Annotated in this window: 102 protein-coding genes and 4 tRNA genes (2 of these 106 cut by a window edge); 70 read left to right on the forward strand and 36 right to left on the reverse strand. The window is 33.5% G+C overall.

Annotated elements, in window-relative coordinates; translation table 11 throughout:
* The 9 genes from kduI to BW939_RS09110 form a co-directional block, all read left to right on the forward strand.
* Nucleotides 1-454 carry the 3' portion of a 5-dehydro-4-deoxy-D-glucuronate isomerase gene (gene kduI, locus BW939_RS09070; RefSeq protein ID WP_076451721.1) on the forward strand. 383 nt of this gene lie to the left of the window's left edge, so the window shows 454 of its 837 coding nt (coding positions 384-837); its start codon lies off the left edge, out of view; its stop codon occupies nt 452-454.
* A 10-nt stretch (nt 455-464) separates the two neighbouring features.
* Nucleotides 465-1,247 carry a gluconate 5-dehydrogenase gene (locus tag BW939_RS09075; RefSeq protein WP_076451722.1) on the forward strand — a complete coding sequence of 261 codons (783 nt, stop codon included), beginning with the start codon at nt 465-467 and terminating at the stop codon, nt 1,245-1,247.
* A gap of 18 nt (nt 1,248-1,265) precedes the next feature.
* Nucleotides 1,266-2,663, forward strand: coding sequence for a glucuronate isomerase (gene uxaC / locus BW939_RS09080; protein WP_076451723.1), 1,398 nt, complete (start codon nt 1,266-1,268; stop codon nt 2,661-2,663).
* A gap of 321 nt (nt 2,664-2,984) precedes the next feature.
* A complete protein-coding gene (locus tag BW939_RS09085) occupies nt 2,985-3,992 on the forward strand; it encodes a sugar kinase (protein ID WP_076451724.1) in 1,008 nt (335 codons plus the stop codon).
* A gap of 159 nt (nt 3,993-4,151) precedes the next feature.
* Complete coding sequence (locus tag BW939_RS09090; protein ID WP_076451725.1) at nt 4,152-4,820, forward strand: beta/alpha barrel domain-containing protein; 669 nt, start codon at nt 4,152-4,154, stop codon at nt 4,818-4,820.
* Nucleotides 4,821-4,822: 2 nt separating this feature from the next.
* Nucleotides 4,823-6,352, forward strand: a complete 1,530-nt coding sequence (locus BW939_RS09095) for an MFS transporter (protein WP_076451726.1) — start codon at nt 4,823-4,825, stop codon at nt 6,350-6,352.
* 872 nt (nt 6,353-7,224) lie between these two features.
* Nucleotides 7,225-8,688 (forward strand): tagaturonate reductase, encoded by a 1,464-nt coding sequence (locus BW939_RS09100; protein ID WP_076451888.1) that lies wholly within the window; start codon nt 7,225-7,227, stop codon nt 8,686-8,688.
* Nucleotides 8,689-8,694: 6 nt separating this feature from the next.
* A complete protein-coding gene (locus tag BW939_RS09105; protein ID WP_076451727.1) occupies nt 8,695-10,308 on the forward strand; it encodes a UxaA family hydrolase in 1,614 nt (537 codons plus the stop codon).
* Between the two features lie 277 nt (nt 10,309-10,585).
* Complete coding sequence (locus BW939_RS09110) at nt 10,586-11,179, forward strand: dual specificity protein phosphatase family protein (protein ID WP_076451728.1); 594 nt, start codon at nt 10,586-10,588, stop codon at nt 11,177-11,179.
* Here the strand turns inward: BW939_RS09110 and BW939_RS09115 are convergent, their stop codons facing one another.
* Both BW939_RS09115 and deoD read right to left on the reverse strand, forming a co-directional pair.
* Nucleotides 11,180-12,208 (reverse strand): LacI family DNA-binding transcriptional regulator, encoded by a 1,029-nt coding sequence (locus BW939_RS09115; protein ID WP_076451729.1) that lies wholly within the window; start codon nt 12,206-12,208, stop codon nt 11,180-11,182.
* A 454-nt stretch (nt 12,209-12,662) separates the two neighbouring features.
* Complete coding sequence (gene deoD / locus BW939_RS09125; RefSeq protein ID WP_076451731.1) at nt 12,663-13,373, reverse strand: purine-nucleoside phosphorylase; 711 nt, start codon at nt 13,371-13,373, stop codon at nt 12,663-12,665.
* A 648-nt stretch (nt 13,374-14,021) separates the two neighbouring features.
* Between deoD and BW939_RS09130 the strand changes: the two genes are divergently transcribed.
* The 9 genes from BW939_RS09130 to BW939_RS09175 all read left to right on the forward strand — a co-directional run bounded on the left by BW939_RS09130 (nt 14,022) and on the right by BW939_RS09175 (nt 24,095).
* Nucleotides 14,022-16,016: a PAS domain-containing sensor histidine kinase gene (locus BW939_RS09130; RefSeq protein WP_076451732.1), complete on the forward strand. Its 1,995-nt coding sequence runs from the start codon at nt 14,022-14,024 to the stop codon at nt 16,014-16,016.
* Between the two features lie 849 nt (nt 16,017-16,865).
* On the forward strand, nt 16,866-17,180 hold the full coding sequence (locus tag BW939_RS09140) for an HIRAN domain-containing protein (protein WP_076451734.1): 315 nt from the start codon (nt 16,866-16,868) through the stop codon (nt 17,178-17,180).
* 755 nt (nt 17,181-17,935) lie between these two features.
* Nucleotides 17,936-18,610 (forward strand): HAD family hydrolase, encoded by a 675-nt coding sequence (locus BW939_RS09145; RefSeq protein ID WP_076451735.1) that lies wholly within the window; start codon nt 17,936-17,938, stop codon nt 18,608-18,610.
* A 1-nt stretch (nt 18,611) separates the two neighbouring features.
* Nucleotides 18,612-19,436: a phosphoribosyltransferase family protein gene (locus tag BW939_RS09150; protein WP_076451736.1), complete on the forward strand. Its 825-nt coding sequence runs from the start codon at nt 18,612-18,614 to the stop codon at nt 19,434-19,436.
* On the forward strand, nt 19,426-19,980 hold the full coding sequence (locus BW939_RS09155) for a TerD family protein (protein WP_076451737.1): 555 nt from the start codon (nt 19,426-19,428) through the stop codon (nt 19,978-19,980). Before BW939_RS09150 ends, BW939_RS09155 begins: the two co-directional genes overlap by 11 nt.
* A gap of 5 nt (nt 19,981-19,985) precedes the next feature.
* Nucleotides 19,986-21,143 carry a toxic anion resistance protein gene (locus tag BW939_RS09160; RefSeq protein ID WP_185115878.1) on the forward strand — a complete coding sequence of 386 codons (1,158 nt, stop codon included), beginning with the start codon at nt 19,986-19,988 and terminating at the stop codon, nt 21,141-21,143.
* Between the two features lie 38 nt (nt 21,144-21,181).
* Nucleotides 21,182-22,102, forward strand: coding sequence for a hypothetical protein (locus BW939_RS09165; protein ID WP_123891566.1), 921 nt, complete (start codon nt 21,182-21,184; stop codon nt 22,100-22,102).
* Between the two features lie 185 nt (nt 22,103-22,287).
* On the forward strand, nt 22,288-22,899 hold the full coding sequence (locus BW939_RS09170; protein WP_076451739.1) for a TerD family protein: 612 nt from the start codon (nt 22,288-22,290) through the stop codon (nt 22,897-22,899).
* A 158-nt stretch (nt 22,900-23,057) separates the two neighbouring features.
* Entirely contained in the window at nt 23,058-24,095 is a 1,038-nt protein-coding gene (locus BW939_RS09175; RefSeq protein WP_076451740.1) for a TerC/Alx family metal homeostasis membrane protein, read from the forward strand.
* A 98-nt stretch (nt 24,096-24,193) separates the two neighbouring features.
* On the opposite strand, the gene BW939_RS09180 is transcribed toward BW939_RS09175, so the two are convergent.
* Entirely contained in the window at nt 24,194-25,210 is a 1,017-nt protein-coding gene (locus BW939_RS09180) for a catalase family protein (protein ID WP_228417179.1), read from the reverse strand.
* A 339-nt stretch (nt 25,211-25,549) separates the two neighbouring features.
* On the opposite strand from BW939_RS09180, the gene BW939_RS09185 reads away from it, so the two are divergent.
* The 4 genes from BW939_RS09185 (at nt 25,550) to BW939_RS09200 (ending at nt 28,717) form a co-directional block, all read left to right on the forward strand.
* Nucleotides 25,550-26,611, forward strand: coding sequence for a hypothetical protein (locus BW939_RS09185; RefSeq protein WP_123891565.1), 1,062 nt, complete (start codon nt 25,550-25,552; stop codon nt 26,609-26,611).
* Between the two features lie 427 nt (nt 26,612-27,038).
* Nucleotides 27,039-27,473 (forward strand): FKBP-type peptidyl-prolyl cis-trans isomerase, encoded by a 435-nt coding sequence (locus tag BW939_RS09190; protein ID WP_076451743.1) that lies wholly within the window; start codon nt 27,039-27,041, stop codon nt 27,471-27,473.
* Nucleotides 27,474-27,562: 89 nt separating this feature from the next.
* Nucleotides 27,563-27,970 (forward strand): Rrf2 family transcriptional regulator, encoded by a 408-nt coding sequence (locus BW939_RS09195; RefSeq protein ID WP_076451744.1) that lies wholly within the window; start codon nt 27,563-27,565, stop codon nt 27,968-27,970.
* Between the two features lie 93 nt (nt 27,971-28,063).
* Nucleotides 28,064-28,717 carry an NAD(P)-dependent oxidoreductase gene (locus BW939_RS09200; RefSeq protein ID WP_076451745.1) on the forward strand — a complete coding sequence of 218 codons (654 nt, stop codon included), beginning with the start codon at nt 28,064-28,066 and terminating at the stop codon, nt 28,715-28,717.
* Nucleotides 28,718-28,851: 134 nt separating this feature from the next.
* On the opposite strand, the gene BW939_RS09205 is transcribed toward BW939_RS09200, so the two are convergent.
* Entirely contained in the window at nt 28,852-29,865 is a 1,014-nt protein-coding gene (locus BW939_RS09205; protein ID WP_084566634.1) for a M23 family metallopeptidase, read from the reverse strand.
* A gap of 218 nt (nt 29,866-30,083) precedes the next feature.
* Here BW939_RS09205 and BW939_RS09210 point away from each other — a divergent pair, with 218 nt between their 5' ends.
* The 5 genes from BW939_RS09210 to BW939_RS09230 all read left to right on the forward strand — a co-directional run bounded on the left by BW939_RS09210 (nt 30,084) and on the right by BW939_RS09230 (nt 35,207).
* Entirely contained in the window at nt 30,084-31,121 is a 1,038-nt protein-coding gene (locus BW939_RS09210; RefSeq protein ID WP_076451891.1) for an NAD(P)H-dependent glycerol-3-phosphate dehydrogenase, read from the forward strand.
* Between the two features lie 435 nt (nt 31,122-31,556).
* On the forward strand, nt 31,557-33,059 hold the full coding sequence (mqo, locus tag BW939_RS09215; protein WP_076451746.1) for a malate dehydrogenase (quinone): 1,503 nt from the start codon (nt 31,557-31,559) through the stop codon (nt 33,057-33,059).
* 84 nt (nt 33,060-33,143) lie between these two features.
* Nucleotides 33,144-33,542, forward strand: a complete 399-nt coding sequence (locus BW939_RS09220) for a hypothetical protein (protein WP_076451747.1) — start codon at nt 33,144-33,146, stop codon at nt 33,540-33,542.
* The gene (locus BW939_RS09225; RefSeq protein WP_084566635.1) at nt 33,539-34,231 is read left to right on the forward strand and encodes a DUF1684 domain-containing protein; all 693 of its coding nucleotides are present in this window, start codon (nt 33,539-33,541) and stop codon (nt 34,229-34,231) included. The genes BW939_RS09220 and BW939_RS09225 overlap by 4 nt, the downstream gene beginning before the upstream one ends.
* Nucleotides 34,232-34,397: 166 nt before the next feature.
* Nucleotides 34,398-35,207, forward strand: a complete 810-nt coding sequence (locus BW939_RS09230; RefSeq protein WP_076451748.1) for a glucose 1-dehydrogenase — start codon at nt 34,398-34,400, stop codon at nt 35,205-35,207.
* A 7-nt stretch (nt 35,208-35,214) separates the two neighbouring features.
* Here BW939_RS09230 and recO read toward each other — a convergent pair whose 3' ends face one another.
* The 4 genes from recO to BW939_RS09250 are packed head-to-tail and all read right to left on the reverse strand — an operon-like array spanning nt 35,215 to nt 39,878.
* A complete protein-coding gene (gene recO / locus BW939_RS09235) occupies nt 35,215-35,904 on the reverse strand; it encodes a DNA repair protein RecO (RefSeq protein ID WP_076451749.1) in 690 nt (229 codons plus the stop codon).
* Between the two features lie 5 nt (nt 35,905-35,909).
* Nucleotides 35,910-38,171, reverse strand: coding sequence for a type IX secretion system anionic LPS delivery protein PorZ (gene porZ / locus BW939_RS09240; RefSeq protein WP_185115881.1), 2,262 nt, complete (start codon nt 38,169-38,171; stop codon nt 35,910-35,912).
* Between the two features lies 1 nt (nt 38,172).
* Nucleotides 38,173-39,123 carry a bifunctional metallophosphatase/5'-nucleotidase gene (locus BW939_RS09245; protein WP_076451750.1) on the reverse strand — a complete coding sequence of 317 codons (951 nt, stop codon included), beginning with the start codon at nt 39,121-39,123 and terminating at the stop codon, nt 38,173-38,175.
* Nucleotides 39,123-39,878 (reverse strand): 5'-nucleotidase C-terminal domain-containing protein, encoded by a 756-nt coding sequence (locus BW939_RS09250; protein ID WP_076451751.1) that lies wholly within the window; start codon nt 39,876-39,878, stop codon nt 39,123-39,125. The genes BW939_RS09245 and BW939_RS09250 overlap by 1 nt, the downstream gene beginning before the upstream one ends.
* A gap of 107 nt (nt 39,879-39,985) precedes the next feature.
* Here BW939_RS09250 and dapA point away from each other — a divergent pair, with 107 nt between their 5' ends.
* The 3 genes from dapA (at nt 39,986) to BW939_RS09265 (ending at nt 42,243) form a co-directional block, all read left to right on the forward strand.
* A complete protein-coding gene (dapA, locus tag BW939_RS09255; RefSeq protein ID WP_076451752.1) occupies nt 39,986-40,858 on the forward strand; it encodes a 4-hydroxy-tetrahydrodipicolinate synthase in 873 nt (290 codons plus the stop codon).
* Between the two features lie 212 nt (nt 40,859-41,070).
* Nucleotides 41,071-41,571, forward strand: a complete 501-nt coding sequence (locus BW939_RS09260; RefSeq protein ID WP_076451753.1) for a GNAT family N-acetyltransferase — start codon at nt 41,071-41,073, stop codon at nt 41,569-41,571.
* Between the two features lie 9 nt (nt 41,572-41,580).
* Complete coding sequence (locus tag BW939_RS09265; protein ID WP_076451754.1) at nt 41,581-42,243, forward strand: hypothetical protein; 663 nt, start codon at nt 41,581-41,583, stop codon at nt 42,241-42,243.
* Nucleotides 42,244-42,252: 9 nt separating this feature from the next.
* Here the strand turns inward: BW939_RS09265 and BW939_RS09270 are convergent, their stop codons facing one another.
* The 7 genes from BW939_RS09270 to BW939_RS09300 form a co-directional block, all read right to left on the reverse strand.
* On the reverse strand, nt 42,253-42,618 hold the full coding sequence (locus BW939_RS09270; RefSeq protein ID WP_076451755.1) for a hypothetical protein: 366 nt from the start codon (nt 42,616-42,618) through the stop codon (nt 42,253-42,255).
* Nucleotides 42,619-42,763: 145 nt separating this feature from the next.
* Nucleotides 42,764-44,848, reverse strand: a complete 2,085-nt coding sequence (gene recG / locus BW939_RS09275) for an ATP-dependent DNA helicase RecG (protein WP_076451756.1) — start codon at nt 44,846-44,848, stop codon at nt 42,764-42,766.
* Between the two features lie 242 nt (nt 44,849-45,090).
* A complete protein-coding gene (locus tag BW939_RS09280; protein WP_076451757.1) occupies nt 45,091-45,624 on the reverse strand; it encodes a thioredoxin family protein in 534 nt (177 codons plus the stop codon).
* A gap of 30 nt (nt 45,625-45,654) precedes the next feature.
* Nucleotides 45,655-47,484 (reverse strand): oligopeptide:H+ symporter, encoded by a 1,830-nt coding sequence (locus BW939_RS09285; protein WP_076451758.1) that lies wholly within the window; start codon nt 47,482-47,484, stop codon nt 45,655-45,657.
* 32 nt (nt 47,485-47,516) lie between these two features.
* Complete coding sequence (locus BW939_RS09290) at nt 47,517-48,512, reverse strand: PDDEXK nuclease domain-containing protein (protein ID WP_076451759.1); 996 nt, start codon at nt 48,510-48,512, stop codon at nt 47,517-47,519.
* Nucleotides 48,513-48,579: 67 nt separating this feature from the next.
* Complete coding sequence (locus tag BW939_RS09295; protein ID WP_076451760.1) at nt 48,580-50,523, reverse strand: peptide MFS transporter; 1,944 nt, start codon at nt 50,521-50,523, stop codon at nt 48,580-48,582.
* A 137-nt stretch (nt 50,524-50,660) separates the two neighbouring features.
* Nucleotides 50,661-52,313 (reverse strand): peptide MFS transporter, encoded by a 1,653-nt coding sequence (locus tag BW939_RS09300; RefSeq protein ID WP_076451761.1) that lies wholly within the window; start codon nt 52,311-52,313, stop codon nt 50,661-50,663.
* A gap of 85 nt (nt 52,314-52,398) precedes the next feature.
* Here BW939_RS09300 and BW939_RS09305 point away from each other — a divergent pair, with 85 nt between their 5' ends.
* Both BW939_RS09305 and BW939_RS09310 read left to right on the forward strand, forming a co-directional pair.
* The gene (locus BW939_RS09305; protein ID WP_076451762.1) at nt 52,399-52,644 is read left to right on the forward strand and encodes a hypothetical protein; all 246 of its coding nucleotides are present in this window, start codon (nt 52,399-52,401) and stop codon (nt 52,642-52,644) included.
* Nucleotides 52,631-52,936 (forward strand): type II toxin-antitoxin system RelE/ParE family toxin, encoded by a 306-nt coding sequence (locus tag BW939_RS09310; protein ID WP_076451763.1) that lies wholly within the window; start codon nt 52,631-52,633, stop codon nt 52,934-52,936. The genes BW939_RS09305 and BW939_RS09310 overlap by 14 nt, the downstream gene beginning before the upstream one ends.
* A gap of 58 nt (nt 52,937-52,994) precedes the next feature.
* On the opposite strand, the gene BW939_RS09315 is transcribed toward BW939_RS09310, so the two are convergent.
* Nucleotides 52,995-55,124, reverse strand: coding sequence for a S9 family peptidase (locus BW939_RS09315; protein ID WP_076451764.1), 2,130 nt, complete (start codon nt 55,122-55,124; stop codon nt 52,995-52,997).
* Nucleotides 55,125-55,238: 114 nt separating this feature from the next.
* Between BW939_RS09315 and BW939_RS09320 the strand changes: the two genes are divergently transcribed.
* Nucleotides 55,239-55,712 carry a hypothetical protein gene (locus BW939_RS09320; RefSeq protein ID WP_076451894.1) on the forward strand — a complete coding sequence of 158 codons (474 nt, stop codon included), beginning with the start codon at nt 55,239-55,241 and terminating at the stop codon, nt 55,710-55,712.
* A 93-nt stretch (nt 55,713-55,805) separates the two neighbouring features.
* On the opposite strand, the gene glgP is transcribed toward BW939_RS09320, so the two are convergent.
* Nucleotides 55,806-57,464 (reverse strand): alpha-glucan family phosphorylase, encoded by a 1,659-nt coding sequence (glgP, locus tag BW939_RS09325; protein ID WP_076451765.1) that lies wholly within the window; start codon nt 57,462-57,464, stop codon nt 55,806-55,808.
* A gap of 192 nt (nt 57,465-57,656) precedes the next feature.
* On the opposite strand from glgP, the gene BW939_RS09330 reads away from it, so the two are divergent.
* Together BW939_RS09330 and BW939_RS09335 are read left to right on the forward strand one after the other, a co-directional pair.
* The gene (locus tag BW939_RS09330) at nt 57,657-58,457 is read left to right on the forward strand and encodes a hypothetical protein (RefSeq protein ID WP_076451766.1); all 801 of its coding nucleotides are present in this window, start codon (nt 57,657-57,659) and stop codon (nt 58,455-58,457) included.
* Between the two features lie 119 nt (nt 58,458-58,576).
* Complete coding sequence (locus BW939_RS09335; RefSeq protein ID WP_076451767.1) at nt 58,577-60,409, forward strand: T9SS type B sorting domain-containing protein; 1,833 nt, start codon at nt 58,577-58,579, stop codon at nt 60,407-60,409.
* 206 nt (nt 60,410-60,615) lie between these two features.
* On the opposite strand, the gene BW939_RS09340 is transcribed toward BW939_RS09335, so the two are convergent.
* Nucleotides 60,616-60,975: a nuclear transport factor 2 family protein gene (locus BW939_RS09340; RefSeq protein WP_084566636.1), complete on the reverse strand. Its 360-nt coding sequence runs from the start codon at nt 60,973-60,975 to the stop codon at nt 60,616-60,618.
* A gap of 472 nt (nt 60,976-61,447) precedes the next feature.
* Between BW939_RS09340 and BW939_RS09345 the strand changes: the two genes are divergently transcribed.
* The 3 genes from BW939_RS09345 (at nt 61,448) to BW939_RS09355 (ending at nt 64,963) form a co-directional block, all read left to right on the forward strand.
* On the forward strand, nt 61,448-61,978 hold the full coding sequence (locus tag BW939_RS09345; protein WP_076451769.1) for a hypothetical protein: 531 nt from the start codon (nt 61,448-61,450) through the stop codon (nt 61,976-61,978).
* Nucleotides 61,979-62,053: 75 nt separating this feature from the next.
* Nucleotides 62,054-63,400, forward strand: a complete 1,347-nt coding sequence (gene mtaB, locus BW939_RS09350) for a tRNA (N(6)-L-threonylcarbamoyladenosine(37)-C(2))-methylthiotransferase MtaB (RefSeq protein ID WP_076451770.1) — start codon at nt 62,054-62,056, stop codon at nt 63,398-63,400.
* A 57-nt stretch (nt 63,401-63,457) separates the two neighbouring features.
* Nucleotides 63,458-64,963 carry an FMN-binding glutamate synthase family protein gene (locus BW939_RS09355; RefSeq protein WP_076451771.1) on the forward strand — a complete coding sequence of 502 codons (1,506 nt, stop codon included), beginning with the start codon at nt 63,458-63,460 and terminating at the stop codon, nt 64,961-64,963.
* Between the two features lie 181 nt (nt 64,964-65,144).
* Here BW939_RS09355 and BW939_RS09360 read toward each other — a convergent pair whose 3' ends face one another.
* Nucleotides 65,145-65,897 carry a hypothetical protein gene (locus tag BW939_RS09360; protein WP_076451772.1) on the reverse strand — a complete coding sequence of 251 codons (753 nt, stop codon included), beginning with the start codon at nt 65,895-65,897 and terminating at the stop codon, nt 65,145-65,147.
* Between the two features lie 52 nt (nt 65,898-65,949).
* On the opposite strand from BW939_RS09360, the gene BW939_RS09365 reads away from it, so the two are divergent.
* Nucleotides 65,950-66,387, forward strand: coding sequence for an RNA-binding S4 domain-containing protein (locus BW939_RS09365; RefSeq protein ID WP_076451773.1), 438 nt, complete (start codon nt 65,950-65,952; stop codon nt 66,385-66,387).
* Between the two features lie 20 nt (nt 66,388-66,407).
* On the opposite strand, the gene BW939_RS09370 is transcribed toward BW939_RS09365, so the two are convergent.
* Nucleotides 66,408-66,923 (reverse strand): shikimate kinase, encoded by a 516-nt coding sequence (locus tag BW939_RS09370; RefSeq protein ID WP_076451774.1) that lies wholly within the window; start codon nt 66,921-66,923, stop codon nt 66,408-66,410.
* Between the two features lie 116 nt (nt 66,924-67,039).
* Here BW939_RS09370 and BW939_RS09375 point away from each other — a divergent pair.
* The 3 genes from BW939_RS09375 (at nt 67,040) to BW939_RS09385 (ending at nt 67,369) form a co-directional block, all read left to right on the forward strand.
* A tRNA-Lys gene (locus tag BW939_RS09375) sits at nt 67,040-67,112 on the forward strand.
* 35 nt (nt 67,113-67,147) lie between these two features.
* A tRNA-Leu gene (locus tag BW939_RS09380) sits at nt 67,148-67,230 on the forward strand.
* A 66-nt stretch (nt 67,231-67,296) separates the two neighbouring features.
* A tRNA-Lys gene (locus BW939_RS09385) sits at nt 67,297-67,369 on the forward strand.
* 92 nt (nt 67,370-67,461) lie between these two features.
* Here BW939_RS09385 and panC read toward each other — a convergent pair.
* The gene (panC, locus tag BW939_RS09390) at nt 67,462-68,307 is read right to left on the reverse strand and encodes a pantoate--beta-alanine ligase (RefSeq protein WP_076451775.1); all 846 of its coding nucleotides are present in this window, start codon (nt 68,305-68,307) and stop codon (nt 67,462-67,464) included.
* Between the two features lie 168 nt (nt 68,308-68,475).
* Here panC and BW939_RS09395 point away from each other — a divergent pair, with 168 nt between their 5' ends.
* The 8 genes from BW939_RS09395 (at nt 68,476) to BW939_RS09430 (ending at nt 78,683) form a co-directional block, all read left to right on the forward strand.
* Nucleotides 68,476-69,246: a glycogen/starch synthase gene (locus BW939_RS09395; RefSeq protein WP_076451776.1), complete on the forward strand. Its 771-nt coding sequence runs from the start codon at nt 68,476-68,478 to the stop codon at nt 69,244-69,246.
* Nucleotides 69,247-69,257: 11 nt separating this feature from the next.
* The gene (locus BW939_RS09400) at nt 69,258-70,829 is read left to right on the forward strand and encodes a DUF4270 family protein (protein ID WP_076451777.1); all 1,572 of its coding nucleotides are present in this window, start codon (nt 69,258-69,260) and stop codon (nt 70,827-70,829) included.
* Between the two features lie 33 nt (nt 70,830-70,862).
* Nucleotides 70,863-72,716: a glutamine--fructose-6-phosphate transaminase (isomerizing) gene (glmS, locus tag BW939_RS09405; protein ID WP_076451778.1), complete on the forward strand. Its 1,854-nt coding sequence runs from the start codon at nt 70,863-70,865 to the stop codon at nt 72,714-72,716.
* A 110-nt stretch (nt 72,717-72,826) separates the two neighbouring features.
* Entirely contained in the window at nt 72,827-74,239 is a 1,413-nt protein-coding gene (gene porK, locus BW939_RS09410) for a T9SS ring complex lipoprotein PorK/GldK (RefSeq protein ID WP_076451779.1), read from the forward strand.
* Nucleotides 74,240-74,298: 59 nt separating this feature from the next.
* Nucleotides 74,299-74,991 (forward strand): type IX secretion system motor protein PorL/GldL, encoded by a 693-nt coding sequence (gene porL, locus BW939_RS09415; RefSeq protein WP_076451780.1) that lies wholly within the window; start codon nt 74,299-74,301, stop codon nt 74,989-74,991.
* A gap of 40 nt (nt 74,992-75,031) precedes the next feature.
* On the forward strand, nt 75,032-76,627 hold the full coding sequence (gene porM / locus BW939_RS09420) for a type IX secretion system motor protein PorM/GldM (protein WP_076451781.1): 1,596 nt from the start codon (nt 75,032-75,034) through the stop codon (nt 76,625-76,627).
* 22 nt (nt 76,628-76,649) lie between these two features.
* A complete protein-coding gene (gene porN / locus BW939_RS09425) occupies nt 76,650-77,588 on the forward strand; it encodes a type IX secretion system ring subunit PorN/GldN (RefSeq protein ID WP_076451895.1) in 939 nt (312 codons plus the stop codon).
* Nucleotides 77,589-77,642: 54 nt separating this feature from the next.
* Complete coding sequence (locus tag BW939_RS09430; RefSeq protein WP_076451782.1) at nt 77,643-78,683, forward strand: NAD(P)/FAD-dependent oxidoreductase; 1,041 nt, start codon at nt 77,643-77,645, stop codon at nt 78,681-78,683.
* Between the two features lie 13 nt (nt 78,684-78,696).
* Here the strand turns inward: BW939_RS09430 and BW939_RS09435 are convergent, their stop codons facing one another.
* Nucleotides 78,697-79,071: a hypothetical protein gene (locus BW939_RS09435; RefSeq protein WP_076451783.1), complete on the reverse strand. Its 375-nt coding sequence runs from the start codon at nt 79,069-79,071 to the stop codon at nt 78,697-78,699.
* A 332-nt stretch (nt 79,072-79,403) separates the two neighbouring features.
* Between BW939_RS09435 and BW939_RS09440 the strand changes: the two genes are divergently transcribed.
* The 7 genes from BW939_RS09440 to BW939_RS09470 all read left to right on the forward strand — a co-directional run bounded on the left by BW939_RS09440 (nt 79,404) and on the right by BW939_RS09470 (nt 85,391).
* Entirely contained in the window at nt 79,404-80,645 is a 1,242-nt protein-coding gene (locus tag BW939_RS09440) for a tyrosine-type recombinase/integrase (protein ID WP_076451784.1), read from the forward strand.
* A 6-nt stretch (nt 80,646-80,651) separates the two neighbouring features.
* On the forward strand, nt 80,652-81,374 hold the full coding sequence (locus BW939_RS09445; protein ID WP_076451785.1) for a hypothetical protein: 723 nt from the start codon (nt 80,652-80,654) through the stop codon (nt 81,372-81,374).
* Nucleotides 81,375-81,451: 77 nt separating this feature from the next.
* A complete protein-coding gene (locus BW939_RS09450) occupies nt 81,452-81,730 on the forward strand; it encodes a helix-turn-helix domain-containing protein (protein WP_076451786.1) in 279 nt (92 codons plus the stop codon).
* Between the two features lie 2 nt (nt 81,731-81,732).
* Nucleotides 81,733-82,725: a RepB family plasmid replication initiator protein gene (locus tag BW939_RS09455; protein ID WP_076451787.1), complete on the forward strand. Its 993-nt coding sequence runs from the start codon at nt 81,733-81,735 to the stop codon at nt 82,723-82,725.
* A gap of 357 nt (nt 82,726-83,082) precedes the next feature.
* Entirely contained in the window at nt 83,083-83,958 is an 876-nt protein-coding gene (locus BW939_RS09460) for a toprim domain-containing protein (protein ID WP_159439262.1), read from the forward strand.
* A gap of 11 nt (nt 83,959-83,969) precedes the next feature.
* Nucleotides 83,970-84,275 carry a hypothetical protein gene (locus tag BW939_RS09465; protein ID WP_076451789.1) on the forward strand — a complete coding sequence of 102 codons (306 nt, stop codon included), beginning with the start codon at nt 83,970-83,972 and terminating at the stop codon, nt 84,273-84,275.
* A gap of 93 nt (nt 84,276-84,368) precedes the next feature.
* A complete protein-coding gene (locus tag BW939_RS09470; RefSeq protein WP_076451790.1) occupies nt 84,369-85,391 on the forward strand; it encodes a MobA/MobL family protein in 1,023 nt (340 codons plus the stop codon).
* A gap of 64 nt (nt 85,392-85,455) precedes the next feature.
* On the opposite strand, the gene BW939_RS09475 is transcribed toward BW939_RS09470, so the two are convergent.
* The 8 genes from BW939_RS09475 to BW939_RS09510 all read right to left on the reverse strand — a co-directional run bounded on the left by BW939_RS09475 (nt 85,456) and on the right by BW939_RS09510 (nt 95,274).
* Nucleotides 85,456-85,833 (reverse strand): hypothetical protein, encoded by a 378-nt coding sequence (locus BW939_RS09475; RefSeq protein WP_076451791.1) that lies wholly within the window; start codon nt 85,831-85,833, stop codon nt 85,456-85,458.
* Nucleotides 85,834-85,850: 17 nt separating this feature from the next.
* The gene (locus tag BW939_RS09480; protein ID WP_076451792.1) at nt 85,851-86,405 is read right to left on the reverse strand and encodes a hypothetical protein; all 555 of its coding nucleotides are present in this window, start codon (nt 86,403-86,405) and stop codon (nt 85,851-85,853) included.
* A gap of 292 nt (nt 86,406-86,697) precedes the next feature.
* Nucleotides 86,698-88,332: a type I restriction-modification system subunit M gene (locus BW939_RS09485; RefSeq protein WP_076451896.1), complete on the reverse strand. Its 1,635-nt coding sequence runs from the start codon at nt 88,330-88,332 to the stop codon at nt 86,698-86,700.
* Between the two features lie 10 nt (nt 88,333-88,342).
* A complete protein-coding gene (locus BW939_RS09490; RefSeq protein WP_076451793.1) occupies nt 88,343-89,470 on the reverse strand; it encodes an AAA family ATPase in 1,128 nt (375 codons plus the stop codon).
* 1 nt (nt 89,471) lies between these two features.
* Entirely contained in the window at nt 89,472-90,737 is a 1,266-nt protein-coding gene (locus tag BW939_RS09495) for a restriction endonuclease subunit S (protein WP_084566637.1), read from the reverse strand.
* 143 nt (nt 90,738-90,880) lie between these two features.
* Nucleotides 90,881-93,898: a type I restriction endonuclease subunit R gene (locus tag BW939_RS09500; protein ID WP_076451795.1), complete on the reverse strand. Its 3,018-nt coding sequence runs from the start codon at nt 93,896-93,898 to the stop codon at nt 90,881-90,883.
* A 216-nt stretch (nt 93,899-94,114) separates the two neighbouring features.
* Nucleotides 94,115-94,201, reverse strand: a tRNA-Ser gene (locus BW939_RS09505).
* Nucleotides 94,202-94,248: 47 nt separating this feature from the next.
* Nucleotides 94,249-95,274, reverse strand: a complete 1,026-nt coding sequence (locus BW939_RS09510; RefSeq protein ID WP_076451796.1) for an asparaginase — start codon at nt 95,272-95,274, stop codon at nt 94,249-94,251.
* An 84-nt stretch (nt 95,275-95,358) separates the two neighbouring features.
* Here BW939_RS09510 and BW939_RS09515 point away from each other — a divergent pair, with 84 nt between their 5' ends.
* A complete protein-coding gene (locus BW939_RS09515) occupies nt 95,359-96,021 on the forward strand; it encodes a TrmH family RNA methyltransferase (RefSeq protein ID WP_076451797.1) in 663 nt (220 codons plus the stop codon).
* Nucleotides 96,022-96,030: 9 nt separating this feature from the next.
* Nucleotides 96,031-96,690 (forward strand): XAC2610-related protein, encoded by a 660-nt coding sequence (locus tag BW939_RS09520; RefSeq protein ID WP_076451798.1) that lies wholly within the window; start codon nt 96,031-96,033, stop codon nt 96,688-96,690.
* On the opposite strand, the gene BW939_RS09525 is transcribed toward BW939_RS09520, so the two are convergent.
* Genes BW939_RS09525 through tsaD form a run of 3 tightly spaced genes read right to left on the reverse strand, consistent with a single transcriptional unit; the run spans nt 96,687 to nt 98,914 of the window.
* Nucleotides 96,687-97,382: an RsmE family RNA methyltransferase gene (locus BW939_RS09525; RefSeq protein ID WP_076451799.1), complete on the reverse strand. Its 696-nt coding sequence runs from the start codon at nt 97,380-97,382 to the stop codon at nt 96,687-96,689. The two genes, BW939_RS09520 and BW939_RS09525, sit on opposite strands and share 4 nt — an antisense overlap.
* Nucleotides 97,383-97,428: 46 nt before the next feature.
* Entirely contained in the window at nt 97,429-97,839 is a 411-nt protein-coding gene (locus BW939_RS09530; protein WP_076451800.1) for a hypothetical protein, read from the reverse strand.
* A gap of 58 nt (nt 97,840-97,897) precedes the next feature.
* Entirely contained in the window at nt 97,898-98,914 is a 1,017-nt protein-coding gene (gene tsaD / locus BW939_RS09535) for a tRNA (adenosine(37)-N6)-threonylcarbamoyltransferase complex transferase subunit TsaD (protein ID WP_076451897.1), read from the reverse strand.
* Between the two features lie 4 nt (nt 98,915-98,918).
* Here tsaD and BW939_RS09540 point away from each other — a divergent pair, with 4 nt between their 5' ends.
* The 10 genes from BW939_RS09540 (at nt 98,919) to BW939_RS09585 (ending at nt 113,060) form a co-directional block, all read left to right on the forward strand.
* Nucleotides 98,919-103,709, forward strand: a complete 4,791-nt coding sequence (locus tag BW939_RS09540) for a translocation/assembly module TamB domain-containing protein (protein WP_076451801.1) — start codon at nt 98,919-98,921, stop codon at nt 103,707-103,709.
* A 134-nt stretch (nt 103,710-103,843) separates the two neighbouring features.
* Nucleotides 103,844-104,314, forward strand: coding sequence for an Lrp/AsnC family transcriptional regulator (locus BW939_RS09545; RefSeq protein WP_076451802.1), 471 nt, complete (start codon nt 103,844-103,846; stop codon nt 104,312-104,314).
* Nucleotides 104,315-104,384: 70 nt separating this feature from the next.
* Nucleotides 104,385-104,774, forward strand: coding sequence for a hypothetical protein (locus BW939_RS09550; protein WP_076451803.1), 390 nt, complete (start codon nt 104,385-104,387; stop codon nt 104,772-104,774).
* Between the two features lie 93 nt (nt 104,775-104,867).
* On the forward strand, nt 104,868-105,848 hold the full coding sequence (locus BW939_RS09555) for a pyruvate dehydrogenase complex E1 component subunit beta (protein WP_076451804.1): 981 nt from the start codon (nt 104,868-104,870) through the stop codon (nt 105,846-105,848).
* A 129-nt stretch (nt 105,849-105,977) separates the two neighbouring features.
* Nucleotides 105,978-107,990, forward strand: a complete 2,013-nt coding sequence (locus BW939_RS09560) for a KUP/HAK/KT family potassium transporter (RefSeq protein WP_076451805.1) — start codon at nt 105,978-105,980, stop codon at nt 107,988-107,990.
* A 77-nt stretch (nt 107,991-108,067) separates the two neighbouring features.
* Nucleotides 108,068-108,541 carry a Fur family transcriptional regulator gene (locus BW939_RS09565; RefSeq protein WP_076451806.1) on the forward strand — a complete coding sequence of 158 codons (474 nt, stop codon included), beginning with the start codon at nt 108,068-108,070 and terminating at the stop codon, nt 108,539-108,541.
* 3 nt (nt 108,542-108,544) lie between these two features.
* Nucleotides 108,545-110,278 carry an OstA-like protein gene (locus BW939_RS09570; protein WP_076451807.1) on the forward strand — a complete coding sequence of 578 codons (1,734 nt, stop codon included), beginning with the start codon at nt 108,545-108,547 and terminating at the stop codon, nt 110,276-110,278.
* Nucleotides 110,279-110,488: 210 nt separating this feature from the next.
* On the forward strand, nt 110,489-111,664 hold the full coding sequence (locus BW939_RS09575) for an aspartate aminotransferase family protein (RefSeq protein WP_076451808.1): 1,176 nt from the start codon (nt 110,489-110,491) through the stop codon (nt 111,662-111,664).
* Between the two features lie 126 nt (nt 111,665-111,790).
* Nucleotides 111,791-112,177 carry an START-like domain-containing protein gene (locus tag BW939_RS09580; protein ID WP_076451809.1) on the forward strand — a complete coding sequence of 129 codons (387 nt, stop codon included), beginning with the start codon at nt 111,791-111,793 and terminating at the stop codon, nt 112,175-112,177.
* A 73-nt stretch (nt 112,178-112,250) separates the two neighbouring features.
* Nucleotides 112,251-113,060 carry an aminotransferase class IV gene (locus BW939_RS09585; RefSeq protein ID WP_076451810.1) on the forward strand — a complete coding sequence of 270 codons (810 nt, stop codon included), beginning with the start codon at nt 112,251-112,253 and terminating at the stop codon, nt 113,058-113,060.
* A gap of 80 nt (nt 113,061-113,140) precedes the next feature.
* Here the strand turns inward: BW939_RS09585 and BW939_RS09590 are convergent, their stop codons facing one another.
* Nucleotides 113,141-113,722: an N-acetylmuramoyl-L-alanine amidase family protein gene (locus tag BW939_RS09590; RefSeq protein ID WP_076451811.1), complete on the reverse strand. Its 582-nt coding sequence runs from the start codon at nt 113,720-113,722 to the stop codon at nt 113,141-113,143.
* Nucleotides 113,723-113,826: 104 nt separating this feature from the next.
* On the reverse strand, nt 113,827-114,375 hold the full coding sequence (locus BW939_RS09595) for a YqgE/AlgH family protein (RefSeq protein ID WP_076451812.1): 549 nt from the start codon (nt 114,373-114,375) through the stop codon (nt 113,827-113,829).
* A 24-nt stretch (nt 114,376-114,399) separates the two neighbouring features.
* Here BW939_RS09595 and pdxH point away from each other — a divergent pair, with 24 nt between their 5' ends.
* Nucleotides 114,400-115,041 (forward strand): pyridoxamine 5'-phosphate oxidase, encoded by a 642-nt coding sequence (gene pdxH / locus BW939_RS09600; protein WP_076451813.1) that lies wholly within the window; start codon nt 114,400-114,402, stop codon nt 115,039-115,041.
* 73 nt (nt 115,042-115,114) lie between these two features.
* Here the strand turns inward: pdxH and BW939_RS09605 are convergent, their stop codons facing one another.
* A protein-coding gene (locus BW939_RS09605; protein ID WP_076451814.1) for an HU family DNA-binding protein crosses the window boundary here: on the reverse strand, nt 115,115-115,343 show its 3' portion. It continues 59 nt past the right edge of the window; the window shows 229 of its 288 coding nt (coding positions 60-288); its start codon lies beyond the right edge, outside the window; the stop codon is at nt 115,115-115,117.

The raw sequence follows: 115,343 nt of genomic DNA on the forward strand, positions 1-115,343 counted from the left end.
CAATTCTGCTCCTGCGCATCACACTTTCCCTACAAAGAAAATCACTAAAAATGAAGCCGAAATTGTAGAATTAGGTGAAGCAAAATATGCCAACAGACGTACTATTAACAAATTGATTGTCAACAGCGTATTAGAAACCTGCCAACTACAAATGGGAATGACCGAGTTACACGAAGGAAGTGTTTGGAACACCATGCCCTCTCACACGCATACCCGCAGAATGGAAGCTTATTTTTATTTTGATCTTGAAGAAGGGCAGGCGGTGAGTCACTTTTTGGGACAACCAAACGAAACCCGTCATATCTTTATGAAAAACAATGAAGCAGTCTTGTCTCCGGAATGGTCTATTCACTCAGGAGTGGGTACTTCCAACTACACATTTATCTGGGGAATGGCAGGAGAGAATATGGATTATGGCGACATGGATGCTGTGAAAACTAACGAACTAAAGTAATTTTTTCTACATGAATTTATTCGATTTATCCAGAAAAGTAGCCGTTGTTACAGGAGGAACCCACGGATTAGGAATGGCAATGGCTGAAGGTCTTGCCTCTGCAGGTGCTGAACTGGCAATCACAAGTACAACTCCCACAAAATTAGACGAAGCCTTAGAATATTATCGCAGTAAAGGATATAGCGCTACAGGTTATCTTTTTGATGTGACAGATGAACGTGAAGCCGCTCAGAAAGTAGCTTTAATGCTTGCAACTCATGGGAAAATAGATATTTTGGTCAACAATGCGGGGATCATCAAACGTGTTCCGGCTTTGGAGATGGATGTGGCAGACTTTAGAAAAGTAATCGATGTAGATCTTACCGGTCCTTTCATCATGTCTCAATTGGTTGGGAAACACATGATCAAAAGACACTCCGGTAAAATCATTAATATCTGCTCTATGATGAGTGAGCTTGGTCGTGACAATGTAGTGGCATACGCTTCTGCAAAAGGCGGACTGAAAATGTTGACCAAAAATTTAGCAACAGAATGGGCAAAACACAATATTCAGGTGAACGGTATCGGTCCCGGATATTTTGCAACGACTCAAACAGAACCAATCAGAGTAGACGGGCATCCGTTCAACGATTTCATCATCAGCAGAACTCCGGAAGGAAGATGGGGAAACCCGGAAGATCTTGCAGGAACGGCTATTTTCTTAGCTTCAGACGCAAGTAGATTTATCAACGGACACATTATTTACGTGGATGGAGGTATTTTGGCGACCATCGGGAAACCTGCTAATGAATAACACAAGAATTTTACAGAAATGAAATCTTTTATTACAGATAACTTTTTATTACAAAATAAATATGCGGAAGAATTATACTTCAATTTCGCAGAAAAACAGCCAATCATCGATTATCACAATCATTTGATTCCTAAAGATATCGCTGAAGATACAGTTTTCGATAATATTTCTAAAGTATGGATTGCAGGCGATCATTACAAATGGCGGGCAATGCGTACAATGGGAGTGAACGAAAAATTCATCACGGGCGACGCTTCAGACAAAGAAAAATTCGAGGCTTGGGCAAAAACGGTTCCTTATACTTTAAGAAATCCTTTGTACCACTGGACGCATTTGGAATTAAAGCGTTATTTCGGAATTGATGAATTATTAAACGAAAAAAACGCATCAGATATTTACGACAACATCACGGCACAGCTTCAGACTCCTGAAAAGTCGACAAGAGGTTTGCTGAAATTGATGAATGTAGAATCTTTGTGTACAACAGAAGATCCTATTGATGTTTTAAATTATCATCAGGATTTGGCGAAAAGCATTTTCAGCATTAAAGTGAGCACAGCTTTCCGTCCGGATAAAGCGATTCTTATTGAAAACCACAATTTCGTAGATTATATTTCTAAATTAGGCGAGTCGGCTGGAATTGAAATCAATTCTTACCAGACTTTGTGCGATGCTTTATTAAAAAGAGTAGAATATTTTCACGAAAACGGATGCAGATTGTGTGACCACGGATTGAACAATATTTCTTTCGAAGAAGCTTCAGAAGCTGAAGTGAGCGCAATCTTCAATGATAAAATTTCAGGAAAAGTAATCGCTGAAAAGCAGGTGAATCAGTTTAAAACTGCGATTTTATTATTCTTAGGCGAAACGTATCATACATTCGGATGGGTTCAGCAGTTCCACTTGGGAGCGTTGAGAAACAACAACGAAAGAATGCACAGAATTTTGGGCCCAGATACAGGGTGGGATTCTATCGGTGACTTCGTGCAGGCTGAAACTTTGTCTAAATTATTAAACACTTTAGACGGAAAAGATAAATTGACCAAAACAATTCTATATAACCTAAATCCTGCCGACAACGAAATTTTCGCAACAATGATCGGGAATTTCAATGACGGCAGTATCAAAGGTAAAGTACAGTTCGGTTCTGGATGGTGGTTTTTAGACCAAAAAGATGGAATGATCAAGCAGATGAATGCCCTATCAAACATGGGGTTAATCAGCTGTTTCGTAGGAATGTTAACGGATTCCAGGAGCTTCTTATCTTACCCAAGACACGAATATTTCAGAAGAGTATTATGTAATCTTTTTGGTGAAGAAATGAAAAACGGCGAATTGCCGGATGACATGGAATTAATTGGAAAAACAATCTCCGATATCTGTTATCATAATGCTAAAAATTATTTCGATTTTTAAATTTCGAATTAAATAAAATTTGAACCATTAGGGAGAATTAAGGAGTTAAGGTTTTTTAAGCTTAAAATCCAAAGATTTTATTAAGCAGATCGCTTAAAGCGAAGATAAACTTAACTATTCTCAACTCCTTAATAAATCTTAATCGTTTAAATAATAACAATAATTAGATATCTGCAATTTTTATAAACTTGAAAAATCTTTGTGAGCTTGGCTGAGTAGAACGCCTTTGCGAACTTAAAAATATACATCGAGTTTTTAAAAGAAAATCTTAGCGCACTTTGCGTTAAAGTAACAACAGATATTAAACAGAGTATTTAAAATATGGCTAGCAAAATACTTACTTTCGGTGAAGTAATCATGAGGCTTTCACCTCCCGGAAACAAAACAATGAAACAGAGCCACGAAATGGAATTCTTTTTCGGCGGAACTGAGCTCAACGTAGCATCATCATTGGCGACAATGGGTTGCAATGTGACACACATCAGTAATGTTTCTGACGATTTTGTGGGAGAATCAGCGTTGTCTTTCATCAAAAGTTTCGGCATTAATACGACTTTTATCAATAAAAATGAACATCCTTTAGGCTTATATTTTCTTGAAGTGGGTGCATCAGTTCGTGCGAGCAGAATTGCGTACAACAGACTGAACGGTTCTTTTGCCAACATCAAACCGGAACAGATCGACTGGAAAAAAGCTTTGGAAGGTTGCCAATATTTCCACTGGACAGGCATCAGCCCAGGAATTTCTGAAGGTGCTTACGAAACTTTGAAAGATGGTTTGCTGACTGCCCGTGAAATGGGAATTGAAGTAACAACCGATCCGGCTTACCGTTCCAACCTTTGGAAATATGGCAAAAACGGAAACGAAATTTTAAAGGAATTGGTTTCTTACTCAACGATTTTCATCGGTGGTGTAAATGAAATCAATGAAATTCTGGGAACTCAGTTTTCCTCAGATCAGCAAGGTTTCATGGAAGCTTGTGAAGAATTAAAAAAACAATGTCCTTCTATTCATAAAATTTTCGACAAAATAAGAATCGGAGTTACAGCAAGTTCTCAGCAAACGCGGGGAAGAGCCTTAATTAACGGAAAATATTTTGAAACTAAATTTATAGAAATAGACCAAGTTGTCGACAGAATAGGAACGGGAGATGCTTTTGCAGCAGGATTAATTTATGGTTTACTAAATTTTGATGACCAAAAAGCTTTAAATTTTGCCAACGCAGCCTGCGCCATCAAACACACCATTTTAGGCGACATCAATTACTGCAGCGCAGAAGATATTCTCGAAGTAATGGCCGGAAATTCCGGAGGAAGAATCAAAAGGTAACTCGCTTTTGGCTGTTAGCTTTTGGCAATTGGCTCATCTCTTAAACAAAAACATTGCGGACTTCGCTGAGTGAAACGCCTTTGCGTTAAAAATATACAGCACACTAAAGGATAGATTTAAACCCATCAAAGATTATTTTAACAAAATAATTCAACAAAAATGACAAAAATTCAATTGGTTACCAACACCATCATCAATCAGGGAGCTTTGCCTCTGTATTACAATGCTGATGAAACGGTAACTTTAGAAATATTGAGATCGCTTTACAAAGCAGGAATCCGTGCGGTGGAATACACCAGCCGTGGAGAAGCTGCGTTGAGTAATTTTACAAAAATGGTAGAAGTTCGTAATGCAGAAATGCCAGAGATGCTTCTAGGAATCGGTACCATTAAAAATGTACAGCAAGCCAAAGAATATTACATGGCAGGAGCTGATTTCTTTATCAGTCCGGGTTTTGTGGCCGATGTTGCAGCATTTTTAATTCCGAAAGATGTGTTGTACAGTCCGGGTTGTATGACACCGACTGAAATTATCGCTGCTGAAACTGCGGGGGTGACTTTCATTAAATTATTCCCTGGAAACGCTTTGGGACCAGGATTTATGAGTGCCATCAAAGATATATTCCCAAATCTGAAATTCATGCCGACAGGTGGAGTTGATACCACGAAAGAAAGTATTGACAGCTGGTTCAAGGCAGGTGTTTCTGCGGTGGGAATGGGAAGCAAGTTGGTAAGCAAAGAATTGATGCTTGCGAAAGACTATGCAACGATAGAAAGTGAAACCAAAAAAGTGCTGGATATCATTCAGACTTTAAAACAAATAAATTGACTATGAGTTCAGTTAAATCTCTTAAGCCGACGCAATACAGATGGACGATTTGTCTGCTGTTATTCCTCGCCACTACAATCAATTATCTGGATCGTCAGGTTTTATCATTAACGTGGAAGGATTTTATAGCACCAGAATTTCACTGGAATAACAATGATTACGGAAACATTACCGCATTATTCTCCATATTTTATGCAGTAGGTATGCTTTTCGCAGGAAAGTTCGTAGATTTCATGGATACCAAAAAAGGTTTCCTCTGGGCAATCGGAGTTTGGTCTGTCGGTGCAGTTTTACACGCATTCTGTGGAATCGCAACTTCAGGAATCCTTACCGGAAACTGGGCAGCCGGTTTTCATGGTTCTAAAGAATTAATAGGAACAGTTTCCAACACTTCTGCCATCATCAGTACAAGTGTAACTTTATTCATTTTCGCACGTTTTGTATTGGCAATTGGTGAGGCAGGAAATTTCCCTGCTGCGATTAAAACTACAGCAGAATATTTTCCTAAAAAAGACAGAGCATTTTCTACAAGTATATGGAATGCAGGAGCAACAGTCGGAGCTTTGGCAGCACCGATTACCATCCCTTTTATTGCAAAATCAATGGGTTGGGAATGGGCATTTATCATCATTGGTGCATTAGGATTTGTGTGGATGGGACTTTGGATATTCGTCTACAAAAAGCCTCATTTACACAAGAGAGTTAACGAGCACGAATTAACGTATATCAATCAGGATCAGGACGATCTTCCGAATGAAGACATTTCAGTTCCGGAAAAAGTATTTACGTTTAAAGAATGTTTCAGTTACAGACAAACTTGGGCTTTTGCCTTCGGAAAATTCATGACAGACGGTGTTTGGTGGTTCTTTTTATTCTGGACTCCGGCTTATTTAAGCTCAGTTTACGGAATGGATTCCACACAAAGTGCATTGCCATTATTTGTATTGTATATGATTACTTTGCTGTCTATTATAGGCGGATGGCTGCCAAAATATTTTGTTGAAAAGAAAGGAATGAACGCTTACAACGGACGAATGAAAGCGATGTTGATTTTCGCATTTTTCCCACTGTTAGCACTTCTTGCACAGCCTTTAGGAACAGCAACGTATTGGATTCCGGTTTTAATTATCGGTATTGCAGGAGCAGCTCACCAAGCGTGGTCAGCCAATATTTTCTCAACTGTAGGAGATATGTTCCCTAAAAAAGCCATTGCAACCATCACAGGAATTGGCGGAATGGCAGGCGGAATTGGTTCATTCATTATTAATAAATCTTCAGGAGTTCTATTTGATCATGCACACAAAGCATGGTCAACAGTAGATGGGGTTCCTTTGTTGGAAAAATATCCTCAGTTTGTCAACAACCGTTTGCCAGATGATTTCTTTAAGCAGTTAGAAAAATCAGGAGCCGTAGTTTCAGACGGAATAGACAAAGGTTATATGATCATTTTCTCACTCTGCGCAGTCGCTTATTTGATTGCATGGGTAGTAATGAAAATGTTGGTTCCTAAGTATAAAGTGATTAGTAAGTAGAAATTTTCAAAGCATTTTTCTTTACCCCAACCCTAAAGGGAGGAAAAATGTCTTGAAAATTTCATCAAAATTACACCCTTTAGGGTCGGGGTAAATAATTTTGATGAAATTTTGTAAGAAAAAGTAAATTTTCAAAGCATTTTTCTTTACCCCAACCCTAAAGGGAGGAAAAATGTCTTGAAAATTTCATCAAAATTACTCGCTTTAGGGTCGGGGGAAATAATTTTGATGAAATTTTGTAAGAAAAAGTAAACCTTCAAAGCATTTTTCTTTACCCCAACCCTAAAGGGAGGAAAAATGTCTTGAAAATTTCATCAAAATTACTCGCTTTAGGGTCGGGGGAAATAATTTTGATGAAATTTTGTAAGAAAAAGTAAACCTTCAAAGCATTTTTCTTTACCCCAACCCTAAAGGGAGGAAAAATGTCTTGAAAATTTCATCAAAATTAGACCCTTTAGGGTCGGGGAAAATAATTTTGATGAAATTTTGTAAGAAAAAGTAAATTTTCAAAGCATTTTTCTTTACCCCAACCCTAAAGGGAGGAAAAATGTCTTGAAAATTTCATCAAAATTAGACCCTTTAGGGTCGGGGTAAATAATTTTCATGAAATTTTGTAAGAAAAAGTAAACCTTCAAAGCATTTTTCTTTATCCCAACCCTAAAGGGAGGAAAAATGCCTTGAAAATTTCATCAAAATTACTCGCTTTAGGGTAGGGGGAAATAATTTTGATGAAAAATTTACAAACTCTTATTTAAAATTAAGAAGTCGCACTCTTCGCTGAGTGAAACGCCTTTGCGAACTTAAAAATATACAGCATTTTGTCCAAAAAAATCTTTGCGGACTTTGCGTTAAAAAAAATCATCAACAAGAAGATGGAAAATCAAACAAAACAAAAAATAAACCGCCAAAACAGCGGAATAGCTACAAAACTTCCAATCAAAATCGTACAATTTGGGGGAGGGAATTTCATGCGCGGATTTACAGATTATGTAATTGATCAACTGAATAAACAAACTTCGTTTAATGGAGGAATTGTAAATTTACAGGCAACACAAAACGGCTCTATTCAGAAAATGGAGGAGCAGGATAATTTATACACTTTATTCTCAAGAGGAATTAAAAAAGGTGAAATTATCGATACCAAAACTCTTATTTCTGCGATTCAGAAGTCCATCAATCCATACGCAGATTACGATGCTTTTTTAAATTTAGCAAAAGAAGAACAATTAGAATTTTTATTCTCAAATACAACCGAAACAGGTATTGCTTACGACGAAACTGAAAGTACTTACGACGGTCCGCACAAAAATTTCCCAGCGAAAGTGGCGGTTTTACTTCACGAAAGATACAAGAATTTCAATGGAGCGGCAGACAAAGGGTTAAGAATTATTCCTTGCGAGCTGATTGAAGATAATGCGGTTGTTTTAAAAGGTATTATTTTACAATATGCAAAACTTTGGAATTTAGACCAAGGTTTTACAGAATGGGTTGAAAACAGCAATCACTTCCACAATACTTTGGTCGACAGAATCGTTCCGGGTTATCCTAAAGATGATGCGGCGATTTATGAAGATCAGTTGGATTATGAAGACCCGATGATGGTGGTTTCAGAAACATTCCTTTTATGGGTGATTCAGGGAGGTGAAGATTTAAAACAGAGAATTCCTTTCGATCAAATCAACGAACAAATTTTGGTGGTGAATGATATTCAGCCATACCGTTTAAGAAAAGTGAGAATTTTGAATGGCGGACATACTTTGATGTTGGCTCCCGCAATTTTAGCAGGAAAAGAATTGGTGAAAGAAGCCATTGATGATCAGTTTATCGGAACTTTTTTAAACGAATCTATATTTAACGAAGTCAATCAGACTTTAGGTTTAGAGGAAACTGAACTGAAAGAGTTTGCGGAAGAAGTTTTCGACAGATTCAGAAATCCTTTCATCAAGCACCATTTGGCAAGCATTGCTTTATATTTTGTTTCTAAATTTAAAGTAAGAGTCGTTCCGAGTTTGTTGACTTATGTTGAAAGAAATAATAAACTTCCGTTGAATTTAACGTTCTCTCTGGCAAGTTTAATCAGATTCTATCAGGGAAGTTTAGGTGAAAAATCTCTTCCTCTGAATGACGAAGAAGCCATCGTCAACAGATTCAAAGAAATCTGGAAAAACGAAGATTACGAAGTTGTTTCAGAGCAGGCATTGAGCGAAAAACTGTTCTGGGATACCGACCTTACACAGGTTGAAGGCTTGAAAGCTGCAGTAACAAAAGCATTGTACGAAATTGACCACAATGACATGGAAACTGCCTACAAAAATTTTATTCAATTTTATTCTTAAACGATCATGCAAAAGAAAGTACTGAAAGTAAATCCCAAAGACAACGTTATTGTAGCGTTGATGGATTTACATGCCGGAGAATCGGTGCATCTAGACGGTACAGATTATACGATTCTTAAAGATATTAAAGCAAAACATAAATTCGCTGCTGTAGATTTTGAGGATGGCGACCATATTTTGATGTATGGCGTAATCGTTGGGAAAGCCAATCAATCTATCAAACAAGGCGAAGTGATTACGACTGAAAATGTAAAACACCAGAGTGCAAAAGTGGTTGGCAAAACCGAAACTTTAGGCTGGACGCCACCCAACGTAGACAAGTGGAAAGACCGTACTTTCATGGGCTATCACCGTGAAGACGGACAGGTGGGAACCGAAAATGTCTGGCTTTTTTTCCCATTGGTATTCTGCGAAAACAAGAATATCGAAACACTGAAGGATATTTTTGAAAAAGAATTGCTTCACGATAAAGCCAGTAAACATCAGTTATTATTGCGTTCATTATTAAATGGCGGGGTAGCTGTTGAAGTTGAAAAAGAACAAACGGATACAAGAATTTTTAAAAATATCGATGCAAGATTTATCACGCACCAAGGCGGTTGTGGCGGAATCCGTCAGGATGCGGAAGCTTTGGGAAGATTGTTTGCAGGATATGTCAACAACCCGAATGTTGCAGGAGCTACGGTTCTCAGCTTAGGCTGTCAGAATCTTCAGGTTCAGATTTTTATGGATGCTCTTCACGCATTGGCTCCCAATAATAAAAAACAGATTGTTGTTTACGAACAGCAAAAATCGGGTACCATCGATGAAATGCTGACCGGCGTTATCAAAGATTCATACGAAGGCATTAAAAAAGCCAACGAAATAGAGAGAAAACCGGCATCCATTACCAAGCTGAACATTGGTTTGGAATGTGGTGGTTCAGATGGTTTCTCAGGAATTTCTGCTAACCCTGTTTTGGGTGAAGTTTCAGATATTATGGCGACAGTGGGCGGAACAACCCTATTGGCCGAATTCCCGGAATTGTGTGGAGTAGAGCAGGAGCTGGTCAACCGTTGCATCAACGATGAAGACGGAGTAAAGTTCCTGAAACTGATGAAAGATTTTGAAGCCTCTGTGGTTGCGGCAGGTTCAGGTTTTGATATGAATCCGTCTCCCGGAAACATCAAAGACGGCTTAATTACCGATGCCATGAAATCTGCAGGAGCTTCCAAAAAAGGTGGAGCTGCCCCAATTGTAGAAGTTCTCGATTTCACAGAATACGCCACAAAATCAGGTCTGAATCTTTTGTGCACTCCCGGAAATGATGCCGAATGTACAACGGCTTTAGTGGGTTCTGGTGCAACAGTGGTGCTTTTCACCACAGGTCTTGGAACTCCAATGGGAAATCCTATTTCGCCGGTTGTGAAGATTTCTTCCAACACGATTTTGGCAGAAAAAATGTCAGACATTATCGATTTCAATGCAGGTACCGTCATTAGCGGAGAAAAAACAATTCCCGAAGCGGCAGACGAACTTCTGGAACTCATCATCAACGTAGCCAGCGGCGAAGTAAAAACCAAAGCGGACGTTCTTAATCAGAATGATTTCATTCCATGGAGACGAGGTGTCTCTCTGTAATGGGTTAATTATATTAAATATTAGGGTTGAAAATGCTTCTTGCTTCGGTGAGGAGCATTTTCTTTTTGTAGATAGCGCCGAATTGCAATCCGTGCTTACAATTTATTATGTTTGAAGAAAGACACGGATTACAAATCTGCGACATCGGGTAACTAAGTGTAGATTATTTCGCAGAAGAAAATAGGGTGAGGTGATCTTATGAGCTGATTTGTTTAGAGAATGTTTACACTTTACCAAAAAGTTGTAGTTTCGCTTTACTAATTTAAATCTGAATTTAATGAAGCCAAGTTATAAAAATAAAGTTCTGAGAAGAGTGTTTTTTCCTTTGCTCGTCGTGGGTCTTTCCGTTTTAGCATTTGTATTTTACCAGAAAAAAATACGTTATAATCTGGTAACGATTTCGGAAGATAAGGTTTATAATTCGGGTGTTGTGCCGGCAGATAAATTGCCTGAGTTTGTAGAAGATTATAAAATAAAAACGATTGTAGATTTGCGGGATGGTTTGATGCAGACTGAATTAAACCCCGAAAATAAAAACCAGGTAAATGCAGAAAAATCTGCTGCAGAAAAGATAGCGGGTGTGCATTATTTTAATCTTCCGACAGACCAAATCCCGGCGGATAGCACGGTACAGAACTTTCTGAAAATAATGGATGATCCCCAAAATTATCCAGTTTTAATTCACTGTCATCATGGTGTTGGTCGATCGCGTTTATTCAGTTCAATTTACAGAATAGAGTACGAAAATTTCAGCAACGAAGATGCCAGAAATAATGCCCGTTTGTTTTGGGAATTAAGCAGTAATTTCTCAAAAAAATCGGATAAAGGAATTTATCTTATGAATTATAAGAGGAGAGGAGCAAAGAAATAGCTATTTCTTTTTAGAAGATTTCCTTACACAAATCTGCGGCGCCAACACTACTTTCTTTTCAATAGAAACTCCGGAAGAGTTATCTTTCACATGATCTATGAAAACCTGTGCAGCCATATTTCCCATCAGCAGAGGAGTTTGGTCCATCGAGCTCATCGGTAGTTCCATAAATTGGGTGAAGGGTTCATTAGAAAAACCGATAACTGCAACTTCCTGAGGGATTTTAATTTTACGTTTTTTTAATTCCTGACATGCGCCTAAAGCAGCAAAATCACTGGCAGAAAATATTGCATCGGGAATTGATTTTCTGTCCCACAAAGTTTTTATAGCTTCAATTCCTGCATCAATAGAGCTTCCGGTGGAGATGATGTTTTCTTCCTTTACCTGAAATTTGTGATCAATTAAGGCTTGTTTGTATCCTTTCAGACGGTTTTGATAAATTTCAAGATTAAGATCTCCGGCAAAGTGACAGATGTTTTTGTAACCTTCATCAATTAAGTGTTCGGTTGCCATGTATCCGGCTTTATAATCATCTATTGTTACAGTGCTTATCCCTGGAATGTCTTTTTTTCTATCAAAAAAAATGATGGGTGTATTGGAAGTAGTTAAAATATGTTCAATATGTTGTGTATCAACTGTTGTTCGGGAAACAGACATGAAAATTCCGTCTACCTGAGCGTTGAGTAAAGTATTGAGATGCTTTTTTTCAGTTAAAACATCTTCATGACTTTGGCAAATGATGACGTGATAGCCGTGAAGGGAAAGTTCTTCTTCAATTCCGCGGATAACAGATGAGAAAAAGTTTGTATTGATATAAGGAACAATGATTCCAACGTTTTTTGTTTCCCCGCTTTTGAGAGCTTTGGCAAGATTGTTTTGCTTATAGTTCATCTCCTTAGCAGTTTTTACTACAAGCTCTTTGGTTGCTTGGCTTATTCTCGGATGGTTGTTTAATGCTCTTGAAACTGTTGCCACACTTACATTTAGCTTCTTCGATATATCATAGATCGTGGCGTTTTTTTTTGTCATGCGTATTCTGAAATAACGTTAATTTTCCGTCAGTATTCGTTTTTGGAATAATGGCTAATTTAATCAAATTCTTCATATTGTAATGATTAATATTGAGCTGCGCAGTTATTTTTTTATTAAGGCTGATTTTAAAACCAATACAATGTCTTAACAAGATATTTCCTGAATTCAAAGGCCAAATTTTTAATAAAAAAAGAGTATCGAAATATTCGATGCCTTTATAAACTAATTTTAAAACTAAAATATATTTATTTTTCCCAAACTTTCTCTATTTCCTCATGAGATTTTTCTTTTGTTTCAGGAATCCGTTATTAGGTTTAAGCTAAATGTAATAATTCTGTGCTTATAACCAAATATTTATGAAAAAAAAAGAATAAATTATTATAAAAAATACGATAAATGCAAAAAAGACATTTATCGTATTATAATTTTATTTTAAGTTATAAAAAATGAGCTAAGACACTTTCCAAGCTGCTTCAAGAGCAAGCTCAATCATGGGTTTCAATGCAGTTTCTCTCTCATTGGCAGAAATAAATTCTTTTGTTGGAATAATATCTGAAACAGTAAGAATAGTAGCCGCATTTTTCCCTAAATGTAGTGCATTGGCAAACAATCCGAAAGCTTCCATTTCTACTGCAGGGCAATTGTACTTTTTTGCAATAGCTGGAACTGAGGGATCTTTTCTATAAAAAATATCACTGCTGTGTATATTGCTTTGTTTAATTTTTAAACCTAATTCTTCGGCAGTTTCGTTGATGATGTTATGGATATTACCTTGGCTAGGAAGAATTTCTTGTTCAAATTCCCAAGCGTACTTTGCATAGGTGCTTTCGCTGGCTGCATTTTCCACATTCAAAAGATCAAATAATGCAACTTCTGAAGAATATCCTCCACAAGTACCAATTCTTATGATCGTTTCCACTTCATACTCTGTGAAAAGCTCGAAAGAGTAAATTCCGATGCTGGGAAAACCCATTCCGCTTGCTCCAACGGTTATTTCTTTCCCTTTGTACGTTCCGGTATAGAATAAAATACCTCTAGTCTGGCTAACTAATTTTGGGTTTTCAAGGAAGTTTTCTGCAATATATTTTGCTCTCAAAGGATCTCCTGGTTGCAGAACGACTTTTGCAATTTCTCCTTTTTTAGCGCTGATGTGTATACTCATAGTGTTATTTTGATTGAAGCAAAGATAATAATTTATGATGTTTTAATTCAACATCCAGTATCAGGACCAATATTTATTGAAATAAAAATACTATAATAACAAAGTGATTTATTTTTTTTTCAGTTTCCGTTTCTGGATATTCTTCGCCCTATAATTTGCATATTGGCAGTGTTCTCTATCTTGTTTTAGCTAAAATTAAATAAAGCTTTTTTTTATTTTCAATTTTTCTCTTAAGCAACTGTAAAATAAAATTTCAATTTTTCAGATAACACAATTTAATTTCAGATGAATAATAACGGTTTTATTGCTTTTGTTGGTGAAAATTTCTTAGCATTTTAATTAATAATTTCATACTTTTTTAAAGTTTTACCAAAATTAATTCCGCTGATTCTAAACGGTATAATTTTGATGGAATTTTCAAGCATTTTCCCACCCTTTAGTAATGGGAAACTAAAAAAAAAATTAGAAAATTTGATTTGTGATTAGTTTTTAAACAGTCTCTTAAAAGTAAAAAAGAAAGTAAATAGTATGGCTGCTATTAGCGTTAATGATGCATAGTGCGAATGAATAAGATAGCAAAGAAGTAATTGTTTTTTGTGGTATTCCTTAGATATCAAGAAATCACTAAATTTGTAGTTTACAAAAGGGATGAACGCAGCTCAACATATAAATCCTGAGAAACTTCTCAGTGTACTTTTTTATTCACCCAATGCTACAGCAGTTTATCAGGGAGAAAATCTCAAGATATTGACAGCTAACAAAGCTATGCTTGATTTTTGGGGCAAAGATAGATCTGTTGTAGGCAAAAATTTCATAGATGCATTACCCGAGCTAATTAATCAGCCATTTATAGATATTTTAAAAGAAGTTTGGAATTCTGGGAAAACTTTTAAAGCAAAAGATACCTCTGCAATTTTGAAAGTAGATGGGGTTTTGCAAGAATTCTTTTTTGATTTTGAGTACAAAGCAATCCTCGATAATGAGGGCAAGACAGAATATATTCTTCATACCGCATTTGAAGTTTCTGAACGGATAGCTGCTTGGAAAGTTGTAGATGAAAAATCTCGTGCAGAGCAAGAGCTTACAGAAGAGTTGCGAGCTATTAATGAAGAATATCAAGCTACCAACGAAGACCTCTTGTCTAAAAATGAAAACCTTCTGATTCTGGAGGTCAATCTGCAGAATGCTATTGAGGTTCTTCACGAAAAAGAACAGCGTTTCCGAAGAATGATAGAGCACTCACCAGTTGCAATGGCATCGCTGAAAGGCAAGAGTTTTATTGTAGATGCTCTCAATGATAAGATGCTTGATATTTGGGGTAAAGCTAAATCTGTACTTGGGCTTCCTTTGAGAGATGCGCTTCCGGAGCTTGAGACTCAGTCTTTTTTAGGTGTCCTTGATGAGGTTTATGAAACCCATGTACCATTTAAAGGGAAAGAGATAAAAGTAATGATTTCTGTAAACAAAGTACTTACAGAACGCTATTTGAATTTTGTTTATCATCCTGTTTTTGAACTCGGAAGTCAAGAAAAACTAATACTAATAGTTGCTAATGATGTTACAGAAGAAGTATTGGCGAGAAAAGAAGTTACGGATATCAACAGCCGTTTAGAAGTAGCTTTAGAAGCTGGTTATTTAGGGTATGGCGAGATTGATCTTACAACAAGCAAAATGATCATGACAGATCAATTTAAATTGAATCATGGTTTCAAACTTGAAGAAGAAATAAGCTATGCTAAATTTTTAAATACTATTTTGCCAGATTATCGAGAAAAATTCCAGCAAATAATTAAAAATTCAATTATTAATAATGACATCTACAAAACAGAATACCCCATTACACTGAAAGACGGAAATCTACGTTGGCTGGAGGTGCACGGAAAACCACGATACGATAATGATGGAAATGCAAACCGTGTAGTTGCAATGGTTTCTGATATTACAGAGCGCAAGCTTTTTGATCAACGCAGAGAAGATTTTCTATCTGTTGCAAGCCATGAACTGAAAACTCCCATTACAATCCTAAAAGCTTCACTTCAATATTTGGATAGAATAAAAGATCGTCCGTTCGGAGATAAGCATGCCCAAATGATAGAGCAGTCTCTGAAATATGTAGACAGGATGACAGACATGGTTAATGATTTATTGAATGTAAAGAGATTAAGTGAAGGGCAGCTTCAGATAGAAAAAAGATGGTTCAATTTATCTGAAATGCTTCAGGAAACCTGTAACCACATTCGTCTAGATGGCAAGTATAATCTAAAAATAGGCGGAGACGAAAGCATTAATGTTTTTGCAGATGAGAATAGGATAGATCAGGTGGTCATTAATTTTGTAAATAATGCCGTGAAATATGCTCCATCATCAACAAATATCTATATTTATTTTGAAAAAATAGAAGAAAATATTAAAGTTTCTGTGACAGATTATGGCGATGGAATACAAGAAAACTTACTTCCGAATCTGTTTGGCAGATACTACCGAGCCAGCCATTCTGGGAAAGATTATTCTGGTCTTGGTCTTGGCCTTTATATTTGTGCCGAAATTATTAAGGCTCACAAAGGTCAAATTGGTGTAGATAGTAAAGTAGGCGAGGGTAGTACTTTTTGGTTTATTATTCCTTTAGAAAAGCTTGATTCTTAGACTCAAATTATTCCTTAATTAAATACTTTTTAGCCTCTTTAGCCACTTTTTGGATAAATAGCCAACGATTCCTTTTTTCGATAAAAGCATTAATATCCCGAACCATCAGAAGTGTTATTTTTTTGTAACTGAAAATAAGCTCTTTTAAAACTTTAAAATTTCTTATTTCATTCAATCTTGGTATCCTTATTTTTGAAAATTATCAACAAATAAAAAAACACATATATTTGCAGAAGTAAAATTATGACAAAACAAAGAGTACATATCGGCTTAAATCTATGTGATTCTCCCTTAATAAAGGGATTATTCGGCTATAAATGGATGCTTAGGATGAGGCAAAAATGTGCAAACCTTGAAGATTTTACTGTAAACTCGTAAATTTTTAATCAAAATACCACAGAAACGCCTAGATATTCAGGGCGTTTTTTGTGTTTTTAAGAGTGTAATCATTTAGAATGAAAAAAAATAACAGAAAAGAAAAAATAGTTGAATTCACATTGAACATTCAATACAATAACTAAGAGTGGTTTATAAGCTATTGATATACAATTTTTTATACCAATAATGTCTCTGCAAAATGTTGTGGAAAGGGATTTTTTATGTTAAAAATTTATATAATTAATTGATTTTCAATACATTGTAATAAAATAAATTTGTGTATTCAAAAAAATCATATTTACTTTGTAGGCGAAAAATGAAAACAACAAGTTTTCAAAAGTCAGCAAGAATACATAAAAAATATAATGAAACACTTACAATATATACCCAATTGATTTTTAAATCTAATAGCGGGAAGTTTTTTTAAAATGATGCTAACTTCCCGTTTAATACTATTTAACCTTTAAAAAAATGAAAACAGAATACTTAACAAACTTCAATATTGCTGGATTTACCTATTACGAAGGTGCTAGCGTTTTCAGTCAACTGAAAATTGGTTCCAGATTAAAATTGAAATTAGAAGAAAACAATAAGTACGACGCAAAAGCCGTTGCAATATATCATGGAAAAAGCAAAATAGGTTTTATACCAAAAACTGAAAACAGAATTTTTCACAAACTGTTGAAAGTAGGGTTGAAGAAAAACTTAAAAATAACCATTCAAAGGATTTCACCAAACGAGCATCCAGAAAATCAAGTTCAGGTGGTGGCGCATCTATTGGGCTGATTATTTTATCTTATTGTCCGCTATACGGCATCATTGAAAACCCTTTATATTTTTTGCTAAGTTTACACCTTTGCCCATATTTTTTTTAATTTTAATGGAATCGTTGAATTTTCATTTGTGAGCCTAAAAAACGGGTGCTAGTAAAAAAGAACTTTGTGATATTTACGCTAAAAATTGTCGTTATGAATAATAAAAGACAATCAAATTATTTTATCCTTAAAAAGGACAAATCCTAGAGATTTGTCCTTTTGTTTTAAACTATTTTAAAGAATGAAAAACATTCATTCGCATTTCAAAATTTTCCCAAAAAAAACTACAGTCGGAAAGTATCCTAGAGTTTGTGTATTAGAAAATAAAATTAATGAATGTAGCGAGATTATTTTTCATAAGTCTTAATTTTTAAAAGGTTTTTAAATGTACAGTTAGGTTTTCCATTAAAATCAAATAATTTCGGATATAGAAAAAAAAATACACTTCTGTTTAGGTATTTTGTTTTGGGTGTTTTAGTGGTAAATAAATGAAATTAGGATATTGTATTTATTATGTTTTTCTTGAAATAGGAGGATTTAATTTTAGTTTTTTACATTAAATTATAATTTACTCTAAAACCAATCTTAAATAATCTTAAAAAAAAAATTCTTTGAAAGAAAAATTTTATCTTTGGATTTAAAATAAGACACAAGATATGGATAAAAAAAATTTAATAACTAAAAATCTTTTTCAATAGAAGCTAAAACAATTTTACTTAAACCATTTTGAAAACAGATATCGACATCCGTAACCATGCTCATTTTTCTTTTGATTTATGGCTTACCTTAATAAAATCTCATCCTGAATTTAAAGCAAAAAGAGTTGAGCTATTTTCTTCTTTTTTTGAAGTCAGCAAACCCATAGTTGAAGTTGCGAAAGTGGTAAAATATTATGATGATTTGTGCAATACCATCAACGAAGTGAATGGTGGAAATATTGATACTTTTGAAATTTATCTTTTGATTTTGCAAGCTTTAGATATCAATTTGAAATCTATTAATAAAGAAAAATTAAACGAATTTTATCAAAAAAGTGAATCACTGTTTTTAGAATATAAACCAGTTATCATTTTCAAAAATTTGCATCAGTTTTTTGAAGAAATTAAAAATCAGGGAAAGACCATTAATATATTGAGCAATACTGGTTTCATAAAAGGAACAACGATGAGAAAGTTTTTAGTTGCAGAAAATCTTCATCAATACATCGATTTCCATATTTACTCTGATGAATTGAAAATTTCTAAACCAAATCCCCTAATTTTTCAGGAAGTAAAAAATTTAATTAAAAATAAAGATTTACAGAAAAATCAGATTTTGCATATTGGCGATAATCCGATTGCAGATTACAAAGGAGCTAAAGATTTTGGATTCAATGCCCTTTTACTAAAACCACAAATATAATATGAACAAACGCTACAGTTTACATAAAATAAATTCGGCAGATGAATTTACGTTTTCACCCGCAGAATACAGCTATTTCAAATATGGAGATAAATCCTATGCCGAGAAATTTGCAAAAGAACTTTTTGATGGGTTTTTGGCAGATCATCAAAAAATTTTAGATACAGATCAAGAGATTGTGGTATTGCCAAGTCCTTACATGGCGATTCCCACGGCTTCCAATTTTTTGTGTTTTTACTTCAAAAAGCAACTAGATTTTTATCTGTTCCAAAAAGGTAAACGCTCAAGCATCATCTCAAAAATCAACAGAAATCATACATATACCACAGATTATGGAAATTTGAGTTTTGAAGATCGTAAAAATTTGATTTCCAATGATACTTATTATCTAGATAAAGATTTTTTGAAAGGGAAACTTTGTATTTTTATAGATGATATCAAAATCACAGGAAGTCATGAATTTACCGTCAATAAAATCCTTAACCAATACAATGTAAACGCAGATTTTCTGTTTTTATATTATGCAGAGCTAATAAATTTTGAAATCGATCCGAAGATTGAAAACTTCTTTAATTATTACACTGTAAAAGAAGTAAAAGATGTTACAGAAGTAATGATGAAACCGAGCTTTCAGTTTAATACCAGGATTGTGAAATATATTTTAGGATTAGATTCAAGTAATTTTGATTATCTTACGTCTAAAATTAAAAAAGAGCAGATGGATCATCTTCTGGAGCTGGCCATCAGCAACAATTATCATTTAATAAAAGAATACGAAAATAATATCAACACTTTAACACAAACAGAACTTAATTATGGCTATTAACTTACAAAAAGGACAAAGAGAAAACATCAACGCACCCAAATTCACAATTGGTTTAGGGTGGGATACCAATAATACATCTACTGGTGGAGCTTTCGATTTGGATGCTTCTTTGTTTTTGTTGAATGACGGCAAAAAATTGGTTTCAGACAATCACTTCATTTTTTACAACAATCTTGAATCTCCAGATAAAGCAGTGATACACTCTGGTGATAATCTTACGGGCGATGGAGATGGAGATGACGAACAAATCAAAATAGATTTAACTAAAATTGATGATGCTGTAAAAGAAATTACAGTTGTAGTAACGATTCATGAGGCTGATGCAAGAAGACAAAATTTCGGACAAGTAAGAAATTCATTTATCAGAATTTTCAATACAGAAACCAACGAAGAGATTTTGAAGTATGAATTAGACGAAGATTTCTCTATAGAAACTGCAGTGGAATTCGGAAGAATATACAACAGAAATGGAGAATGGAAATTTGAAGCGGTAGGAAGCGGACAAAGAGATGGTCTAGAGAAATTTGTATCAATGTATCAATAATCATTATGGATAATCAAAATATAGATCCGTTACAGTCAATTGAGCCGTTGAAAACGTTTGAGCCAACTCCAATTGCACCAGCCCAGCCAACACAAAGTTCAGCTCCTGCAGTTTTAGTGGATAGAGACGGAAACGTAAATTTAAACCAAATTCAGGATGCAGACCGTCAAAAATACGAGTTGATGGCTAATGCAATTGATGAAGCTAATCCTGGTTCTATTGTGAATTTTGGTTCAGAGTTACAGAAAACTTTAGCCAATCAAAGTGATAGTTTCTTAGGAAATGTAAGAAGATCAAACTCTGGTGAGGTTGGGGAATTAATCAATAATTTATTGATTGAACTCAATTATGTAGACGTAGATGAGATCAACAACGGCGGTGTAAAAGGCTTCTTAAGCAGACTTCCTTTTATGAAAAAGATGATGAGCCAAGTGGATAATCTTTTTGCTAAATATGATAAAATAACCACCAATATAGACCAGATTTCTCATAAAGTAAATGCAGGAATCATTACTTCTACCAAAGATAATGCAGTTTTACAGACGATTTTTGATAGCAATGTCAACTCAATCAAAGCTATTGAAGAATTGGTGATTGCAGGAAATCTTAGAATGGAAAAAGCAACAGTAGAGTTGGCAAATATGGAAACAAATATTCAGAATTTTGCTGATTATCAAATTGCTGATAAAAGAGATTTTATCAACAGACTAGATAGGAGATTGGCAGATTTGAAGGTTGTACGCTTGATTATGATGCAGTCACTTCCCCAAATAAGACTGGTTCAAAACAATAACGTTTCGATTGCTGAAAAAGCACAAACAATTTTAACGACCACTTTACCGGTTTGGAAAAATCAATTATCATTGGCGGTTGCAATGCACAGACAGCAGCAAAATATTGAAGTTCAGCAGAAAGTTTCATCTACTACAGAAGAAATTTTGAGGAAAAATGCAGAACGACTAGGCCAAAACTCAATCAATGTAGCGAAAGCCAACGAGCAGACTATTGTATCAGCGGAAACATTGAAAGAAACTACTGCAATGTTGATTAATACCTTAAACGAGGTAAAACAGATTCAAAAACAAGGTACAGAAAGCAGAAGAAAACTAGATCAAGATTTACAGACTTTAGAATCAGAATTAAAAGCAAATATCAGAGGGTAAAATAAAGCAAAAGAGTGAATGATGAGGTGGTAAACATAATGTCTCAGAGTAAAAGAAGATTAACAAAGCTTAAACTTCTCTCTAATTTCTTTGAAAATATTGATATAATATCGGTGTACATCAAAACAGATATTATTCATAAATTATTCGAAGAAAATAAGACTTTAGATTACAATAAACTAGAGCTTTTTCATTTGCAATATACTGACAGCCTGATAGAACTGCTCACGAAAATTAAAAAAAAGAAAGAAAGTGATCTGTTGGCGACCATCAACGAAATTGATATCAACAATGAGTATATTTCTAGTTTTGAAGAGAAAAAAGTTGATTGTTTTGAAACAGACAGAAAAATTTACAGTGGAATTTTTTCTGAACATTTAAGAAAATTATACCAAGATCTTACGGATGGGAAATTTACGATCAATTGGAATGATGTTTTGTATTTCCACAAAAAATATGCAATAGAATTCTACAGAACAGCAGCCGACGAAACAAAATTGAAGTTGGGTAACGTTCCTTACTATCAGTATCAGGATTATTCGGTTGAGAGAAAATTATTGGGCAAACTGAATATTCAGAATTTTAAAGTTCGCTTCGTTTGTGGTTACAGAATTGGTCGTGAAGAATATGAATTGTTTAAAATTTTTAATTCAAATGAGCATTTTATATTTAATGTTGAAGAAAAAAAAATGTACTTGATTGATGATGAATTATCTTATTTAGATACTTCCGAAAACGAATCTAATCAAGCAATGCTAATGAATCAACTTAAAAAAAGGAATGAAGAACTAGAAGAAAATATTCTTGAACAGAAAAAAGTTCTTCCAGATGCAGTAAATACTGTTTTAAAAGATTACCAGCGAAATCTAGAAAACGTAGATATTATGAGCAAAATATTTGATGTGAACGAAGAAACCAATATTCTTAGGGCAATGTTGAATTTAAATTTAAATAATTGATTTAGAGTAAAAATATCTATTTTACCCAAATCTTGTAAAAGACTTGTTTTCTTTCTTGGGTGGAATACCTTTGCTAACGAAAAATAAGCAATAATTTTTTTTAAAAAACCTTTGATGACTTTGCTTAAAAATAAATTTTAGCAAAAAAACAAAGCTTCGAAATATAATATAACAAAAAAGTAAATATGGCAATTAACTTACAAAAAGGTCAGAGAATAAACCTTACAAAAGAAAACGGAACAACGCTTTCCCAAGCTTGTGTTGGCATCAACTGGGGTGCAATCGAGAAAAAAAGTTTCTTCGGTGGTGTTTCAAAAGAAGCAGTAGATTTAGACGGAAGCTGCATTTTGTATGATTCAAACAAAAATGCAACTGAAGTAATCTATTTCGGGAATCTAAAATCTAAAAATGGCTCTGTAAAACACAGCGGAGATGATTTAACGGGTGACGTAAATGGCGATGATGGTTTAGATAATGAAGTAATTACGGTGGATTTTGCAAATTTAGATTCTAATGTAGAGCACGTTGCTTTGGTTTTAAACAGTTATAAAGGTCAGGATTTCGGTACAATTCCTTTTGCGTCTATCAGAATATATGAAGGAACTCCTACAAGTGTGAGAGAAGTTTTTGCTAAATATGATATCGCCAATGATAAATCTTTCAGTGGGCACGTTGCCATGGTAATGGGCGTTTTCTACAAGAGAAATAACGAATGGAAATTCAATGCTATCGGAGATCCTACTACTGATAAAAAACTGGAGCAGACTATTGAAACCGTGAAGCAGAAATACCTGTAAAAAAATCAATTTAATTCTATGAGAACGATCTCTGGCACGTTTTCAAAATTTTGAAAAGTCATCTGGTTATAACCAGAACTTTTAATTAAAATAATTTTATTTAGCAATACCTGTATTTTTACAGCTATTGCTTTTGTAATGTAATAACAAAAAAAATAGTGGAACAACACAATATTTTAGATCTGCACCCGGGCCTGGTGTGGGGATTCGCAATAACGGTCGTTATCATGCTGCTCTTAGATTTAGGGGTTTTTAACAAAAAAAGTCATGAAGTTTCTTCAAAAGAAGCCACCATCTGGTCAGTTGTTTGGATCTCTCTTTCGATGATTTTTTCTGGTGTCGTGTATTGGGTTTTCAATTCCGACGGTTCGGCAGGAAGCCACGATATAGCTATAAATAAATTTACAGAATATCAGGCTGCTTATTGGGTAGAAAAAGCACTTTCTGTCGACAATCTTTTTGTATTTATCTTGGTTTTCGGCTTCTTTAAAGTGCCTAAATTTCTTCATCACAAAGTTTTATTCTGGGGAATTATCGGTGCTTTAATCTTCAGAGCGATTTTCATCTTTGCAGGAGTTGAGTTAATTGAATTAACTTATTTGCCAGAAATGAATATTTTCGGTCACCCTGTGAAAATAAACGTGGTAATGACACTTTTCGGATTGTTCTTGATCTATGCAGGAATTAAATCTTGGGGAGACGGCGATGGCGATGACGACGAAGATTACAGCGATACTGCAGGAGCTAAATTGATCAAAAGATTCTGGAAAGTTTCTGATAACTACGTTGGCGACAAATTCTTTACCGTACAAAACGGAATTAAAATGGCAACACCACTTTTGGTAGTGGTTGCGGTAATTGAGTTTACAGACGTCTTGTTTGCAGTAGATTCTATCCCCGCAATTTTTGCGATTTCAAAAGACCCTTTCATCTTGTACACATCCAATATTTTTGCAATTTTAGGATTGAGATCATTGTATTTCTTGCTGGCGAATTTCATTCACATGTTCAGCAAACTACCTTATGGTTTAGCGATTATTTTAGCTTTCATCGGTGTAAAAATGTTGATTGCACCTTGGTATCATATCTCTTCGCCAATTTCATTAGGGATTGTAGGAGGAGTATTGGTAATCTCGGTATTACTATCTGTAATTTTCCCTGATAAAAAGGAAGATGAAAAAGAAACAATAGAATAATAAATTTCAAAGGTTTTATAATTTCTAAAGCCTTTTTTATACATGCAAACCTTCAAGATTTTAAAACCTTGAAGGTTTTTTTATGTAGTAAATTTACTCTACTTGTATTTCAAAAGTTTATTAATTTTCTTTCTCGTCTGAAGTGAAACTTTGTATGCCTCGTCTCTCAATTTTTGAATTTTTCCTACCGGCTGAAAGATTTCTGCGCTCTCAAAGGGATTGAAAGATAGAAGCTCTTGGTCACAACTGTTGGGATGAAGAATAGCGTTTTTTTCAAATTTAATTCTTCCTAAAAGTACATCGGGTGTGTTTTTCCAATGTACATTCAGTTTGTTGATGGGTTGGTTTTTAAGATCATAACAGATTTGTATAAAAACATCAGCAGTATAGTCTAGGTCTTTAAAAAAAATACGGATTTTTTTTCTGTTCGTACCTTTCCGGATAAATTTCGAGGGAATATTTATGGGGACCACTTTTATTTTCACAATCTTATCGTCTAGTCTGTATGCACCAACCGAATAAAATTCATGTGAAAGGATAAAATCATTTCTTTTTTTTAGAAATTTAAAAATTTCAGATACAAAATCACGATTGAAGGTAGATGGTAAAATTTTGTATAAACTTTTGATCAACGGGAAAAATGTTCTTACTTTTTTTAAGTAAAATCTATTGATATTGGTAAATAATTTAAGAAAAACTGACGGTGAATTTACAGGAAATAGTGGGAAATTCACCAACGGAAAATTGGCAATCGTACGACCTCCTTCATCTTTTATTTTGAAGGCAAAACCATACGCAGGGATTTGCCGAGGCTTTTTGCTGATTTTCATATTGGCATTAGAAAGCCGCGCAATTATATCATATTCATCCTTATCAAAAAGATATTTAATGCTTGTACAAAGATCGGAGTTGATTTGTAAAACACCCTGAAGTACAGAATGGGTTTTTGCGTGTGCATTTCGTGTTGCAAAATTTACATCGCTGATTTCGGGAGAGCTTTCTACAAAATCTGCAATGCTTTTTTTAGCTTCTTCAAGCAACATTTTCTCATCGTAAGAAAGCTTATCAAAATGCTTATTATATTTCAAGGGATTCAACATAGTTTGAAAACTCAATGATAATAACAAGTTTTGAATTCTATGTTACATTAATATTAAACGTTTTTTAATAATTGCTGTGCTGTCAATAAAAGCGTTTTGCACCCTTACAGACGATAGTTTGAAGCAATTTTGTTGAAGAAAAAATGTTATTTTAAAGAATAAATTTTTTCGATACAGAAATTGATGAAGAATGGTACAGTTCAACATGACAAAGTACTGTATGCAATTACAATAAATTTTTATAGGTATGGTTCAAAAAAGAAGTTTTATTAGATATAATTAACACTTGTATTAGTGATATATTTCAAATCTTTTATTTACATTTGTGTGATTTAAATATTCACAACCAATAACATGAAAACTCGTAATCTATTTTTACCATGGGTAATAGTCTTTAGTCTCAGCATGAATGCGCAGATGAAGATCAATGAAAATAAGTACAATAAATTGATAAAAGGAGAAAAGCACTCCGAAGCATTAACCTATTTAAAGGAAAAAGGAATAGCAAATCCAGATACCTATTGGTTTAACAGAGATGCAGAGCAATTGGCTACTTTTTGTTTTGATCCCAATTTTGATGATAATAAGTATGACATTATTGTTAATTACGCCAACAATAGTTTCAAAGATATGAGTAATAAAGACAGGAGCTACAGTGAGGTGGCTAATTGCTATTTGGTAAAGGCAAATCATTACCTGTGGAAAGGAGATTTTGAGAAAGCAACACTTGCTTATAAAGAATCGCTCGTGAAATTAGAAAAATTCAAAAAAGAAAACGATATCAATCCACAAGATATAAAAGCAATTAAAAGTACAATTGATAGATATTATATCAACCAAACAGAAACTCAAAAAATGGCGAAAGCACTGAGGAATTTTGACGTCAGTGTTTTAAATTTATCTGAAGAAAAAGCTTACGAAGCAAGGCAAGAGATTAAAAAAATATTGGCAGTGTATGATCAACCTCACAAGGTTCATTTTATCACGTACGATGCTAATTCTCATATTAATAAAGAATTTTCTTCTTATTATTTTACAATGGGACATTTTTTTAGTAATTATTTTAAAAGTAATTTTTTCTATAATATGCCAAAAACAGCCAAAAACAAGTATTTCTCTGAAATAAATTTATACAATCTTTTTGATGATGATAAGTACAAAACAAAAGAAGAAGAATCTCTGCAAACAGAACAAAGAAAAGCTTCATTAATTAAAAAATACGGCAAAAGTTTTGGAGAATCAATTTTCGATGGAAAAATAAGTATAGGAATGACCAAAAAAATATTGGAAGATGAATTCAATAAGCCAAGAACAATAGATACTTATGAATATTCTGAATTTTGGACTTGGTCTAGCATTATGGTTACAATTGATAAAAAAACACAAATAGTAACCGGAATTACCCAACTGAAATGATGATTTGTAATTAATAGTTTTAAGGCTTTTTTTTTGATAAGAAAAGCCTTTTTATTTTTTTATCCTTTGTTATTATCCTTAAAATTAAAATCTACTTTAGATTCAGACCTATTTTTTTTTAATTTAATTTTTGCTTAGTTAGTTATTTTAAAAACGGTCTGTATTCTATCTTCATACAAAATATCTTGTAGATACTATATGTTCGTAGTTAATACAAAACCAGCCGAGCTGCCGGTATATTAAGAAAACTACAATTGCTATTTGAAACTTTTTATTTGCCAATGCGCTGTAGTAAGCATGATGAACAATAGCAGAGAGTCAATTTTTTTTTTAAAACACTGAACTTAATATACTTTAAATAAATTACGTCTTTTTTCATCTTACAACTTTTCAATCATTAATCTTATCTTTGCAAAAAGTATATATTATGGGCGTAGCAGATATGTTATTTAAAAAAAAGAAAGAAAAAGCTGAAAAAAACCTGAAAGACGGAATTGAATACATGGAAGAATACGGAAAAAGAGAATCTGTAGTGAAACTTCCAAGCGGCCTTTTCTATGAAATTATTACAGAAGGAGACGGAGAAAAACCAGGCCCAAGATCAAATGTAAAATGCCATTATCACGGTACTACAATTACGGGTAAAATATTCGATAGTTCAGTAAAAAGAGGAACTCCAGCATCATTTCCTTTAAATAAAGTGATAAAAGGTTGGACAGAAGCCTTGCAGCTTATGCCTGTCGGAAGCAAATGGAGATTGATTCTTCCACCACATTTGGCTTATGGCGATCAAGAAATCAGCAAAGAAATAGGACCAAATTCTACATTGATTTTTGAAGTAGAACTTTTAGGAATCAAATAAACTACAAGCAGTCTTCGGATTGCTTTTATTTTAAACTTTAATGTAATTAAAATTGTTACATTAAAATTTTTATATCTTTGCAAAGTAATATGAGTAATACAAGATTTGCTACTGCGATACACATTATGACTCTTTTGGCTAAATGCCAAGAAGAATGGTTAACGTCTGATTGGATTGCTGGTAGCATTAATATCAATCCTGTAATTGTTCGTAAAGAATTGGGAATTCTTAGAGATGCTAATCTTGTAGTCAGTAAACAAGGAAAAGTAGGAGGAAGTCAAATAGCTTCAGATCCATCAAAAATCAAAATTTCAGATATTTACAAAGCCGTAAAAAACTCTGAAGTTTTAGGCAAAAAAAATCAAAATCCGAATCCTATTTGCCCTATAGGAAAAGATATTAATGAAAATTTGAAAAATTTATTTATCGAAACAGATCAGATTGTAATTAATTTTTTAGGGAATAAAAACCTGAAAGAATTTTCAGATCAATTCTAAAAAAATTTTGATAAAAATGTAACAAAAGTTATTACATTTAAATATTAAACAAATAAAACCTAAAGGTTATTGAATCCTTAAAATAAAAAAAGTATGAACAAAAAAGTAGCGGTAATCGGTGCAACAGGCTTTGTTGGCTCCCATGTAGTAAAAGAATTAGCCAACAGAGGATATCAAGTTGAAGCTTTGGCAAGAGACATATCTAAAGTTCCAGCTCTGGAAAATGTTTCAGCAAAAAGCATTAATATCAACAATTCAGAAGAGCTTTCAGAAGCTTTAAAAGGTAATGATGCAGTAATAAATACCTTTAACCCGGGGTGGACAAATCCTAATCTATATGATGATTTTCTGAAGGGATCTCTCAAAATTGAAAAAGCTGTAGAAAATTCGGGAGTAAAAAGATTCATCACTGTGGGTGGTGCGGGAAGTTTGTTTATAGACGGAAATCAGTTGGTTGATAGTCCAGATTTTCCTGCAGATATCAAACCAGGTGCTACAGCAGCAAGAGATTATCTCAATAAAATAAAAGAGAATACTGTTTTAGATTGGACTTTTTTCAGCCCTGCAATAGAAATGCACCCAGGAACGGCAGGTGTAAGAGTTGGTAAGTACAGAACTGCTCTAGAAAACCCTGTTTTTAATGAAGAGGGAAGAAGTGTGCTTTCTGTAGAAGATGTAGCAGTGGTTTTGGTAGATGAGCTGGAGCAGAATAACCATATTCGTGAGCGTTTTACTGCTGCCTATTGATAGAAGCTATTCAAACAAACCACAACTGAGCCTTATCTTAAGCATTCAGGTAAAAGCTGGTTAAACTAGATACGAAAAAAGAACCGGCGGCACCAATAGTGCAGCCGGTTCTTTTATGATGTAAGTAAAGTATTTTACAAATTAATAAATAATTTAGGATTTACAGGGGTATTGTTTTTGTGCACTTCGTAGTGAAGATGTGGCCCTGTAGAACGTCCGGAGTTTCCAGATTTTGCAATCACTTGTCCTACTTTTATCTTATCATTGGTTTTAGCAACCAGCTGAGACAAATGGCCATAAAGTGTTGCCAAGCCATTTCCGTGAGAAACAATTACACAATTGCCGTATCCTCCTTTTTGACCAGAAAATATTACTGTTCCTGCAGCAGTAGCAATCACATTAGATCCAAACGGAACCGCAATATCCAAACCTTTATGAAACTGCATTTGGTCTGCTTCTGCAGGAGCGTTGTTTTTTTCCATCGGCTGGTTTTTTACAAAAGTACTTTGAGTTGGCGTTGCTGGAATTGATTTTGATGCAATAGGTGTTTTCGGCGTTACCATTACTTTTATTTCTCTTTTATTTCCGTAGCTGTCGGTTACTTCAATTATTTTTTCTACCGGAGTTGCTTTTACTTCCGGAGCAGAAGATACAGAAACAGTAGAAGGGGATTCATTTTTTGTAGCCGAGACAGACGCTAGAACTCTTTTGAAAGGAATAGGGTTTTTCCTGATTCCGAAATTCGAAGAAATATATCCTTCAGAAGGCATTCCCAAAGGAACCTGTTGTAGCTTTTCTTGCAAATTCATAAGATATTCGCTGTATCTGTTCACTTGTTTTGAAAGATAAATAGAATTTGAGATACTATCTTGATCCAAAACCTCAAGTTTTCCGTTATTAATGTTTTTAGATTTCAAAAAAGAATTAAGTTCAGTAACGGTTTTATCTACCATTCCTAGGTCTGTTTTCATTTTCAAATAATCTACACTGTCTTTTTCGGTATTTATTTTTACAAGATTTACTTCGTAGGTTTTGTCATCTTTTTGATTGAATAATTTGGCAATAAATATGCTTTGAGCGAAAACAACGCCTGAAAGTAAACCAATAAAAATGGTTACTTTTTTTTTGTTTGATAAAAAATTCTTCATTTTTCTTTCATTAAAGTTACTTACACTAGAAGCGTGCAAATTTACTTAAAATATTTTTCTTGAAAATTTCAGCTTTAAAACAGCTATAGTCATTATTAAACGTAGATTTTTGTGGAAAATTGTTTGTAATATTAAAATTTCACAAAGATTTTGATAATATGTATTTCATTGTTTCATTATTTGATGGTTTTAATATATTTGCAATTCAGAGTATCAATATGGCGAAGAAAAAAACAAATTCAGATTCTACCTTAAAACAATCTAAAACAGATATTGCAGTTGGTGTTTTAGGAAGCGGAAGTTTTGCAACAGCAATTGTAAAAATGTTGGTCGAAAACTGTAAAACTGTACACTGGTGCGTAAGAAACGAGTTTGTAAAAGGAGCAATTGAGCTAAGAGGGCACAATCCAACTTATCTTACTGCAGTTAACTTTAATTTAAAAAATTTAAAACTCACCACAGACATCAATGAAATGGTGACTGCTTGTGACATCGTGGTTTTGGCAACACCGTCTATTTATCTTTCAGATTCTATGGATAAGATGAATTGTGAATACGGAGATAAAGTTTTCGTTTCTGCCATCAAAGGAATTATTCCGAAGGTGAACAATATAGTGGCTCATTACCTAAAAGATGAATTTAAAATAGGTTTTAGAAATCAAGCAGTAATCGCAGGACCCTGTCACGCAGAGGAAGTGGCAATGGAAAGGCTTTCTTATCTTACTGTAGCAACTGTTGAGGAAGAAAATTCAAAAAAACTTTTAGAAATTCTCTCATCAGATTTTATCAAGGTAAGCGCAAGCAAAGATATTTTGGGTAACGAATACAGTGCGATTCTCAAAAATATTTTTGCCATAGGAGCGGGTATTGCAAGCGGATTGGGGTATGGGGATAACTTTACCGCAGTTTTCGTATCCAACGCAATCCGAGAGATGGAAACTTTTCTGGAAGCCATTTACGAAGCACCAAGAGATGTGAACGAAAGTGCTTATTTGGGAGATTTACTCGTAACTGCGTATTCCCTTTTCTCCAGAAACCGAAATTTGGGCAATTTAATAGGCAAAGGGTATACGGTAAAATCAGCAATTCAATCTATGAACATGGTTGCGGAAGGATATTATGCAGCAGATTCTATCTACAAAACAGCTCAGGAAAAAGACCTCAAGCTTCCAATCATAGAAACCATTTACGGAATTCTTTATGAAGGTAAAAACGCCGAAAAACAATTCAGAAAACTTACAGCAAAACTGAATTAATCGAAATGTAAAATCTCCTATCTCAGGAGATTTTTTTTGTCATATTCTATCATCACTGTAACTTGTTTACAATTTGTCTGCAATTACCTGTAAATGCTTTACAAACGCTGTCTATTAACGATAAAAAAAACGGAAGTCGATACGCAAAGAATTTTACTTATTTTGGAATGATAAAGATTTAAGATAAAAAAAAGGGTTGTAATTTTTAAATCTATAGAAAGGAATTTGAAATCATTATTTATAAAAATTCCTTTTCCTGAATTTGATGCATTGGTGGACGGAAAATTTTACAGTAGGTTAACCCACGCTGCTTTAAAAATAAAATGGCGATGCAATAATTTTTATTTTAATAGTGAATATTATCAATTTAATAATGTATCATTAAGTACTATTTTTGAAAACTTTTCACGAAATTCGTAGTAAATTTTTTTACTAATGCCACACACTCTCCTCAGTAGAACACCAAAATCAAAATATGACGTCGTAATGATTGGCGGTGGCATCATGAGTGCCACTCTAGCTACTATACTTCATGAGCTGGATCCTCAACTGAATATTGCTATTTTTGAAAGATTAGGAAGATTTGCAAAAGAAAGCACAGCCGCTTGGAATAATGCCGGTACAGGTCACTCAGCATTTTGTGAACTCAACTATACCCCAGAAAAAGCGGATGGAAGCATAGATATTTCAAAAGCTGAAGGTATTGCTGAACAGTTTGAGGTTTCAAAGCAATTTTGGTCTTTTCTGATCCATAAAAACTATATAGATACTCCGCAGGATTTTGTAAATTCATGCCCACACCTCAGTTTAGTTTTTGGACAAAATGACGCCGATTTTTTAAAAAAACGCTTCGATAATATGTCGAAATCTGTACTTTTTGCAGGGATGGAATTTTCTACTGATCACGAAAAACTAAGAGAGTGGATTCCTTTGGTTATGAGCAAACGAAATAAATCTGAAGTTTTGGCAGCTACAAAAATGGATGCCGGTACAGATGTGAATTTTGGTACACTCACAAGAAAAATGGGTAGGCATTTGATCACTAATACCAATGTGGAGATTTTTCTTTACACCGAAGTGAAAGACATTGATCCTATTGCAAATGGCTGGAAAATGAGGGTGAAAGATCGTACGCACAATATTAAACACGACGTTTCAGCAGATTTTGTATTTATTGGAGCAGGCGGTTATGCATTACCACTTTTAGAGAGCTCAGATATCGAAGAAAGTGCTGGCTACGGAGGATTTCCGGTTTCGGGGCAGTGGCTTGTAACGCACAATCCAGAATTGGTAGATAAACACGAAGCAAAGGTTTATACACAAGCACCAGTTGGCGCACCTCCCATGTCTGTTCCTCATTTAGATCTTAGGATTATTGATGGTAAAAAAGCATTGCTTTTCGGACCATTTGCTGGGTTTTCTACTAAGTTTTTAAAGGAAGGAAGCTATCTAGATCTTCCCGAAAGTGTGAATACAAAAAATATCAAATCTCTTTTTGGCGCATGGTGGCATAACCTTCCGTTAACAAAATATCTTATTCAGCAAGTGGCAATGAATAAGGCTCAGAGAGTGCAACATTTGAGGGAATTTGTAAAAGATGCCAAAGAAGAAGATTGGGATTTGAAAATCGCAGGACAGAGAGTACAAATCATTAAAAAAGATGATAAAGACGGCGGTAAATTAGAATTTGGAACAGAGGTAGTAACTAACAAAAGCGGTACCATTGCATCATTACTAGGAGCTTCTCCAGGTGCTTCAACAGCTGTAAGCGCAATGATTACCGTTCTCGAAAAATGTTTCCCAGAAAAAATGAATAACGAATGGAAACACAAAATGAAAGACATCATTCCGTCGTACGGTACGAAACTTTCTGAAAATCCGGAAATGGTAAATAGGCTGAGAGCCTACAGTAAAGAAAAGCTAAAACTCAAATATTAATTATCAATATTAGGTAGTAAGTAATACGCAATATGTAGAATTATGTAAATTACTCAGTACCCATTGTTCATTACCTATAAAAAAGTGGAAGAAGTAATTGTAAAACCTATCATTGAAAAAGAGTTGCTCGAATCTCTGAGAACTAAAATTGAAGAAGAAAAACAAGTAATTGTGCATTGTTGTTTTCCTGCTTCGCCATCTTTGGGAAATCTTATTAGAATTTGGAATACAACCTATCTTATAGACAATCATTCTGATCATAGAAGCAAACTCATTCACGCAGAAAATATTTCGATTTTCCCTTATTGGACGGCAGTGCCGTTTATGAAAGATTTTTGGTTTACTTTAATTTTTTCTGGACTTCCGAAAGAGTGTAAGAGTTTTGATTTTCAAGAAGTAATCCCAGAAGAAGGTGGTTTTTTTGTGAAATCAATCAAAAGAAATTCTTCGGATATTTACAGAATAAAAATTTCAGAATCATGAGGAAAGCAATAGTTTTTTTAATCGCCTCTTTTTTTATTCCGTTTGCGGGATTTTCTCAAGAAAATAAATCTGAAAAAATAGAAGTGCGTACAATCAATCCTATTATTTGTAAGTATCCTTCACCAGCAAAAAATAAAAAAATTGTAGACGATATAGAAAAATTTCAGAGTAATTTAAACAAAGAATATTTAGATCCCAAAGAAACACCTTTGAGAGGTGATAATTTTAAAAATTTTAAAAAACATCCCTTTTTTTCTATTAATCTGAAATACCGTGTTACAGCCCAATTTGTGAAAAACGAAAATCCAAAACCTTTTGATTTGCCAACATCTTCTGGTAAATCAAAGCAATACCAGGAATACGGTAAGGCTTATTTTAATTTGGAAGGAAAAGATTTTATTTTAAACATCTATCAGAGTTTAGATTTAATGAAATTGGAAGAGTATAAAAATTATCTTTTTCTACCTTTCGGAGATCTTACCAACAACAAAGAAACCTACGGCGGAGGGAAATACATCGACCTTACGATTCTAAAAGGAAATACAATTATTATAGATTTTAACCAATCTTATCATCCCTATTGTGCCTATAATGCGTACGATTATAATTGCCCCATCGTACCAGCAGAGAATAAAATTTCATTAGAAATAAGAGTAGGAGTAATGTATGATGATGTGTACCATCATTAAATTTTGATATGTTTAAGAAGTTATAAACCAAAATATTTTTCTAAGCTTGATTTGTCTTTCTATGCAAAATCAAATTTAGTTTTCTACATTTTTAGATTAAATAAAATCTCAATTTTCTAGTTTGGCGTGATACTTTCAATTGGTTTTTAATAATAAAAATCATTCTATGGAAATTTCTCTTAAAAAGCAGATTGCTATTGTTACAGGAGCATCTAGCGGTATTGGAACGGGTATAGCAAAATCTTTGGCTGCAGCCGGTGCAATAGTAGTCATCAATCATTCATCAGAAAATTCAAAAGGTGAAGCGGAATCTATTTTAAATGAAATTATTGAAAAAGGAGGTGAAGGGATGGTTTTTAAATGTGATGTATCCAATGAAGATGAAGTAAAATTGATGTTTGAAAAAACGATTTCAAAATTTGGAACAGTTGATATTTTAATCAATAATGCAGGTCTTCAAAAAGATGCTGAATTTACAGAAATGACCGTTGAAGATTGGGATAAGGTAATGAATGTGAATCTCAGAGGGCAGTTTCTGTGCGCCCGTGAGGCTATTAAAGAATTTCTGAGACGCGGTATTGATTTGTCTAAATCTGTAGCCTGCGGAAAAATTATTCATATCAGTTCTGTACACGAACTTATTCCTTGGGCAGGTCATGTAAATTATGCAGCCAGTAAAGGTGGTGTTAAACTTCTGATGCAATCTTTAGCGCAAGAATATGGCGCAAAGAAAATAAGAGTGAATTCTATTTGTCCGGGAGCAATTAAAACACCGATTAATAAGGAAGCATGGGGAACTGAAGAAGCTTTAGATGATTTGCTTAAACTTATTCCTTACGACAGAATTGGTCAACCTGAAGATGTGGGAAATCTTGCTGTATTTTTGGCAAGTGATTTCTCAGATTACATTACCGGATCCAGCATTTTCGTAGATGGAGGAATGAGTGTTCTCGAAAGTTTTTCAAAAGGAGGATAAATTTTAATCAATCATAAATTTGCTGAATTATTTCTAGTGAACTGGGTATTTTAAAATCTGTAAAATGATAGTGATAATAAACCAAGATGCTATCTAATAATTGCTTTCTGTGAGATGATTTTATTTTAGTTTCGTATGGGTTTTCTGAGAATGCAATTTGTTTCCAGATACCAGAAATTTCTTTTGTAAAAAGATGATGTGTTCCGTTGAGATTAAAATTTCCCGTTTCGGGATCAAGATATTCTAAGCTGCTGCTGAGTGGTGCAATTCCCTGTATTCTAAGTAAAAGAATTAAAAGTATAAGATGTGATCTGTAATTTTTCGCATCCAAATTTTCATTAAATTCTATTATAGCGGAAAATATTTGTGGATTTGAATTCTCATGTTTTAAGATTTGATTCAAAAAATCTGAAATAAAAAAAACAATGGTGTTGGCTTTTACATCGGTATAAAAATCGTAAGATTGCTCAAGTTCAAATTTTAATACAGAATTAATCTCTACATCAGGTTTAGATTTTCTACAGTTAAAACTGAGGATGCTTAAAGGCAGTAAAAGTGCCTTCTTTCTATTTTTTTGAGTGAAAACAGACTTTAGAAAAAAGCTTTGAAAGCCTTCTTCTAAAGTGAAACAATGCAAGATAGCATCACTGTCTCCGTATTTTAAGAATGAGAGTACAAAACCCGTGTAAGAAATCATTTAAATTAATTAACCACGGCAATTTTTGCAGTTGCCTTGTCACTTCCGTCTTCGTTGGTCATCAAAACAAAATAAACTCCAGAAGCTACTCTTTTACCTTTTTGATTATTTAAATCCCATTCGTAATATCCTGTTCTAGATTGTGCGGAATGTACAATGTTTCCTGCGGCATCTGTAATTCTTATATTGGCTACTTCAGCCAAACCTTTTATAGTAACATTACCCTTAAACTGAGAATAAACTACAGGATTTGGATAAACTAAAACATTGCCAAAATTGGAAGTAACATCCGCTATATCACCTTGGTAAGTAACAATACCCTCGTAGGTCACAAAATAAACTTTTCCTGTTTTCTTATCAACTTTAATATCTGTAACAGAATTTGAAGGTAATGGAGAGTTTTCTTTTGTGAAATGTTTAATCGTCTGTTCTCCGTTTGCCGAAAGGTAATAGACTCCGCCACCATCTACAGAAATCCATTTTTGGTTTCCCGCATCTACTTCTATTGCAAGAATCTGAGAATTTCTGAATAGTTCTTCTGCCAATCCGTTTTGCTCAATAACAACAGCTTGAAGGGTAGGATTGTTTTTTACTTCAGTAGCAGGGTTTGAAAGGATTCTTATTCCTAAATCTGTTCCTATCCAAGCATCACCGCTTTTATCAAAAGCAACAGAAATAGAGTTGGCCGGCAGGTTATTTTCAACGCCCAAAATATAGGTTTTATCATCTGATGTGGCAATAGTTCCTTTATAATCATAAGCAACGATATGTTGTGATCTTGGCAGAGGTAACCATATTAAACCGTTATTGTAAATAGGAAATTGGGCCCCATTACTACTTAATACAATGTTGTTTAAAACAAATTGATCTGAGGAACGATCATAAGGTGCAATTGCCGTATTATTACCAATAGCATTGGTAAAAGCTACAGATAGAAATATATTATTTTGATCATCACTTGTAAAGCCCACCGGTCTATGTACAAAAACATTGGCACCGCCCAAATTATAATATTTTACAAAATCATAATCTTTTATTGAAGCGTTGTATTTCATTTTGTAAACCCCCATCTGAAAGCTTGCGCTATATCTTGATACGAAAATCTCCGAAGGGTTAGCTGGGTCAGGAAATACATCTAAAATGTTGGTGTCATAAATTGATCCTGCAAAATAGGAAGGATAGATCCATTCTGAACCAGTGTAATAATAAAAACCAGGACGTCTTGGGTTTTCCAAAGGCCCATTAAAACCATCTCTACGTCCGCCAGTAGATACTAAAAGTTGATTTTCGTTAAATAATCTTATTTTATAAGAATAATTAAATGCCGGTCCATCGGGTTTGAAAATGGTGTTGTTTTCATTTTTGATGCCGGATAAGGCAGTTCCAAAATATATTTTGTTAGAAACCCTTGCAGCGGTATTACATTCTTCGCCAGGTGAGGAGCTTCCAATGAAATTTCCGGTAGTGGAGTAAGAATATACCCTGTTATTATCTGTAATGGTTACATTATCTGAACCTGTTACAACATCTTTAATATTCGTAAATGTTTGTGCAATCGGCGTAGAAGTTCCGTTAATATAAATATAGGCAGCTGTGGCGTTTGAATAAGAGAGAACTCCTTCAGAATCTATATGTTTGAAGTTTCCTGACTGCTCATTCGTCCATGAAGTAAAAATCGGAAAAGTGGTGTCTAGTACATGGCTTTTTAAACCTGTATTGGTAACAGAATATACTTTATTACCCAATATTGTAGCTTCATTGCTCGCTTCAAAAACTCCTGCAGTTACGAAAAATGCCGAATCAGCAAATTCTTTCTTTTTCAATTTGAAAATAGAAACTCCATATCCTACAGAAATCACTGCTTGATCTCCTGTTATTGAAATGTGATTTATCTTTTTATTTCCAGAATAGCCTGTTGCAATGGGAATGTCTACTACGTAAGTGATTCCATCGGGAGCAATTACATCCAGAGCACCACTTTGGTAACCTACTAATGCGATTTTTGATTGAGGATCATAGTCGAAAGCAGAAATTTTCACATCATGAAGACCCGAAGCTTTTGATAGTTTTGAAATTTCCCCACTTGAAATATTATAATAAAAAATACCGTTTTCTGTAGCAGCAACAATTTTTCCATTGTCTTCTTTCATTGCCAGAACATTGTTGTAAGAAAACAAATCTGTCCATTTTTTAGACGAAATATTTTGTGCCTTTACCATCTGGAAAGTCGCCAAAATGCCAAGAGAAATTATAGAGAATTTTTTCATATTATACCGTTATACTGCTATCGATTGCCTGGTTGTTCCAAGAAATCTGTTGTACATTTTTATTTTTATCAAAAAAGAAATCTATTCTTCCCAAAAGAAGCCCCGCCCAGCCTACCTGGTTTACCAAAACATTTTTACCTTGTCTGTTCTGAAATGTTTGTGGTTCTGGTAAAAAAGTATGGGTGTGGCCGCCCAAAATCAAGTCAATATTTTCTGTTTTTGACGCTAGCATTTTATCGTTTATTTTTTCTGGTTCGTCTTTATAATCATACCCAATGTGGGAAAGACAAATCACCAAATCACATTTCTTATCGTTCTTAAGAAAATTTGAATAATGCTGTGCTACATCAATGGGGTGAGACCAAATGGTTTCCTGATATTGTTTTTTTCCAACCAAACCATCCAGCTCTATTCCAACGCCAAAAATTCCTACTTTAATTCCGTTTTTATTGAAGATTTTATAGTTTGAAGTTTTCCCGTCTAAAATAGTATTTTTAAAATCATAATTGGAACAGATAAAAGGGAATTTTGCATTAGGTAAAACCTTTAAAAATCCCTCTAAACCATTATCAAAATCATGATTTCCCATGGTGGAAGCATCATATTTCATCATAGACATGAGTTTGAATTCAAGCTCGCCTCCAAAAAAATTAAAATATGGTGTTCCCTGAAAAATGTCTCCAGAATCAAGAAGTAAAAGATTCTTTTCTTCACTTCTTATTTTTTGAATTAAACTTGCCCTTCTCGCAAAACCACCCTGATTAGGGTTTCGTGTGTAGCTAGAATCAAAAGGTTCAATTCTGCTGTGTTGATCGTTGGTGTGAAGTATCGTTAATTTATGGGCTGAGGTAAAAGAATTTAAATTTAATTCTTCCGCCATTACCAAATTTGGAGCTAAAGTCATCGCTAAAGTTCCTCCTGTTATCGTTTTTAAAAAACTTTTTCTATCCATTATTTCTTCCCGATAAATTGTAAACGAATTTCCTCTTTAGGATTAATCTGCTGGTTTTTCTTAAAATATTCTATAAACAAATCTCTAAGCTTAATACCTGTAGGAATTGATTCTCCCATTGCAAAAAACTTCATATTATCGCCACCCAAAGCCAAATAATCAGAAGTTGCAATATAATAAACTTGGTTGGGTAGAATAGGACTTCCATTAATTAAACCTTTTGAAAGATTTCCATCTTTTGTCTCAATGTATAAATGAGAAACCGGATTGTTCTTCTGGTTTTTAGCATAATAATCAAACAAACCCTGAAGATCTGAACCTTTGAATTTTACGATAATCACTTCGTTTTCAAATGGCATTACCTCAAAAACATTTTTTAGAAGGATATCACCTTTCCCAATAGTGGTACGGATTCCCCCGATGTTGATTAATGCAGCGTCAATGTTTTTATTCAAATTGGCTTTCGCCCAAACATCGGCTCCATCAAAAGTATAATCTGCCAAAAGATTTCCCAGATTACTGTTGTTTCCTTCTTTCGTTAAATCTACTTGCGTGTAAGAGATTTTTTGATTCATCTCTTTATTTAGCTTCTCTGTATAAGGCGCGATAAACTTCGAGAAATTTTCATCTCCCTTTAATTCTTGGTTGATAGAAATATTCTTCTGCGTTTCCACATGAGCAACCTGCAACGAATTGGTTTTACAGGCAGTGAGGGAGAGAAGGGCAATTCCTAATAATAAGAATTTATTTTGCATAATTTCTTTAGTATAATGCAAATATAATTATATGTATAATAAAATAAGATTAAAAATTGTAAATTCTTGTATGAAATTATTAAATTTGGGGAAAATAATTCGAACAGATGAGCATTTTAAAAGGAGTAGGTGTTGCTTTGGTAACGCCCTTTAATGAAGATTTATCCGTAGATTTCGAAAGTTTGACAAAACTCGTAGAGTACAACATCGAAAACGGAACCAGCTATTTGGTGGTATTGGGAACTACAGCGGAAGCTGCTACACTTTCTTCAGACGAGAAGAAACAAGTAGTAGAGCATATCATTAAGGTTAATAATAAACGTCTTCCATTGGTTCTAGGAATTGGCGGAAATAATACTCTTGAAGTCAAAAAGCAAATCGAAGAAACAGATTTATCTGATTTTACTGCAGTTTTATCTGTGTCTCCATATTACAACAAACCCAATCAGGAAGGGCTTTACCAGCATTACAAAATGTTAGCTTCTACCGGAAAAAGCATCATCATTTACAATGTTCCTTCAAGAACCGGACAAAATGTTGAGGCAGAAACTACTTTACGTTTGGCAAAAGAATTCCCGAATTTATTCTTAATTAAAGAAGCTTCACCAAATATTCTTCAGTATTTTGATATTCTAAGAAAAAAACCCGAAGGTTTCAATTTAGTTTCTGGAGATGATGAATTTACACTTCCCGTAACTTTAGCTGGTGGAGCAGGAGTTATTTCTGTTATAGGACAAGGGTATCCGAAAGAATTTTCAACGATGGTTCAGCTGGCTTTTGATAAAAAAGTGGATGAAGCGTATGAAATTCACAATCAATTGGTTGACATCACAAGATTGATTTTCGCAGAAGGAAACCCGTGCGGAATTAAAGTGATCTTGGCTGAAAAAGGTTTGATTAAAAACTATCTGAGGCTTCCATTAGTTCCTGCATCCGAGGGACTTTATGCGAAAATTAAAGCTGAAATGGCGAAAATTTAATTAAATAATTAAGTTCTATAAAATATTAAAAGTGAAAGACTCAATGTTTTTCACTTTTTTAATCTAAAAAATTTAACTGCAATTTTTTTACATATAAGTTACTTGAAGTGATTGATTCGAATGTTTAGAAGAACACATTTAGTTAGTAAAAATTTTTGATTTCTTTCTTAGGGGTTCTCATGTGAAAAAAAATACATAATAATTATTCAGAAATGAAACTAATTAAAGCAACAGAAAAAAACATTCCCTTGATTCAGGATTTAGCAAAAAGGTCGTGGGAAAATGCATACGCAGATATTCTTTCACAAGAACAAATGCATTTCATGCTCAATACAATGTATTCTGAAGCTGAAATTTCAGAACATTTAAAAAATCCAAATTATCATTACTATCTAGTTTTTGACGAAGTTTTAAATTTATTTGATGGGTTTTTAGGCTACGAAAATCATTACGAAAACCAGACAACAAAGCTTCACCGAATTTATCTCGTTCCAGAAAGTAAAGGAAAAGGTTTAGGCAAAAAAACGCTAGAATTTCTCAATAAAAAGGTGAAAGAAAGTGGAGATAGCAGAATTATTTTAAATGTAAACAAATACAATTCCGCACAAAAATTTTACCAATCTCAAGGTTATAAAATCTATGATGAAGGTGTTTTTGACATTGGAAATGGCTATGTGATGGATGATTTTTTGATGGAAATTCTCTTAAAATAAAAATCTGTTATGAAACATTTATTTTTAGTTATAGCAGTTTTCGTCTTCAATAATTGTTTTTCGCAAAATGATTTGGAACTTAAAATAATTAATGATACGATCAAGAAAGTTTCAAAATTTGATAACAATAACATTGTTTATGCTCTGAAAAATAATTCGAATAAAACTTATTTAATTATTTTAGATAGTGATGAATTCAATGAAGATGGGGAGTATCATGTAGAGCGACAGTTTGTTGGATTACCTGATTATTATATTTTTGAAAAGAAAACCTTGCTACCTGTGCAGCACGCATTTCATAATGGTGAAAATGAATTTAAAGTTGATAAAAATAGCAGTGATTTTAAAAAATTCAGGCAATCATATTCTAAATTTTTTAGCCATCAAGATTTGGAAATTGCGTTTCGAATCAGCAAAAAGATTGTGAAACTAAAACCACAAGAGGAAAAATATTTTTCAACTAGAGTAAATTTTCCAGCTTATAAAAGAAGATTTATCGATTTGAAAAACAAATCTGAATATTATTTTCAAATCAGTCTGCAGACTCCAAAAGAGATTGTTGAAAAATATTATCAACCTATTAGAAATATAAATAATAAGGATTCTATATTTGTGGGACAGATATTTTCGAATAAAATTCCTTTAATTTACAAGGTTTACAATGATAAATAACTGCAGTTTTTACTTTTTATTTAAGTTTTCTAAATATCTTTTTTTACAGGAATCAAATTTCCAATAATTACCAGTATTTAACTTGGTATCATTAAATTTAGTCCAAGACTTGCCTTCTCCAATATATTTTCTATCCTCAAAACCTATATAATTTTCATAAATATCAAAACCAACTTCTGAATAGTGAACAATTAAAAAATTGGAAATTTGAAGTTTTTCAATAATGTCCAAAATATATAAATCTTCGAAAGTGTTTACTCGGTTACAGATATCTTCTAAATATCCACTTTCCAAATCATCTGAATAAAATTCTTTAAAAAACGCTTCAAAAATTTTATCAAAAGAACTCTCTTCAAGGCAAATGTCTTCAATCATTTTTGCTTCCCATCCATCATCATCGGTCGGGATAATTAAAAAATTCTCTTCATAAAAGTGAGGAACATCAATAAAAAGTGTATTTATTTCATCTTTAGTGATGATTAGTGTAATTCTATGTGCTATTGTTGTGATGAAATTAAATTTACGAAATCTTACTCCACTTATTTTTCCCTTTATAATACTGCAGATAGTAATTTTTTATAATCTGATGCTCAGTTTTCGCCAGCAAAGGGTCGGTTTCCAGAATTTTTTCAACCAGACTTTTGGTGTTTTTAATAATCGCGGAGTCATTCACCAAATCCAGTCTTTTAAAGTCAACAACACCACTTTGTTGTGTTCCCAAAATATCGCCGGGTCCACGCAGTTGCATATCTACTTCCGAAATTTTGAAACCATCATTGGTTTCCGTCATGGTTTTAATTCTCGTTCGGCTATCAGCTGTTAACTTATCCGAAGTCATTAGGATACAATAACTCTGCTCGCCACCTCTTCCTACACGCCCGCGCAACTGATGAAGCTGAGATAAGCCAAATCTTTCTGAACTTTCAATGACCATCACAGAAGCATTTGGAACGTTTACGCCTACTTCAATTACCGTTGTTGCAACCATAATCTGAGATTTTCCTGATGCGAAATAATTCATGGCAGCATCTTTTTCGTCTGCTTTCATTTTCCCGTGAAGCATTGTGACGTTGTAATTGGAGAAATTATCCATCACACTTTCCAGGCCTTCCATTAGGTTTTTGTAATCCAACGTTTCAGATTCTTCAATTAACGGATAAACGAAATAAATTTGCCTGCCTTTACGAATTTCTTCATGACAGAAATTGTAAACATAAGCACGATCTTTTTCTCTTCTGTGAGCCGTTATAATCGGTTTTCTACCAACCGGCATTTCATCAATCACAGAAACATCCAAATCAGAATAAAAGCTCATTGCCAAAGTCCTCGGGATCGGTGTTGCCGTCATAACCAAAATGTGTGGGGGAATTCTATTTTTTGCCCAAAGTTTTGCTCTTTGCGCTACTCCAAATCTATGTTGCTCGTCGATAATAGCAAGGCCGAGGTTTTTGAACTTTACTTTATCTTCCAAAACAGCGTGAGTTCCTATTAAAATTGAAAGCTCGCCGTTTTCTAGCTCTTCATGAATGATTTTTCTTGCAGAAGCTTTCACAGAACCGGTGAGAATATTGACTTTAATTTCAGTGTCTTTCAGTAAATCTTTGATGCCAGCATAATGTTGCTGAGCGAGAATTTCAGTAGGAGCCATCAGACAGCTTTGGAAACCGTTATCTAGAGCAATCAACATTGTAAGTAAAGCAACCATTGTTTTTCCAGAACCCACATCGCCTTGCAAAAGTCTGTTCATTTGGATAGGCTTTTTCATATCCAATCTAATTTCCTTTAAAACTCTTTTTTGTGCATTCGTGAGTTCAAAAGGAAGGTGGTTTTCGTAAAAATTAGTGAAATAATCGCCCACGATGGGGAAGGAGTTCCCTTGTGATTTTGCTTTGTGATGAGCCTTTTTTAAGCCAAAACCTAACTGAAAAAAGAAAGATTCTTCAAATTTTAAACGATAATCTGCCTTTTCAAAATACTGCTGGTTTTTTGGAAAGTGGATGTTGAGAAATGTATGCTGTCTAGACAAAAACTGATAATGACGAATCATATACTCCGGAAGATTTTCCTGAATGAGATTGGGGATTTCTTTGCAAATGTTTTTTAAAACATTCTGGAAGAATTTCTGAGTTAAACCACGCTTGCTGAGTTTTTCTGAGCTTGGATAAATGGGTTTTAATCTCGTTTCGGCTTCCTTGTTTTCTTCGGCTTCTATTTCCGGATGAGGCATCGAAAATTGACTGTTGAATGCATTGATTTTACCAAAAATAAAAACTTCTTTATTCAAAGGAATTTGTTCTTTGAGCCATTTGGAATACTGAAACCAAACCAGATCCATCGATCCGGTGTGATCATTAAATTTTGCCGAAAGTCTTTTTATTTTTCCCGTCTGAATTTCTTGAAGAGCAGTGATTTTACCCTTCAACTGAACTTCAATATTGCTTTCCTGAAGCATTGAAACCGTAAATATTTTGCTTTTGTCTAAATATCTGATAGGGTAGAAGTTCAGGAAATCTTCCACAATAGAAATTCCCAACACATTTTTGATGAGCTTGGCACGTTCGGAACCGATTCCTTTTATGAATTCTATGGAAGTTTCTAAAGTCAATGGGAAAATAAGATGCGAATTTCGGGAAAATTTTAGAAATAAAAAAAGCTTTCGATTTTGAAAGCCTTGATTGTTTTATGTCTCTCGCAGATGAAGCTGATAGAGTGGGTTTTTCTTATTAATTCAGAAGATTTATTTGCCAGGAATACTTAAATATTTCTAAAAAAATGTTACAATAAATCTAATTCATGCATTCGTGGTAATTTATAGCTAAAAGCAAACAGCCATTTGCTAAAAGCCAGCTACTCTTTTATTTTAGACTTAAATTTCTTCTGATAATCTTCCCATTCTCCCTGAGACTTAAATTTTTTATGTAAATCGTTTGAAATAAAAACCAAATAAGGCTCTAGCTCTTTTGCAGTTAATTCGCCTTGCAACATGGTAATGGGGCGACCTGTTTCATCTAGCAAAGCAGTTGTGGGAACTGCATTAACGTTCATAAACTCTGTGAATTCATGAAGAGAATTTTTTCCTCTTTTGTGAGAAATGTTCTCATTTGAAAATTTTCTACCAAAAACCTCTATTGTTTTTTTGTATTCTGCATTAAACTTTACAGGATAGTAATTTGAATTCAGAATATCGTAAATCACGGCATTTCCATACGTTTTTTTGTCCATGATTTTGCATGGTCCGCACCAATCTGCGTAGAAGTCGATGAGTATTTTTTTAGGTTCAGTTTTCTGAGCTTCAAGAGCTTCTTCAATTGTCATCCATTTTACCTGTGCAAAATTGAAACTGATAAAAAAAAGAAAAACTAGGATGGATATTTTTTTCATGATATGGTATTTGTACAGGTATCTATTGTTCTATTTAACTTCCTGCATCAATTTTTTAACTAAAGGTGATATCAAAATTAATACCACACCGGCAATCACGGCATACAATGCTAATTGTTTGTAACCTTCTGTATATGTAATTAATGCATCGTAATTGGTAGAGCCTTCTTTGGCAGTTGCTAGCCCCGCGCCGATGATTCCTGCTACGTATTGCCCGTAGGCGGAGGCGAGAAACCACAGTCCCATCATCATTCCCTGAAGATTTTTGGTGGAAAGCTTAGTCATAATTGAGAGCCCTATAGGAGATAAGCAAAGTTCTCCCAAAGTGATAACCAATAAAGCAATTGTAAAGAAATTCAATGAGGTAATTCCTCGTAAATCTGCAAAGAATTTGGTTGCAAAAAGTACATAATATCCTAATCCTAAAAAGATAAATCCGAGTCCGAATTTGATAATCGTATTGGGCTCTATTTTTCTTTTGCTCATCCAGATCCACAACAAACCAATCAGAGGAGCGAGGAAAATAATAAAGAATGCGCCTCCGGAATTATTAACACCATTCGGGTCTAATCCTAAAAGATCTTTATTTAAATTTTTTGCAGCGAAAATACTTAATGAGCCGCCACTTTGCTCATAGATTCCCCAAAACAATATTGAAAACAAGATGAAAACTAAAGCTGCATATAGTTTTTTTATATTGGGGTTCAACGTTTTTTCGGTATTAATTTCTGATATTCCATAGTTATTTTCGGCACTATTTCCTTTTTTAAAGAGTAAATAGATTCCGTAAAAAGGAATTAGTTGATACCATCCGCTAAGATTTATGTCGTGGCATCTTTTAGTTTGAAAAACAATATAGAACCATGAAAGCGGAATTAATGGTAGGCAGTACAACCAATTTAATTTATAATAACTGTAAAATATGATGGATAAATAAATTATTGAAAATAATAAATAGTTAAGTATATATTTTTCACGTGATAATCTACCTTTTAAACTATATGGATTTTTATATTTATCATCATTAATTCTTGAAAATTCGTAGAATAAATAGAAGATTGTTAAAGGTCCAACGGTCCACATAAAGTAATCTGTGTATTCTGGAACTGAAACCATTTTCATGATAATCGGAATAAATAGTAATGATAAAATATACACTCCATACTCTTTGTACTTTGGCATAGGTGAAGATTTGACTTCGTTGTCAGGATGTCCTGGCTGAAGCCCGATTGTTCCTAAGCTTTTTTGAGTAAAAACAAAATTAATTAAACTAATCACCATTACAATTGCAGCCAAACCGAAAGCAACATTCCATCTCATACTTTTTGAAATAATACTTTCGAATAGCTCACCTTTTCCTATTGCAATACATAAATACCCACCTAATAATGCTCCAAGATTAATTCCGGCATAAAAAAGTGAAAAACCTGCGTCGGCTCTTGAGTCGTTTGGTTTGTAAAGTTGGCCAACCATCGAGGAAATATTGGGTTTGAAAAAACCAGTTCCTACAACCGTAAAAGCAATTCCTAGAAAGAAAAATTGATGCGGATCTGTGGCTAAAATTAAACTTCCAACAATCATCAAGAGTCCGCCCCAGAAAAGTGATTTTCTGAAACCTAAAATTTTATCTGCGAAAAGTCCACCAACAAAAGTGAAAGCGTAAACAAAAGCCTGAGTAGCACCATATTGGAGGTTGGCTTCTTTTTCGTGGAAATTGAGCTGTGAAATCATAAAGAAAACCAGCATTCCGCGCATTCCGTAGAAGCAGAAACGTTCCCACATTTCGGAAAAGAAAAGTGACCAGATTTGCTTTGGATATTTTCCTTTAAAATTCTGTATCTCGTCTAGCGTTAGATTCATAAGTAATGGGTAATATGTAATTTTGAAATATATTAAGATTGCGATTTTTCATCTTCCTGATCAAGCTCGAAGCGCGTTCTGTCTTGTTCGATGATTTGTTTTAGCTCTTCTTCTTTCGGAAGATACAATAAATATTTGCTTGCGAAAAGATTGTTTTTGTCATTCAGAACAGAATATTTTACAATGGTTTCATCTTTTTCCGAACACAAGAGAATTCCGATGGTTGGGTTATCACCTTCGCTGCGTTTCAAATCGTCATACATTCTCACGTACATATCAATTTGTCCGATATCTTGATGCGAAAGTTCGCCTGTTTTAAGATCAATAATCACAAAACATTTTAAAATATAATTGTAAAAAACAAGGTCAATGTAAAAATCTGAAGTGTCGGTAGAAATGTGCTGTTGCCTTGCTACGAAAGCAAAACCTTTCCCGAATTCTAATAAAAATTTTTGGATATGGTCGATAATTCCGCTCTCTATTTCTCTTTCTGATATTTTTTCATCTGGTTTCAAACCAAAAAATTCAAAAATATATGGATCTTTCAAAATACTGTGAATATTTTCAACCGGCGATTTTTTGTGTTGAAGAACTCTTTCGTAGGCTAAAGAATTGATTTGTCTTTTTAAATCTCTTGAACTCCAGTTGTTTTGAATTGATTCGTTAAGATAGTAGTTTTTTTTCTGCTCATTTTCTTGTCTTAAAAGTAAGCGGTAATGAGTCCAGCTTAATTCGTGACGCACTGCGTCACGAATTGGAAATGAATGAAAAAAGGATCTCATGTTTCTGAGATTGCTTTCATCGAAACCTTTTCCGAATTCTAGCGTTAATTTTTTTGAGAGATTTTTCAGAACAAATTTTCCATATTCTGCGCGATCTTTTCCTTGTTGCTCGTCTTCTACAATCAATTGCCCAATTTGCCAATAGGTAAGCAATAACGCAGAATTTGCAACGCGAAAAACACGTTCACGTGCTTGAGAAATGATTTCTTTTACAGATTGAAATAAAGAATCTTCGGAAATTTCCATGATACGAATGTAAAAAAAAACCTCTGAAAAATCAGAGGTTTTGTATAAATATTTTGTTTACACGAATTTAGTTTACACCGTGCATCATTTTCTTTAAAATTGGTGAGATCAATGCTAAAATAGCTCCTGCAATTCCACATAAAATCACAAATACCATAAAGAATTCAAATAAATTACGGATTTCAAATCCGGAAAAAGTTTTGTATTCTGCTTTTACCGTATTGCCATCTCCAATTTTTGCTAGCTGCGCTTCAGTAGGATATTTAATCTGATTTAAATCCATTGTGAAATCAAGCTTTGCATCTTTATTTGTTTTCTGTAGTTCTTTCAGTTTGTTTTCGTGTGCAGTTCTTTGTGCAGCAATGATTTCTTTATTTTCCTTAAACAAATTCTGAATGTCTTTTTTCAAAACATCATCATTACCGAAATCTACGTCTGCAAGGTTTGATTGTGCCAACAAAAACAATTCCTTAGAAGTGGGTTTGTAAGTTTTGTCTAATACTTTTTCTAAATTAATATTTTGCTCTTTAGCTGCTAAAAACTTGTCTCCTGTAGCTGGTAAAATTGAACCTAATGTACCGGAAAGTGCGTATCCTGCTGCGTTTGCAATAAAAAATACTCCAAAAAGAAGTGAGGCAAAACGTTTTGGTGCCAATTTTCCTACTAAAGACAAACCAATTGGAGATAAACAAAGTTCACCCATTGTCTGTATTAAATAAAGTAAAATTAACCATTTAACTGCCAAAAGACCAGAGTTTCCTAAATCTTTTACGTTATAAGCGATAATTAAATAACTTAATGCAATTAATCCTAAACCGATTGCCTGCTTTAGAGGAGAAACCGGTTCTTTCTTAGCTGCTCTCAGCTTGTCCCAAAGCATACTGAAAGGAACCGCCAAAACAACAATAAACAATCCGTTAAAAATCTGAACCATTGACGGTGGCATATTCCATCCGAAAATGTGTCTGTCAGTTTGATTGTCTGCAATAAAAGTTAAAGATGATCCTGCTTGTTCAAATGCTGCCCAAAAGAAAATAATAAAGAAGGATACAATGTAGATTACCCAAATTCTATCTCTCTCTACTTTATTTTCTGCTGCAGACATGATTAAGTAAGCCAAAGCCAGTCCCATTGAGTAAATGAAAGGATAGATTACGGCCTTTACAAATTCTCCCATTCCTACAGAAGCGAAACCTATTTTATCTACAAACAAATATTGGAATCCGAAGAATGCTGCAATAAAAACAGCTGTTGCAATACCGATAGAAAGACTAGAGAATTTAGCAGTTTGAGCTTCACCTTCTTCAAAATCTTCGGCTGTATTTTCACTTGGCAATCCACCGATTGGTCTGCCTTCAGGTGTTACTACATATTTGTTTTTCAGGAAAATAAAAGTTAAAGTTCCTAAAATCATTGCGATAGATGCTGCTAAAAATCCCCATTTGAATGCATGGATATCTCTGATACCTGAAGCGTCTTTTACATCACCTAAAATTGGGCAGATAAGCTGTCCTAAGAAAGCGCCCATATTAATTCCCATGTAGAAAATGGTAAATGCAGAGTCTAATTTTGATTTTTCTTGCTTTGGATAAAGGCTTCCAACCATTGACGAAATATTCGGTTTAAAGAATCCGTTTCCGAAGATGATTATTCCTAAAGCAATCCACATCATCATTTGTGCAGATCCTAAATTGGCTCCGAAAGTAGAAGCACTCATAAACATTAAAAACTGGCCAATTGCCATTAATGTTCCACCAACAATGATACAATATCTATTTCCCAGAAAACGGTCTGAAATAAAACCTCCCAGCATTGGTGTAAGGTAACAAAGTGCCAAAAATCCACCGTAAATGATGGTGACATCTCCTTCCTTCATGAGTAGAGAGTTTACCATAAAAAGCGTTAACAACGCTCTCATCCCATAAAAGTTGAAACGCTCCCACATCTCTGTTCCGAATAGAACCCATAATCCTTTAGGGTGTTTAGTCTTCGACTGAACTGCTGTATCCATATATTTAATTGTTAATTTTTTGTTAAGACCCACAAATATAGTTTTTTTTGGGTTTTTGGCAAGTTTTAATTTTTATTTTAAACAAAAAAAACTGCAGAAGAATCTACAGCTTTAGTTATGTTGAATGATAAAAGAAATTAATTAACTCCTTTTTCTTTCATTATTTTATTTAATCTTTTTAAAATTGATAACCCTAAAAGTGTTGCTAAAAGTAATAATCCAAAATTCACGATAAAGAAATTGGCTTTGTTATCGTAATCATACCAAAAACTAGCTAAAACACCTGAAAGTTTATTTCCAATTGATGTTGATAGGAAAAAACCACCCATCATTAATGCAGTTAATCTCGGTGGAGAAAGTTTTGAAACTAAAGATAATCCCATCGGAGAAAGACAAAGTTCACCAACAGTAATGACTCCATACGCCGCAACTAGCCATAAAGCAGATACTTTTACCCAACCGTTTTGTCCGGCATAAACTGCCCCAACCATCACCAAACATGATAGTGCTGAAATAAATAACCCAATAACGATTTTTGAAGGTGTACTTGGTTCTTTTCCTTTTCTTCGAAGCATCATGAAAAACGCTACAACTACAGGCGTCAGTAAAATTACCCAACCAGGATTGATAGATTGAAATAATTCTGTGTTGTAAAGGCTGACTGTAGATGGTGGATTTCCGCCCATGCTTTTACGATCTAAATCTGAAATATTTCTAAAATAAATATCTTTTCCTTGCTCTTTTAAAGCATTTCCATCTTTATCTTTTTTTACCTGATATTGATCGTCGTACACAGAAACTTCTTTATTCTGATAATCCTTTTTGTCAACTAAGTAAATGGCTTCCAAAGGTTTTTCCAACGGAGCAGGAACTGTTCTATCTGTATAATAATTTGCCCAACGGGTTAAAGCTGTTCCATTTTGCTTAAAAACGGCCCAAAACATTAAGCTTACTGCAAAAATTGCCAACAGTGCGCCGATCGGTTTTTTATCCTCCGCATTGGCTTTTACATAAAGCATTACGTAGAAATAAATTACAGGAACACACGCAAAAATAAATGCATCTGTACTGTCGCTTCCGAAAATATTACTTGGAATAAACCATCCAATCAGTCCGAAAATAATGGCTGGTAAAAAGACCTTTACCAAAACGTCAGAAATCTTTGTGTCTCCTTCCTGTGCTGGTTTTAAAATATTTGCCTGAAGAATATGTCGTCTTCCGATGGTGAAAACCAAAAGTCCGACAAACATTCCAACGCCAGCTGTCATGAAAGCAGGTCCCCATCCGTATTTGTTACGCATGAATGCCGCAATAATGTTGCAGACAAAAGCTCCGATGTTGATTCCCATATAGAAAATATTGTAACCGGCATCTTTATTGGCTTTGTAAGGCTCTTCGTTATATAAATTTCCTAAAAGTGTAGAAATACTTGGCTTGAAAAAACCATTTCCGATGATAATTAAAGCTAACGAAGCGTAAAAAAGAGGAAGTTCTTTAAAGAAACCAACTCCGAGATAACCCAATCCCATCAGAAAACCTCCAATGTAAATGGCTTTAATATAACCTAAAACTCTGTCGGCTAAAAATCCACCCAAGAAAGGCGTCAAATAGGTTAAGGCGATAAAAGTTCCGAAAATATCATCGGCATTTTTATCATCAAAAGCTAATCCGCCTTTTTCGCTGTCGATCATGTACAGTACAAAAATTCCGAGAATAAGATAATAGCCGAAACGCTCCCACATTTCTGTGAAGAATAAATAGGGAAGGCCTTTTGGGTGTTTGGTTTTCATGAATAAGATTTTTTACAATTTCACAAATATAAAATATTTAATATAATTATTGAATTTTATTAACTTTGAGTAAAATAAAGCAAACATGAATACAGTATTTCATTTATCATCAGCAGACGAAATTAGTGAAGACTTGATAAGAAGTATTAAGGCTGCCTACAAAAAGAAACCTATCTCAATAACCATTGAGGAGGATTCATTTATTCCAAACTGGCAGAAAGAGGAAGTTTTGAGAAGAGCAAAGTATGCTGAGGATAATCCTGAATCACTTTTAGATTTTGACGATTTTATTGAAAATTTTGAGAAGAAATTATTAAATGAGAAAGGCTAAAATAGTTATTTCCGAAAATGCTGATTTTGATTTAAGCGAAATAGCAGATTGGTATAATGAAATTAATAAAAAACTTATTTGGTTATTTTTAAAAGATTTTAAGAAGACTATAAAACATATTTCTGAAAATCCTTTTTCTTGCGAATTCAGATATGGAAATTTCAGAATAGCGTATCTAAAAAGATTTCCGTTTGGAATTCATTATCAATTTGATGAAAATAAAAATATGTTGAAGATATTTTCAGTTTTCCATACTTCCAGAAATCCGGAAAATTGGAAAGAAAGAAAATAAAAATCCGAATCTCATATCAGAGATTCGGATTTTTTATAGTTTAAATTTAATCTTAAAATTAAAGATTCTCCAAAATAAAATCAGTCATTTTCTGATACAGTTGAGGTCTTGTTTGTCCACCATAAATTCCGTGGTTTTTATCGGGATAAGCCATAAATTCAAACTGTTTTTTGTTTTGAATCAAAGCTTCAGAAAATTCCATAGAATTTTGGAAATGTACGTTGTCATCAGCAGTTCCGTGGATTAGCAAAAATTTACCTTTCAATAAATTTGCATAAGTCGTTGGAGAATTATCATCATAACCAGCCGGATTTTCCTGTGGAGTCAGTAAAAATCTTTCCGTGTAAACAGAATCGTAATATCTCCAGTTTGTTACCGGTGCAACCGCAATTCCTGCTTTGAAAACATCTGCGCCTTTCGTCATAGCCAAACTCGCCATGTAACCTCCGAAACTCCACCCGAAAATACCGATTCTCGATTTGTCGATGTACGATTGATTTCCAAACCATTTTGCGGCAGTAATCTGATCTTCAATTTCGTATTTACCTAAGTTTTTATACGTTGCTTTTTTGAATTTTGCACCTTTATATCCGGTACCACGACCATCTACACATGCAATGACATAGCCTTTCTGAGCCAGCATTTCAAACCAAAGTGCATTTCCGTTGTCCCAAGAATTTGAAACCTGTTGAGATCCCGGCCCTGAATATTGGAACATAAATAATGGATATTTCTTATTCGGATCAAAGTTTTTCGGCTTTATAATCCATGCGTTCATTTTATCTCCAGCTTCGTTTGGTATGGTAATAAATTCTTTTACTGAGAAATTATCCTGCTGAAGTTTCTGAAGCTGAGCTTCGTTGTTTTGAAGTTCTTTGAGTTGCTTTCCGTTACCGTCTTTCAATACAAAAGTGTAAGGTTTTGCAACAGTAGAAGAAGTTTCAATAAAATAATTGTAGTTTTTGCTGAAATTAGCAGTGTTATTTCCTTCTGAATTAGAAATTAGCTGAGATTTTCCATTCAGAATATTAATTTTGGAAACTACTTTATTAATGCTTCCTTTTTCTGTAGTCTGAATAAATACTTCTTTTGTTTTCGGGTTAAAACCATAATATTCAGTTACTTCCCAATTTCCTTTTGTGATTTGTTTTTTGAGTTTTCCATCTTTTTCATACCAATAGAGATGTCTGAACCCGTCTCTTTCTGAAGCCCAAAGGAAAGAGTTGTCTTCAAAAAACTCTAGAGTTACATTGTCTGTATCAATCCACTTATCATCAGTCTCGGTAAAGAGTTTTGTTGCCTGTCCTGTTTTTGTATTTACTTTTAAAACATCTGATGCATTTTGAGTTCTTTGTGAAGTAATCAATACAATTTCGTCCGGATTTGAAGTTTGAATTACGTTTGGAATATAGTAATTTTTAAATTGATCTAGATTTACTTTTGTCTTTTTTCCGTCTGATAATTGGTAAATATGCGCTGTTGCAATTGAGTTTTTTTCTCCTGCTTTGGGATATTTATAGCGCATTTCTGTAGGATACAGCGATTTCTCGTACATTGGAATATAGATTTCCGGAACATCTGTTTCAACTAATTTCACGAATAGTATATCTGCCGAATTTTTTGTCCATTCGTACAATCTCGCATGCCCGAATTCTTCTTCGTATACCCAATCTGCCAAACCATTCAGAACTTTATTTTTAACTCCATGCTGCGTAATTTGAGTTATTTTTCCTGAGTTTAAATCTTGATAGAATAAATTGTTGTCTACTATAAATGAAATTTTAGAAGCATCAGGCGAAAATCTTGGCTCCTGAACTGCTTTTCCTTCATTTAAACTTACTATTTTGCCTGTTTTGAAATCTTTTATATCGTATTTTCCTAAAAAAGAATGTCTATAAATAGGCTGGCTTTCCTTTAAAAGAAGAATTTTTGATTCATCATCAGAAAATTCATAACTTTCGAAGCTTCCGTCTACTAAATTTCCTTCTTTCTGAGATGTTTTGTAAGAATATTTTGCAATTCCGCCTTGCTCAATGACTAAGTGATTTTCACCATTCTTCATTGAGGTAATTCCGGCAATGCCTTTTCCACGGTAATAACCAGAATATATTTTATCTAAAGTAATTTCCTGAGCATTGAAGCTTTGGAAGATAGCAGCAATGCTGAGGGTAAGTATAAGTTTTTTCATTTTTAAAATAAAGGGTTTCCAAATATAACAATTTTAATAAAATCTTTGATAATGAATCTTAAAACTTCGTTTTGGCAAAAAAATTGGATTAAACATTTCATTAAATATATAATTATGGAAACGAATAACGAAAAAAAACTCAACCGTTACGAACTAACGAATGAGATTGTATATACAGGTTTTGCAGATTTCAATGCAGCAGAGCTTTATGCAAAAGAAAATGAAGGAGCATTAGTTGAAGTGGCTTTTAAAGATGGAAATGACAATCCTGTACCAACTACAGAAGCCAATTTAATTGAGAAAAAACTACATTATTTTGTAGATGCAGGACCAGAATATAAATTTATTCATTCATCAGATCCGGGTTTTAAACAATATGCAGAAGAACTTCAGAAAATAAAAGCAAGCCAGGATAAAACCAGCCCTGAAGAGCGGTATTTTGCCAATTTTGAAATTGAGAACTCTGAAGATCCAATCATTGTTATTAAAAATGATCACTTAGAATCGGTAACATCTAGAGAACGGTCAAAATATCTGAAACATGCCAACGTTTATGAAATTGCGGTTTCAAAACCAAAAGTTCAGTAATAAATACAAAAAAATATAAAAAAAATCAGCCGGGACAAAACATCTGGGCTGATTTTTTTTTAAACAAGTCGAGCTTCAAACCTTATTCTCAGTCTAATTGTTGTACAACATTTTGTAATATTCATCAGCCATTCGGTCAGAATTAAACTGATCTTTTACATCGTTCATGGCGTTGTATTGTATTTTTCTCCATTTATCAGGATTGTCGTAATAGGTTGGGAGGATTTCTTTTTCAAGAATTTCGTAGAGTTTGTTCAAATCATAATTATCTTGTTCGTAAATGCTCATATTGGCATAGTCCGCTTTAGGAACTACGAAAGAATTTTCTCCGTGTTTTGCAAATTCAGGAATCCAGCCATCGTCAGTAGATAAATTTACACTTCCGTTCATAGCCGCCGTCATACCAGAAGTTCCTGAAGCTTCTCTCGGTACACGAGGGTTATTTAGCCATAAATCTGAGCCTTGTTTCAATGATTTACTTAAAGCGAGTTCATAGCCCGTTAACACTGCTATGTTTTTATGATTTTTACTTTCTTCTACCAAAGAATTAAACGTAGAAATTGCAGAATAATCCATAGGGTATGGTTTTCCTGCCCAAATCATCTGGATAGGATATTTTGCATGATTCAAAAGAGAGTAAAACCTTGATTTATCATGCAGAAGTAAATCTGCTCTTTTGTACCCTGCAAATCTTCTTGCCCATACGATTGTAAAGATATTAGGATCAAAAAGATTTCCGGTTTGGTCTGCTACAATTTTGAAAAGTCTCTTTTTTAATAGTTTTTTTCGGTAATCAAACATGGGTTGATTATTTTCATCCTTTGCGTTATATAAAGGTTTGTCTCCCCAATATTTGAATTCCTGCGCGTTGGTAATCGATTTTATTTCGCAAATGCCTTCATATTTACTCCACATCTCACGAGATACTTCGCCATGAAGTTTAGAAACTCCATTGGCAATTTTCGCCATTTTCAATGCGCATAAAGAATGATTAAATCTTTCCTCTTCAGAACCTTCAATTTTACTTACTTCTTCTAAGCTTAAACCTGAAAAATAAGACATTTCGTAGCAAAGTCTTCTGTTGTGTTTTTCATTTCCCGCTTCTTCTGGCGTGTGGGTTGTGAAAACCAGTTTTTCTTTTACTTTGTTGATATCTCCATTAAATTTTTTCAGCAAATGGAAAGCAGCCGGCAAGCCATGAGCTTCGTTTAGATGGTAAATGTCGCGGTCAATATTCATTTCTTCTAAAAGCCTTGCGCCACCTTTTCCTAGAAGAATATACTGAGCTAATTTTGTAGATTCGTTGGCATCGTAAAGTTTGTGACAGATGGTTTTGGAAATATGATCATTCTCCGGGACGTCAGTGGAAAGTAAAAATAATGGTGCTGTATTGAAAGTCTCTGGATTGAGGTAAAAAACCTTTACCCAAACCGGTGCACTGTGAATTTCAATTTGAAATTTAATACCCGTGTCTTCTAGAAAACTGTACATTTTTTTCGTCCAGGTAGGCTGAAGTGTTTGGTCATGATTTCTTGCTTGGTCGTAATAGCCGAATTTCCAGAGAATACCAATTCCTACAACATCTTGTTTTAGATTGTAAGCGCTTCTCATGTGTGAGCCTGCCAAAAATCCAAGACCTCCGGAATATATTTTTAGAACTTGCTCAATAGCAAATTCCATTGAGAAATAGGCGATTTTTTTTGTGTATTGCTGGTTGACAGCGTAAGGTATTTTAAAGTTTTTAAAATCCATTATTGTGTAGTATATTATTTTGAAAAGAACAAATGTAATTATAATCAAAATAAATCGATTGTTAAATAATCAATAATTTAGAAATATAAAATCAATTCATAAGAAAAATTCACTAGATTTAGCTTGTAAAATTTTGATAATCAAAATGTTTGTTCTTGGGGCAATTTTGTAATTCTGCTAAAATTCAAACTCATGAAAAAGACTTTTTCCGATGAAGATCTTGTGAAAAATCTCAATCTTTACCACCTCAATAGACATCTAAAAAAGAAGCCTATAGAAAAGTACCATCGTAGTATTGACGCGTCTGCCTTGCACGATCGTGAGAAATATAAAAAGAAAACCGAGATTTTGTTGCTGAATTCTTTTATGCATCATTTTCCTGAGGTAAAATTTGAAAACTTTATCTGTGAAAGCCCAGATTTTATAGCAAAATTACACGGAAAAAAAATAGGAATAGAACTAACCGAAGTGATCAATCATCTTGAAATGAAGAAAGTAGAAAGCTGCTTAAATAAGATTTTTCGGCAGGCAGAAATACTGTTAGAAAAAGAAGATGCTTCAAAATATCGTGGTGTTTATTTTTTGGAATTTAACCAGAATTTTAAACTGGATAGTCCCGAGTTTCAGCAGGAAATAATTTTGGATATTTATAAAAGTATTCGAAGGAATAAGCCTTTTGGTTATGTTAAGAATATTAGAAAATCTGTACACCGCAGAAACGTTTTTATTACCCATGAATTCACATTGAATCTTTTTGATGAGCTCGGCTCGGAAAAAATTTTAGAATTGATTGAAAAGAAAAATGAAAAATTCCCTTACTATGATAATTCTGTAGATGAATGTTGGCTGGTAATTGTTTCAGATATGAATTCCCTTGCGTCCAGATACACTTTTATTCAAAATAAAGAGCATCTTGCTGAAGTGAAAAGCCCGTTCCACAAAATTTTCCATCTCGAAAACCTTTGCGGAAATATAACAAGTATAAAAACTTGATTCCTCTTTAAAAAAATAATAATTTACAGGAAATTAACAGATTTTGTTTAAGTTTTGATTCTCTTTGTTGTGATGATTTAAATATTTGTTTAATTTTGATGAAATAAATAAGGAATGCCATGAAAAAAACGCTACTGTTTTTATTGATCATAATTTCAAATTTTTATTTTTCTCAAGGAGATTGCGTCTCGGCATTAGGTGTCTGCGGAAATTCTACTATTACATACAGCCCTACAGGTATAGGAAATACAAACGAGAGTTTAGGAGATTGTCTCAGTACAGGGGAACATAATTCTATCTGGTATAAATTTAAGATTGCCACCAGCGGAACTCTTACTTTTGTGATCAATCCGTCGGATCCAACTGTAGACTATGACTGGGCTGTATACGGACCCAATACTTCTTGCGGAAGTCTTGGTTTTCCCATACGCTGTAACGCTGCTACAGTGATTGGTGTAAATCCCGATACTGGTTTGGATATGACGAGCACAATAACCAGTGCAGCAGGAGGTTCTAGTACGCCATATTGTAAGTATATGGATGTTGTTGCAGGCGAAACCTACTTTTTATACTTAGATAATTTTCAGGGAGGGGCAAGTACCAATGTTTCACCGTTTACTCTTACATGGGGCGGTACTGCTACATTGGCCTCACCGTTTACCGATCCCGCTATACTTCAGTTTCCTCTTGTTCCACCAGGTTCTCCGGCTGCCAATCCTTCAGATCCTAAAGAGGTTTTAATTTGTATAAATCCTGCAGTTTTCAATTTTAATGTTTTAACACCAGGAATTTTAAATGGCAACAGTAATTTTGTAGTTTCTTACCATTATACTCAAAATGATGCGATTTCAGGAGCCAATCCCATTACTACTCAAATCACAGTAAATACATCAACGGTATATTATTATAGTGTACATTATCAAGACCCTACAAATCCCACAAATCCTATTAATTATTGTAGGGAAACAGGGAAATTTAAATTTAAACTAGGGTCAATTTCTGCATACGATGGGAATTTGGAAGTTTGTGCTAATCCTACGAATCCAAATGTGGCAACTTTTAATCTTGATTTAGCAAATGTTACTACACAGCCCGCAGCTGTAAAAACATATTATTCAACAATGGCAGCTGCACAAGCGGGAACAAACCCAATTTCTCCCTCTAATGCATACGTTTCTGCACCTGGTGTAGTTTATGTGAAAGTGGCGGATCTTGCTGGCTGTTATACTATTGTAAAAATTACTTTGAAAATAGTTTCGCAGGTGTATTCTACCATTTTGAAGGATAAGACAATATGTATCGATGACCGTGCTACCCTTGATGCCGGACCAGGCTTTGCATCTTATGAATGGAGTACGGGAGCAACAACTCAAGTGGTTTCCGGATTGCCTGTAGGAAGTTATTGGGTAAAGCTTCAGACCGGTAATTGTTTTGCAATACAGAAGGTTAATGTTTTACCGTATACCCAACCCATTATTTCAAGCGTTGATATTTCTTTTGCAAAAGTTGTTGTAAATGTGAGTGGTGGAAAAGCGCCTTACAAATATTCTATGGACAATATTAACTGGCAAGATTCTAATGTTTTTACCAAAGTTAAAAGAGGTGAACACATGGTTTATGTAAAAGATGCCAACCAATGTCACGAAGTAGATATTGAAATCACAGTTCCTAATATCGTGAATGCAATAACGCCAAACGGAGATGGCTACAATGATTATATAGATTATTCTGCTTTGGCAAATAAAGCTAATCTTGTATTTACTGTTTATAATAGATACGGAAACAAAATGTTTGAAGCAAATAAATTCAACGATTACAGATGGGACGGAACTTCAGGGAATAAAAAAATAGGGACAGGAAACTATTGGTTCTCAATTACATGGACTGAGCCTAAACGAAATAATACACCAGTAAACTACTCCGGATGGATTTTGGTTAAGAATAGGGATTGATAATTTTAAGAATTGCCTGTAATTTATGATAATTGAAAGTACTTTGTGTTTCTTTGTTAACTTAACGCCCTTTTTATAAGTTAAAAACAATCAAAATGTATAACTCTTTGTTTGCCTTGGCGTTAAATCAAGAATTATGTCAAATTGCGCATGTACATAATAATCTAAATGATATAAGAAAACCATCTTTAAAGAGATGGTTTTTTTTAGCTGAATACTTTTGTATCTTTAAAATAATCAGATAAATACAATATTTTTCCACATTCTGAGAATTGAATAATGGTGCAGATTTCGTTTTCGTGAGGGTCTTTTCCAGATAAATTACCCGAAGAATTAGTTTGGTAAAAATATTTGTTATTTCCCAAATTAAATATCTCAGAAACATTCCACTCAATTTTTTCATAACGCCTGAAAATAGCTCTGAACAAGGCTAAAATTCTGCTTTTACCAGAAATTTCTTTAGCAGGCGGAATCCAAATTACAGTATCATCAGTAAACCATTTTTCAAGTTTTTCAATATTTAAGGAATTTAAATCCTGCATAAAATGACTGATCTTACAATTCATAGGCGCAATTTACGTTTATATACGTTAAAATCGGTAAATTGGTTTTAAATTAAGAAAAATAGTAAACAAATACTCACGAAAAATTGTTTACAAAACGTTTTGAATACTATAAAGTTATTGCAAGTAAATCATTAGCTCAACTTTTTCATGAATAGTTTTTTTAGTAATTTAATAAAGAAGGTAATTCAATTACAGTCACCATAAAAATGAATAATATGAAATATATCTACGAAAAGGTTGGTTTTTTAAACTCAAAAGAAACAAAAATATTCAAGAAGCCGTAATTAATAATCTGGAAATACTTTCTGTTACTACTGATAAATATAAGGGTTTTAATACCGAAATAAATATTGATTTCACATAAAATAGAATGAAAAACTTTACAATTAATAAAAACAAAGGTATTGTTTCTGAAAAATTTCTTAGCAAAAATATCACATAATTTTATGTTGCCTGCAAGTATGTTTCAGAATTGCCTTATAAAAGGAATTCTGATAAAAGTAATATTCAAAGTATTTTTGATGATCTGGGCGGAACTTGCAGTACAAAACACGCAACTTTGAGAAAATTGGCGCTTGAAAATAACCAACAAGATGTAAAGTTAATTCTCGGCATCTTCAAAATGGATGCAAAATACACCAGCAAAATTAAAAATACACTACAAAAATATAATCTAAATTATATTCCCGAAGCTCATAATTATCTCAAAATTGATGATGAATATTATGATTTTACAAACCCCAATTCAAACTACACTCAATTTAAACATAAATTATTGATTGAAAAGGAAATAGAATACAGTGAGATTGCTGAAGTGAAAGTTATATTTCACAAATATTTTCTTGAGAAATGGATTGTTGACGAGAATATTCCATTTAATTTAGACGAAATTTGGAACATTCGTGAGCAGTGCATCAAAGATTTACAGCAATGGGATAAAATAGAAATTCAAAATACTTCTCCCGTTTGTTTTGCCAACAGGACAGATTTACGAGAAGATTAAAAACTATAGACCGAATCAATTTAATTATCGTATTAAATTGATTATCTTTGCACCGACAAAATTCAGGAACAATAAATGTCTCACTTTCACAGAACAGCCGCATTTCATACGCTAGGCTGCAAATTAAATTTTGCAGAAACATCTACTATTGCCCGTCAATTGACAGATGCAGGTTATGATAAGGTAAGTTTTGATGATAAAGCAGATATTTATGTGATTAATACTTGCTCAGTAACAGAAAATGCAGACCGAGAGTGTAAACTTCACGTAAAACGCGCAATGAAAGCCAATCCACAAGGTTTGGTAGTGATTGTTGGTTGCTATGCTCAATTAAAACCGGAAGAAATTTCACAAATAACGGGTGTTGATTTGGTTCTTGGTGCTAAAGAAAAATTCAATATCCTTAGTTATCTTGATGATTTGGAAAAATCTGAAAGTGAAGGTGTTGTACATTCTTGTGAAATAGAGGAAACTGATTTTTTCATCGGCAGCTACTCTATAGGCGACCGTACAAGAGCTTTCCTTAAAGTTCAGGATGGGTGCGATTACAAATGTACCTACTGCACAATTCCTTTAGCCAGAGGGATTTCTCGATCAGATACCATAGAAAATGTTTTGAAAAATGCTAAAGAAATAGCATCCAGAGACATTAAAGAAATTGTTCTTACAGGTGTAAACATAGGCGACTACGGAAAAGGTGAATTTGGAAACAAAAGACATGAGCATACTTTTTTAGATTTAATTAAAGAATTAGATGAGGTTGACGGTATCGAGAGAATCCGGATTTCATCAATTGAACCGAATCTTCTGAAAGATGAAAGTATAGAATTGGTTTCTAAAAGCAAAAGTTTTGTTCCGCATTTCCATATTCCTTTACAATCTGGAAGTGATGTTTTATTGAAAAAAATGAAACGTCGTTATCTTACGAAATTATACCACAACAGAGTCAATAAAATACGTGAGGTAATGCCTCATGCAGCCATTGGTGTAGATGTAATCGTTGGTTTTCCGGGAGAGACTGAAGAATTATTCATGGAAACGTATAATTTTCTGAATGAGCTTCCTATAAGTTATCTGCACGTTTTCACCTATTCTGAAAGAGAAAATACCGAAGCCGCAGAGATGGAAGGCGCAGTGCCAATTCCTGAAAGAAAAAGACGCAATAAAATGCTGAGAATTCTTTCAGAAAAAAAGAAAATGGCATTCTACCAAACTCAGCTTGGGCAGACACTTCCCGTACTTTGGGAACACGAAAATAAAGACGGAAAAATGTACGGCTTCACAGAAAATTATGTGAGGGTACAAAAAGATTTTGATTCGGCATTCGTTAATCAAATAGAATTTCTAAATTTAGAAAAAATCCTGTCAGACGGCACAGTTTCCGTGCTATCGTCTTACGAAAGTTTTTTAGCAAAAGCCTAGCCTGTTTGCTTTATTTCAATTAAATTTAATCTTTAACATTTTTAAATCTACATTCTTATGAGAGATAAATTTTTATCTTGGGGATTGGTTTTGGTTGTTGCAACTTGGGTTGTAGCATTACTCATCAAAACACATTATTGGATTCCAACGCTTTTAACCGCAGTTTACGCATTAGGAGTTTACAACACCTATCAAACAAAACATGCTATTCTTAGAAATTTCCCAGTTTTGGGGTATTTCAGGTATTTTTTTGAAGATATTTCACCCGAAATGCAACAGTATTTTATCGAAAGAGAAACTGATGGAAAACCATTTCCTAGAAACCAGCGTTCTGCTGTGTACAGACGCTCAAAAAACTTAAGCGATACAGTGCCTTTCGGAACTCAGTTGGAAGTGAACCATAGAAAATATGAAGGAATAAAGCATTCTATTTATGCTCAATCTCCAAAAGAAGAATTGCCAAGAGTTTGGGTAGGAGGCGAGCATTGTACGCAGCCTTACCACGCTTCGTTGTTTAATATTTCGGCAATGAGTTTTGGTGCATTAAGTGATAGAGCTCAGATTTCATTAAATAGAGGCGCAAAAAAAGGAAATTTCTACCACAATACAGGGGAAGGAGGAATTTCTCCACATCACATGGAAGGAGGAGATTTATGCTGGCAAATCGGAACCGGATATTTCGGTTGTAGAGATGAGGAAGGGAAATTTAATCCCGAATTATTTACCAAATATTCAACAATTCCGAATGTAAAAATGATTGAGATTAAATTGTCTCAAGGTGCAAAACCAGGCCACGGTGGAGTTTTGCCTGGAGTAAAAAATACACCTGAAATTGCAAAAATTCGTCACGTACAACCTGGTCTTACCATTGTTTCTCCGCCTTCGCATTCTTCTTTTTCTGATGCAGCAGGTTTGTTGAAATTTGTACAGCATTTAAGGGAACTTTCAGGCGGAAAACCGGTTGGTTTTAAATTGTGTATCGGCGATACCAAAGAGTTTGAAGATATTTGTGTTCAGATGAATGTTTTGAATATTTATCCCGATTTTATCACCGTAGATGGGGCAGAAGGTGGAACAGGTGCTGCACCACCAGAATTTTCTGATGGAGTAGGAATGCCTTTGGAGCCTGCCTTAATTTTTGTTAATAGAACGTTGAAAAACTATAATCTAAGAGAAAAATTAAGAATCATTGCCAGCGGAAAAGTGCTTACAAGTTTAGATATTTTACGAGCGGTAGCCATGGGAGCAGATATGTGCAATAATGCCAGAGGATTTATGTTTTCTTTAGGATGCATCCAGGCCCTGAGATGTAATAATAACAATTGCCCAACTGGGGTGGCTACACAAGATAAAATGCTAATCAAAGGTCTTGATGTTACAGATAAAGCAGAAAGAGTATATCATTTCCACAAAAATACTTTACATACTTGCAATGAATTAATCGCTGCAGCAGGCAGAAGTTCTTATGAAGAAGTTGATGCGTCTATGTTTATGCGTGGAGATGAATTTGAACATCTTTCAGACCATTACTTCCCTGATATTCTTGGAAATGTGAGGAAATAAAATTTTAATTATGCGCCTATTTCCGCCCTCCATTCCCGCTTTTTTGTGCCAAGGCTTTTCCCTTCCTTACAAAAAGAGCTCCATTCAGGTCGGGGCGTGTGGGATTCGGCTGCAGATTTCAATCATAAAAAATGCTTCGTTTTAGACGAAGCATTTTTTATGATTGTTTTTTTTAAAATAATTAATCTTGTGCAGTTGTTCTTGCTGAACTTTTATACACCTGAAGATTAAAAATAAAAGTGGTATTTCTAAAAGGTGAAGAATAACCGGTGCCAAAAGAATAATGTACATCTCTAGCGTATGCCGCTTTTGAAGGTACAATAATTACTCCCTGAAGATTTGGAACTTCTGCATCCGACTGATTAAATGCCTTGAACTTTCTGATGGCCTCTTGAAAACCTTCCATCTCGTAATAGCTTCTTTGTTTTGTTGCATCCGTTGTTGCAGCATTAAGCGTAGAATTTTTTACGTAATAAAAAATTGGATCTGAAATTGGGCTTCCAGTCTCATCCAATGGAGAAAATCCCGAAAAAGTTGAGTTGGTAAGAAATGTAGTATTGCCATCACTAGTTCCTGCAAGATAAGTCTTTGCTCTCATCATAATTCTCATCACATCTGTATTGCCAATAGCAGTTCCAGGGTTGGGCTGCGCCGTACTTCTGATGATATAGATTGCTCCCGAAGGAGTAGTTTGAGGATTAAGGTCCTTTAGCTTTGTTTCATTGTCATCTGCGGCATCAGTGCTGCTAAATGACTTTATATTCCCACGGGAATCGAGATAATTGTTTTCTAAAAATTTCTGTATTGCCTCATTGTCATAAGAATTCTGTACATTGATATCCTCAGGTTCTACATAAGTTTGTACCTCGTCATCTTTTTTACACGCGGAAAAACAAATTGATCCAGCGATTAAATATAAAAATATTTTCTTCATTTTAAAAACTTTACTTACTTTACAAATAATATCGACAAAAGTATAAAAAATTATGAGAATAGATAAATTTTTGTGGAGTATTCGTTTTTATAAAACCAGAACGCTCTCTACGGAAGAAATAAAAAAAAATAGAATATCAGTTGCAGGTTCGGTGGTAAAGTCATCAAAAGAAGTAAGAGAAGGCGATATCATTCAAATCAGAAAAAACCAAATCGATTATAAAATTAAAGTTCTCCAAATTCCAAAAAGTAGATTGGGCGCTAAGCTGGTGCCACTTCACGTAAAAGATGTAACAGATCAAGAACAATACGAATTACTGAAACTTCGCCGGATGTCACAAGATTACTATAGGGGTAAAGGCGAAGGTAGACCAACAAAAAAAGACCGTCGTGATATGGATGATTATACAGGCAATGATGTGGAATCAGATTTTACAGATTGGGATGATTTTTTCGGAGAATCTCATTCGGATAAACAAAGCGATGATTAAAATAAAAGAAAAACTTTACCTCACAGGTAAAGTTTTTCTTTTATTTCTAAAACAATGTCTTCAGGATCTTTGTTATCTGTACTTAATGTAAACTGAGATTTTGAGTAATATGCATTTCTTTCAAATAAATGCTTAGCAATAAATTCTGGCAAATCTTCATCAGAAATGTTGGTTATAAGCGGTCTTTTTTCTTTTTGTTTAGAAATCCTAGTGACCAATGTGTTGATATTTGCTTTTAGAAACACAGTTTTAGAATTTAGATTGATAATTTCCATATTGTTGTAGTAAACCGGAGTTCCGCCCCCAAGGCTCAAAACAATGTTTTCATCGCTGGCTAAAATTTCTTCTAAAATTTCTCTTTCTGTCTTTCTAAAGAAAATTTCTCCTTTTTTCTCAAAGATTTCAGGAATAGTCATCTTCAAACGCTTAGAAATCTCTTTGTCGAGGTCTAAAAGTTTAAAATTTATTTTGTCGCTTAATATTTTGGAAATGTGAGATTTGCCACTTCCCATGTAGCCAATTAGTGAAATTATCATGAAATTATTTTAAACAAATTTGCAAAAAAGTTTTGAGATAACGAAAAAAGCTATATCTTTGCACCACTAAAAACAAGGGACATTACTTAACAGTGAAACTTGATAATAAAGTGACCGACTCGGTAGCTCAGCTGGTAGAGCAATACACTTTTAATGTATGGGTCCTGGGTTCGAATCCCAGCCGGGTCACTAGCGAAATTTATTACTTATTAGTAATTTTTTTTGCCTGCGTGGTGAAATTGGTAGACACGCCATCTTGAGGGGGTGGTTTCCTAAGGATGTGCTGGTTCGAGTCCAGTCGCAGGCACTAGCAAAAAAAAAGTTTGGTAATTCTAAAATTTATTTTAAATTTATCAAATCTAAAAACAAGACCGACTCGGTAGCTCAGCTGGTAGAGCAATACACTTTTAATGTATGGGTCCTGGGTTCGAATCCCAGCCGGGTCACAAGTTTACTGAAAAGTAAATTTTTTTCATATTAATATTTTGTGATTTGGTGTTTCAAAGGCTTCTTTCCAGAAGCCTTTGATTTTTTTGTATTACATCGGTAAATTATCAATCAATCTTACACCATCTACAATCACAACAATAAATGCTCTGTAATTTCTATCTTTATAAAAAAATTCTGGTTCATTTAATGTTTTTTCGTCTGCAATCAAAAAATATTCCAGCTGCATATTTTCCTGGTCGTCAAAAATCGCTGAAACTTTATTCTTTATACTTGGGTAAGGATCTTCTTTAAACCAAGTTTTAACTTTTGTAAGTGTTTCGAAAATCACTTTAGATGCTTCTCTCCTGTTTTCAGAAAGTCTTTGGTTTCTGCTGCTTAAAGCAAGTCCGTTTTCGGCTCTATATGTGGGAACGCCAATGATTTTTACTGGCAAATTTCGCATTTCGACCATTTTTCTAATGATTGCAAGTTGCTGAAAATCTTTTTCTCCAAAATAGGCATTGTCAGGTTTTACTTGTCTGAAAAGTTCTTCAACAACAGTTCCTACACCGTCAAAATGACCGGGACGAGATTTTCCCTCCATTTCATTTTCTAAGCCTCCAAAATCGTAATTGTTGCTTTTTGCTTGTTCGGGATAGATGTCTGATACTTCTGGTATATACACAGCATCTACTAAACCTGATTTTTTCAAAATTTCTAAATCTTGCTCAATATTACGAGGATATTTTGCTAGATCTTGTTGATTGTTGAATTGAGTAGGATTCACAAAAATAGAAGATACGATAAGGTCATTTTCTTTTTTTGCTTTTTCGTAGAGCGAAATATGACCTGCATGCAAAGCACCCATTGTAGGAGCAAATCCTATTTTTTTACCCATTTCTTTTTGTCTCTCAATAAAATTTTGTAGCGTTTTTTTACTTTTTATTACTTCCATATATATATTAAATAGCTGATTCAAAAATACTAAATAATCGTATTATTTGAGTGCAATTTAGATAAAGCTTGGAAATGATTTGTCGTAAAAAAATGTTAATTAAAATAATGTTGGATGTTTTTTCGTAATTTTGCATCTTATAGCATTTTTAAATATACAAAAAAGTTTATGCCTAATCAGAAAATACTGTACATTACCACAGAGATGTACCCTTATCAAGAAGATACAAATTTAGCTGCGGTGGTAAATAAAATGGCACTTAAAATGCACAATGAAGGCAATGATGTAAGAGTTTTTATGCCCAGATTTGGACAGATAAGTGAAAGAAAATTTCAGTTGCATGAGGTAATACGCCTTTCCGGGATGAATATTATCATCAATGATCTCGATCAACCTCTTATTATAAAAGTAGCATCGCTTCCTGGCGAGAGACTTCAAGTTTATTTTATTGATAACGAAGAATACTTTAAGAGAAAACAAACCTATTATGACGACGATGGAAGCCCATTTGAAGACAATGATGAGCGTGCCATTTTCTTTGCTAGAGGAGTTATAGAAACTATTAAAAAACTCAATTGGGTGCCAGATGTAATTCACTTAAACGGATGGATGGCTTCTTTTGTACCTGTCTATCTTAAAACTTATTATGGTTCGGATACTTATTTTAAAGATGCAAAGATTATTCTTTCTGTTTACAACGAAAAGAATGCACCTCTTAGCTCAAAAATAGTAGAAAAACTTCAGTTTGATAATATTTCTGGTTTGAAAGCGCTGGAAAATCCTAGTTTTGAAAGCTTTGTAATTGAAAGCATGATGCACGTAGACGAGATCGTAAAGGGTGATGAGTTCTTGAACGAAAATCTTGATAAAGCTTTCAACGAAACGCAAACGTCAAAGTCTGAATATTTAGATTTAGACTCAATCAATACATTATATTAAAATACAATTTAATGATCAATAATTTCAAAAAAGCAATTGCTGTATTTTCTCTAATGATTTTTGGAAGTGCCTTGCTTTATAATTGCGAACCAGAGATTGATAGTTTGGGTGAGCAACTTTTCTTAAATGATGGTACTACAGGGAATGAAGTTTCTTATGACCTTATTGCTTATAATATCAAAAATAATGACATGATTAGAGCAGATTACGGTACTTTGGGTAGTGCTGTAATTGGTGCTTTTTCCGAACCTCAGTTTGGTGAGCAAAAAGCTACCTACTTTACACAACTGAGAATGTCAGCTTATGATCCTGATTTTGGGACTAATGCAGTTGTAGATTCTGTTGTATTGGTTTTGAAGCCAAATTATGTAACAAATTCAGATTCTTTGGTTACCACTACAAACGAAAGCTATGTGTTTCCTAAGGGAAATGTTGATGCTAAACTTGAATTGAAAACAATTCCCGTTACAAAGTATGGTAAAACAAAAACTGCCGGTACTGCAACTCCTCTTACTCTGAAAGTAAATGAAGTTACTGAGTTTATGGGAAGTTTTACAGATAGTGTTTTTTCAAATAAAGATTATACTGCAGGCGTTGAGCTTGGTTCTAAAGTTTTTAATGGTTTAGCAAAATCTGTTACAATCACAAAAGATTCTGATAACAGTACGTTGTTTACTTCTACAAATGATATTAGAATACCTTTGGATAAAACATTTTTCCAAAATAAAATTATTGCCAAGAAAGGTCAGCCAGAACTGAAAGATATGTCTAGTTTCATCAGACATTTTAGAGGTTTGAAAATATCTGTTCAGGAAAACAATGGGTATTTATTTTCTTTGATACCTAATGACGCCGGTATGCAGGTTATTATGTATTATAAATATGATCTTACAGAAAATGGTACTACCACGAGGCCACAAACAACTTTTAATTTTTCTCTAGGTTCAGCCAATGCTCATTCGTCATTATTTACCTATAATAGAGCAGCACCATTTTTACAATATGTACAAAATAATCAAACTACTGGAGATGAAAAGTTATTTGCCCAAGGTATGGGTGGTCCTTCAATAGGTGTTAAATTTAAAGATACAGATATTGCTGCCCTAAGAAGTTTATATCTTAATAAAAAAGCAGCAATCATTACAGCAAAAATAAGATTATATACAGACAAATCAACCTGGGATAATTCTCTTTTAAAACCTACTGAGCTTACCATTGTTCAGAGATATAAAAATGCAAAAGGCGACGAGGTTTCTAGTTTTACAAGTGATATTACATCATTAAGTGGAGCACCAAATTTTGCTTATCTGAAAGCGTTTAATCTGGATAAAAATCCTGCTTATTATGATTTTACCATCACAAAATCTGTAAAAGATATCGTAGAGAAGCAGACAGGGTTGGAATATAAAGATACATACTTCAAAATAGATCTTGCTCAGTTTCTTAGAAGTACAGATGGTGTATCACTTGCGGGCTATAATCTTACGACAAGACCTTTTGCTAAAGAAAGAATAGTTTTTGTAGGTTCTGATCCCTCAAATGCAAATAGGATTCAACTTAAACTAATATACGGATCTAAATAATATTTAATTAAACAAAACACAATATATAAATTTATGTGCGGAATTGTAGGTTACACAGGGTTTCAGGATGCTTACGAAATTGTAGTAAACGGACTGAGAAGGCTTGAATATAGAGGTTACGATAGTGCAGGAATTGTACTGGAAATTCCTGAAAATAAGCTTGAAGTTAAAAAAACTAAAGGTAAAGTAGACGATTTAGAAAATATTGCAAGTGATCTGAAAGGCATTGCAAAAATAGGAATGGGACACACGCGTTGGGCAACTCATGGTGTACCAAGCGATAGAAACTCTCATCCTCATTTGTCTAACAATAATAAAATAGCCATCGTTCATAATGGTATTATAGAAAACTATGATACTATAAAGAAGATGCTTACAGAAAAAGGCTTTATATTCCATTCAGAAACAGATACTGAAGTATTGGTGAATTTAATCCAGTATTTTATGGATTTGAATTCTGAAACGGATTTTCCCACAGCAGTAAGATTTGCATTAAATGAAGTATATGGTGCGTATGCCATTACTGTAATGCACGAAGATTATCCAGGAGTGCTTGTAGTAGGTAGATTGGGTTCTCCTTTAGCAATAGGTATTGGAGATAAAGAATATTTCATCGCTTCTGATGCGTCCCCATTTGTAGAATTTACAAAAGAAGCTATTTACCTGGAGGAAGGCCACATGGCAATTATTTCTCTTGAAAAAGGTGTAGACATCAGAACTATAATAGAAAATTCGAAAATTCAGCCTGAAATTCAAGAGCTTAAAATGAGTTTGGAGCAAATTGAAAAAGGTGGCTATGAGCATTTTATGCTTAAAGAAATTTTTGAGCAGCCAAAATCTATCCAAGACACGATGAGAGGGAGACTTCTCGTAGATGAAGGAGTTATCAAAATGGCTGGGATTTGGGATCATATTGAAAAATTCAAAAATGCCAACAGAATCATTATTATTGCCTGTGGAACTTCATGGCATGCAGGATTAATTGGTGAATATTTAATTGAAGAGTTTGCAAGAATACCAGTTGAAGTAGAATATGCTTCAGAATTTAGATATAGAAATCCCATTATTACAGATAAAGATGTTGTGATTGCTATTTCTCAATCTGGCGAAACTGCGGATACAATGGCTGCATTGAAATTAGCTAAAGAAAAAGGTGCATTTATATATGGTATATGTAATGTGGTAGACTCTTCTATCGCGAGAATTACAGATGCAGGATCTTATACCCATGCTGGTCCGGAAATCGGTGTTGCATCTACTAAAGCATTTACAGCTCAACTTACAATTCTTAGTTTAATAGCATTGAAACTAGGTAAGCATAACGGAAATCTTGGAAATGCTGAATTCATGAATCTTATTGCAGAATTAGACGCTATTCCTAAAAGAATAGAAGAAGTCTTAGCTGCAACGCATGAATTAACTCAAAATATTGCAAAAGATTTTATCAACGCTACAAATTTCCTATATTTGGGAAGAGGCTATAATTATCCTGCAGCACTGGAAGGTGCTTTGAAACTGAAGGAAATTTCATACATCCATGCAGAAGGCTATCCTGCAGCAGAAATGAAACATGGTCCTATTGCTTTAATAGACGAAAATATGCCGATTGTGATTATCGCTCCTAGAAAAGGTCATTATGACAAAATCGTGAGCAATGTGCAAGAAATAAAGGCACGAAAAGGAAAAGTAGTTGCTGTAGTCAACAAAGGAGATACTCAAGTAAGTGCCATGGCAGATTACGTGATAGAAATCCCTGAAACTTCAGAATGTTTTTCTCCTATTGTAGCTTCTGTTCCTTTGCAATTGCTAGCTTATTATATAGCAGTTTATAGAGGGGCAAATGTGGATCAGCCAAGAAATTTGGCAAAATCTGTTACTGTAGAGTAAAAAAAAGACTTGCAAATAAAATAACTTTAGTTTTTTTTCGTTATTCTGAAAAAAATCTTAAAAGTTTCTTAAAAAAATTATATATTTACGGCTTAATTATAAAAATTAACATGAAAAGGATATTTCTTTTATTAGTGTCTGCGTCGGTAGCATCGGTATCTTGTTCAGGTGGTGGATCTTCTTCTGTTGGGAAGCCAGGAACAAAAGGAGAATTGATACCTAGAGAAAAAACATCGTCATTTGTAGCGGAAAGACCATACGGTATGGTTGCAATTCCTGCAGGGTCATTTATTGCTGGTTTGTCTGATAAAGACTTAACAGACAACCCTGAAAAGGCTCCGCTTAAAACTGTTACAGTATCTTCGTTCTTTATGGATGAAGCTGAAACTACAAATGCTGAATACAGAGTATTCATTAATTATGTAAGAGATTCTATCGCTAGAACGATGCTTGCTGAAGCTGCTGGAGAAGGTGGTGACGGCGGAGGAAGAGGTCAAAGCATTGGAGACTACGCTTACCTTGCTAAAAAAGAAGAAAATCTTACACCATATCAAGAGTATCTTGATGGAGCAGGTGGAAGAGACGGTTTTGATGAGTCTAAAAGATTAGACTGGAAAATTCCTTTGCATTGGAACACTTCTAAATATCCTGATGTAGAATATGCTGAAGTTCTTGAGTCTATGTATTTACCAGCTTCTTCAAGAGTAGGTAACGAAAGACTTTTAGATGTAAGTAAATTAAAATATCAATACAGATGGGGAGATACAGACGCTGCAATCGCTGAAAATGAAAGAGGTATAAACTACCTTAGAAGTGAAAGCATTGCAATCTATCCAGACACTACAGTTTGGGTGAAAGATTTCCACTTCACTTATAATGAGCCATTATTTGAGCAATATTTCTGGCACAAAGCTTACAAAGATTATCCTGTTGTTGGGGTAACTTGGGATCAGGCTAGAGCTTATTGTAACTTCAGATCAAAGTTAAAGTCTGATTACAATGAAAGCATGAAAAGAAAAAAACAAAGACCTTTGTCTTTCAGACTTCCAAACGAATTTGAATGGGAATATGCAGCAAGAGGTGGTATGGAAAATGCAACTTACCCTTGGGGTGGTCCTTATTTGATGGATGATAGAGGGTGCTACTTGGCAAACTTTAAACCAAAAAGAGGTAACTATATGGAAGATGATGTGAAAGGAACTTACACCTATACAGCTCCTGTGAAAAAATTCAAAAAGAACGGTTACGGTTTATTTGATATGGCAGGAAATGTTTCTGAATGGACTGTTTCTCCTTACAATAACTCTTCATACGCATTCTCATCAACATTAAACCCTTCTACTAAAGATAAAACTGAAGTTAAAAAATCTGTAAGAGGAGGATCTTGGAAAGATGTAGGTTACATGCTAATGAATGGTGCTAGAGATTGGGAAAGAAAAGATTCAGCAAGAAGCTACATTGGTTTCAGAACAGTACAAGATATTCCGGAAGCTGCAGTAAAAGCTAAAAGAGTAAACAGATAATATTACCATTTAATTATTATATCATTTATTAACAAACTCATTTAAAAAAACTAACGTATATGTTTAAGACTAAAGATGCGTGGATGAATTTCTTCTATTCATTCGGTGCGGCAATTGTAATTCTTGGAGCTTGGCTAAAAATTACTCACATTACTTTGGGACCTATTAATGGTAATATCGCACTTACAGTGGGATTGGTTACTGAGGCGATTATCTTTATTATTTTTGCATTCGATCCGCCTGCGGCTGAAGAATCTTACCACTGGGAAAATGTATATCCAGAATTGTTGGACAAGCATGCAAGCCCAAATCCTTTACATTCTAATGTTTCAGCTAAAAATACTGTAGATCATTTTGCAGAATTAGAAAATTCTTTATCTGGTAAATTAGATAAAATGCTTCAGGATGCTAAACTTGATGTACAATTATTTGACAGATTAAGAACAGGAATCGATAAGTTTTCTAGTTCAGTAGATCAAATCAACCAAACTGTTGACGTTTCTGCTTCTACTCATAAATACAACGATCAATTAAACAAAGCTGCTCTACACATGGAAAGCATGAATGCTCTTTATGTAATGCAATTAGAAAACAGTCAAAAACAATCAGATTTTGCTAAAAAATATGTTGATGATATGCAAAAATCAGCAGAGCAGTCTGAGAAATTTAATCAAGAACTACAAGGTTTAACAACCAACTTAAACAGCTTAAACAGAGTTTATGGTGGTATGTTAACTGCTATGAAGTCATAATCCCAAACCATTAATTTAATCAAAAACTAAAGAAAAGATAATGGCAAAAGGAAAACAGACTCCACGTCAGAAGATGATCAACCTAATGTACTTGGTGTTCATCGCAATGATGGCCCTAAACATTGATGTTGAAATCATCAGATCTTATTACGATTCTACAAGAGCTCTTAACGAAACAAGAAGCCTTACAGAAGATAAAAACGAAAAGATTTTTGAAAAAACTCTTGAAGCAAAAGCATTACAAGTACCAGATACTTATGCTGAACCATTGAAGCAGTACCGTGTACTAAAAACAAAAATTGATGATTTAGTTAAATTTGCTGAAACTGTAAAGACAGACTTAAAAAAGAAATCAGAATTTTTTGATACAGATTCAAAAACTGGTAAAATCATGGATGTTAGTGAGAATTTCTCTGCACTAAACAACAATGAAGCTACAACTGAATTTTTCTTTAAAGACGGTGATGAGAACTCAACATCGAAAGGTGCTGCTGATCTTAAATCGAAAATGGATGACGTAAGAAATTATATCAATACTACTTTTGGTAAAAATTCTCAATTGGTTGATGTAGTTAATAGAGCAAACAAATCTATTATTACAGATTATCCTCAGGGTAAATCTCCAAACGGGAAAACATGGTTCCAGAATAAATTCTATCACCAGCCGCTTATTGCAGCAATCTCGAATTTAGAAATTATTCAGAATGATGCAAGAAACGTACAGTCTGACGCATTGGCAATGATGCTTTCTGAAAAAGTTGACGCAAGCATCAAGTTTAATCAGTATGAAGCTATTGTTTCTGCACCTACAGACATTATCGCTGGTGGTAAAGCTGAAGCTGTAGTAATGTTAGGTTCTTATTCAAACAGTGATAAAATCAGAATCCAAGGCGTAAGCAGACAGGAAAATGGTAAAGGTTATCTACCTTTAAATACTGGAGGAATCGGTGAGAGAAAAATCGGAGGTTCTATTACATTAACGGATGCTGAAGGTAAGGTACAATCTTTCCCTTTCACACATACTTACAACGTAATCGCTGGTCCTCAGGAAGTAAAACTTGAAAAAGGATTATTACTATCTGCTGATAAGATGAATGTAATGTATAGAGGTTTAGAAAACCCAGTAACGGGTTCTATCTTAGGTGCTGATAATTCTAAACTTACTCTATCTGCTTCAGGCGGTGCAACTGTAAGAAGTAAAGGTAATGGTAAATGGGATGTTATTCCACAAGCTGGAAATGTTGTTCAGTTAACATTATCTGGTAGAAATCCAAGTGGACAGTCTGTTTCTCAAGTATTTGAGTATAGAATTAAAGGTATTCCTAGACCACAAGGTCAAATCAGAGGTAAATCTGTAAATAATATGCCTGCTAGTTCGATTCCAAATCAAACTGTAAGCGCAGCATTACCAGATTTCGATTTCCCTGTATCGTTTAGCGTTAATAGCTTTATCTTAAAATTACCTGGAAGAGCAGGTACTATGATCCAAGGTAGTTCATTATCAGCTGCTGAAGGATTGATAAAAAATCTTAGACCAGGGGATGTAGTTTATATTTATGATATTCAGGCTACGGCAACAGGTTTAGGTACTCAAAGATTGAAAGAGATTTCACCAGTTGTAATCAATGTTCAGTAATAATTATTTGAAAAATCCTATTATGAAAAAATATATAAGCAGTCTTTTAGTTTTGGCCTCAGGGTTTGCTTTTTCTCAGACTATATTGAATGCTTCTTCTCCTGAAGAATTCAGACAGATGAGAGCTGATAACATGAGAAAGGTAAATGATACTGTAATCAGTAATAAAGTTGCACCTTTAGAATATGGCTTTGTAGACGATAAAGATATCCTCAAAAGTATGATGGTTTGGGAAATTATCGATATGAATGATAAGATTAATCAGCCATTCTATTATGATAATCCAAATGGTCTTCTTTCTAAAAATACTAGATCGCTTTATCAAATATTACTTGATGCAGCTTTAGATAGTAAAATTACCGAGGTGTATGAGGATGAAAACTTTTCTACTAAATCTACACCAGAAGGTATAAGAAAAAAACTAGAAAGTGTAAGGTTAGATGACGAAGCTATTGAAATTTTAAATAGCGGACGTGCATTGACAGAAGAAGAAAAGAAAATGTACACAGATTATATTAGAACCACAACTGAAAAAGTTAAGGTTTTGAAAATCATGGGTATGTGGTTTATTGATAAGAGAGATGGTCAAATGAAATATAGACCAATCGGAATTGCAGCTATGGGTCCAGATCCTTCTGCTGTTGGTAGAACTGGTCTTGATGGGCAACCATTGAATATCGGTGAAGAATTAGTTGATTTATTTTGGATTTACTATCCTAATGCGAGAGACATTTTAGCCAACAATTATGTTTACAACAAGAAAAACTCTTCTGCAGATATTTCTTTTGATGACGTAATCAATGCAAGAAGATTCTCTTCAATTATCTATAAATCTTCTACTGGTACTGGTGAAGGTACAATCTCTGAATATATTCCTCAGAATGCTGAAGAACAATTGGCAGAAAGTAACAGAATCAAAGAACAGATTCTCCAAATGGAAAATGATATGTGGAATTACTAATTTCACTTGATAATTACAGAAAACCTGAGTATTTTTACTCAGGTTTTTTTTATTATGAAAAATATAGATTATATAATTGTAGGAGACGGCTATGCAGCACTCTTTTTTGCGCATCATCTCATAAAACAGGAAAAGTCCTTCAAAATATTTTCTGAAGGAAAAAAGGGAGCTTCTCAAGTTTCGGCGGGTATCGTAAACCCAGTAGTGCTGAAAAAGTTTACTACATTTTGGAAAGCACAAGAACAAATTGACTATCTGAAAGAAACGATATCTGAGATAGAATCATATACTGGGAAAAACTATATTATAAATCAACCTATCCATCGAATTTTTCATGACGAAAATGAAAAAAAACTATGGTTAAAAAAATCTAAAACAGAAACACTTGTAGATTTTCTTAGTCCAGATTTTATTCCGATTGATGGTGTTGCTAACACCTTTGATACAGGAAAAGTAATGCAATCTTCAAGGCTTGAAGTCAACGCATTTTTTACCGATATGATGGCTTTTTTTGACTCAAAAAACGATCTAGTCAAAGAACGATTCGATTATAGTTTAATCAACACATCAGATAAAATATACAAAGGTTTTCAATTTAAAAATATTGTTTTTTGTGAAGGTATGCGAGTAGTAGAAAATCCTTTTTTCAAAGATATTCCGGTGATTCCAAATAAAGGTCATCATATTAAAGTGAAACTTCAAAATGAGTTAAACACAAAGGTAACTGTAAAGAAAAAGCACTTCTTGTTTCCTTTAAACGATGAATTGTATTTCTACGGAGGTACATATGACAGAGATCAGCTGCATTCAAAAATTGATGATTCTGCAGTAAAGCAATTGATGATTGGGCTTTCTGAAATATATTCTCAGAATTTCGAAGTTAAAGACGTGAGTTTTGGCTTCAGACCTACCGTCAAAGATCGTAGACCAATTTTAGGTAGACATCCCGAATTTAAAGATTTTTATGTTTTTAATGGTCTTGGAGCACGCGGTATCCTCAATGGTTGTTATTTTTCTAAAAACCTTTTAGAATTTATAGAAAATAATATACCCTTACCGGAGGAAGTTTCTTTAGAAAGATTTAATGATAAATAATCATATTCATTAACTACTGCATTTGGGTAGCAGTTTGTTTAGTATTTTTTTTTGATTTGAAAAGAACCATATTGTAATCTTTTTTCAGAAAAGTAATTTCAGATTTATTTTCTGAAAATTGATATTCGTTATCGGAAGTTGAGTAAGAATGGCTTTCTAATTCCTTTTTTAGCACATAAGTACTACCATTAAATTTAATGGTCTTGCTATCTCTTTCCTTGTTGGTACTTACAGATAGTTTTTCTCCTAAGCTATCTGTATAATCTTCGAATGCACCATCATCAGAGCTTTTTGCTTGTTGATCGATTTTCACCTCTTGCTCTTTTGTAGGGGCTGTACAGTTGTACAAAACCAAGGAAATAGTGATGAGTAATAAATTTTTAAACATGTTGTGTTTGTTTTTTTTGTTGTTTTAGTGTGGTGCAAAAATACTCATTTTAGCGGTAATAAATGTTAATTTTTATTAATTTATAATATAATTTTTAATTTAATTTAAATTTTATGTGAATCTGATATTTTTATTTTCACTAATAAGCACAAAAAAACCGTCTGATTCAGACGGTTTTAGCAGAGAGGAAGGGAAATGAACCTATTGAAATGTATTATCACTTACTTTTAATAGAGATGCTATTTATCAATAATTTAAATATATTTGTATAAATAAGTATATGTAAATTTTATATTCATTTATAGAATTTTTAGCACCTAAATTAGCACCTAATGAATTTTACCTTCAAATTAAAAGAACCAAACTCTCACAAAGAAACTCTGATTTATTTTCGATCTTATTTTGATAATGAAAAGAAGAGTTTTATTTACTCAACTGGAGAAAAGATAAAGCCTCAAGAATGGGATTTGAAGACTAGGCAACCTAATGATTTGAATGGAAGAACTGCTAAGGCTGATAATCAAAGAAGTATAAAGAAGCAATTAGATCGTTACAGTTCTTCTTTTCTAGAAATTGTAAATCGATATAAAAATATTAATGAAGAGTTAACGATTGATATTCTTCGACAAAGGTTTGACGAAGAATTTAAGAAGATCAAGACCAAAGATGATTTTTTTAGGCTTTATGAAGAGTTTATTGAAGAAAAATCTAATGATTATACGGGAAAAGGAATTTCAAAATCTACCAAAACGAGATATACTTACAATAAAAACTTACTTCTTGAATTTCAGAACTATCATAAAATTAAAATTAGCCTTGGGAATTTCAATGAAAAACTGTACAACAAATTTCTAAAGTATTGTGTTGAAGTAAAGGATCATTCTGCAAATACGGTTCATCGTGATATTGGTCTTTTGAAAACTTTTCTTTTTTGGGCTTTACACAAAAAATATACATTCAATAATGAATTTATTGGTTTCAAAAAACCACCAAAATTTCAAACTGATGAAATTGCGCTAAATATTGAGCAAGTAACAAGAATATATGAACACGATTTCTCAAAAAATAAAAGACTAGAAAGAGTTAGAGACTTATTCGTAATTGGTTGTACTACCGGAATGCGATTTGGAAATTATAGTCGTATTTCAAAAAATGATATTCAAGGGGATTTTATTAGAGTTACAGATTTGAAAAGTAAGTCAAAAAAATTGGCAATTCCACTGAATTCGATTTCCAAAGAACTCCTTGAGAAATATGATTATGAATTGCCAAAAATTACAAACCAAAAGATGAATCTCTACATCAAAGAAGTTTTTCAGGAACTTGAATTTGATGATGAAATAAAAAAAACTATGAAATACGGAGATGAGTTAGTTGAGAAGAATTCAGAATTTTGGCGTAGAATTTCAAGTCATACCGCCAGACGAAGTTTCATCACAATAATGAAGAACAAGCGTGTTCCTGATAAAGTTATCATGTCGTACACAGGACATACAAGTTTGGAAGTTTTCAATGCGTATTATAGACCAAGTGAAGAAGATAAAATTAATTACATGAACGAAGTTTTTAAATAGCAGCAAATGATTAATCAAATTAAACAAACAGAAACATTTAAGAATTTTCTATACGATATAAATTCATTTAAAATTCTATTTAAAACTGGAAAAAAATTGCCAACGCAATTTAGACAAATGGTTAAAGCTGCATTGGATGGAGCTTCTACTAAACAAGTAATAGATTTAAGAAGTTATGAGTTTAAAAATTTGAAAATTCATAAAAATGAAAATACATTTTACAATTACTTTAAAGATTTTGAAAATTTTCAGGGAATGAGTTTTGAGCAAAAAGTATTTACTGTCACTGAAAATTTAATTAGAAATTTAACAAAAACAGATAATTTTACTGCAAAATTACAACGTGATTTTTTGAATGATTTTTCAGAATTTTTAGAAGTTAAATATTTTAAGGATAATATTGGGTATGAAGATAATTCCGATGTTAATATTTTTTCTAAAGTCGAATATTTTCAACGTTTTAAAAGTGTATTACAAAATAATTCCTATTTGGATAAAAACGACATTCTTTCCATAAAAAGAACATTTTTAGCTGGAATTATTGCAATGTTAAAGAAAAAGGGCATAATTAAAAACGTTACAGATATAAAAATAGCCCAATATATGCTAGATTCATTCAATTACTCTATTTCAACTTCTTCATTATCAAATGGAACTCCGTATGCAACGAAATACGAAGAGGAAAAATTATTTGAAGATTTATATGATGAATTTATGATTGATTATTAAATTTTATTGGATTTACTAAAATCCATAGATTAATATTAATGATTTTCAATATTTGCAGAGAATTCAAACGGAAATCTATGCAAACAACAAATCCCTTTCAAATCATTCTTGATGAAATAAACGAAGTAAAGCAACTTCTGTATTCTATTCAGAAAGAGCCGGAACTAGAACTCAAGAAGAAATTCTACTCTTTCAAGGAAGCCTCTGACATTTTGAAGTTGGATTATCAAACCGTACGCTCCCATGTCCTGAAAGGAAATATTAAAGCTGAGAAAATAGGACGATTTTACCGTATCAATCATTTGGATTTGATGTCAGCTCTGCAGGACGTAAAATCTCTTAAATATAAGAGATAAAAATGGATAATGATTTCGTGTTTCAACCTGTTAAAAGAAAGAAAATAATAATTTCTAAAGATCTTCGTGATGCTCTTGTTACTCATGATACGACTATTATTCAGCAGCGGATTTTCATAGTTATTCTTTCTGCTTTGAAAGAAAAGCAGTCGCTCTTCATTTCTCCAAAACTATCTTTTTTAGATCAAAATAGTAAGCAGCTTTCTTTTGATGATCAGTTTGATGGTTGGGCAAACGAGGGATTGATTTCCATTCAAATTCCTATGAAATTTATAAATGAGAAACGAAAAATGCGGAATGAAGCAATACATGATGCATTAGTTGAGTTAGCTACGATTAAATCATTTAGATTGAAAGATACATCTATTGAAGGCTTTCAAGCTGTCTTTTTTATACTAAATCCTAAGTGGAATAGTCGATTTGTGTACTTCGAAATGGATAAAGCGGTAGTTAAAATACTTTTTGATTTAAAACCTTTCTTTCAGGTGAAAAGTGATTTGCCTTATTTAGCATCAACTCCAAATACATTGAGATTTTTACTTTTTTTATTAAAATATAAAAAGCAGGGATTCTTAAAAAAATCTTTTGAAAAGATTTTAAAAGAGCTTTGTATTCCAATCAGAAAATATCGATTTCCAGCTATTTTTGAAAGAGATTTTCTGATTCCTGTAAAGTTAGATTTAGATTCTTTGAACGACTGGAGCTTCAACTACTCAAATGAAAAAGGTGAATTCGCAATCAATATTTATTACACGAAGAAATCTGTCGGAGAAGATGAGAAATTTAGTTCTGTTGATAAATTAAAAATTTATCGAGCATTAAAATATTTAAGAAAATCAAGAAATCTCAGCGATCAGAATATGAGAATCATTAAAAAGTTTTATGAAGTTCAAGGATATGAAGAATTCTCAAAAAAAATCAAAAGAAAAATTGACAAAAAACTCCAAGGAGATGACTTTATTAAAGCTGTTTTTGAACATTTAGAAAAACAGTGATATTATCTCAAGTATTTAGGATATTATCTCAATAAAGTAAGATATTATTTCAATTTTTTCGGATAATATCTCAAGGAAAATGGATATTATCTCAAACATTGAGGATATTATCTCAAGTTTTTGACTAATAATTATTTTTAAAGTATTGAATATGTTGAGTTTATATGGTTCTTCTTTGTTGCACTTAATTATAATAATGTTTTTAATATTATTAATTTCTATAAAAAAAATAATAATTGTGGATAAAAATATAAAATATTGAAATTCGTAATCAATTGATAATTAGTTTTTAATGCGTCTTTACTCTGTGTAGTAATGCTGATGAAAAATGGATATTGTCTCAAATTTAAACTGGCTATGAAAAGAAAAAAAAACTGTCTTGAAGCGAAAAAATTGATTCCGATACATTTTTTGATGCAAAGTTTCGGGTTGCGACCCGCAAAATCTTTTCAAAATGGAAAACTATATCATGCTTTTTATCGTGAAGATAAGAATCCAAGCCTTATTACATTTTTCGATTCTTTATTTGCTACGGATTTAGGTAGGAACAACACAAAATATGATGTAGTTAGTTTAACCGAATTGTTTTTGAATTGCTCAACTGAAGAAGCGTTGGAATATCTTTTTTCATTGGATGCGTTAAAAATTGAAAACGTTGAAATAAAATACAAAACCAATGTCAAAATTCTAAACGTCATTCCACTTTTTAGTTATCCACTTAAGAACTATTTACTTTCTAGGGGAGTCACAGAAGAATTTTGGAAATATGTATGTGAGATACACTACAAAGTTCCAAATCAAAATTCGATTTTTTATTCTATTGGTTTCAAGTCAAATACTAAAAATTTTTACGAATTACGTTCTTCTGCTTTCAAAGGTTGTTCTGGAAAAGATATAACAACTGTGGAAAATGGTTTTTCAAAAATTATCGTAATAGAAGGCTTTTTTGACTATTTGAGCTTTTTGGTTCTCTATCCAACTGTAAAGTCGGATTTCTTGATTATGAATTCTACCTCTATGTTTGATAAAGCACAGAAATATCTAAATGAAAACTCATATTCTAAAATTATTCTTCTCCTTGATTATGATAAAGCAGGCAATGAAACTACTGAGAAAATTCTATCGGAATTTCAATATGCAGTTGACCGAAGAGATATTATGGGAAATCAATACAAAGACCTAAACGAGTATCTCATTTCTCGAAATCCACAAAACCAAATTTTATCCAAATAAAAGACAAAAAAATGGAAAACTACGACAACCATAATCTACAACCCAAACGTAAAAGAAAAACGAAAGATGAACGTTTGGCTGAAATTCAAGAAAAGAAAAAGAAACTTCTGGCTGAAGAAGCCAGATTAAAGCAATCTGCCATTAATGAACGTCGTAAAAAAAGACTGAATACCTTCTACACTTTTGGTGGAACATTGTTTACTGAAAACTGGGAAACTTTGCGCAAAATTTTAATTGATGAAAAGAATTGGTCAAAAATCACCGTGTACATAGACGATAAACTATTTGCAGAAAAAAGTAATAAGCAAGATGCGTAAAAAGAGATAACGCCCTTAGGAAGTTTTAAAGTTCCGCTACACTTCACAATAAAACTTCACACGGGCTACTTTTTAGAAAAAAGTAACAAAAAAATGTCAACAGTCGATTCAATTAGTTATGGTACTCGAAAGAGAGAATGTTATCGTATTTATGATAATGAGCTTGGCTTTGTGGATAGAACGACCGCCAATGTAAAATTCCTGAAAAAGAAATGGCAGAAGATTGAAAATTTCGAATACTCTAAAAGAAAAAATGGGAAAGTTCTAAGCAAATTAATTCTAATGTTCCCAAACGAATGGACTCAGCAACAAAAAGAAGATTTCATTCAGCATTTTTTAGAATCTAAATTTGGTAAAAAACATCATTTTACATTTTGCTTTCATGGAGGAAAGGATGGTGAAGTAATTGAAAACTCACATGGACATCTATATTATTCCGAAAGGATTTTGACAGACGCCACTAATCGTAAAGACCCAGCAATGTCAAAACTTGGCTATGTTAAAAAATTTGTAAAAGATTGGCAGAAAGGATGTGGAATAGATTTGTCAAAATCGCTAAAAGCGAAGCGTATTCCCATGAAAGAATGGAAAGCCAATCCTGTCGAAGCAAGACTTTTTAAAGTGAAAATTAAAAATGTATTATTTAGAGAGCAAAAAGAGATTAATAAGACGGAGAAAAAGTTGAAAAAAGTTGAAATGCTTCTTGTTCGAACGAAACACAATTATCAACGTAAATCATCAAAAGCAGAACATAAAATCACAAAGGATATTTTGTCATTTTTTCCTACGGATTTTCTTGTGAGATTTAATAAATATAAAAAAGAAAATAAGAAAAAAATTATTGAAACCCAGAACTTTAATATCGAAAAAAGGCAAAGATTTATAGATTATGTCTCCACTGTAATTCGTAAAGACCATATTATTTATTTCCATCATTTGCAAAACGAACTACAGTCTGCTGATATTCAGGTTAAAATTAATGTGAATGGTATGTTTGAATTTTTGCTGGTTGGTTCTAATTTACAAATAAACGAAATAGAGCTTCCTGCTCATATAGAAGATTTACTTCAGGATTTTAAGAAGGAAGCTTTCAATAATAGAAATTTAGGAATTTAGAATACCTATTGTAAAGCGATTCAAACTGATAATAATTGTCAGATTAAGTATTGACTAATTCGGATTAATTCCAAGTTTCTAATTGTATCACCTTTGCATATTCTATTTTTTCACTTGCATACTTTATTTCGCTTAAAATGTCATTAGCGAATACTTTGTCGTCATTTCCTTCAAATAACTCGCAGAAAGCTTGACAATGCTGATAAAGAATAGAAAAATCATCATCATGCAACTGGGTGTAATATTTTACAATTTTTCCCATCAATTCATCATGTGTATAGTCCGAATTGTTATGTGAATAATTTGCTATAAAATCTCCTAATTTTATTTCTTCTGCATTGTCTGCTTTTATTTGTAAATCATCAAATGTAGTTGTCTTATCAAAAGCCAACCAAATAAAGAATTCTTGAATAGTCTTTTTATCTAAGGGTAATTTTTTCATGTTTTTAGTATTTTAAATTAAGGTTCAATAGCAAAGCAGAATAGCTTTTTCTCCATTGGATTTGTAAAAGGGTCATATTGTACACCTGAATTGATTACAAAAGAATATTCTCCAGCTTCTAGGTTTTGTGGAATAATAATTTCATAGACGCTGTTTTCTGTGGTTTTTAGTGGCAAAACAATCTGATATTTTGACATGTCTTTTGTTCCACCTGCAGAAACTCCGGACTGTACAAAACGGCGATATGTTTTGCTTTCTTTTACTTTATCAGCTTTTACTATCGTTATGCTTTCTGAAAATGCGTTATCTGGTAATTTAATATAGAACTTTGGAATTTCATTATTTTTGAACCGGACAGTAGAGTGTTTACTATTAAAAATAGTGAGATAGTTATTAACCCCTCCATAACCCATTCCAATTGCTTTAGCTTCAATTTTTGCAGTGGCTTTTTCGAACTGTTCTGATTTTCCATCTTTCAAATAATAGGGTTCAAGTACTTTAATTTGTTGAGCATGGAAAATTGAAAATGAAAACAGGATTATTGTACTCAGAATTTTTACAAATTTTTTCATATTGATGAAGTTTTTTGTACCGTTCCTCGTACTGGTTAATTTCTAAAAAGGAAAGCGTGGAACTGCAGTAATCCATCCGTTTCTGAGGTACCGCTAAGAACCCGACTTCCGAATATGAACTTACAGCCCACGCCATAGATGACGTGGGCGTAAGTATCATTGTGGGAAGTCTTTGAAAATTAGCGGTTTTCAGAAACCCAAACGATAACTTACGCTTTACGTTGATTTTTTATTTTTCTAAAGCAAATATAGTAGTTTAAAAATGTACAAAAAATGATTTTTTTGACAAAAATTAAATTTTATTTAAGCCCAGTTCACTTAAGAACTGATTATGCTCCTTAGTTTTTGAATCAATAAGTTTATTGATTTCTATTAAATCGGTATTTACCTTTGCTAAATCTATCTGTACTTCGTCTTCAGCTGTGCTTACATACCTTGAGATATTGAGGTTGTAGGCATTCTTTTCGATTTCTTCTATGGGTACTCTTCGTGCATATCTTTCGATGTGCTCTGGACGAAGCTGATAAGTTTCTACAATTTTATCAATATGATTTTCTCCTAAAGAATTTTGTCTTTTTCCTGGTTGATATTGCTCCGAAGCATTTATGAACAAAACATCCTCATGTTTTTTACACTTTTTAAGCACCAAAATGCAAACAGGAATACCTGTTGAATAAAAAAGGTTAGATGGTAATCCAATGACAGTATCAATATGATTGTCTTTCAATAATTTTTCTCGAATTCGGGCTTCTGCGCCACCTCTGAATAATACACCGTGTGGCAAAATAATAGCCATTGTTCCTTCTTTTCCTAAAAAATGAAAACCGTGTAATAAGAAAGCAAAATCGGCTGCTGATTTGGGTGCTAAACCATGGCTTTTAAAACGGAAATCTTCTGACAAAGTATCATTAGGTTCCCATCGCAAACTGAAAGGAGGATTTGCAACGATAGCATCGAATTCCATTTTTTTGCTTGGATTCATTTCGTTGAGTATATCCCATTGGTTGAGCAAAGTATCGCCGTGAAATATTTCAAACTCAGTATCTTTCACACCGTGCAACAGCATATTCATTCGGGCAAGGTTGTAGGTGGTTACGTTTTTTTCCTGACCGAATATTTTTCCTATTTTTCCTCCTTTATCTATTATTTTTTTTCGTATATTTAGAAGTAAAGAGCCAGAGCCACAAGCGAAATCCAGCACTTTATCCAATTTTATTTTTGGTCCTGCTTCTGGATTTTGAGAATCCAAAATAACTATACGTGAAAGGATTGTTGAAATTTGTTGCGGAGTATAAAACTCTCCTGCCTTTTTTCCAGAACCTGCAGCAAACTTCCCAATTAAATATTCATAAGCATTTCCAAGTGTATCCACATCAGGTGAAAATTCAGCAACGCTTTCTGCTACTTTACCAATTATTTTACAAAGAGCATCATTTCTATCTTTTGAGGTTTTTCCCAATTTTTCAGAACTGAGATTAATCTCCGAAAATAATCCCTTAAATGCACTTTCAAAAGACTCATTTTCAATATATCGAAATCCATTCTGGAGAGTTTCTAATAAATCTCCGTTTTGCGTACGTGCTAATTCAGTAATGTTACTCCATAAATATTGTGGCTCAATTACATAATGCACTTTTTTACGCATAAGTTTTTCAAAATCCTTTACATCTGCTTCGTTATCATCGTACCAAAGTGCCAAAGGTGGTGGAACACGGAAATCTAATTTTTCCTCTTTTGATGGACTTTCAGGGTATTCTTTTCCTAATTCTTTCTTTGCGGCTTCTTCATAGTTAAAAGATAGATACCTCAAGAATAGAAATGAAAGCATATAATCCCGAAAATCATCCGGATTCATTGCGCCTCTAAGGTCATTTGCAATATCCCAAAGTGTATCGCCTATTATTTTATATTGGTCTTTTTGTGTCATTATTTCTGTTTTATGCCAGTATTTCAGGTAATTCAAATTCATATTTATCCGTAAATACTTTCAATATTTTTCTGAATAAATCTTTATTATCTTCATTCATTTCTACAGGTTGATAGATCGAATATTTCCCATGACTTAATAAGTTAAGTGCTCTGGAAAAAAGTACTTCGTCATTAACCCCTTTGATACAATTTGAAAAGTCGTCACTTCCGAAGAATGTAGATGTTTTTTCTAAAATAGCCCTTAACATATTGAAATGATAAGTGTTAATCTTGCCATTTTCAGAAACTTTCTTTAATTCTGTTAGCATTGCTACGTGATGAAAAAATGGTGTCTCCTCAGTTGCTCTCAAAATATATCCTTCTGTTCCATTCTTGTGCAGAAAATGACTTTTATGCTCAATCTTCTTTAGCTCGTTATACATTACGTTGTAGAACAATGAATGATGAGAAGAAATAACTACTTTTATTTTGTCTTTACCTTTTTTAAGAAGTTTGGCTAAATCACTTGCCACTGCAATGGCGTTGTTATCGTCAAGAGATGAAATTGGGTCGTCTATGTAAATATTTTTCACCCAATTGTAAGGTCCATCTCCATCATCATCAATTACGAGTTCAATTAAGACAAGGAAAATACACCAAATGAAAATATTTTCCTCACCCCTAGAAACCTTAATATCGGGTTGAATAATATACTCTGGTTCACCAGAATTAGGTCTAAATTTAGGATTTTTTACTTGTTTATTAAATGAAATAGTTTCCTTTATAAAATCAAGGTCAAAATTGAAGTCGGCATAACGTTCCAAATAAGCAAAAATTTTTTCATCTAACGCTAGTTCCTTAAATCCATCAAAAAATGCAGACTTAGTATTTATAATTAGATGTCTTTCAATGTCATTATCTAAATCGTTGTTCCAATGGAAAAGGTCTTCTGTAAAAGCGTTATAATACAATGTATCCGTTTGTGGATTTTTATTACGCTTTTTACTTATGTTTTTGAACTCCATCGAAAGTCGTGTTTTGCCTGTTCCATTGTAAGCATAGAGTAAAACGAAGTGATGATTGTTCAAATCATCTCTTAGTCTCACTGCCACATTTTTCAATGTTTTATATTTATATAATTTCTTTTGGACACTCATATTATTCACTCATTTTAGGAAAAAGCCCCTGCATAACTCCCTTTTTATGTATTTTTAATTGTTTTATTTTTGCTTTTTGGACAGTTATCAGTTCATCTACTGTTGAAAGACAGGAAGCAATTTTTTGTTGTTCTTTTTTTGATGGAATAAAAATAGGATACTGTAACATTGAATCTTTGTCACCACGAGGCATTTTCACACCCTTTGCACTTTCCATTACATAATTTATAAATACCTCATTTTTAAGAATGAATTCCAAAAATTCACTAATAACTTTCTCCTTTGCGCGAAATACAATAACATCATTTGAAGCGCCTCCTATTTTGTTTGCTTTCCATACTTTTTTTAAGTAAGGGCGGATGTTCGAAATAAGAATGTCATCATTTTTGAACTTGGTAAAATTGCCAAATAATGGAAGATTGGAAGCCATCGAAACACCATTAAATTCAGCTAACATATTTTCTGTGCTAATGTACGTACTTACGTTCAGCGTTTCAATTGGAATTTTTTCGTTTACTATAAATGCAACATCTTTATCTCCCAATTTTTTCTTCACCCAATCCCCATTATTTTTAAATTCTGGAAAGCGGAAGTTGGGTACTTTTTGACCTTTCTGAGGAAAAAGGTTTTGCATCAATGCTTTTTTATGATCTTTGAGCAAGTTCAACTTTCGAGAGTGTGCCGTAATTACTTCGTCTAAAGTAGACAAGCAGGAAGCAATTTTTTGCTCTTCTTTTTGGTTTTTAGGTAATGGGAAAAAAAAGTTCTCAAACAAATTACTTTTACTAATTCTTACTCTTCCAGCTCCACTTGAAAGACTTAATAGTTTAATTTGATTATCTCCAGTAGATAACAAGCTCATTAAAAAATAATTGTTGATATACGGGTTTTGTCTTATCCAACAAACATCAACACTAGTTACATATTTACCTTCGTAAGGGAAGATGCAACAATTGATTTTATTAGCGTCAACCATCCTGTTTATTAAGAGATCCCCTTTTTCAATTGGTGTTCCGTTTAACTCTAAAAATGTTTCTTCAGATATTGTTTTGAGGACTTTTTCTTTAAAACTTCCAAATCCAATACTTGAAAGCTGAACTATTTTATAACTTCCATTTGAAGATATGTCTTTTGAAAGTATCCAGTCACCATCACCACTTGGCAAATTATCAAAATCAGCAAGTCTTTTTATAGTCCAATTTTCCTCATTTTTAAACTCGGGAAATCGCAATTTGGGTATTAGTTTTTGTTTTTTATTCTTCATCATTATTTTCTGCGGCTTTTATTTTGTTCAAAACTAAAGTTTGTAATTCATATTTACATTTTTGTACATTATATTCCCATGCAAAAACCGTTAGGCTTCGTTGCAGTTTTGTGCATCTATAAGCATTATTAACAATATGATTCTTTTTACTCATAAGCTGCTAACCCGGAGATTTCATTGACTCCGGCTAATTTTTTCAATTGTGGTACTAATGCAGTCATTAATTCATTTTCAATACGGCTGCGTTCTCTCCAACCTAAATCTAAAGGCTCTAATAAATCGGTCAACTTTTCTCCGTCAAAAATCATTCTGCTAATGATATCATCAACAAAATCTTTTAAGCTTGTTGTTTGTAAACCGTAGCTATGGGCAATTGTTGCTAATTCTTTATTGTATTTGTTGTCTTTAAAAGTTTCGTAACCTTTTCGAAGCTCCTCCTCGCTTTGTCCTACGCTCCAATCTAAACTATCAATGTATTCGGACATATCTTCCTCTTCATCCATTAAGTTGGAGTTTGATTTGAGCAAACTTTTGATTTCCTCTTTGGTCATTTTTTGCTTGCCCGGTTTTTTACCTAAATTTTCAGCAGTTAATTTAATTATGTAGTCATAATCAATAATTGCAGAAGCAAATAATACGAACTCAAAATCAAGTTGTTGTATTTCTTCGGGAGCATTGTCGCCCTCTTGTTGCTGAATTTTCCGCAATTGTTTCGCTGTTTCTATGTAAGAGCTTCGGAATTCCTGCAGTTTATCTGTAGGTAAAATTTGCTCAATGATATTTTTTTGCTCATCATTCAAATCGGTATATTGATTGAGTTGGGTTTTTAGTTTTTGAATTTCTTTAAAGTTCTTAATAAATGTAATCCGTGCCGCATCACCCTTTAATCCATATACTTCATGCGGTTCACAAACCAAATTTTGATTCTGCATAAAATTACCAAGCTTTTCAACTGCCTCTTTGTATTGATTAATTACAATAGGAGCAGGGTCAACCATCCAGATTTCTTTAGCTTTGCTATCATCTTTTATACCAGAAAACAAGGTAATTGCTTGGTTCACTGATTCTTGTTGTGAACGAAAATCCAAAATATTGCCATAAGGTTTACTATCATTCAGCACACGATTTGTACGTGAAAAGGCTTGAATCAAACCGTGGTATTTTAGATTTTTATCAACATACAAAGTATTAAGATACTTTGAATCAAAGCCTGTTAAAAGCATATCGACCACAATGGTAATATCAATTTTATTTTTGTGAGCATATTCTTTATTACTATACTTGTGGTCTTTAATTCTACGTTGAACATCTTGATAATACAAATCAAATTCATTAAAAGTATGATTCGTGTTGAATTGCTTATTGTAATCTGCAATAATCTCCATTAATGCAGATTTCTTTTCTTCAGGGTTTTGTTTATTATCTTCTCTTTCTTGTGTTAAATCTTCTTGAAGTTGCTTTACATCCGCTGCATTTTTCTGACTTTTTGGGTCACCTTCTTTTGCAATTAATTGTGCTGGTGGCGAAAAAACACAGGCAATATTAAGCGGAACAAAATCGTGTCCTTCGACTTCGCTTAGGATACGCTTCTTTTCTTGAATGTTTTTAAACAAACGATAATATTCTATTGCGCTACTGATAGAAGACGTTGCCAAAATAGCATTGAATTTTCGTTGGTTAGTAGCAGCATTATGTTTTGTCAAAATAGCTTCTACAATAGCTTGTTGAGAAATGGCTTCGCCTGGCTTTGGATTTTGTTCTCCATTTCCTTTGAAATAATCTATATGAAATTTTAATACATTCCTATCGTCAATAGCGTTTGTTATAGTATAAGCGTGTAATTCCTGTTGAAAAATATCTTTGGTTTCTTTGTATTTTGCCTCTTCTCCGTTTCGCTGAATGTAAGTCGAATTTTTCTCGAATATGGGAGTTCCGGTAAAGCCAAATAATTGAGCTTTTGGAAAAAAGTTACGAATGGCTTTGTGATTATCGCCAAATTGGGAACGATGACATTCGTCAAAAATAAAAGCAATTCGTTTATTGGCTAATGGCTGTAAACGCTCCTTGTAATTTTTCTTTTGCGAACCATCTAACGCCAAACCTAATTTTTGAATTGTAGTTACAATTACTTTATCCGCATAATCAGTTGATAGTAATCTCCTTACCAAAGTTTCGGTATTGGTGTTTTCTTCTACACTTCCTTCCTGAAATTTGTTAAATTCTTCACGGGTTTGGCGGTCAAGATCTTTTCTGTCAACCACAAACAAACATTTTTCAATATCTGGATTATCTTTGAGTAGAGTAGAAGCCTTGAAAGAAGTCAATGTTTTTCCACTTCCTGTAGTATGCCAAATGTAACCATTCCCACGGTTTTCTTCTATACAATTTACAATACGTTTTACAGCATAAATTTGATAAGGGCGCATTACCAATATCTTCTGCTCACTTTCAACCAAAACCATATATTTACTCACCAATTCACCTAAAGTACATTTGCTAAGAAACTTCTCAGTAAAATTTGCTAAGTCTTTTATTGGTTTATTCCTTTCATCTGCTAGTTCATAGACAGGTAAAAATTGTTCATCAGCATTGAATTGAAAGTGTTGGTTTTTATTGTTGGCAAAGTAGTAGGTATTGCTTCTGTTGCTTACGATAAAAAGCTGCATAAAACAAAGTAAAGAGTTTCCATATCCATTCCCTTGTTCATTTTTATAGTCAACAATTTGCTGCATTGCTTTTCTAGGTGAAATGTCTAATTTTTTCAATTCGATTTGAGCAATAGGTAAACCGTTTATCAACAAAATAACGTCGTATCGATGATGGCTGTTTTCCGTATTTGTTCGCAATTGACTAATAACTTCAAAATCATTTTTACACCAATCCTTTATATTTACTAATGTGTAATGTAAAGGTGTACCGTCTTCACGCTGAAAATATTGTTTTTCACGTAAAATTTTAGAAGCTGAAAAAACATCTGGACTGATAATTTCTTCTCTAAGTCTTAAAAACTCAGAATCTGTCAAATGGACACGGTTAAGTTCCTCAAATTTGTTTCTAAAGTTTTGCTCTAACGATTTTCTGTCAGTTATTTCTGGACGGTAGATGTATTTTAAATCAATTAACTTCTGTATTAAAGCGTTTTCAATTTCAGATTCTTTTGTCATATGGAAAAGCATATTATCACTTACTCCAAATTTATAAAAAATCGAATTAGCGATGAAATTAGTTTAATTTTAAATTGGGATAGTATTATTTTGCATACGATCAACACTATACCCATTGTGCAAAAAATTATGTAGGGCATAAACTTGTAAATTAGCACCTAATTTAGCACCTGTAAAAATAAAACGCTGTAAATTAGTTATTTACAGCGTTTTTTGCAGAGAGGAAGGGATTCGAACCCTCGATACAGTTACCCGCATACTACCTTTCCAGGGTAGCTCCTTCAACCACTCGGACACCTCTCTATTTTGAAGACTGCAAAAGTACGGTATTTTATTGAATTTACAAATTCTTAATCTCCAGATTCACTTATTTCTCCACAAATATTTCTCGAAAAATTATCTGCGAAACTCCCTTTGTAATTTGAATTGCCAATTAAATGCATTGCTTTTGTAATAGCTGCTTCAGCAGTCATATCCCGTCCACTGATGGCGCCAATTTTCACAAAAATATTACTATTCTCATATTTGCCAAACGATATTCCACCTGAAATGCACTGACTTACTACTACGATTTCAGTTCCGTTATTTTTGATTTGTTGTAATGTTTTCAACGTATTTTCACTGCTGAAAATCGTTCCCGAACCAAAAACCTGCAAAATCAATACTTTCATTTTAGGAATTTCTTTAAAATGATTCAGTTTCATCCCCGGGAAAATTCTCCAGAATAATACATCTTCTGAAATATGTTCATCTACATGAAATTCAATTTTCTCATCGCAACGGAAAAGATTGTCTTTTTCAATTTTCAAATGAACTCCAGATTGTCCTAAAATAGGGTAGTTTGGACTAGAATAGGCGTCAAAATACTCCGCAGAATATTTTAAAGTACGGTTTCCTCTCAATAATTTATATTCGAAATAAATCGCAACTTCCTGAATCACCGCTTCGTTTTGTTCATATAAACTCGCGTAATACAAACTCGTTAGAAGATTTTCTTTAGCATCCGTTCTTAGGTCGCCGATAGGAAGTTGGGAGCCGGTAAGAATCACAGGTTTCTTTAAACCTTTCAGCATAAAACTCAATGCAGATGCGGTGTAAGACATGGTGTCTGTTCCGTGAAGAATCAAAAATCCGTCATATTTTTTATAGTTGTCAGAAACCAAATTGGCAATCATTCTCCATTCTTCTGGCCCCATGTCGGAAGAGTCCAGCGGCTGCGCAAAAGGATGTACAAAAACTTCACATTCCATGAGCTTCATTTCGGGCATTTTCTCAAAAATATTTCCAAAATCAAAGGCACGAAGGCTTCCGGTTTCGTAATCTTTTTCCATACCAATTGTTCCACCGGTATAAATGAGAAGGACTTTTCGCTTCATTTTTTAATTTAAATTAAAGATTTTGAGTTTCTTTTCAGGTTCAGAATTTCAAAATTACGTTAATTTGCAAAGATTTGAAAATAGATGGAAGAATTAGCGAAAACTTACGAGTATTTAAAACAGTTTTTAACGGAAGAAAGATTGAGAAAGATAGAACATTTTGCTCCGGAAAGTTCAGATTTTGTGCTTCCAGTTTTAGAAGATGTGTATCAATTCAGAAATGCTGCTGCCATTGTAAGATCTGTGGAAGCTTGTGGTTTTCATAAAGTAGTGGCTTTGCAGGAAGAAAATAATTTTGAGCCGAATTTGAAAGTCACGAAAGGTGCAGACACTTGGGTTGAAGTAGAAAAACTTCCCCGAAATATGGAATCTTTTCAGAAAATTAAAGATAGAGGCTATAAAATCGTTGTTGTTTCGTTGGAAAATAATGCCAAAATGCTTCCAGAATATGAAATTACAGAACCCATTGCTCTTGTTTTCGGAACCGAGATGGAAGGTGTTTCTCAGGAAATTTTAGATTTTGCTGATGAAACTTTAGCCATCCCAATGTATGGTTTTACAAGAAGTTTTAATGTTTCTGTTGCTGCCTCTATTTGTATGTATGAGCTAAAGCAAAAGCTTATGAAATCTACTATTGATTATAAACTGAATGAAGAAAAATTGCTGAAAATGAAAATTCGGTGGGCAGTGAATTCTATAAAAAGTGGTAAGCAGATTTTAGCGAAGTATTTAAGAGAAAATTCATGATTTCATTCAATGAAAAACATAATACTGTTGATTGGTTTATTTTTTATCTTTTCCTGTCAAAAAGAGAAAAAATCAAAACTTGTTGTTCCCAAAATCATACAAGATTCTTCATTAATTTCGAAGAATAAAGAAGATAAACTATCTGACGAAGAAATTTTAAAAATTCAGAAAGAAGAAGAGAAAGAAAGGTCACAAATTGTAAGAAAATATACTCTTTCAAAAAAAGGAAACGGTTTTGAATACAAGGTTTTCTGCGAAGAAGAGAAAAGTGGGATGATCAATTTTACAAAAGTAAATATTTTGAAATCCGGCAAATTATTTCAACAACTAAAAATTGATAAAGATTCTACACTTGTATTTCATGACTACGAAGTCGATTTTTCTTGTAATGAAGATTGGAATTTTGATGCCTATAATGATTTTAAACTGATTAATCGGGTAGGAATGGTCGATCAGTCGTACTATTTATGGCTTTATGATAAAAATTCTGGAAAGTATAAATTTTCACCCTCTTTTAGTAAAATTATAAATCCAGTTGCAAATAAAAAGAGTAAAGAAATTACATCAAGTTACCACGCAGGTCCTGTTACGTATTACTATTTTACGTATGAATTCAAAAAAGGTAAGTTTGTACAAACAAAGGCTGAGGTAGAGGGTGAAGGTGATTAAATCATCTTCTCATAATTCCACGCAGCAACAAAAACTCCGGCCGTTTCCGTTCTCAATCTTTGGTTTCCGAGAGAAACTGCTTTAATTCCTTTTTCAGCTAAAAACAAAATTTCTTTATCTGAAAAATCTCCTTCTGGACCGATCAGAAATGTGTAGCTTTCTAGTTTTGGAATTTCATTTAAATTAATTCTTTCTAAATTTTCGTTGCAGTGCGCTACAAAAGTAGTATCAGAATTTACATTTTTTAGAAAATCAGGAAGTTTAACCAAATCATTAATAATTGGAAAATGAAATCTCAGGCTTTGTTTTGATGCAGCAATCGCCTGTTTTTTTATTTTATCAATGTTTAAATTTTTACGCTCTGTTTTTTCGGTTTGAAGAAGGGTAATTTCAGAGATTCCCATTTCAACGGCTTTTTCAACAAAAAATTCAATACGGTCAATGTTTTTAGTTGGAGCAATCGCAATGTGAAGTTTCGTACTGAAATCTGCAGTTCCCGTTTTGATCTCGGTTACCTCAATTCCTGCTTTTTTACCTTCAATAATTAATTTTCCGGAAGCCACATTTCCTTTTCCATCGGTTATATGAATTTGCTCGCCATCTTTCATCCGAAGAACTTTTACGATGTGTTGCTGTTCTTCTTCGTTGATGAGTGCTTTTCCGTTATCTATTTCGCCAAAAAAAAGTTTCATATTTAGATATTTCGAGCTTGCTTAAATTTTTTAAATAAATGATTTTTTAAAATGCAATTTCATTATCACTCAAAAATGCTACTCCGGTTTTTATTGTTGTATAAATATCGCCTTCACAATCTCTGTATGAGCAAGTGTAGATTTCTTCAATCCAACTATTATTCATGAAAATCAAATTCAAATATTCGTTTTTCCTTAAATTGTTTTTGATAGATAAATAATCTCCCTCTTTTGGCTCAAAATCAAAGCTGAAGACATTTTCAGCATTAATTTTTTCAATAATTTCTTCCTTTATATTCTGAATAAATCCTGTTTCTGAACTTATCATTAGATAATCTTCTCCTTCCGGTGCTACCGTAACTTCATTTTTTCCTGTCACAGTTTCCAAAACCCAATAATATTTTGAGTTTTTTTTAGATTGTGTTCCCAGTACTTTTTCTTCTAATAATATTTTCATTTGTAGATGTTATTTTAAGTCTTTGTTTTATTTTTAAGTAATAATTTCAAAAAAAAAATTACAAATCGTATTTTGAAATCGCTGTAGTTCTCAAATCAGTAAACTCTCCTCTTTCAAATTTCAATTGAGCTACCATTGCAATCATTGCGGCATTATCAGTTGTGTATTCGAATTTCGGGATGTAAATATTCCAGCCTAGTTTTTCATGATTGTCCTGCATTACTTTTCTTAAAGCGGAATTGGCGGAAACTCCACCTGCAATGGCAACGTCTTTTATATTTAGATCTTTCGATGCCTTCTGCAATGTATTGATCAAAATTTCAACGATACATTTTTGTACCGAAGCACAAAGATCATTCATGTTTTCTTTAATAAAATTAGGGTTTTTCTTCACTTCTTTCTGAATGAAGTACAAAACCGAAGTTTTTACACCGCTGAACGAGTAATCATAATTTTCAAGCCGTGGTTTATTAAACTGAAATGCATTAGGATTTCCTTCTTTTGCCAATTGATCAATAATTGGTCCTGCAGGATAATCTAGATTTAATATTTTTCCTATTTTATCAAAAGCTTCACCGGCTGCATCGTCTATAGATTTTCCGATGATTTCCATTTCAAAATAATCTTTTACCAAAACAATCATGGTGTGTCCGCCGCTTACGGTAAGACACAAAAACGGAAACGGAGGAGGTGTAGGATTGGCATCGTCTATGAAATGTGCAAGAATATGTGCCTGAAGATGATTTACTTCTATCAAAGGTACGTTCAGGCTCATGGCTAAAGACTTTGCAAAAGATGTACCCACAAGTAGCGAACCCAAAAGTCCAGGACCTCTAGTGAATCCTATGGCAGAGATTGCATTTTGTTGTATATTTGCTTTGACGAAAGATTTTTCAACAACAGGAATAATGTTTTGCTGATGTGCTCTGGAAGCGAGTTCCGGAACTACACCGCCATATTCATTGTGAATTTCCTGATTGGCTGCAATGTTGGAGAGAATGGTATTTCCTTTGATAATCGCTGCTGAAGTGTCGTCGCAAGACGATTCGATACCTAAAATAATAGAGTCGCTCATCATAATGGCAAAGTTAGAGAATAATAACGAAAATAAGAACAAAAAATCGGTAAGTGAAAATCTGGAAGATCAGATGCAAAAAACCGTGGAAAATGTTCAGGAAACAGTAAAGGAAGCTTCAGATTTTGCTACTGAAGCTATTAAGCATCCCATAGATACTGCCCAAGAACTCGGAAAGCAAGCCGCAAAAGACGTGGTAAGCTACTCTTGGTGGGCAAAATTATTACTGATTCTTTTTTGGACGGTTTTCTCAATCGTTATTCTTGTTTTTATTGCAATTAATTTGCCTGTTACTAAAAGATGGGCTGCTAATCAGGCTTTGCAGATTGTCAACAGAGATTTTAAAGCCCAAATGTCTACGGAAAGTGTAGAAGTAGATTTTTTCGGGGATGTTACAATTAAAGGTTTAAAAATAAAAGATTATAAAAATCTTGATTTCATTAAAGCTAGAGAATTTAAAGCCAACTCCGATTGGTTTTCACTTGCAACCAATGTTGGGAAAAACAATTCTCTAAGTTTCAATGGTTTAAGATTGGTTGATGCTGATATAAAAGTCATTACATACAAAGGAGACAGTATTTCAAATTTTATAAGATTCACTAAACTTTTTGATAGCGGTAAGAAAAAAGACCCCTCAAAACCTCCATTTCAATTAAATTCAAGACTTGAAATTTTAAATTCTAAAGTTTCCATTATCAATCAAAATTCTCCAGGTGAAGCAGGTAAATGGCTTACCGCAACCAATGTTAATCTTATCGCGCCAAAAGTAATAGTAAATGGAGTAAACATTGATGCAACCATTAATAATTTCTCGTTTGCAACCAAGAGATGGGGGAAATCTCATTTTGTAGAGACATTTTCTACAGATTTTTCTATGACTGAAGATTTTCTATTTCTACAAGACCTTACTCTAAATACGGATCATTCTCTTTTACAAGGAAATATTAAATTTAATCTGAATAAAGGATCGTGGGCAGATTTTGCTGATAAAGTAAAATGGGAGATGGATATGAAGTTGGGAAGCCAAATCAGCGGATATGATATTAGCTATTTTGTTACCAATTGGGATAATTTTATTCCTTTTAATGTTTCTGGGAAGATGACAGGTCCACTCAATAATTTTACCCTCAATAATTTTTTGATACGAAATCCGCAGGTCAATATTGCAACAAAGAATATGGAAGTTAAAAATCTGTTGAAAGGCAATTTTTTAATTGATACCAACTCGCTTTCTGCTGATTTTACTTATAAAGATTTAAAGGCTATGATGCCAAAATTTATTTCTGCTAAAATGAAAAATTTTGCAGATGATTTTGGTAAATTAAAATTCAAAGGAAGCGCAAGGGTGAATCCGAAAGAAGTGTTTGTTTCATCAGCAGATCTTATTACCGGAATCGGGCAGGCAAAAATCACCAATTTTTCTTTAAGAGACTACAGCTCTGCAATTCCTAAATATTCTGGTTTGGCGGTTGTAAAAGACCTTAATACTTCCATCATTACCAAAAGTAAAGCCGTAGGTTTGATTTCTGGAAGATTTGATATCAACGGACAAAGTTTTGATGTTAATACGATGAGGGTTTCTACGAAATCTCAGATTTCAAGCATAGAAATTATGGATAAAGAAATCAACAATCTTTATCTTGACGGTTTGCTTGATCATAAAAAGTATAACGGTCTCATTACTGTAAATGATGAGGAAGTAAAAGCTGATGTAAAAGGTTTAATTGATTTCAGCACCTCAAGAATATTTGCAGACGTAGATGCCAATATCAGAGAATTGAATCTTAATTATTTTACTGGCCAACAAGGTCGTCAAGTAGTAAGCGGAAAAATCAATGGGAAAATGGCCATGTCAAACATCAATGATCTTGGTCTGGATGTAAGCGTTGACAACGTGAATTTTGCTACAGGAGGAAAGCAGTACAATATTCCTCATGCCAAGCTTAATACTAGAGTAGAAGGAGGCAACAGAATAATAGACGTAGATGCACCGGGAGCTATTGATGGGGAAATTTCAGGGAAATTTAATCTTGCCGATTTATCAGGAATGGTGCAGAATGGTTTGGCTAAAATATTAGTCGGCCCGGCGCCAAGAAAATTATACCGTGGACAGAGATTTAATCTTGATTTTAACGTAGAACAAGGTTTGGTAGCTTTATTTTTGCCAGATTTACAGCTTTCAACTGGTGCAGAAGTTTCTGCAGAATATGATGGGGATAGCAATAACTTAGTTTTAGATTTAGATGCTGCTTCCATGAAATACATCATGACAAAGCAACAGGAAGTTACAGATGCAGACCGTGCTTTGGCAGAAGCTAACCCCAATTATAAAATCAACGACCGTCTTGTGATGACGCGAGACAGTGCTTTGGTAGATAGTGTGAAAATCCGCATTAATACCGCTAATGTTGATCAGCAATTGTATGCGAAAATCAACAGATTAGAATATAATAAAAACATCCTTAAAGACATTGTACTTACGGGGAAAAATGAAAACAATTCTTTACTTAAAATTGCCACAAGCTTCAAACATGGGAGTTCGCAGGATGAGATAGAAGATAACCTGAAAAGCTATACCGTTAATTTTAATCAATCAAGTAATGATTTTGGGGATTATGTTTTCAGATTTGAACCTACTGAAGTGAGCTTTAATAATGTGAAATGGGCGGTAGATACCAATCCTGTTCTTGATCATTCTATTACTTATAGGAAGAGAACTTCAGATTTTGAAATTCAGAATTTAAGGATCTATTCTGATGAAAGTTCTTTACAGATTAACGAGTCCACTTTTAAGTCTGCAAAAGATTTTTATGTAGACGCAGATGTGAGCAATTTTGCTATTGAAAAAATTCTGGAAATGCAGCCCAGCGGAAATACAATGGATATCAAAGGTCTCGCAAACGGAAATCTTAAAGTAAAAATGGATCAGAATACGCTTCAGCCATTGATAGATCTTACGGTTGATGATATCATGATGAATGGTAATGATATGGGAGATATTACTATTTCTGCCACCAACGGATTCTCGTTAAATGTATATGATGTAGATGTAAAAGTAGCGTCAGCAGGAATTATCGGGAATAACAACCTTCATCTTACAGGAACAGTAAATAATAATACCTCTACACCTACAATCGATCTGAATGCTGAATTGGATGAATTTGATCTTGCTTTCACACAACAATTTGTACAAAGTATCTTCGGAAATATGAGAGGAAAAGCAACCGGAGATTTAAAAATTAACGGGACTTTAAAAAATCTAGACTATAGCGGAAGTATCGATCTTAAAGACTTTGGTTTAAAATTACTTTTTACTGGTGTAGATTATTCTTTTGATAATACTACGATTGATTTGTCTAAAGGTCTTGCCATCCTCAATGATATTGGTGTGCATGATGGAAGAACCAATTCTAAAGGAACGATTTCAGGTTTAATAAGATTTGAAACTCTATCTTCTATGGGAGTTTCGCTCCTGATGAGAGCAGATAATCTCCTGATGTTGAATACCACTCAGAAAGATTATGATCTTTTTTGGGGGAGAGTATACGGACAAGGCGAACTCTTCGTTGATGGACCAGTTTCAGCATTAAGTATTTCAACTCCCAATATGAAAGCACTTAATGGCAGTACTTTTACCTTTAATTCTGCATCTACTTCGAATGTGGAAGAATTTAAAATGTTGAGATTTTTAAAAGAAGGAAAAAGTGGTCTTGTAGTTTTGGAAGACAAGAAAAAAACAGGAGCCAATATGGACCTTGATTTTAATCTTGATGTAGATAAAGGCACAATTGTGAATGTTTTGGTAGGTGACGACGTTGGAAATATCAATGTAAAAGGAGCTGCTGATGATCTAAGATTCAGAATGAGCAGAAGTGGAAATATAGAATTAACAGGAGATTACATCGTAGAAAACGGAACATTTGTTTCTAAAGCAATCTTGAACCGTACTTTCCAGATACAAAAAGGCAGCAGCATCAATTGGGATGGTAACGCAATGACACCGATGCTTGATATCACAGCCAACTATGTGAGAATGGTTTCCAATACAGGGCAGTATCTTAATATGGGAAGCCTTGGGCAAGTAAGTGTACTACTTCAAGCAAAAATTTCAAATACATTAAATGATCCTGAAGTGGAATTGGGCGTTACTGCATTAGAAGTTTCTAGTCAGGTAAAAGAAGCTTTAGCTGCTAAAATAAATCAAACCGAAGGTGAAAATGTTCTTCAATTTGGATCTATTCTTCTTTTGAATAGTTTTAATACTTCCAGTACTGTGAGTTTTGATGCTGCAGGAATAGCAGAATCTTCAGGGTATAATATGTTGCTAAAACAATTGGGATCTGTTCTAAATACAATAAGCAGTGAATTTCAAATTGATTTAAATTATGTAAAAGGTGACCAGTTTTCCAATACGGGAGATCGTGCCAACGCAGGACTAAGCTTCGCGCTTTCACCAAGAATTGAAGTGAAAACAGGTTTAGGAATCCCATTAACCCAAACCGAAGGTACTACAGCTAATTATCTCTCAGGTGAGGGTTCTATAGAGTATGATATTTCTAAAAAAAATGATGGAACACTTATTTTAAGAGGATACTCTAAACCCACCAATATAGGAATGGGTGGAGGAACAAGTGGTACGGTTATCACAAATGGTTCTGCAAATCAGGCCTATGGAGGTGGTATTGTATGGAGTAAAAGTTTCAATTCTCTGTTCAAAAACAACAAAAAAGATAAAAAAACAGTTTCTAAAATTGATTCTGTAAAAACAGATTCCGTAATTTCAACCAATAAATAATCGTTAAACCATAATGATTTTTATCATATCTGTTAATTATAGTTAATGTTTGATAATTTTTTTTTAGTTAAATTATTTTTCCTAATTTTGTAAAAAATTTATAGATTTTTTACGAAAAATATAATTTCACTATTATGAACTATCAACTGGACGACATAGACAAGAAGATTCTTGACTTCTTAGTAGAAAATACAAGAATGCCATTTACGGAAATTGCTAAGCAAATGGATGTATCTGCAGGTACAATTCACGTAAGAGTAAAGAAAATGGAAGATGCAGGTATTATTTTAGGATCATCTCTAAGCATAGATTATCGTAAACTAGATTATCACTTTACTGCTTTTATCGGGATTTTATTAACTAAATCAAACCGCACTCAAGAGGTTTTAAAAGAATTATCAACCATCCCTAATGTAATTGAAGCAAGCGTTATTTCAGGAAAATACAATATTTTCTGCAAAGTAAGAGCGAAAAATACAGACGATGCAAAAAGAATAATCTATCAAATTGATGATATTCAGGATGTTATGAGAACAGAGAGTATGATTTCTATGGAAGAATACCTAAGCGACAAAAATAGACTGATCAACGCAATCACGATTTAATTTTTTTTAAACGATATAATTATTTACAAGAACTTATGATTTTTTTTCATAAGTTCTTTATTTTTGCACTATGGAAAAAGAATACAAAGAATATAGTTATTTTGATGAAGATCCTAAAAAAGGATGGGGGTTTATTTTGGCATTAGCCTCCCTGTTGCTATTTACTTCCATGGGAATAGGGTTAGATTTTGACGAATATCTGCAACATGAAAGTTTAAACATCCCGAAAGGATATTTTTATATCATTTTCTCCGTTGATGCTTTAATGCTTTTAGGAATTATATTGATGTTTTTCTACAGAAAAATAGGAATTATTCTATTTCCTGCAATGTTGCTAATGCATTTTTTCATGCACAACTATTATCTTTCTACATTTTTGTACTCAGATGTTACCAATCTTTTCTTGTTTACAGGTTTTGGAATGCTCGCAATTATTCCTAAATGGAAATTTTTTAAATAATATTATTTTTTTCAAAAAATAAATTAGAAAGAGTCTTTATTTCGTATTAATAAATAAAAATCTTATTTTTGTATCTAAATTTTTAAAATTACTATGGCAGAATATACTTTTCGTGAGGTAATTGCACAAGCAATGAGCGAGGAAATGCGCAAAGACGAATCTATCTTTTTGATGGGTGAGGAAGTTGCAGAATACAATGGCGCGTACAAAGCTTCAAAAGGAATGTTGGACGAGTTTGGTGCTAAACGTGTAATCGATACACCTATCGCTGAGCTTGGTTTTACTGGTATCGCTGTTGGTGCTGCAATGAACGGAAACCGTCCGATTGTAGAATATATGACTTTCAACTTTGCTCTTGTTGGGATTGATCAAATCATTAACAACGCAGCAAAAATCCGTCAAATGAGTGGTGGACAATGGAATTGCCCAATCGTTTTCCGCGGTCCTACAGCATCTGCAGGGCAGTTGGGAGCTACGCACTCTCAAGCTTTCGAAAACTGGTATGCAAATATTCCTGGTCTTAAAGTTGTAGTTCCGTCAAATCCTTATGATGCGAAAGGATTATTAAAATCTGCAATTCAAGACAACGATCCAGTAATTTTCATGGAATCTGAGCAAATGTATGGTGATAAAATGGAGATTCCTGAAGAAGAATATTACTTGCCAATAGGTAAAGCCGATATAAAAAGAGAAGGTACAGATGTAACTTTGGTGTCTTTCGGGAAAATTATGAAATTGGCACTTCAAGCAGCTGAAGATATGGCTAAAGAAGGTATTTCTGTAGAAGTGATTGATTTAATCACTGTTCGTCCATTAGATTTCGATACCATTTTAACCTCAGTAAAGAAAACAAACAGATTGGTAATTTTAGAAGAAGCATGGCCTTTTGGATCCGTATCTTCAGAAATTACTTACATGGTACAGCAGAAAGCATTTGATTATCTAGATGCTCCAATCAAGAGAGTTACTACTCCTGATGCTCCTGCACCTTACTCATCAGCATTATTTGCAGAATGGTTCCCGAAACTTGAAAAAGTAAAAGAGGAAATCAAAAATGCAATGTACGTTAAGTAAAAAAAAGCGCATAATTATAGAGAAAAACTTCCGAAAGGAAGTTTTTTCATTTATATAATGCATCACTATTTGTGCTGAGGGTCATAAATTTAGTATACATTTGCGCATTCAAAAAAATAATCAGCTGATATGGCAGAATTTACAGAAGGTGGTCATCATTTAGACTTGAAAAAACTTTCAATGGTTGGGGTTTTGGTTTCCTTAGGAATTGTTTTTGGAGATATTGGTACATCACCTCTCTATGTAATGAAAGCCATTGTTAATGCGAGAGGTACAGAGAACAATATGCCTTTCAATGAATATATTGAAGGTGCACTTTCTTGTATTATCTGGACATTAACTTTACAGACCACATTAAAATACGTTATAATTGCCTTAAGGGCAGATAATAAAGGTGAGGGAGGGATTTTGGCTTTGTTTTCTTTGGTTAAAAATTTAAAGAAACGATGGCTTTACTTGATCGCAATTATTGGTGCAGCTGCATTGATTGCTGACGGCGTAATTACCCCATCATTAACTGTAATGTCTGCAATTGAAGGACTCGAAATATACAATCCGCATACTCCGGTCGTTCCTATTACCATTGCCATATTAATCGTAATATTTGTTGTTCAGCAATTTGGCACAAGCTTTATTGGGAAGTTTTTCGGACCAATAATGGTAATATGGTTTCTTATTCTCGGAGGATTAGGTGTTTCTCATCTAAGCGAAAATTTTGAAATCCTAAGGTCTTTTAATCCTTACTATGCCTATAAACTAATCGTTGATTCACCAAGTGCTATTGTTATCTTGGGAGCCGTTTTTCTTTGTACAACAGGAGCAGAAGCATTATATTCTGATTTGGGGCATTGTGGAGCAAAGAACATCAGAGTAAGTTGGGCTTTTGTGAAAATAATGTTGATTTTAAACTATTTAGGACAAGGATCTTGGCTATTAAGTAACTATGAAACAGCAGGTTTAATTTCAAAAGAAGGTTTAATCACTATAAATCCTTTTTTCGGAATTATGGAAAGCTGGATGATTTTACCAGGAGTGATTTTGGCTACAGCAGCAGCAATTATTGCTAGTCAGGCATTGATTACCGGCTCTTTTACGATTTTTTCTGAAGCGATGTCTCTTAATCTATGGCCCAATCAAAAAATTAATTATCCTTCTGGTGTGAAAGGGCAAATGTATATTCCTAGAATTAATTGGGGACTGTTGTTTCTATGTGTTATTGTGGTGCTGCATTTCAAAGAATCTGGTAAAATGGAAGCTGCTTATGGTCTTTCAATTACCGTAACAATGCTTATGACAACAGTGTTGCTTGTTTTTTGGCTCTTGAAAAAAAGGGTCAACAAATTGCTCATATTACTTTTTGCAATGACTTATATGTCTATCGAATTAGGATTCTTCAGTGCAAACATCATCAAGTTTTTTGAAGGAGGATGGATTACCGTTATATTAGCAGGCTTCATTGGAATCTGTATGTATTCTTGGATTAATGGTAGATTAATCAAAGCTAAATTTATCAATTTTGTTAAAATCAGTAAATATGTCGCAATCATTAAAGACATGAAGCTAGATGAAACAATTCCTAAATATTGCACCAATCTAGCCTATTTAAGCAGAGCAAAATACAATGATGAAGTAGAAGCGAAAATTATTTATTCTATTATTAAAAAGCAACCGAAAAGAGCAGATCATTATTTTATATTAAGTATTGTAAATCAGGAAGATCCTTATACTTTTAAATATACTGTGGATGAAATCTTGCCAGGAACAATTTATAAAGTTAATTTCCTTTTAGGGTTTAAGGTAGATAGAAGAATTAATGATTATTTCAGTATGGTTCTCAAAGATTTGATGGCTGAAGGTACAATACCTTCTGTAAGTAGCCATCCGTCATTAAGAGCACACAATATTCCACCAGACCTGAAGTATGTGATCATCGATAACACTTATATCAACGATATTCTTTTAACTGTGAAACAGAAAATCACCCTTAGTTTATACAACTTTGTAAAGTATATCGGAAGCGATGATTTTAAAGCTTGGGGAGTTACAATGCACAATGTAGAAGTAGAATCAGCACCTTTAACGGAAGAAACTATTTCTGCAAACAAAATCCAGCAGGCTAACTTTAAGGGATTTAATTTTTAGAATATCAGTCGTATACTCTCTGAAGTGGTACATTGTATTTAAATAAAAATCGATAAATTTGTAGTATAAATTTATTAATGGATACTTTACAAAAAGAAAAAAATATATTTCTGATAAAAGACGTTTTAAGAAACTATTTATTAGAAAAAGGCTTTAGGAATACTCCTGAACGCTACACTATTCTTGAGGAAATTTACAATATGGATCATCACTTTAATGTGGATGATCTGTATTTGCTGATGATGCAAAAAAAATATCATGTCTCTAAAGCAACAATTTACAATACTATTGAAATTTTTCTTGATGCAGGTTTAATTCGCAAACATCAGTTCGGAGAAAAAACCCTCACTTCGTCTTCTTACGAAAAATCTTATTTCGACAAACAGCATGACCATTTGGTTATCTATAAAAAAGATTCAGATAAAGAAATTCAAGAGATTATAGAATTCTGTGATCCTCGTATTCAGGGTATTAAGGAAGCTATAGAAAGTGCTTTCGGCGTGAAAATTGATTCGCATTCGCTGTATTTCTATGGTACCAAGAATGATTAATTAATGAAGATATTTTCTTTTCTACTTATTTTCTTTTCTGCATTAGCAGGAGCACAAGAAAAATCTAAACCTGCACAACGTGATCCTTTCTTAAAAAATAAGACTGTAAAATCTGTACCTGGAAAAAAAGTTAAGATTATTCAGGCAGAAATTATTGGTGTAGATGCAAAATTGTATGATGGCAATCAGTATCTAAAAGGAGATGTGAAAGTGGAGCATCAAGGTTCTATTCTTAGTGCAGACCTCATTGTAGTATACGAAGAAGAAAACTTTGCCAAAGCAATAGGTAATGCCAGACTTGAAAATCCCGATGGTTCTGTAATTACAGCTTCAGAAATGGAGTATGACGGGAATACCCAAAAAGGGGTTGCCAAAAAAAATGTAGTTCTCAATGATCCTAAAGGCACAGTAATCAAAACTGAAACAATGTACTACGATAGGATTTCAAATCTTGCGTATTATAACACAGGAGGAACCATTAATGATGGCAAAAGTACTACTTACTCAAAATCTGCAACCTATAATTTAGCACTAAGAACAATTAATCTTACAGACAATGTGAAAATTGAAGATAAAGATTATATTTTGGAAGGTATTAATATTGTTCAAAATCAAAGTACCAACGAGGTAGACATCAAAGGACCAACCAATATCATCAATAAAAAAAATTATAAAAACCGAATTTACACCGAAAACGGTACCTATAAAATGAATTCAAAGGAAGCTTTTTTAAATAAAAATTCCAGAATTTATTACAATGATAAAATTCTTACCGGAGACGAAATGTACTTTAACCAAATTTCCGGTTTTGGAAAGGCAACGGGAAATGTAACTTTGGATGATCCTTTAGAAAAAAGATACATCAAAGGGGGATATGGAGAGATTTATGAGAAAAAAGATTCTTCTATGATGACCAAATCACCTTATGCTGTAAAGATTTTAGAAAAAGATTCTATTTACTTTGCTTCAGAAAAAATAATATCTTATCAAAAACCAGATACTGCCGATGCTACCAAGAAGAAAAGTTTTTTAAGGGCTTTTAAAAAAGCAAGAATTTACAAATCTAATGCACAGGGTAGAGCAGATTCTATTGCTTTTAATGAAACAGATGGTGTGATGCACATGTACACCAATCCTATTCTTTGGAGCGATCAGAAGCAGGTAACAGGTGATAAAGTTGAAGCTTATTTCAATACTTCAAATGAAAATATTGATTCGTTAAAAGTTATAGGGAATGCCTTGGCGATTAGCAAAGCAGATTCTCTGAATAGGAAAGACGAATTTAACCAAGTGAAAGGTAAATTAATGTCTGTCTTTTATGAAGTAGGGAAAATTAAAGAAGTCAAAGTTATCGGAAATGCTCAGTCTATTGCGTATGTAGATGATGTAGACTCAGCTACAAAAAAACCAATCAGAATTGGTATTAACCTTTCTTCTTGCGGAATTATCGGTGCCTTGTTTGAGGAACAGGCTTTACAGATTCTTTCCTGTAACATCGGAGCGACAGACGACACTTACCCAATGAGTATGATTGAACCCTCCAAACGGAAATTCCCCGATTTCAACTGGAATACCAAAGACCGAATACGGAAGTGGCAGGATATCCTCGTTGACACCCCCGATTATGAAGAAATAAAATACGAACCCGAAACCTCACTCTACGATCAGTCTCAGAAAATAATTGATGATGCCAAAGCGAAAGAAGAAGCTAAAAAGCCGAAAAGGGTACGTAAATAAAAATGAAAAATCAGAGTTTTTGGCTCTGATTTTTTTGTTTAATATTTCTTTTGAAAGATTTAGGTTGTAATATTCCCTAAAAACCACACCATAAAAATTTATCCCAGCCATCCGAAGTCTCCTGACTTCGGAGTTTTATATATATACCAATTTTTAAAACAGTTTCTTCCCAATCTTATTATATTTGCGAAATCATTTTTAAAGGAAATCATGCAAAAGGAATTTTTTAAATATCAGGCGCAGACGACGCAGTTTGCTGCAGGTTTTGAAGTTGAAAAAGCAGTGGGAACTTATATATACGGAACAGATGGCAGAAAATATTTGGATTTTGTAGCAGGAGTTTCTGCCAATACTTTGGGTCACTCTCATCCGAAAATCGTGAATGCAATTAAAGAGCAGGCAGAAAAATATCTTCACGTCATGGTGTATGGTGAGTATGCTCAGGAGAAACCTGTTGCACTTTGTGAGCTAATGGCAGAATCAATTCCAGATCCTTTAGAGGTAACTTATCTTGTCAACAGCGGCGCAGAAGCGATTGATGGAGCTTTAAAGTTAGCCAAAAGATATACCGGAAGAGAAGAAATAATCTCAATGAAAGATGCTTATCATGGTAATACCCACGGTGCACTTTCGGTCTCTGGAAATGAATATCATAAAAGAGAATTCAGACCATTGCTGCCGATGGTGAATTTTATTGAGTTTAATAATGAACAAGATTTTTTTAAAATTACAGAGAAAACGGCTTGCGTCATTGCAGAAACTATTCAGGGTGCTGCGGGATTTCTGATGCCTTCGGAAAACTATTTCAGAAATCTTAAAAAACGTTGTGAAGAAGTAGGTGCTCTTTTGATTTTAGATGAAATTCAACCCGGATTCGGGAGAACGGGAAAATTATTTGCATTTGAACATTACGGAATCGTTCCCGATATTTTGGTAATGGGAAAAGGCATGGGCGGTGGCGTTCCGGTAGGAGCATTTATGAGTTCAAAGAAAATTATGGAGACTTTATCTCATTCTCCAAAATTGGGTCATATCACAACTTTTGGTGGTAATCCTTTGATTGCGGCTTCAAGTCATGCTACATTAAAAGAAGTTTTAGACAGTGGATTAATGAATGAAACTGATGCTAAAGAAAAACTTTTCAGAGATCTATTGGTACATCCTAAAATTAATAATATCAACGGAAAAGGATTGATGTTGGCAGTAAATTTAGGATCACCAGAATTTACGATCCAAATAGCAAAAAAATGTATGGAAAAAGGGTTGATTGTTTTTTGGCAACTCTACCGCAACGAATACATGAGAATTTCGCCACCACTTACAATCACTGAAGCCGAAATCCGGGAAGGTTGTGCTATTATTTTGGATGCTTTAAATGAAAAATAACTCAAAACTGCAATGTGTACAAGAGTGTATGATAAAAATCATAAACCTTTTATAAAAAAATATCATCTGTTTTGTTAAATAAAAAAATTAATTTATATATTGCGAGACGATTAAAACAGAGAATATATGGCGAAAAATAAAGTCCATTATGAGTTTCCAATGCACTGTCTTTCAGAGATTTTATACGAATATCTGGCTACAGCAGAAGGTTTGTCAGAATGGTTTGCAGAAGATGTGGTAGAGAAAGGTGACGATTTCTTTTTCAGCTGGGGCGGTGGTCCTGCTGAAAAGGCTACATTGATCAGATATAAGCCTGAAGGTTTTGTGCGTTTCAGATGGGAAGAAGATGAGGGAACCAAAAATTTCTTTGAAATGACCATCACAATTGATGATATTACAGAAGATTTAGCTCTCAATATTACAGATTTCTGTGAAGAAGGTGATGAAGAAGAAAATGCAATGTATTGGGAAAATCTTATCATAAATCTCAGAATAAAATTAGGTGCTGCTTAAGATTACAATACCACAATATAAAACTGATGAACGATTTATCGTTCATTATTTTTTTAGTTAAATCAAATAAAAATTGAAAAAATATACCTTTAATTCCGGAGATATCAATGCTGCCAACCGGGCATTTACCTTGGGTGATGCCGTGAAAGTTTCTTTTTTTATAAGAAATTCTAAATTAATATTAGATGAAGAATGCTATTTCTTCTTGATGGCTTCAATGCGAAAAATGCGTCTCAATATTCCTTTGAGCTATACTTTAGAGTTTTTTCAAAACCTCTTTAATGATGAAGTTATTCAAGATAAATCTGTTTCAAACGGAATTATCAATTTCTTGGCTTTCAGAAATAATGATGGAGTAACTCTTTCAAAATCCACAGTTTCTTACTTTTTTGAAGTTTCAGAATGTGCAGATGTTCTAGATATTCACAATGGAGTATTAGAATTAGATTTAATAAAAGAGATCAATGTAAATACTAATTTTTTGAACAATATCCGAGTGCATTCTCCCGAAAATATTTATGGGAGTATTTATGCCGAAGAAAATGACTTAGATGATGTGATTTTCCTTAATCCCAACAAACGTATTGCAAGAACTACTTCTGGGAATTTGCTTTTCTTGGAAGGTGATATTATAAAGACACCAAAACATACTGAAGGTGCTTATATCTCGCCTTTACTAGAGAATTTCGTTACATTTGTTCATAAAAATAAACTTGCCGATATACAAGAGCAAGAAATGATTGCATTCGAATCTCAAAAAGCTGAAGAGATTTTGTTGATTTCTGATGAAAAAGGTATTTTTTCTGTAGGTAAAATTAGAAGTAAAACTTTTGTCAACACAAGATTTACAGATCTTGTTAACCAATGGAAAGCGAGTTTCTAAAATTGACAAACCCGGTAAACAACGTTTTATAGTCCTTTACCGGGTTTTTTTTCTGAACCAGTCAGAGTTTGTATCGTAAATTACAATTCTTTGAAAATTTTATCAAATTTAGCCGCAACTTCAAGTTGGCCTTCCTGGCTAGATAAATATTTTCTATCTTTCGTACTATTCAAAAACCCTAGCTCCACCAAAACTGTTGGCGATTTTGATTCTCTCAAAATATGGAGGTTTTTTTCTGCAATAGTACATTCACCAAGATTAGACGAAATCACTTTTGCCAATTTTTTAGAGTCTTCTGTAGATTGCGTGTAGATTTCGTAACCAGATTTTTCACTTTCAGGCTTCGGACTGCTGTTCATGTGCAGAGAAATCACTGCTGTAGGATGAAAGCTATTTATTTTTTCTGTTCTATCTTGTAAACTAGATTGCGTGTCGTCATTTCTAGTTAAAACGATTTCATATTCAGAATTGTTTTTATTGAAATTTGAAATTTCTTGAGCTATATCCAAAACAATATCTTTCTCGGAAATTCCGCTATGTTTAGCTCCAAAATCTTCTCCTCCATGACCTGCGTCTATTATAATAATCTTTTTATTAATAGGAGTGAATGATAAGAAAGATGCCACAACAAGAGAGCTTCCCAAAAGTTTAAATGTATTCATTTTCAAGAATTTTATTTATCCAAATAACGTGAATTTTTCCTTAAATATTAGTTAAAATAGATTTAAAATTTTGTTAATAAATGATTTTCAGTTTTTTTGCCAACTTAGTTCATAGAAATATCTTCAGGAGAATTGGCCCAAAGCAAAAACTCGCCACCCAAATTTTGCATAATAGATTTCCATAAAGTTTGATCGTTGGGAAGTGTGTAGTCTAGATTATAGACATCAACTACAGTCCATACCTTGCGAGAAATTTCATTCTCAAGCTGTCCAGACGTCCAGCCTGTGTACCCGGAAAATATTTTAAAATCATTCACGCTGAGTTTATTGGTCAATACAGAAGCTATTACTTCTTCTACATCTTCTGTTAAATAGTAATCGTCAGCAATTTCAGAATAGTCATCGGTAATTTTTTCTCCTTTAATGATAAAGAAGACTTTGTCATTTTCTACAGGACCGCCATCATAAACATCGATTTTAAATTCAAAAAGACTTTTAAATCTTGTGCTTATTTTGGTATTTTTTTTATTGAGAATTAGTCCAAAACTTCCGCTCTCATCATGATCAAGTATAAGAACTACAGACCGTGAAAAAATATCGCCCGAAACATCCGGTGTAGAGATTAATATTTTACCTTTGTAAGAGTAATTCATACTCAAATGTAATAAAAATTCTTTATGGAAAATCTACACGATAGGAGAAAAATTTACGAAAAATTACAACTTATTGAAAATGAGATTAAACAAAATCCATTCGAACAGTTTAGAGATTGGTTTATAGAAGCAACGGAAAATCCATCGGTATCAGAATCCAATGCAATGGCTGTTTCTACCATTGAAGACGACTGTTGTCCTAGAACTAGAATGGTTCTTTTGAAATCATACAGCCATGAAGGTTTTGTTTTTTACACCAATTATAACAGTAGGAAGGGGAAATCTATTGAGAAAACTCATAAAGCATGTCTGCATTTTTTCTGGCCATCATTAGAAAGACAAATTATTATAAAAGCAGATTTAGAAAGGATTGCAGAAAATTTGAGTGATGGTTATTTTCATTCCAGGCCAAAAGGAAGTCAGCTAGGAGCTTTGGTTTCTCCACAAAGTGAGATAATCCCAAACCGTGAGTTTCTTGAAGATAAGCTTCTAAATCTAGAACAAGAATTTGAAAATAAAGAAATCCCAAGACCAAAAAATTGGGGGGGATATGTTGCTAAACCATACGAAATAGAATTTTGGCAAGGAAGACCAAATCGTTTGCATGATCGTATTATCTATACTTTAGGAGAAACCGATTGGGAAGTGTCTCGTTTAGCACCTTAATACTATATATTAACCGTATTTAATAGAAAACCTCATCAAAAAGATGAGGTTTTTATATGTAATCTAGATAGTATTATTTCTTAGCACCTGCAACAGCAGTAGCAAGTTCTGCACCAGCTTTAAATTTAGCTACTTTTTTAGCTTCAATTTTAATTGGTTTTTTCGTAGCAGGATTGATACCTTGCCTCGCAGCTCTTTCAGCTACAGAAAAAGTACCGAAACCTACTAAAGAGATTTTACCATCTTTTTGTTGTAACGTAGATGTAACGTTAGACATAAATGATTCTAAAGCAGCTTTTGCT

This window comes from Chryseobacterium piscicola, assembly GCF_900156685.1.
GTDB lineage: Bacteria > Bacteroidota > Bacteroidia > Flavobacteriales > Weeksellaceae > Chryseobacterium > Chryseobacterium piscicola.

Coding starts and splice junctions, on each gene's coding strand:
- BW939_RS09075 (WP_076451722.1), top strand. CDS start 465: ATGAATTTATTCGATTTATCCAGAAAAGTAGCCGTTGTTACAGGAGGA.
- uxaC (WP_076451723.1), top strand. CDS start 1,266: ATGAAATCTTTTATTACAGATAACTTTTTATTACAAAATAAATATGCG.
- BW939_RS09085 (WP_076451724.1), top strand. CDS start 2,985: ATGGCTAGCAAAATACTTACTTTCGGTGAAGTAATCATGAGGCTTTCA.
- BW939_RS09090 (WP_076451725.1), top strand. CDS start 4,152: ATGACAAAAATTCAATTGGTTACCAACACCATCATCAATCAGGGAGCT.
- BW939_RS09095 (WP_076451726.1), top strand. CDS start 4,823: ATGAGTTCAGTTAAATCTCTTAAGCCGACGCAATACAGATGGACGATT.
- BW939_RS09100 (WP_076451888.1), top strand. CDS start 7,225: ATGGAAAATCAAACAAAACAAAAAATAAACCGCCAAAACAGCGGAATA.
- BW939_RS09105 (WP_076451727.1), top strand. CDS start 8,695: ATGCAAAAGAAAGTACTGAAAGTAAATCCCAAAGACAACGTTATTGTA.
- BW939_RS09110 (WP_076451728.1), top strand. CDS start 10,586: ATGAAGCCAAGTTATAAAAATAAAGTTCTGAGAAGAGTGTTTTTTCCT.
- BW939_RS09115 (WP_076451729.1), bottom strand. CDS start 12,208: ATGACAAAAAAAAACGCCACGATCTATGATATATCGAAGAAGCTAAAT.
- deoD (WP_076451731.1), bottom strand. CDS start 13,373: ATGAGTATACACATCAGCGCTAAAAAAGGAGAAATTGCAAAAGTCGTT.
- BW939_RS09130 (WP_076451732.1), top strand. CDS start 14,022: ATGAACGCAGCTCAACATATAAATCCTGAGAAACTTCTCAGTGTACTT.
- BW939_RS09140 (WP_076451734.1), top strand. CDS start 16,866: ATGAAAACAGAATACTTAACAAACTTCAATATTGCTGGATTTACCTAT.
- BW939_RS09150 (WP_076451736.1), top strand. CDS start 18,612: ATGAACAAACGCTACAGTTTACATAAAATAAATTCGGCAGATGAATTT.
- BW939_RS09155 (WP_076451737.1), top strand. CDS start 19,426: ATGGCTATTAACTTACAAAAAGGACAAAGAGAAAACATCAACGCACCC.
- BW939_RS09160 (WP_185115878.1), top strand. CDS start 19,986: ATGGATAATCAAAATATAGATCCGTTACAGTCAATTGAGCCGTTGAAA.
- BW939_RS09165 (WP_123891566.1), top strand. CDS start 21,182: ATGTCTCAGAGTAAAAGAAGATTAACAAAGCTTAAACTTCTCTCTAAT.
- BW939_RS09170 (WP_076451739.1), top strand. CDS start 22,288: ATGGCAATTAACTTACAAAAAGGTCAGAGAATAAACCTTACAAAAGAA.
- BW939_RS09185 (WP_123891565.1), top strand. CDS start 25,550: ATGAAAACTCGTAATCTATTTTTACCATGGGTAATAGTCTTTAGTCTC.
- BW939_RS09190 (WP_076451743.1), top strand. CDS start 27,039: ATGGGCGTAGCAGATATGTTATTTAAAAAAAAGAAAGAAAAAGCTGAA.
- BW939_RS09195 (WP_076451744.1), top strand. CDS start 27,563: ATGAGTAATACAAGATTTGCTACTGCGATACACATTATGACTCTTTTG.
- BW939_RS09200 (WP_076451745.1), top strand. CDS start 28,064: ATGAACAAAAAAGTAGCGGTAATCGGTGCAACAGGCTTTGTTGGCTCC.
- BW939_RS09205 (WP_084566634.1), bottom strand. CDS start 29,865: ATGAAGAATTTTTTATCAAACAAAAAAAAAGTAACCATTTTTATTGGT.
- BW939_RS09210 (WP_076451891.1), top strand. CDS start 30,084: ATGGCGAAGAAAAAAACAAATTCAGATTCTACCTTAAAACAATCTAAA.
- mqo (WP_076451746.1), top strand. CDS start 31,557: ATGCCACACACTCTCCTCAGTAGAACACCAAAATCAAAATATGACGTC.
- BW939_RS09225 (WP_084566635.1), top strand. CDS start 33,539: ATGAGGAAAGCAATAGTTTTTTTAATCGCCTCTTTTTTTATTCCGTTT.
- BW939_RS09230 (WP_076451748.1), top strand. CDS start 34,398: ATGGAAATTTCTCTTAAAAAGCAGATTGCTATTGTTACAGGAGCATCT.
- recO (WP_076451749.1), bottom strand. CDS start 35,904: ATGATTTCTTACACGGGTTTTGTACTCTCATTCTTAAAATACGGAGAC.
- porZ (WP_185115881.1), bottom strand. CDS start 38,171: ATGAAAAAATTCTCTATAATTTCTCTTGGCATTTTGGCGACTTTCCAG.
- BW939_RS09245 (WP_076451750.1), bottom strand. CDS start 39,123: ATGGATAGAAAAAGTTTTTTAAAAACGATAACAGGAGGAACTTTAGCG.
- BW939_RS09250 (WP_076451751.1), bottom strand. CDS start 39,878: ATGCAAAATAAATTCTTATTATTAGGAATTGCCCTTCTCTCCCTCACT.
- dapA (WP_076451752.1), top strand. CDS start 39,986: ATGAGCATTTTAAAAGGAGTAGGTGTTGCTTTGGTAACGCCCTTTAAT.
- BW939_RS09260 (WP_076451753.1), top strand. CDS start 41,071: ATGAAACTAATTAAAGCAACAGAAAAAAACATTCCCTTGATTCAGGAT.
- BW939_RS09265 (WP_076451754.1), top strand. CDS start 41,581: ATGAAACATTTATTTTTAGTTATAGCAGTTTTCGTCTTCAATAATTGT.
- BW939_RS09270 (WP_076451755.1), bottom strand. CDS start 42,618: ATGATTGAAGACATTTGCCTTGAAGAGAGTTCTTTTGATAAAATTTTT.
- BW939_RS09280 (WP_076451757.1), bottom strand. CDS start 45,624: ATGAAAAAAATATCCATCCTAGTTTTTCTTTTTTTTATCAGTTTCAAT.
- BW939_RS09285 (WP_076451758.1), bottom strand. CDS start 47,484: ATGAATCTAACGCTAGACGAGATACAGAATTTTAAAGGAAAATATCCA.
- BW939_RS09290 (WP_076451759.1), bottom strand. CDS start 48,512: ATGGAAATTTCCGAAGATTCTTTATTTCAATCTGTAAAAGAAATCATT.
- BW939_RS09295 (WP_076451760.1), bottom strand. CDS start 50,523: ATGGATACAGCAGTTCAGTCGAAGACTAAACACCCTAAAGGATTATGG.
- BW939_RS09300 (WP_076451761.1), bottom strand. CDS start 52,313: ATGAAAACCAAACACCCAAAAGGCCTTCCCTATTTATTCTTCACAGAA.
- BW939_RS09305 (WP_076451762.1), top strand. CDS start 52,399: ATGAATACAGTATTTCATTTATCATCAGCAGACGAAATTAGTGAAGAC.
- BW939_RS09310 (WP_076451763.1), top strand. CDS start 52,631: ATGAGAAAGGCTAAAATAGTTATTTCCGAAAATGCTGATTTTGATTTA.
- BW939_RS09315 (WP_076451764.1), bottom strand. CDS start 55,124: ATGAAAAAACTTATACTTACCCTCAGCATTGCTGCTATCTTCCAAAGC.
- BW939_RS09320 (WP_076451894.1), top strand. CDS start 55,239: ATGGAAACGAATAACGAAAAAAAACTCAACCGTTACGAACTAACGAAT.
- glgP (WP_076451765.1), bottom strand. CDS start 57,464: ATGGATTTTAAAAACTTTAAAATACCTTACGCTGTCAACCAGCAATAC.
- BW939_RS09330 (WP_076451766.1), top strand. CDS start 57,657: ATGAAAAAGACTTTTTCCGATGAAGATCTTGTGAAAAATCTCAATCTT.
- BW939_RS09335 (WP_076451767.1), top strand. CDS start 58,577: ATGAAAAAAACGCTACTGTTTTTATTGATCATAATTTCAAATTTTTAT.
- BW939_RS09340 (WP_084566636.1), bottom strand. CDS start 60,975: ATGAATTGTAAGATCAGTCATTTTATGCAGGATTTAAATTCCTTAAAT.
- mtaB (WP_076451770.1), top strand. CDS start 62,054: ATGTCTCACTTTCACAGAACAGCCGCATTTCATACGCTAGGCTGCAAA.
- BW939_RS09355 (WP_076451771.1), top strand. CDS start 63,458: ATGAGAGATAAATTTTTATCTTGGGGATTGGTTTTGGTTGTTGCAACT.
- BW939_RS09360 (WP_076451772.1), bottom strand. CDS start 65,897: ATGAAGAAAATATTTTTATATTTAATCGCTGGATCAATTTGTTTTTCC.
- BW939_RS09365 (WP_076451773.1), top strand. CDS start 65,950: ATGAGAATAGATAAATTTTTGTGGAGTATTCGTTTTTATAAAACCAGA.
- BW939_RS09370 (WP_076451774.1), bottom strand. CDS start 66,923: ATGATAATTTCACTAATTGGCTACATGGGAAGTGGCAAATCTCACATT.
- panC (WP_076451775.1), bottom strand. CDS start 68,307: ATGGAAGTAATAAAAAGTAAAAAAACGCTACAAAATTTTATTGAGAGA.
- BW939_RS09395 (WP_076451776.1), top strand. CDS start 68,476: ATGCCTAATCAGAAAATACTGTACATTACCACAGAGATGTACCCTTAT.
- BW939_RS09400 (WP_076451777.1), top strand. CDS start 69,258: ATGATCAATAATTTCAAAAAAGCAATTGCTGTATTTTCTCTAATGATT.
- glmS (WP_076451778.1), top strand. CDS start 70,863: ATGTGCGGAATTGTAGGTTACACAGGGTTTCAGGATGCTTACGAAATT.
- porK (WP_076451779.1), top strand. CDS start 72,827: ATGAAAAGGATATTTCTTTTATTAGTGTCTGCGTCGGTAGCATCGGTA.
- porL (WP_076451780.1), top strand. CDS start 74,299: ATGTTTAAGACTAAAGATGCGTGGATGAATTTCTTCTATTCATTCGGT.
- porM (WP_076451781.1), top strand. CDS start 75,032: ATGGCAAAAGGAAAACAGACTCCACGTCAGAAGATGATCAACCTAATG.
- porN (WP_076451895.1), top strand. CDS start 76,650: ATGAAAAAATATATAAGCAGTCTTTTAGTTTTGGCCTCAGGGTTTGCT.
- BW939_RS09430 (WP_076451782.1), top strand. CDS start 77,643: ATGAAAAATATAGATTATATAATTGTAGGAGACGGCTATGCAGCACTC.
- BW939_RS09435 (WP_076451783.1), bottom strand. CDS start 79,071: ATGTTTAAAAATTTATTACTCATCACTATTTCCTTGGTTTTGTACAAC.
- BW939_RS09440 (WP_076451784.1), top strand. CDS start 79,404: ATGAATTTTACCTTCAAATTAAAAGAACCAAACTCTCACAAAGAAACT.
- BW939_RS09445 (WP_076451785.1), top strand. CDS start 80,652: ATGATTAATCAAATTAAACAAACAGAAACATTTAAGAATTTTCTATAC.
- BW939_RS09450 (WP_076451786.1), top strand. CDS start 81,452: ATGCAAACAACAAATCCCTTTCAAATCATTCTTGATGAAATAAACGAA.
- BW939_RS09455 (WP_076451787.1), top strand. CDS start 81,733: ATGGATAATGATTTCGTGTTTCAACCTGTTAAAAGAAAGAAAATAATA.
- BW939_RS09460 (WP_159439262.1), top strand. CDS start 83,083: ATGAAAAGAAAAAAAAACTGTCTTGAAGCGAAAAAATTGATTCCGATA.
- BW939_RS09465 (WP_076451789.1), top strand. CDS start 83,970: ATGGAAAACTACGACAACCATAATCTACAACCCAAACGTAAAAGAAAA.
- BW939_RS09470 (WP_076451790.1), top strand. CDS start 84,369: ATGTCAACAGTCGATTCAATTAGTTATGGTACTCGAAAGAGAGAATGT.
- BW939_RS09475 (WP_076451791.1), bottom strand. CDS start 85,833: ATGAAAAAATTACCCTTAGATAAAAAGACTATTCAAGAATTCTTTATT.
- BW939_RS09480 (WP_076451792.1), bottom strand. CDS start 86,405: ATGAAAAAATTTGTAAAAATTCTGAGTACAATAATCCTGTTTTCATTT.
- BW939_RS09485 (WP_076451896.1), bottom strand. CDS start 88,332: ATGACACAAAAAGACCAATATAAAATAATAGGCGATACACTTTGGGAT.
- BW939_RS09490 (WP_076451793.1), bottom strand. CDS start 89,470: ATGAGTGTCCAAAAGAAATTATATAAATATAAAACATTGAAAAATGTG.
- BW939_RS09495 (WP_084566637.1), bottom strand. CDS start 90,737: ATGATGAAGAATAAAAAACAAAAACTAATACCCAAATTGCGATTTCCC.
- BW939_RS09500 (WP_076451795.1), bottom strand. CDS start 93,898: ATGACAAAAGAATCTGAAATTGAAAACGCTTTAATACAGAAGTTAATT.
- BW939_RS09510 (WP_076451796.1), bottom strand. CDS start 95,274: ATGAAGCGAAAAGTCCTTCTCATTTATACCGGTGGAACAATTGGTATG.
- BW939_RS09515 (WP_076451797.1), top strand. CDS start 95,359: ATGGAAGAATTAGCGAAAACTTACGAGTATTTAAAACAGTTTTTAACG.
- BW939_RS09520 (WP_076451798.1), top strand. CDS start 96,031: ATGAAAAACATAATACTGTTGATTGGTTTATTTTTTATCTTTTCCTGT.
- BW939_RS09525 (WP_076451799.1), bottom strand. CDS start 97,382: ATGAAACTTTTTTTTGGCGAAATAGATAACGGAAAAGCACTCATCAAC.
- BW939_RS09530 (WP_076451800.1), bottom strand. CDS start 97,839: ATGAAAATATTATTAGAAGAAAAAGTACTGGGAACACAATCTAAAAAA.
- tsaD (WP_076451897.1), bottom strand. CDS start 98,914: ATGAGCGACTCTATTATTTTAGGTATCGAATCGTCTTGCGACGACACT.
- BW939_RS09540 (WP_076451801.1), top strand. CDS start 98,919: ATGGCAAAGTTAGAGAATAATAACGAAAATAAGAACAAAAAATCGGTA.
- BW939_RS09545 (WP_076451802.1), top strand. CDS start 103,844: ATGAACTATCAACTGGACGACATAGACAAGAAGATTCTTGACTTCTTA.
- BW939_RS09550 (WP_076451803.1), top strand. CDS start 104,385: ATGGAAAAAGAATACAAAGAATATAGTTATTTTGATGAAGATCCTAAA.
- BW939_RS09555 (WP_076451804.1), top strand. CDS start 104,868: ATGGCAGAATATACTTTTCGTGAGGTAATTGCACAAGCAATGAGCGAG.
- BW939_RS09560 (WP_076451805.1), top strand. CDS start 105,978: ATGGCAGAATTTACAGAAGGTGGTCATCATTTAGACTTGAAAAAACTT.
- BW939_RS09565 (WP_076451806.1), top strand. CDS start 108,068: ATGGATACTTTACAAAAAGAAAAAAATATATTTCTGATAAAAGACGTT.
- BW939_RS09570 (WP_076451807.1), top strand. CDS start 108,545: ATGAAGATATTTTCTTTTCTACTTATTTTCTTTTCTGCATTAGCAGGA.
- BW939_RS09575 (WP_076451808.1), top strand. CDS start 110,489: ATGCAAAAGGAATTTTTTAAATATCAGGCGCAGACGACGCAGTTTGCT.
- BW939_RS09580 (WP_076451809.1), top strand. CDS start 111,791: ATGGCGAAAAATAAAGTCCATTATGAGTTTCCAATGCACTGTCTTTCA.
- BW939_RS09590 (WP_076451811.1), bottom strand. CDS start 113,722: ATGAATACATTTAAACTTTTGGGAAGCTCTCTTGTTGTGGCATCTTTC.
- BW939_RS09595 (WP_076451812.1), bottom strand. CDS start 114,375: ATGAATTACTCTTACAAAGGTAAAATATTAATCTCTACACCGGATGTT.
- pdxH (WP_076451813.1), top strand. CDS start 114,400: ATGGAAAATCTACACGATAGGAGAAAAATTTACGAAAAATTACAACTT.